Source organism: Nocardia sp. AB354, assembly GCF_049538315.1.
GTDB lineage: Bacteria > Actinomycetota > Actinomycetes > Mycobacteriales > Mycobacteriaceae > Nocardia > Nocardia nova.
Genome location: NZ_JBMVFU010000001.1, coordinates 399,097 through 514,439 on the forward strand (window position 1 = coordinate 399,097; position 115,343 = coordinate 514,439).

At 68.5% G+C, this 115,343-nt stretch carries 88 protein-coding genes and 1 tRNA gene (2 of these 89 only partly in view); 39 read left to right on the forward strand and 50 right to left on the reverse strand.

Features of this window, described 5'->3' with window-relative positions:
• The 6 genes from ACPCUW_RS01795 to ACPCUW_RS01820 all read right to left on the reverse strand — a co-directional run.
• On the reverse strand, positions 1 to 1,571 hold the beginning of the coding sequence (locus ACPCUW_RS01795; RefSeq protein ID WP_423423479.1) for a non-ribosomal peptide synthetase. Its footprint begins 2,902 nt before the window's first position; the window shows 1,571 of its 4,473 coding nt (coding positions 1-1,571); its start codon is at positions 1,569 to 1,571; the stop codon falls past the left edge of the window.
• A complete protein-coding gene (locus ACPCUW_RS01800) occupies positions 1,568 to 3,271 on the reverse strand; it encodes a condensation domain-containing protein (protein ID WP_423423480.1) in 1,704 nt (567 codons plus the stop codon). Before ACPCUW_RS01800 ends, ACPCUW_RS01795 begins: the two co-directional genes overlap by 4 nt.
• A 13-nt stretch (positions 3,272 to 3,284) precedes the next feature.
• On the reverse strand, positions 3,285 to 4,286 hold the full coding sequence (locus ACPCUW_RS01805; RefSeq protein WP_423423481.1) for an ABC transporter substrate-binding protein: 1,002 nt from the start codon (positions 4,284 to 4,286) through the stop codon (positions 3,285 to 3,287).
• Positions 4,287 to 4,348: 62 nt separating this feature from the next.
• Entirely contained in the window at positions 4,349 to 7,507 is a 3,159-nt protein-coding gene (locus tag ACPCUW_RS01810; protein ID WP_423423482.1) for a non-ribosomal peptide synthetase, read from the reverse strand.
• On the reverse strand, positions 7,504 to 8,445 hold the full coding sequence (locus tag ACPCUW_RS01815; RefSeq protein ID WP_104407024.1) for a methionyl-tRNA formyltransferase: 942 nt from the start codon (positions 8,443 to 8,445) through the stop codon (positions 7,504 to 7,506). The genes ACPCUW_RS01810 and ACPCUW_RS01815 overlap by 4 nt, the downstream gene beginning before the upstream one ends.
• A 56-nt stretch (positions 8,446 to 8,501) precedes the next feature.
• Complete coding sequence (locus tag ACPCUW_RS01820) at positions 8,502 to 9,791, reverse strand: SidA/IucD/PvdA family monooxygenase (protein WP_423423483.1); 1,290 nt, start codon at positions 9,789 to 9,791, stop codon at positions 8,502 to 8,504.
• A gap of 216 nt (positions 9,792 to 10,007) precedes the next feature.
• Between ACPCUW_RS01820 and ACPCUW_RS01825 the strand changes: the two genes are divergently transcribed.
• The 5 genes from ACPCUW_RS01825 (at position 10,008) to ACPCUW_RS01845 (ending at position 15,921) form a co-directional block, all read left to right on the forward strand.
• On the forward strand, positions 10,008 to 10,472 hold the full coding sequence (locus tag ACPCUW_RS01825) for a hypothetical protein (protein ID WP_030513373.1): 465 nt from the start codon (positions 10,008 to 10,010) through the stop codon (positions 10,470 to 10,472).
• 144 nt (positions 10,473 to 10,616) lie between these two features.
• The gene (locus tag ACPCUW_RS01830; RefSeq protein ID WP_423423484.1) at positions 10,617 to 11,558 is read left to right on the forward strand and encodes an RluA family pseudouridine synthase; all 942 of its coding nucleotides are present in this window, start codon (positions 10,617 to 10,619) and stop codon (positions 11,556 to 11,558) included.
• A 97-nt stretch (positions 11,559 to 11,655) separates the two neighbouring features.
• The gene (locus ACPCUW_RS01835) at positions 11,656 to 12,414 is read left to right on the forward strand and encodes a lysostaphin resistance A-like protein (protein ID WP_423423485.1); all 759 of its coding nucleotides are present in this window, start codon (positions 11,656 to 11,658) and stop codon (positions 12,412 to 12,414) included.
• Between the two features lie 308 nt (positions 12,415 to 12,722).
• Positions 12,723 to 14,420 carry a hypothetical protein gene (locus tag ACPCUW_RS01840; protein WP_423423486.1) on the forward strand — a complete coding sequence of 566 codons (1,698 nt, stop codon included), beginning with the start codon at positions 12,723 to 12,725 and terminating at the stop codon, positions 14,418 to 14,420.
• 196 nt (positions 14,421 to 14,616) lie between these two features.
• A complete protein-coding gene (locus tag ACPCUW_RS01845; RefSeq protein WP_423423487.1) occupies positions 14,617 to 15,921 on the forward strand; it encodes an acyltransferase in 1,305 nt (434 codons plus the stop codon).
• Here the strand turns inward: ACPCUW_RS01845 and ACPCUW_RS01850 are convergent.
• The 15 genes from ACPCUW_RS01850 to rpsJ form a co-directional block, all read right to left on the reverse strand.
• The gene (locus ACPCUW_RS01850) at positions 15,864 to 17,162 is read right to left on the reverse strand and encodes a flavin-dependent oxidoreductase (RefSeq protein ID WP_423423488.1); all 1,299 of its coding nucleotides are present in this window, start codon (positions 17,160 to 17,162) and stop codon (positions 15,864 to 15,866) included. The genes ACPCUW_RS01845 and ACPCUW_RS01850 overlap by 58 nt on opposite strands.
• A gap of 181 nt (positions 17,163 to 17,343) precedes the next feature.
• On the reverse strand, positions 17,344 to 18,012 hold the full coding sequence (locus tag ACPCUW_RS01855) for a YdcF family protein (protein WP_423423489.1): 669 nt from the start codon (positions 18,010 to 18,012) through the stop codon (positions 17,344 to 17,346).
• Between the two features lie 15 nt (positions 18,013 to 18,027).
• On the reverse strand, positions 18,028 to 18,468 hold the full coding sequence (locus ACPCUW_RS01860) for a type II toxin-antitoxin system VapC family toxin (protein WP_423423490.1): 441 nt from the start codon (positions 18,466 to 18,468) through the stop codon (positions 18,028 to 18,030).
• Positions 18,465 to 18,689 carry a ribbon-helix-helix protein, CopG family gene (locus ACPCUW_RS01865; RefSeq protein ID WP_104392344.1) on the reverse strand — a complete coding sequence of 75 codons (225 nt, stop codon included), beginning with the start codon at positions 18,687 to 18,689 and terminating at the stop codon, positions 18,465 to 18,467. Before ACPCUW_RS01865 ends, ACPCUW_RS01860 begins: the two co-directional genes overlap by 4 nt.
• A 120-nt stretch (positions 18,690 to 18,809) precedes the next feature.
• The gene (gene rpsQ / locus ACPCUW_RS01870; RefSeq protein WP_030513365.1) at positions 18,810 to 19,106 is read right to left on the reverse strand and encodes a 30S ribosomal protein S17; all 297 of its coding nucleotides are present in this window, start codon (positions 19,104 to 19,106) and stop codon (positions 18,810 to 18,812) included.
• A complete protein-coding gene (gene rpmC, locus ACPCUW_RS01875) occupies positions 19,103 to 19,342 on the reverse strand; it encodes a 50S ribosomal protein L29 (protein ID WP_025347181.1) in 240 nt (79 codons plus the stop codon). Before rpmC ends, rpsQ begins: the two co-directional genes overlap by 4 nt.
• Positions 19,342 to 19,758 (reverse strand): 50S ribosomal protein L16, encoded by a 417-nt coding sequence (gene rplP, locus ACPCUW_RS01880; protein ID WP_030513364.1) that lies wholly within the window; start codon positions 19,756 to 19,758, stop codon positions 19,342 to 19,344. The genes rpmC and rplP overlap by 1 nt, the downstream gene beginning before the upstream one ends.
• 3 nt (positions 19,759 to 19,761) lie before the next feature.
• Complete coding sequence (gene rpsC, locus ACPCUW_RS01885) at positions 19,762 to 20,559, reverse strand: 30S ribosomal protein S3 (RefSeq protein ID WP_039776445.1); 798 nt, start codon at positions 20,557 to 20,559, stop codon at positions 19,762 to 19,764.
• Positions 20,560 to 20,967 carry a 50S ribosomal protein L22 gene (rplV, locus tag ACPCUW_RS01890; RefSeq protein ID WP_025347178.1) on the reverse strand — a complete coding sequence of 136 codons (408 nt, stop codon included), beginning with the start codon at positions 20,965 to 20,967 and terminating at the stop codon, positions 20,560 to 20,562.
• Positions 20,964 to 21,245: a 30S ribosomal protein S19 gene (rpsS, locus tag ACPCUW_RS01895; RefSeq protein ID WP_030513362.1), complete on the reverse strand. Its 282-nt coding sequence runs from the start codon at positions 21,243 to 21,245 to the stop codon at positions 20,964 to 20,966. Before rpsS ends, rplV begins: the two co-directional genes overlap by 4 nt.
• 14 nt (positions 21,246 to 21,259) lie before the next feature.
• The gene (gene rplB, locus ACPCUW_RS01900) at positions 21,260 to 22,090 is read right to left on the reverse strand and encodes a 50S ribosomal protein L2 (protein ID WP_030513361.1); all 831 of its coding nucleotides are present in this window, start codon (positions 22,088 to 22,090) and stop codon (positions 21,260 to 21,262) included.
• A gap of 33 nt (positions 22,091 to 22,123) precedes the next feature.
• Positions 22,124 to 22,429, reverse strand: a complete 306-nt coding sequence (gene rplW, locus ACPCUW_RS01905) for a 50S ribosomal protein L23 (protein WP_025347175.1) — start codon at positions 22,427 to 22,429, stop codon at positions 22,124 to 22,126.
• Positions 22,426 to 23,097, reverse strand: a complete 672-nt coding sequence (gene rplD / locus ACPCUW_RS01910; RefSeq protein WP_104392342.1) for a 50S ribosomal protein L4 — start codon at positions 23,095 to 23,097, stop codon at positions 22,426 to 22,428. Before rplD ends, rplW begins: the two co-directional genes overlap by 4 nt.
• Positions 23,094 to 23,759 (reverse strand): 50S ribosomal protein L3, encoded by a 666-nt coding sequence (rplC, locus tag ACPCUW_RS01915; RefSeq protein WP_063025626.1) that lies wholly within the window; start codon positions 23,757 to 23,759, stop codon positions 23,094 to 23,096. The genes rplD and rplC overlap by 4 nt, the downstream gene beginning before the upstream one ends.
• 14 nt (positions 23,760 to 23,773) lie before the next feature.
• On the reverse strand, positions 23,774 to 24,079 hold the full coding sequence (rpsJ, locus tag ACPCUW_RS01920) for a 30S ribosomal protein S10 (RefSeq protein WP_003938093.1): 306 nt from the start codon (positions 24,077 to 24,079) through the stop codon (positions 23,774 to 23,776).
• Between the two features lie 465 nt (positions 24,080 to 24,544).
• Here rpsJ and ACPCUW_RS01925 point away from each other — a divergent pair, with 465 nt between their 5' ends.
• Positions 24,545 to 25,021, forward strand: a complete 477-nt coding sequence (locus ACPCUW_RS01925) for a hotdog fold domain-containing protein (RefSeq protein ID WP_063018211.1) — start codon at positions 24,545 to 24,547, stop codon at positions 25,019 to 25,021.
• A gap of 14 nt (positions 25,022 to 25,035) precedes the next feature.
• Here ACPCUW_RS01925 and ACPCUW_RS01930 read toward each other — a convergent pair whose 3' ends face one another.
• From ACPCUW_RS01930 to ACPCUW_RS01940, 3 genes are all read right to left on the reverse strand, one after another.
• Positions 25,036 to 25,968 carry an esterase/lipase family protein gene (locus ACPCUW_RS01930; RefSeq protein ID WP_063018209.1) on the reverse strand — a complete coding sequence of 311 codons (933 nt, stop codon included), beginning with the start codon at positions 25,966 to 25,968 and terminating at the stop codon, positions 25,036 to 25,038.
• 75 nt (positions 25,969 to 26,043) lie between these two features.
• The gene (locus ACPCUW_RS01935; RefSeq protein WP_423423491.1) at positions 26,044 to 26,985 is read right to left on the reverse strand and encodes an esterase/lipase family protein; all 942 of its coding nucleotides are present in this window, start codon (positions 26,983 to 26,985) and stop codon (positions 26,044 to 26,046) included.
• 3 nt (positions 26,986 to 26,988) lie between these two features.
• Positions 26,989 to 27,990: an alpha/beta hydrolase gene (locus ACPCUW_RS01940; RefSeq protein ID WP_174555036.1), complete on the reverse strand. Its 1,002-nt coding sequence runs from the start codon at positions 27,988 to 27,990 to the stop codon at positions 26,989 to 26,991.
• A gap of 227 nt (positions 27,991 to 28,217) precedes the next feature.
• Here ACPCUW_RS01940 and ACPCUW_RS01945 point away from each other — a divergent pair, with 227 nt between their 5' ends.
• The gene (locus ACPCUW_RS01945; protein ID WP_423423492.1) at positions 28,218 to 29,453 is read left to right on the forward strand and encodes a lycopene cyclase family protein; all 1,236 of its coding nucleotides are present in this window, start codon (positions 28,218 to 28,220) and stop codon (positions 29,451 to 29,453) included.
• Between the two features lie 146 nt (positions 29,454 to 29,599).
• Here the strand turns inward: ACPCUW_RS01945 and ACPCUW_RS01950 are convergent, their stop codons facing one another.
• Complete coding sequence (locus tag ACPCUW_RS01950; RefSeq protein ID WP_104365706.1) at positions 29,600 to 30,394, reverse strand: enoyl-CoA hydratase; 795 nt, start codon at positions 30,392 to 30,394, stop codon at positions 29,600 to 29,602.
• 145 nt (positions 30,395 to 30,539) lie between these two features.
• On the opposite strand from ACPCUW_RS01950, the gene ACPCUW_RS01955 reads away from it, so the two are divergent.
• Positions 30,540 to 31,799 carry a TetR/AcrR family transcriptional regulator gene (locus tag ACPCUW_RS01955; RefSeq protein WP_423423493.1) on the forward strand — a complete coding sequence of 420 codons (1,260 nt, stop codon included), beginning with the start codon at positions 30,540 to 30,542 and terminating at the stop codon, positions 31,797 to 31,799.
• A 23-nt stretch (positions 31,800 to 31,822) separates the two neighbouring features.
• Here the strand turns inward: ACPCUW_RS01955 and ACPCUW_RS01960 are convergent, their stop codons facing one another.
• The gene (locus tag ACPCUW_RS01960; protein ID WP_082857374.1) at positions 31,823 to 33,286 is read right to left on the reverse strand and encodes an aldehyde dehydrogenase family protein; all 1,464 of its coding nucleotides are present in this window, start codon (positions 33,284 to 33,286) and stop codon (positions 31,823 to 31,825) included.
• A gap of 668 nt (positions 33,287 to 33,954) precedes the next feature.
• On the opposite strand from ACPCUW_RS01960, the gene ACPCUW_RS01965 reads away from it, so the two are divergent.
• The 5 genes from ACPCUW_RS01965 (at position 33,955) to ACPCUW_RS01985 (ending at position 37,281) form a co-directional block, all read left to right on the forward strand.
• Positions 33,955 to 34,917 (forward strand): daunorubicin/doxorubicin resistance ABC transporter ATP-binding protein DrrA, encoded by a 963-nt coding sequence (locus ACPCUW_RS01965; RefSeq protein ID WP_063017848.1) that lies wholly within the window; start codon positions 33,955 to 33,957, stop codon positions 34,915 to 34,917.
• Positions 34,914 to 35,723 carry an ABC transporter permease gene (locus ACPCUW_RS01970; protein ID WP_030513348.1) on the forward strand — a complete coding sequence of 270 codons (810 nt, stop codon included), beginning with the start codon at positions 34,914 to 34,916 and terminating at the stop codon, positions 35,721 to 35,723. The genes ACPCUW_RS01965 and ACPCUW_RS01970 overlap by 4 nt, the downstream gene beginning before the upstream one ends.
• A gap of 5 nt (positions 35,724 to 35,728) precedes the next feature.
• Positions 35,729 to 36,586 carry an ABC transporter permease gene (locus ACPCUW_RS01975; RefSeq protein WP_393525336.1) on the forward strand — a complete coding sequence of 286 codons (858 nt, stop codon included), beginning with the start codon at positions 35,729 to 35,731 and terminating at the stop codon, positions 36,584 to 36,586.
• Between the two features lie 62 nt (positions 36,587 to 36,648).
• The gene (locus ACPCUW_RS01980) at positions 36,649 to 36,852 is read left to right on the forward strand and encodes a type II toxin-antitoxin system HicA family toxin (protein ID WP_083903680.1); all 204 of its coding nucleotides are present in this window, start codon (positions 36,649 to 36,651) and stop codon (positions 36,850 to 36,852) included.
• 12 nt (positions 36,853 to 36,864) lie between these two features.
• Positions 36,865 to 37,281: a hypothetical protein gene (locus tag ACPCUW_RS01985; RefSeq protein ID WP_063025617.1), complete on the forward strand. Its 417-nt coding sequence runs from the start codon at positions 36,865 to 36,867 to the stop codon at positions 37,279 to 37,281.
• A gap of 31 nt (positions 37,282 to 37,312) precedes the next feature.
• Here the strand turns inward: ACPCUW_RS01985 and ACPCUW_RS01990 are convergent, their stop codons facing one another.
• Entirely contained in the window at positions 37,313 to 37,684 is a 372-nt protein-coding gene (locus ACPCUW_RS01990; protein WP_064909137.1) for a MerR family transcriptional regulator, read from the reverse strand.
• A gap of 65 nt (positions 37,685 to 37,749) precedes the next feature.
• Here ACPCUW_RS01990 and ACPCUW_RS01995 point away from each other — a divergent pair, with 65 nt between their 5' ends.
• The gene (locus tag ACPCUW_RS01995) at positions 37,750 to 38,634 is read left to right on the forward strand and encodes a polysaccharide deacetylase family protein (protein WP_423423494.1); all 885 of its coding nucleotides are present in this window, start codon (positions 37,750 to 37,752) and stop codon (positions 38,632 to 38,634) included.
• Here ACPCUW_RS01995 and ACPCUW_RS02000 read toward each other — a convergent pair.
• From ACPCUW_RS02000 to ACPCUW_RS02025, 6 genes are all read right to left on the reverse strand, one after another.
• Positions 38,615 to 39,817, reverse strand: coding sequence for an Nramp family divalent metal transporter (locus ACPCUW_RS02000; RefSeq protein ID WP_423423545.1), 1,203 nt, complete (start codon positions 39,815 to 39,817; stop codon positions 38,615 to 38,617). The two genes, ACPCUW_RS01995 and ACPCUW_RS02000, sit on opposite strands and share 20 nt — an antisense overlap.
• A 158-nt stretch (positions 39,818 to 39,975) precedes the next feature.
• Positions 39,976 to 41,004 (reverse strand): alpha/beta hydrolase, encoded by a 1,029-nt coding sequence (locus ACPCUW_RS02005; protein ID WP_063017856.1) that lies wholly within the window; start codon positions 41,002 to 41,004, stop codon positions 39,976 to 39,978.
• A gap of 196 nt (positions 41,005 to 41,200) precedes the next feature.
• A complete protein-coding gene (locus ACPCUW_RS02010; RefSeq protein ID WP_423423495.1) occupies positions 41,201 to 58,162 on the reverse strand; it encodes an amino acid adenylation domain-containing protein in 16,962 nt (5,653 codons plus the stop codon).
• A 51-nt stretch (positions 58,163 to 58,213) separates the two neighbouring features.
• A complete protein-coding gene (locus ACPCUW_RS02015; RefSeq protein WP_423423496.1) occupies positions 58,214 to 65,575 on the reverse strand; it encodes an amino acid adenylation domain-containing protein in 7,362 nt (2,453 codons plus the stop codon).
• 215 nt (positions 65,576 to 65,790) lie between these two features.
• Positions 65,791 to 66,768, reverse strand: coding sequence for a helix-turn-helix transcriptional regulator (locus tag ACPCUW_RS02020; protein WP_423423497.1), 978 nt, complete (start codon positions 66,766 to 66,768; stop codon positions 65,791 to 65,793).
• 53 nt (positions 66,769 to 66,821) lie between these two features.
• Positions 66,822 to 67,691 carry a M23 family metallopeptidase gene (locus ACPCUW_RS02025; protein ID WP_305779402.1) on the reverse strand — a complete coding sequence of 290 codons (870 nt, stop codon included), beginning with the start codon at positions 67,689 to 67,691 and terminating at the stop codon, positions 66,822 to 66,824.
• 202 nt (positions 67,692 to 67,893) lie between these two features.
• Here ACPCUW_RS02025 and ACPCUW_RS02030 point away from each other — a divergent pair, with 202 nt between their 5' ends.
• Both ACPCUW_RS02030 and ACPCUW_RS02035 read left to right on the forward strand, forming a co-directional pair.
• A complete protein-coding gene (locus tag ACPCUW_RS02030) occupies positions 67,894 to 68,937 on the forward strand; it encodes a nitronate monooxygenase (protein ID WP_305779637.1) in 1,044 nt (347 codons plus the stop codon).
• Positions 68,938 to 68,994: 57 nt separating this feature from the next.
• Complete coding sequence (locus ACPCUW_RS02035) at positions 68,995 to 69,387, forward strand: SCO5389 family protein (protein WP_030513337.1); 393 nt, start codon at positions 68,995 to 68,997, stop codon at positions 69,385 to 69,387.
• 44 nt (positions 69,388 to 69,431) lie between these two features.
• Here ACPCUW_RS02035 and ACPCUW_RS02040 read toward each other — a convergent pair whose 3' ends face one another.
• The 3 genes from ACPCUW_RS02040 to ACPCUW_RS02050 all read right to left on the reverse strand — a co-directional run bounded on the left by ACPCUW_RS02040 (position 69,432) and on the right by ACPCUW_RS02050 (position 73,714).
• The gene (locus ACPCUW_RS02040) at positions 69,432 to 71,066 is read right to left on the reverse strand and encodes an acyl-CoA synthetase (protein WP_423423498.1); all 1,635 of its coding nucleotides are present in this window, start codon (positions 71,064 to 71,066) and stop codon (positions 69,432 to 69,434) included.
• A gap of 249 nt (positions 71,067 to 71,315) precedes the next feature.
• Entirely contained in the window at positions 71,316 to 71,801 is a 486-nt protein-coding gene (locus ACPCUW_RS02045) for a PaaI family thioesterase (protein WP_423423499.1), read from the reverse strand.
• Positions 71,802 to 72,079: 278 nt separating this feature from the next.
• Entirely contained in the window at positions 72,080 to 73,714 is a 1,635-nt protein-coding gene (locus tag ACPCUW_RS02050) for a long-chain fatty acid--CoA ligase (RefSeq protein WP_064905238.1), read from the reverse strand.
• Positions 73,715 to 74,172: 458 nt separating this feature from the next.
• Here ACPCUW_RS02050 and ACPCUW_RS02055 point away from each other — a divergent pair, with 458 nt between their 5' ends.
• A complete protein-coding gene (locus tag ACPCUW_RS02055) occupies positions 74,173 to 75,639 on the forward strand; it encodes a flavin-containing monooxygenase (RefSeq protein WP_305779404.1) in 1,467 nt (488 codons plus the stop codon).
• A 16-nt stretch (positions 75,640 to 75,655) separates the two neighbouring features.
• Here the strand turns inward: ACPCUW_RS02055 and ACPCUW_RS02060 are convergent, their stop codons facing one another.
• Positions 75,656 to 77,893, reverse strand: coding sequence for a M20/M25/M40 family metallo-hydrolase (locus tag ACPCUW_RS02060; RefSeq protein ID WP_423423500.1), 2,238 nt, complete (start codon positions 77,891 to 77,893; stop codon positions 75,656 to 75,658).
• A gap of 139 nt (positions 77,894 to 78,032) precedes the next feature.
• Here ACPCUW_RS02060 and ACPCUW_RS02065 point away from each other — a divergent pair, with 139 nt between their 5' ends.
• Positions 78,033 to 78,965 (forward strand): TIGR03564 family F420-dependent LLM class oxidoreductase, encoded by a 933-nt coding sequence (locus ACPCUW_RS02065; RefSeq protein WP_423423501.1) that lies wholly within the window; start codon positions 78,033 to 78,035, stop codon positions 78,963 to 78,965.
• Here ACPCUW_RS02065 and ACPCUW_RS02070 read toward each other — a convergent pair whose 3' ends face one another.
• Positions 78,966 to 79,820 carry a universal stress protein gene (locus ACPCUW_RS02070; RefSeq protein ID WP_063017649.1) on the reverse strand — a complete coding sequence of 285 codons (855 nt, stop codon included), beginning with the start codon at positions 79,818 to 79,820 and terminating at the stop codon, positions 78,966 to 78,968.
• Positions 79,821 to 79,956: 136 nt separating this feature from the next.
• Between ACPCUW_RS02070 and ACPCUW_RS02075 the strand changes: the two genes are divergently transcribed.
• The 4 genes from ACPCUW_RS02075 (at position 79,957) to ACPCUW_RS02090 (ending at position 82,999) form a co-directional block, all read left to right on the forward strand.
• Positions 79,957 to 80,931 (forward strand): Acg family FMN-binding oxidoreductase, encoded by a 975-nt coding sequence (locus ACPCUW_RS02075; RefSeq protein ID WP_305779407.1) that lies wholly within the window; start codon positions 79,957 to 79,959, stop codon positions 80,929 to 80,931.
• Positions 80,932 to 81,100: 169 nt separating this feature from the next.
• Positions 81,101 to 81,173: transfer RNA gene (locus ACPCUW_RS02080), tRNA-Arg, on the forward strand.
• Positions 81,174 to 81,352: 179 nt separating this feature from the next.
• Positions 81,353 to 81,688: a hypothetical protein gene (locus ACPCUW_RS02085; RefSeq protein ID WP_305779408.1), complete on the forward strand. Its 336-nt coding sequence runs from the start codon at positions 81,353 to 81,355 to the stop codon at positions 81,686 to 81,688.
• A gap of 105 nt (positions 81,689 to 81,793) precedes the next feature.
• Positions 81,794 to 82,999 carry an FAD-dependent monooxygenase gene (locus ACPCUW_RS02090; RefSeq protein WP_423423502.1) on the forward strand — a complete coding sequence of 402 codons (1,206 nt, stop codon included), beginning with the start codon at positions 81,794 to 81,796 and terminating at the stop codon, positions 82,997 to 82,999.
• Positions 83,000 to 83,015: 16 nt separating this feature from the next.
• Here the strand turns inward: ACPCUW_RS02090 and ACPCUW_RS02095 are convergent, their stop codons facing one another.
• Positions 83,016 to 84,254, reverse strand: a complete 1,239-nt coding sequence (locus tag ACPCUW_RS02095) for a diguanylate cyclase domain-containing protein (RefSeq protein ID WP_423423503.1) — start codon at positions 84,252 to 84,254, stop codon at positions 83,016 to 83,018.
• A 785-nt stretch (positions 84,255 to 85,039) separates the two neighbouring features.
• On the opposite strand from ACPCUW_RS02095, the gene ACPCUW_RS02100 reads away from it, so the two are divergent.
• From ACPCUW_RS02100 to ACPCUW_RS02120, 5 genes are all read left to right on the forward strand, one after another.
• Positions 85,040 to 85,174, forward strand: a complete 135-nt coding sequence (locus tag ACPCUW_RS02100; RefSeq protein WP_423423504.1) for a keywimysin-related RiPP — start codon at positions 85,040 to 85,042, stop codon at positions 85,172 to 85,174.
• Positions 85,175 to 85,337: 163 nt separating this feature from the next.
• Positions 85,338 to 87,056 carry an asparagine synthase-related protein gene (locus ACPCUW_RS02105; RefSeq protein ID WP_423423505.1) on the forward strand — a complete coding sequence of 573 codons (1,719 nt, stop codon included), beginning with the start codon at positions 85,338 to 85,340 and terminating at the stop codon, positions 87,054 to 87,056.
• Positions 87,057 to 87,071: 15 nt separating this feature from the next.
• Positions 87,072 to 87,329, forward strand: a complete 258-nt coding sequence (locus ACPCUW_RS02110) for a lasso peptide biosynthesis PqqD family chaperone (RefSeq protein ID WP_030513325.1) — start codon at positions 87,072 to 87,074, stop codon at positions 87,327 to 87,329.
• A complete protein-coding gene (locus ACPCUW_RS02115; RefSeq protein ID WP_305779413.1) occupies positions 87,326 to 87,775 on the forward strand; it encodes a lasso peptide biosynthesis B2 protein in 450 nt (149 codons plus the stop codon). The genes ACPCUW_RS02110 and ACPCUW_RS02115 overlap by 4 nt, the downstream gene beginning before the upstream one ends.
• Positions 87,765 to 89,540: an ABC transporter ATP-binding protein gene (locus ACPCUW_RS02120; RefSeq protein WP_305779414.1), complete on the forward strand. Its 1,776-nt coding sequence runs from the start codon at positions 87,765 to 87,767 to the stop codon at positions 89,538 to 89,540. Before ACPCUW_RS02115 ends, ACPCUW_RS02120 begins: the two co-directional genes overlap by 11 nt.
• A gap of 36 nt (positions 89,541 to 89,576) precedes the next feature.
• Here the strand turns inward: ACPCUW_RS02120 and ACPCUW_RS02125 are convergent, their stop codons facing one another.
• On the reverse strand, positions 89,577 to 90,350 hold the full coding sequence (locus ACPCUW_RS02125; protein WP_423423506.1) for a hypothetical protein: 774 nt from the start codon (positions 90,348 to 90,350) through the stop codon (positions 89,577 to 89,579).
• A 116-nt stretch (positions 90,351 to 90,466) separates the two neighbouring features.
• On the opposite strand from ACPCUW_RS02125, the gene sigJ reads away from it, so the two are divergent.
• Both sigJ and ACPCUW_RS02135 read left to right on the forward strand, forming a co-directional pair.
• Entirely contained in the window at positions 90,467 to 91,369 is a 903-nt protein-coding gene (gene sigJ / locus ACPCUW_RS02130; RefSeq protein WP_305779416.1) for an RNA polymerase sigma factor SigJ, read from the forward strand.
• Positions 91,370 to 91,519: 150 nt separating this feature from the next.
• The gene (locus ACPCUW_RS02135) at positions 91,520 to 92,746 is read left to right on the forward strand and encodes a cytochrome P450 family protein (protein ID WP_063017631.1); all 1,227 of its coding nucleotides are present in this window, start codon (positions 91,520 to 91,522) and stop codon (positions 92,744 to 92,746) included.
• 15 nt (positions 92,747 to 92,761) lie between these two features.
• On the opposite strand, the gene ACPCUW_RS02140 is transcribed toward ACPCUW_RS02135, so the two are convergent.
• The 4 genes from ACPCUW_RS02140 to ACPCUW_RS02155 form a co-directional block, all read right to left on the reverse strand.
• Positions 92,762 to 93,991: a fatty acid desaturase family protein gene (locus ACPCUW_RS02140; protein WP_305779417.1), complete on the reverse strand. Its 1,230-nt coding sequence runs from the start codon at positions 93,989 to 93,991 to the stop codon at positions 92,762 to 92,764.
• A 141-nt stretch (positions 93,992 to 94,132) separates the two neighbouring features.
• Positions 94,133 to 94,960: a neutral zinc metallopeptidase gene (locus tag ACPCUW_RS02145; protein ID WP_081879234.1), complete on the reverse strand. Its 828-nt coding sequence runs from the start codon at positions 94,958 to 94,960 to the stop codon at positions 94,133 to 94,135.
• A 157-nt stretch (positions 94,961 to 95,117) separates the two neighbouring features.
• On the reverse strand, positions 95,118 to 95,606 hold the full coding sequence (locus ACPCUW_RS02150) for a MarR family transcriptional regulator (RefSeq protein WP_063017627.1): 489 nt from the start codon (positions 95,604 to 95,606) through the stop codon (positions 95,118 to 95,120).
• A 65-nt stretch (positions 95,607 to 95,671) separates the two neighbouring features.
• A complete protein-coding gene (locus ACPCUW_RS02155) occupies positions 95,672 to 96,115 on the reverse strand; it encodes a nitroreductase family deazaflavin-dependent oxidoreductase (RefSeq protein WP_423423507.1) in 444 nt (147 codons plus the stop codon).
• A 355-nt stretch (positions 96,116 to 96,470) separates the two neighbouring features.
• Here ACPCUW_RS02155 and ACPCUW_RS02160 point away from each other — a divergent pair, with 355 nt between their 5' ends.
• Positions 96,471 to 97,352, forward strand: a complete 882-nt coding sequence (locus ACPCUW_RS02160) for an MHYT domain-containing protein (RefSeq protein WP_305779420.1) — start codon at positions 96,471 to 96,473, stop codon at positions 97,350 to 97,352.
• 33 nt (positions 97,353 to 97,385) lie between these two features.
• On the opposite strand, the gene ACPCUW_RS02165 is transcribed toward ACPCUW_RS02160, so the two are convergent.
• The 3 genes from ACPCUW_RS02165 to ACPCUW_RS02175 all read right to left on the reverse strand — a co-directional run bounded on the left by ACPCUW_RS02165 (position 97,386) and on the right by ACPCUW_RS02175 (position 100,009).
• Positions 97,386 to 97,658: a hypothetical protein gene (locus ACPCUW_RS02165; protein WP_393524706.1), complete on the reverse strand. Its 273-nt coding sequence runs from the start codon at positions 97,656 to 97,658 to the stop codon at positions 97,386 to 97,388.
• Between the two features lie 145 nt (positions 97,659 to 97,803).
• The gene (locus ACPCUW_RS02170; protein ID WP_423423546.1) at positions 97,804 to 98,283 is read right to left on the reverse strand and encodes a C40 family peptidase; all 480 of its coding nucleotides are present in this window, start codon (positions 98,281 to 98,283) and stop codon (positions 97,804 to 97,806) included.
• A gap of 289 nt (positions 98,284 to 98,572) precedes the next feature.
• Positions 98,573 to 100,009 (reverse strand): amino acid permease, encoded by a 1,437-nt coding sequence (locus ACPCUW_RS02175; protein WP_305779423.1) that lies wholly within the window; start codon positions 100,007 to 100,009, stop codon positions 98,573 to 98,575.
• Between the two features lie 152 nt (positions 100,010 to 100,161).
• Between ACPCUW_RS02175 and ACPCUW_RS02180 the strand changes: the two genes are divergently transcribed.
• The 9 genes from ACPCUW_RS02180 to ACPCUW_RS02220 all read left to right on the forward strand — a co-directional run bounded on the left by ACPCUW_RS02180 (position 100,162) and on the right by ACPCUW_RS02220 (position 111,284).
• Positions 100,162 to 101,379 carry a cytochrome P450 gene (locus tag ACPCUW_RS02180; RefSeq protein WP_423423508.1) on the forward strand — a complete coding sequence of 406 codons (1,218 nt, stop codon included), beginning with the start codon at positions 100,162 to 100,164 and terminating at the stop codon, positions 101,377 to 101,379.
• Complete coding sequence (locus tag ACPCUW_RS02185) at positions 101,376 to 101,942, forward strand: TetR/AcrR family transcriptional regulator (protein WP_423423509.1); 567 nt, start codon at positions 101,376 to 101,378, stop codon at positions 101,940 to 101,942. Before ACPCUW_RS02180 ends, ACPCUW_RS02185 begins: the two co-directional genes overlap by 4 nt.
• A 135-nt stretch (positions 101,943 to 102,077) precedes the next feature.
• Positions 102,078 to 103,877, forward strand: coding sequence for an acyl-CoA dehydrogenase (locus ACPCUW_RS02190; protein ID WP_423423510.1), 1,800 nt, complete (start codon positions 102,078 to 102,080; stop codon positions 103,875 to 103,877).
• Between the two features lie 71 nt (positions 103,878 to 103,948).
• Entirely contained in the window at positions 103,949 to 104,725 is a 777-nt protein-coding gene (locus ACPCUW_RS02195) for an RluA family pseudouridine synthase (protein ID WP_305779426.1), read from the forward strand.
• 217 nt (positions 104,726 to 104,942) lie between these two features.
• Positions 104,943 to 105,722, forward strand: coding sequence for a metallophosphoesterase (locus tag ACPCUW_RS02200; protein ID WP_423423511.1), 780 nt, complete (start codon positions 104,943 to 104,945; stop codon positions 105,720 to 105,722).
• An 81-nt stretch (positions 105,723 to 105,803) separates the two neighbouring features.
• Positions 105,804 to 107,282 (forward strand): flavin-containing monooxygenase, encoded by a 1,479-nt coding sequence (locus tag ACPCUW_RS02205; protein WP_423423512.1) that lies wholly within the window; start codon positions 105,804 to 105,806, stop codon positions 107,280 to 107,282.
• A 79-nt stretch (positions 107,283 to 107,361) separates the two neighbouring features.
• Positions 107,362 to 109,656: an ATP-binding cassette domain-containing protein gene (locus ACPCUW_RS02210; protein WP_305779428.1), complete on the forward strand. Its 2,295-nt coding sequence runs from the start codon at positions 107,362 to 107,364 to the stop codon at positions 109,654 to 109,656.
• Positions 109,653 to 110,390: an energy-coupling factor transporter transmembrane component T family protein gene (locus ACPCUW_RS02215; protein ID WP_030513304.1), complete on the forward strand. Its 738-nt coding sequence runs from the start codon at positions 109,653 to 109,655 to the stop codon at positions 110,388 to 110,390. Before ACPCUW_RS02210 ends, ACPCUW_RS02215 begins: the two co-directional genes overlap by 4 nt.
• Before the next feature lie 225 nt (positions 110,391 to 110,615).
• Positions 110,616 to 111,284, forward strand: a complete 669-nt coding sequence (locus ACPCUW_RS02220) for an ammonium transporter (RefSeq protein WP_423423513.1) — start codon at positions 110,616 to 110,618, stop codon at positions 111,282 to 111,284.
• A 134-nt stretch (positions 111,285 to 111,418) separates the two neighbouring features.
• Here the strand turns inward: ACPCUW_RS02220 and ACPCUW_RS02225 are convergent, their stop codons facing one another.
• The 3 genes from ACPCUW_RS02225 to ACPCUW_RS02235 all read right to left on the reverse strand — a co-directional run.
• Positions 111,419 to 113,803 carry an ATP-dependent DNA ligase gene (locus tag ACPCUW_RS02225; protein ID WP_305779430.1) on the reverse strand — a complete coding sequence of 795 codons (2,385 nt, stop codon included), beginning with the start codon at positions 113,801 to 113,803 and terminating at the stop codon, positions 111,419 to 111,421.
• A gap of 109 nt (positions 113,804 to 113,912) precedes the next feature.
• Complete coding sequence (locus ACPCUW_RS02230) at positions 113,913 to 114,197, reverse strand: antitoxin (protein ID WP_030513301.1); 285 nt, start codon at positions 114,195 to 114,197, stop codon at positions 113,913 to 113,915.
• Between the two features lie 32 nt (positions 114,198 to 114,229).
• Positions 114,230 to 115,343: the 3' portion of an MBL fold metallo-hydrolase gene (locus tag ACPCUW_RS02235; RefSeq protein WP_423423514.1), read on the reverse strand. It continues 38 nt past the right edge of the window; 1,114 of the gene's 1,152 nt are visible here — the last part of the coding sequence; its start codon lies off the right edge, out of view; it ends in the stop codon at positions 114,230 to 114,232.

Consider the following 115,343-nt stretch of genomic DNA (forward strand, 5'->3'; position numbering starts at 1 on the left):
AGTTCGTCGGCCAGCGTGCATACCGCGACACCGAATTCGGCGAAGCTCTGCTCGCCCGCCGCGTCGACTACCGCCACCCGGTCTGCCGCCGCATGCGCCGCAAGCAGCAATGCCTGGGGAACCGTCGTAGCCTCCACGGCCGGCACAGCGGGCAGCGCCTGCGCGGGCTCGACGGAAGCCGGTACGCCGGACACATCGGACGAGCTGACCGCCTCCTTTGCCGTATCGGAAAACTCTGCACCACAGTCGTATTCAGCGATCAGCACGGCGGGCTCGTCGTCGAGCAGCACGTCTACCGCACTACACTGCCGCGCGTCCACGATCCGGGTGGCGACCGCGAGGAGCCGGCGCGCCATCCGGTCGGGGTCGAAGGTGGTGAGCAGGTCGGGGCGGGTTTCGACGCGGCAGATCAGCTCGCCCTGCTCCAGCACCGGGACGACGGCGATCGGATAGTGGCTCGGGGAGTCGACGCGGCGGGCGGTCATGGTGGCGCCGCCGCCCATCGGCATGCGCGGCGCGACCGCGCCGACCGGGGAGTTCTCGAAGACCAGCAGGCTGTCGAACAACTGCCCGGCCCCGGCGTGCCGCGTGATCTCCGCGATGCCCAGATACTCGTGCGCCCGCAACTGCGCCACCGAACGCTGCAGTTCGGCGCCGATCCGCGCCGGCGTGCGCTCGTCGATCCGGACCCGCACCGGAATGGTGGTGACCAGCGCGCCGACGAGGCGTTCCGCATTCGGCAGCGAGGCATCGCGGCCGGAGGTGGTCTGACCGAAGACCACGTCGTCGCGGCCCGTGAGCCCGGAAAAAATTCGGGCCCAGGCCATTTGGAGCACGGTGTTCAGTGTGAGGCCGTTGGCGCGCGCCCAGCCGACGAGCCGGTCGGTGCCGGCGGGGTCCAGGCGCGCCTCGCCCACCACGGGCAGGTCGAGGTCCGCGGGGGCCGGTGGACCGAGCATCGGCATCGGCGCCAGACCGTCGAGCGCGGCGGCCCACGCCCGTGCCGAGGCCGCGGTATCGCGGCTCGCCAGCCACGCCGCGTGCTCGCGCAGCGGCGGAGCCGGCGGCAGCGCCGCGCCCTCCCCGCGATGCAGGGCGATCAGATCGGAGAACAACAGTGGAATCGACCAGCCGTCGACGACGATATGGTGTGCGGTGCAGACCACTTCGTAATCGCGCTCGCCGACGCGCGCCGCGACCACCCGGAACAGCGGGCCGCGGTCCAGATCGAGCCGCCGGCGCGCCTCCTGCCAGTAGAGATCGCGCGCCGCCGCCTCCGGATCGCGGGCCGAGCGCAGATCCACCTCGCGCCAGCCGATTCGCCCCTCCGAGGTGATGACCAGCACCGGATGCGGCACATCCTCGGCGAGTACGGCCGCGCCCAGATGCGGATAACGTCGCAGCACGCCGTCGAAGGCCGCACGCAAGGCCGCCGGATCGGCCAGATTCTCCACTCGCACCGCGAATGTCACGAGGTAGGGATCGATCCCCTGTGCCATCGAACTGACCGAATACAGCCCGCGCTGCAGCGGTGACAGCGCGACGACGTCGAGAATCTCCACCTCGCTCACCGCGCGGCGAACTTCTTGCCGAGTGCCGCCAGCGCGACCGAGTCCAGTCCGGAGGCGCTCATCGGCGCGACGGGTGCGCTCTGTTCGGCGGCCGGGGCGGCCTCGGCCTCGGTCAGTTGGGCTGCCATCTCGTGCACGGCCGGGAATTCGAACACCTTCTGCACGTCCAGCACATAACCGCGCTCGCCGAGCAGGGTGACCATGCGCAGCGCGGCGATGCTGTCACCGCCGAGAGAGAAGAAGGTGTCGGCGCGGCCCACCTCGTCGTCCGCGTCGAGTTCGAGCACCTCGCGAATGGTGTCGGCGATCAGCCGTTCGGCATCGGTGCTGGGCTGTCCGCCGAGCCCGGTGCCGCCCGGGTAGGCCGCGGCGCGTTCGAACACCGTCGGAAGCTCGCCATCGGGCAGCGCGGTCTCCGGCTCCGCGAGATTCAGCAGCCACCGCTCGAGACCGCTTGCGAGCGCATCGATTTCGGTGCGCCCGGCGAGTACCGGCGGAAATTCGAGAATCACCGTTACCTCTTCGCCTCCGGTGACGACGTCGGCGACGATATCGACTCCGTGCGGCCGCGCCACCCGCCGGGCGATCTCGCGCGCGTTCGCACCGACCACCTCGGTTCGGAGGGTGACCAGCGCTTGGAACGGCGCACCGGCGGCGACGGCGACGGCGCCACGCAGCTGATGTGTGATCCGCTCGATCCGGGCCGCGGCGTGGGCGCGGGCGGCGACGGCCAGCTCCGTGACCTGCTCCAGCAGCGCCCGCGCGGTGGGCGCCGAGCCGGTATCGATCCGCAACACCAGATGGTTCGCGTACGCACCGAGCGCCGAATCAGCGTGTGCCTCGGACCTTCCCGCATCGACGATGGCGACGGGCACATCACCACCCAGACCCGCCGCGCCCAGCACTGCGGCCAGCGCGGCGACCACGGACAGTTCGGCGTCGCGGTCGCCGAAGGCAGCCGCCGGAATCCGCAGGGTGCGGGTCGCGGTCGCGGCGGCGGCCGGATCCGATTCCGCGCCGGGATTTCCGGCCACTGCCAGGGTTGCCCGTTCCGGCAGATCGGCGAGCCGGTCCAGCCAGTACCCCAGGTCGGGATCGGCGGCGGCATCGGCGACCAGCGACTTCATCTGCGCCATCGCGTGGCCGCGGTACTGCGTCACCTGCTCGGCTGTCGTTTCCCCGAGCAGTTCCGCCGCCAGCAGCTCGAGACTGCGGTCGTCGGCGGCTACGGGATGAGCGGTGAGGGACAGGACGTCCCGATCGGGCGTGCGGTGCAGTCTGATTCGGATCGGCAGCTCGCGCACCGGATCGATGCGGTGCGCGGCATCCGAGCACAGCGCGGCGTCGAGTTCCGACGACGCGGTCGCGACCGTTTCGACCACCATCTCGGGTGCGTCGACGACGCGCTGGTACGGAATCCGGCGATCGTCCGGATAGACCGTGCGCAGAATCTCGTGCCGGCTCACCGCGGCCACCGCGGCGCGGTCGAGGGCGGCCGGTTCGAGGTCGCCGGTGATCTCCAGGGCGAGAAACAGATTCGTCGCCGCGACGCCGCGCAGCCGTTCCGGCAGCAGCGCTGCCTGCTGGGCCGGGGACAACGGGATACCACGCCCGCCCGTTCGCGACTCCGGCGCGGCCGCAGCGTTGTTCGGAGCAGTCGTGGCCGGCGCGGTCGTGTTCGGCACGGGCGAATCAGACATGGGTCATCAGTCCTTACTTGCCGACGGTGGCGAGCGTCGGTTCGAGCTTGTCGAGCAGATACGGCACCGACAGTGCGGTCGGCTGGTTGATGGCGTTGATCGTGATCATGTCGACGAACGAGATTCCGCCCTGGCGCACCGACGGCAGATCCGCGTAACCGGGCAGCTGGGTGAACTTCTCCTGCAGGCCCGGCGCCGCGCCGCACACCAGCAGATCGGAGGTCAGATCCCCGAGCCGTTCCGGCGACAGCGCCAGCCGTCCACCCGAGGGGGCCTCGGCGACGAGTTTCGCCGGCATGGTCATCCCGAGCCGCGTGAACACCTGGGCGGAACCGTCTTTCGGATCAGCCAGCACCATCAGCTGGGTGGGCGTGGTGAGCATGCAGGTGAGGAAGCTCTTGCCCTTCAGGCCCGGATGCTTCGCGGCGACCGCGTCGATCCTGCCGTGCACGTCGGCGACGACCTTGCCGGCCTGGTCCTGCTTGTGCAGCGCCTTACCGAGCGCGTGGACCTGGTCCTCCCACGGATCGATCTGGGCCGAAGTCAGCGGGCCGATGGTCGGGGCCAGCTTGGACAGCTTGTCGTACATGGCCTTGTCCATCAGGTAGCCCGGCGCCACGATGAGATCGGGCTCGAGTGCCGCGATCTGCTCGACGACGTCGCCGCCCATGTTCAGCGCCTTGGACTGCTGCGGCAGCGACTGCGGCAACCACGGCACGGTCATCCCCGCCCCGGCGCCGGGCACCAGATAGCCGACGGGGGTGACCCCGAGGGATACGGCCGCGTCCAGCCAGGCGGGGCCGAGGGTCACCACGCGCTTGGGCGTGCCGTCGACGGTGGTTTTCCCCATGCTGTGCTCGATCGTCACGGCCGCACCGGAATCGGTGTCGTCCGCGCCGGATCCACAGGCGGCCACGGCCGTCACCAGCCCCAGGATCAGCGCCGGCAACGTGGTTCGCAGCACCGCGGCGCGTGCTCGGACTCCGCGACGCGCGGATGTTCGACCTGGGTTCATTGCACAGCTCCTTGTACTTCGCTCCGGGCGACTCGCGATCCCGACCCTGTCGGAATCGTAGCTTAGGCTAAGCTAACACTGGCCGTCGATACCTCGACTCGGGCCGCCAATCCAGCCACCGTCGGAGTGTCGAACAGCGCTCGCACACCGATCCGCACGCCGAATTCGGCTCGGATCCAGGCCAGTAGCCGCACCGCCAGCAGGGAATGACCGCCGAGTTCGAAGAACGAATCCTCGGCGCCGATCCGCTCGCGGCCGAACATCCGCCCGAACAATTCCGCGATCCGCGTCTCCACCGCCGTATTCGGCTCCCGATACGGCTCCACCGGCGACCGCTGTGGCACCGGCAGGGCGCGGCGGTCGAGTTTTCCGTGTTCGGTCAGCGGAATCTCGTCGATGATCGCGAAGGCGCCCGGCACCATGTACGGCGGCAGCACCGCCGCCGCATGCGCTCGCACCGATTCCGGATCCACTGCGGCGCTGCCGTTTTCGCGGCGCACAGGCACGAGGTAGGCGGCGAGTACCGTGCCGAGCACGTCGTCGGTCACCGCGGCTGCCACACAGTGCGCGACATCCGGATGGGCGCCGACGGCGGCCTGCACCTCCGCGAGTTCGATGCGGTGGCCGCGCACCGTGACCTGTTCGTCGGCGCGGCCGAGAAATTCGAGCTCACCGTTTCCGTTGCGGCGCGCCAGATCTCCGGTGCGATAGAGCCGCTGTCCGGGGGCGAACGGATCGGCCACGAAGCGTTCGGCGGTTGCCGCGGCGCGGCCGAGATAGCCGCGCGCCAATTGCGCACCACCGAGGTAGATTTCGCCTGCCACGCCGGTGGGGACCAGTTGCAGCCGCTCGTCCAGCAGATACAGGGCGACGTTGCGGTTGGGACGGCCGATGGGGACGATCCGGGTTCCCTGCGGGCCCTCCACGGTGTGATGGGTGGCCGAGACGACCGCCTCGGTGGGCCCGTAATGGTTGCGGAGTTCGGCATCGAAGATGCCGGCGAAGCGGTCGGCGACCTCACCGTAGAGCGCCTCGCCGCCGACCGGCACATGACGCAGCACGCGCCACCGGCTCACCTCCGGCAGCATCAGCAAGGTGCTGAGCATGGACGGCACCATATGCAGCACGGTCACGCCGCAGCGCGAAATCAATTCCGCCACATACGGTATGTCGTCGAACGCGTTCACCTTCGGAATCACCAGGCCGGCGCCCAGAGTGAGGGGTACGAAGATGTCGAGCAGCGAGGCGTCGAAGCTGATCGACGAGGATTGCAGCAGCCGATCCTCGGCGCCCACCCCCCACTGCGCGCAGAACCCCACGAGATGTTCGGCGATCGCCGCGTGGGATACCGCGACCCCCTTCGGCGTTCCGGTGGAGCCGGAGGTGTAGATGACGTAGGCGAGGTTGCCGGGACGCAGCGGACGCACGCGATCGCTGTCGCGCGGATCGTGCTGCGACGATGTGCGCGCGGCCCGTTCCGCGGCCCGCAGATCCTCGGCATCCAGGACCAGCGCGGGCCGCGCATCGGCGATCAGGAATTCCACCCGATCCGCCGGATAGGCCGGATCGATCGGCAGATAGGCCGCACCGGCCTTCAGCACCGCGACGACGGCGACCACGAAATCCACGGAGGTACTCAACCGCAGCGCTACCACGTCCTCGGCGCCGATCCGCTGTCGAATCAGCTGGTGCGCCAACCGATTCGCACGCCGGTTCAGGTAGTCGTAGCTCAGCTCGCGATCTCCGTCGCGGGCATCGACGAGTGCGACCGCACCGGGATCCGCCGCCACCCGCCGCTCGAACAGATCGACCAGCGTGGTGGGTGCGACGGGGACGAGTTCACCGTGGGACTGCTCCAGAATGTCCGCGCGGTCGCGGACTCCGAAAATGTCCAGCTCGCCGATGCGACGCTCGGGTTCGGCGGTCGCCACGGTGAGCACGCGTACATAGTGGGTGAGGAACTGCTCGAGGATACGGGAGTCGAATTCGTCTGCCTGATAGACGATTTCGATTCGCTCGGCTACGTCGCCGGCGGTGATCACGGTGAGCGACAGCGGCATCCGGGTCGTCGGGCTGCCGACATCGACCGCTGTGGCCGCGATGCCGTCCAGGGTGAGCGACGCGGTCCGGCGGATCCCGAATTCGATGCGGGCCACCTGCTCCAGCCCGTCGCGACCACTGCCGCGCTCGGGGTTGAGGTCGGCGATCACCTGATCGATCGGCGTGCCACGGTGCCCGAAAGCTGTTGCCGCACGGTCGTTCACCTCGCGCAGACAATCGAGGAAGCTGTCCGCGGGGTCGACCGTCGTACGCAGCAGCAGCGTATTGCCGAAGTAGCCGATACCGGTGTCGTCGGCGCTCCGCACGGTGGCCGGTACGCAGACGAGGAAATCCGTTGCGGCGGTGTAGCGGTGGATCAGCGCGTCGAAGGCGGCGAGGAGCACCGTGAAGGGTGTAGCTCCTTCCCGGTGCGCGAACTCCGTCACCCGCATGGCCACGTCGGCCGGCAATTCGGCGCGGATCCGAGCGGTGCGCAGCGAGGGCAGGGGCGCGACGACGCGGCCCGGCAACTCCAACGGCTGCGGCAAGGGCGAGAGCGCGTTTCGCCAATAACTGCGAGCGACCTCGGTCGCCGGCGCAGGGGCACCACTGCCTTCGGCATCACGAAGGCTGCGCACACGGTCGTCTCCACGACTCTCCGGTGCGGCCGGAACCGTCGCCGCGTCGTAGCGGGCACCGACCTCGTCGAAGAAGATCTGCCAGGAGGCCTCGTCCCACGCGATCGTATGCACCACGAGAGTGAGGAGGAACCGCCGCTCGTCCGTGCGAATCAGCAAGCAGCGCAACGGAGTTTCGGACGACGGATCGAACGGTCGCCCCGCCTCGCGGCGGATCAGCACCTCGGCCCGGCGCTCGCGACTGGCATCGGCGAGATCACGAAGATCCACCTCCTGCCACGACGGCGTCGCGTCGGATCGCACCACGGCCCGCGGCTCGTCGTCCTCGCCGACGGTGTAGATGGTGCGCAGAATATCCTGCCGCGCGATGGTTTCGGCAATCGCCGAGCGCAACCGGTCCGCGTCCACGGCACCGGCGAGCCGGTAGACCGCACAGCAGTTGAGAGTGGTGTCCTGCGGATCACGGGTCTGCAGGAACCAGATCCGGCGCTGCCCCGCCGACAACTTCCCCGCGGCCGGCTTCTGCGCCGACAGCGCGGTCATCGCGGGGCGTCGGTGAGATAACCACCGCGTGCGAAAAAAGCGGCGCCGTCGTGTTCGGTGCCGTCGGCGGTGCGCACCCGGGTCACGAGCAGACCGAGATTGCCGCCGCGATGTGCGTCCGGCCCGCAGATCACCACGCCACCGCCCTCCTGCACGACGACTCGCCCGGGGGTTCCGCCGTAGCGGGCCTGCGACAGGGCGGCGGCGGTGATCTCCACCTTCTCGCCCCGATAGTAGGAGAACGCCCGCGGGTACGGCTCGGACAGCGCGCGCACGAACCGCTCCAGATCCACTGCGTCCCAATGCCAGTCGATGCGGCTGTCACGCTCGGAACGCTTGTGGAAATAGGTGCGCTCGGCCTTGTCCTGCGGCCGCCAGACCGCGGTGCCGGATTCGATCGCGCTCAGCGCCTCCCGCAGCGCTCCCGGAATCAATTCCATTCCGGCGAGGACGAGTTCTGTTCCGGTGGCGGTCGGGCCGATCGGCAGCGAACGCTGCACGAGGATGTCGCCGGTGTCGAGCTGTTCGTCCATCCGGTGCACGGTCAGGCCGAATTCGGATTCGCCGCTGATCAGCGCCCACAGCACGGGCGAGAAACCGGTGAACTTCGGCAGCAGCGAATCGTGCAGGTTCAGCGTGCCGTGCGGCGGCATCAGATACAGCTCCGGCGGCATCCAGGTGTACCAGCTGTTGACCACGATGATGTCGGGCTCGGCACGCTTGACCAGATCGATGGTCTCCGCATCGGCCCGCTCGGTGAGGTGGACCGGAATGCCGTGTTCGCGGGCGAGCTCCTCGACCGAATCGGACCAGATGCCCTTGTAGGCATGTTCACTCGCGGGATGGGTGACCGCGAGCACCACCTCGTGTTCCGAGTCGATCAGAGCCTGCAGCGTGGTACGACCCCAGGTCTGATAACCGAACGACACGATACGCATGAACCGAACCTCTTCCCTCGAACTAAGGGTAGCCTAGCCTACTGTTAGCTCGGTAATCATTCCGGGCGCCGACCGGCCGCGACCCGGGCCGCCACGACGGCCGGGCGGGTCGGCACCTCACCCAGCACGCGATCCGAAAGCTCGCCCAAGCAACTGAGATTCGGAAATCCCGGCCCCTGCGCCATCCCCGCGAGATTCGGCAGATAAAGCTTGGCGTCGAGGCCGGACACCGCCAGATCGTGGCCGATCGCCGCCTCCAGCCGGGCATGGGTGATGGGCCCGCCCACCGCCAGTTCCACCAGATCCGAGGTATCTGAATCGAACAGATCCAGGAACCACAGCGGCTGGCCGCCGGTGGCGTCGACCACCAGATCGAAGGCATGCATCTGGTCGGGGCGCAGTTCGTTGCGCAGCGTGAGCGCCACTCCTTCGCCGCGCTCGGCGACCCGGACCACGCGGCCCTGGAGATGATGAACGCGATTGTCCGCCAGCACGTTCTCCTGCACCCGTACCGAGAACACACCACGGTCGGTGCGGCGGATGACGTCGCGGCGCTCCTGCAGGCTCAGCGCCCGCCACTTCGCCGGATCGCTGAACAGCGCGTTCTCGAAATAACTTTCACCGCGGGTGTAGATGGTGGCCGCGGGCGAGATCACCGAGACCGTGAGGACGTCGTGGCGGACCAGTTCGTCCACCGCCGAGCCCGCGGTCTCACCGCCGCCGATCACCGCCGCCCGCGAGGAGACCGGTAGCCGGCGCTTACCCGCGAGATCCCAGAAGTCCGCGATACTCAGCACCTTCGGATGTTCGGCCAGCGCGCGGCGGCTGTCGCCCGGGCCGGTGATCATCAGTCCGTCGCAATCGATTTCGGTCTCCACACCGGAACCGTCGGCCACCGAGACCAGCCAGCCGTCGGCAGCGGGGCGGATCCGGCGCACCGCGCCCACGACCATCTCGACCTCGGCCTGGCGCGCGACCCACTGCAGATAGTGGGCCCAGACGTGGTGGTGCGGATTGGGGCGGCCCCGGTCGACCCATTCGGCATAGGTGCCGTTCTCGACCAGGAAGGAATTCCAGCTGTAGGCGATCATCGACCGGTCGATCGCGCGGTTGTGGCCGCGTGCCCAGGTGGAGTGGTACGGGAAGCCGATGTCCTTCTCGGGGCTGGTGCCGAGCCGGTGCTGGCCGTCGGTCCATCCGCCGCTGGGCAGCCAATTGCCGCCCACCGCATGGGGTTCCACCACCACCACGCGTGGAGCGGGTAGCCCCAGGTCCCGCAGCACCCGGGCCTTCGCCGCCACTGCCATCGCTTTCGGCCCGGCTCCGACCACGAGAAGCGTCTTCACTGGTACTCCCGTTCTGTGATTCCAGCCACCGCTCAGCCGGGCGCCGGGGCGTTCAGCTGGGCAGATCCGACATATCGGGAAGAGCGGATCCGCCCGAAGTCGACTGAGTACTACCTACCTTTGCATAGGCTTACCTTATATTGCTTAGTGGTGCCAGCCCTTGCGGAACGATTGCGAGGCACGGCACTCCTGTCCCACAACTGATCGGATACGACCATGATCAAGATCAAATCCCGTGCCGTTGCGGCGTTTTCGCTGGCCGCCGTGGTCTTCGCCGGCGGCGTCGCCTCCGTGACCCCGGCCGTCGCCGCGCCGATCGCCGCCCCCGTCCACGCCGCCGCCCCGGGTGTCGGCGAGTTGCAGAGCAAGCTCGAGCTGGTGCTCGACCCGAACGGTTCGCGGTCCGCCCGCGCCAACGAGCTGGAGGCCGGCGAGGCCGGGCTGGGCCTGGTCGACCAGGTCGGCGGCGTGATGGCCACGGTGCCCGGATTCCAGTGGCAGGCCGTCGCGCCCGTGAACGTCCAGGGCGACACCCTCACCCATAACCTGCAGATCAACGTCCCCGGCTTCGATGCCATGTACATCGAGCTGAAGTGGAAGGACATCGACGGCACCTGGAAGCTGACCCGCGAATCCGAGTGCACGATCGCCTATTACGCGAACCTGCCCTGCACCGTCTAGTGCGGCACGCGCAGTGCCGGTCCCGGATGCGCGGCCGACGCGCACTCCGGGAACCGGCGCCGGCGCGATGACAGCCCGGGCAGGATCCGTCTCCACGCGGCGGCCGCCGCGGCCCCCGATCGCGGCGGTGACTAGGGTCGATGTGTGCGACGCCGGCAACAGCCGCCGCTGCCCAAGCGCCACGGACTCGATCCGGCGCGGCTGCGGTTACCCGAAGACGGAACCTGGGCGACCATCCGCGACCATCTGGTCCATCGGCTCCCCCGGGTCCCCGCCGCGCGCATCGACGAGATGCTCGCCGATGGCGACATCGTCGATCTCGACGGACCGATCGTGCCGGACGCACCCTATGTGCCCGGGGGCGCGGTGTGGTTCCACCGCGATCTCCCCGACGAGACACCGGTGCCGTTCGACGTCACCGTGGTGCATCGCGACGACCACCTGCTCGTCGTCGACAAACCGCATTTCCTGTCCACGATTCCCCGCGGGCAGCACATCCTCGAGACCGCACTCGTCCGGTTGCGGCGCGATCTGGACCTTCCGGATCTGGTGCCCGCGCACCGGCTGGACCGGACCACGGCCGGACTGATCCTGTTCATCGTCGATCCGGCGCGGCGCGGGGCGTATCAGACTCTGTTCCACAAGCGCCGGGTGCACAAACAGTACGAGGCGATCGCACCCTACGATCCCGAACTCCCCCTCCCCCGCACGGTGCGCAGCCGGATCGTCAAGGAGCGCACCGTACTTCGCGCCTTCGAGGTCGAGGGCGAGCCCAACGCGGAAACGCTGGTCGAGCTGATCGAGCACCGCGACGGCCTCGGCCGCTACCGGCTGAGCCCGCACACCGGCCGCACCCATCAGCTGCGGCTGCACATGAACGGGCTCGGAATCCCGATCCTCGGGGACGACTTCTATCCCGACCTCACCGATCGCCCCGTGGACGATTTCACCCGGCCGCTGCAACTGCTGGCCGCACGGCTCGCCTTCACCGACCCGATCAGCGGGGCGGAGCGGGTATTCGACACCACCCGGACGCTGCAGGCGTGGACGGATCACGCGGGCTGGTGCGGCGGAGGGACCGGATAGCAGCGACTCGTTCCGCCTGCGAGCCGCGACCGGCGGCGCGGCGACGGTGACCCGCCGAACACGGCACACCCGCCCGGATGAACGTAGACTGGCGACGATGTCTCGAAACGATAACGGGGTTGCGCAGTCCTCGGCCCCGGTCGGCCCGGGGCGCCGGTTACACGCCTACCTCGACGTCGCCGTCGTGGTGACGGTGCTCGCCGGGACGAATCTCATCGCGCATTTCACCTCGCAATGGGCCAATTTCGCGACCGTTCCCGCGGCCGCGGTGATTCTCGTGCTGCTGATGCGACAACGCGGGCTCGGCTGGGCGGAATTGGGACTTTCACCGCGGCAGTGGCGCCGCGGAACGCTCTATGCGCTCGGTGCGGTCGCGATTGTCGTGGGAGCCGTGGCGATCGGCGCGCTACTGCCGATTACGCGGCCGTTCTTTCTCGCGAATCGATATGCGACCTTGTCCGGGGCATTGATCGCCTCGATGATCGTGATTCCGCTGCAAACGGTGATTCCGGAGGAACTCGCCTTCCGCGGCGTACTGCACGGGACACTGGATCGGGCGACCGGCGCGCGCGGCGTATTCATCGTCGGCTCATTGCTTTTCGGCTGCTGGCATATCGCCTCGTCGCTCGGCTTGACCAGCGGGAATCGCGGGTTGAGCACACTGTTAGGCGGCGGTGTCGGCGGCCGGATCGCCGGAATCGCCCTGGCCGTCCTGGCGACCGCGGCCGCCGGCGTGATCTTCACCTGGTTGCGCCGGCGCAGCGGAAGTCTGCTGGCGCCGATCGCACTGCACTGGTCCCTCAACGGCGCGGGCGCGCTCGCGGCGGCCATTGTCTGGCACACCGCGGTGCACTGAAATTCCGCTGTCCCAGCCGAATTCGCAAATCGCCGAGCCGAACAGCCCATTTGCATATTCACCCGAACTGATGTTCGGTGAAAGCGTTGACCCCGCCGATGGTCGGCGATTACTCTCTCACCTCGATCACACATATGTTCGAGTACTCGGGTAATCGACCTCGGTAGCGCGGCCGCTGCCGGGAAAGGCACGCCATGCTCGACGAGCAGTCGACCACCACGACCGCCGTCCCTCCGGCGGACTCCGCGCACCTTCCGCTCCGCGACACGGAACGGACCGGCGCAGACGCACACTTCGGGGAGATCTCCGTGGAGGAACCATCGAATGGCGCGGCCCGACGCCGGCGCACCGCCGAACATTCCCCGCAGGCGGAGCTGAACGCGTTGGCGCGGCGGGTGGCGACCGCGCGGGGCAAGCTGCCCCTGCAAGCGGACCCGGCGCTGTTCGCCGAACTGTCCGATCGGGAGATCGCCGCCGAACGCGATCTCGCCGAATGGATTCGCACCCAGCGCCGCCGGCAACGCAAACGCGCGGTGACGGCGCAGCTGTCGGCCGAGAAGCGTGATCGCCGCGTCGCCCTGGCACTGCGCCGGGCCGACGACGCGGACGCCCGCTGGCACCGGCGCGCCCGCGCGGCCCGCATGCGGGTGTCGAATCCCGATGCGCGCCTGGCCCAACTGTTCCGCCGCGCCGAATGGTCCTCGCGGGCGCTGATCGGCGTCGTCGTGCTCGGCATGGTCTGGGCGGGCGTGAACGTCCAGCACAACCTCGTCCCCAGCGGCGACATGTCGGATCCGCTGTACTGGCTCAGTTACGGCTTCGAGGCGATGATCTCGATCCCGATCATCACGATCATGGTCGTCGCCACGACCGCTGCCCGATGGGGTCGCGACATCGACCGCGGCAAGGTCGTATTCCTGGAAACCGCACTGCTCGGCGTCACCATCGCGCTCAACGCCGGCCCGCATCTGGTGGCGGGCGAACCGGCACGCGCCGCCGAGGCCGCCGTCGCCCCGGTCATGGTCGGCGTCGTAATCTGGTTGCACGCCTGGGTTTCCGCGCGCTATGCGCAGCTCATCGACGACATCCCGATGGAAGACATCGACTCCGATCTCCCGCCGACCGGCTACCGCCCGAGCTACCGCCCGGACGATCTTCCGGAGTGGGCGGAGGCACGTCCGCTGCCCGACAGCGCGGGATCCGTGGAATTCCCCAGCTATCCCCAGCTCCCGTCGACGACTGCACCGCAACCGGTTTCGGTGGCGGGATGGGATGCCGCGCTGCGGCTCGCGGATGCGGTGGAGAACGGCCGGCCGCCGGCTGCGGCCGTGGCCGTGCCCCCAGCGAAGACACCGCCGACCACGCAGGCCGCGGCCCCCGTCGAACCTGCCGCGGCATATGAGGTCCTCACCGAGGCGACGGCGATCGACGACTCTTCCGACGCGGCACCGGCAAAGACCACGGCACCAACGGAATTCGAGGAGGCCGAGGCGCCCGCGCGATCCGATGAGCGGTCGGGATCGCACGGCGCCGGGCTGCGGATCGTGTCCGACGAACCGCACAAGACGCGCACGCGGCGAGCCGTCGACGATGCCGTGCAGTTGGTGCTGGGTGAGCCGGTCACCGAAGCACCGCGACCGGCCGCTGCCGACGTCGACCGCACGACAACACCGGACGACTCCACCGACCTTCCCGGCGTCGCGGAGGTGGCCGAGGTGGACGAGGCCGAATTCGCCGATGTCGAATCCATCGCCGTCGATTCCGCCGCTATCGATGCCGCGGAGGAAGAGACCGGCGAGGTCGCCATCCGGTCGGTCGCGCACGAGATCCGCCGTCGCGGCCTGTCCAAGCTGTCGGTCGACCAGCTCGCCGAAATCCTGACCCTCACCGACGAATCGTGGACTCCCGCCGCGATCGGTGCCGCCATCGGCCTGCCGGGCTCCCGGATCCTGGGAATTCTGGAGGCGGCGCGCCGCATCACCACGCCGGTGGCGGTCGGCGGCTGAACGCCGATTCGCACCGCCACCACCAGGCGGTTCAGGCGCCTCGAAGGGGCTGATAAGGAACCTCACAGGCTCGGTCGTAATCATGGAGTGCGACGACCGACTCGAGGAAGCAGATGATCGACACCTTTCCGCGAGCGCATTCGTCGGCGACCTTGCTGCGCGACGGACGGTGCTCCTGCCCACGGATCACGGCACGATGAGTACGGCGACTGCGACATCGGTCCGAGGTAAGCCCACCACCGTCACGACCGAATCGGGGGCGGCCGGGCGGCCTCAGCCGTCGCGGCCCTACCTGCATCAGGTCAACCTGTTCCGGATCCTGACCTTCGCCTGTGTGATCGCCGTCCACGTGATCGACAGATCCAGTGACCCGAACAATGTGTCGGCGAACGGGGCCATGGTGCTGCTGCACTTTCCCCGCGAGGCCTTCTTCACGCTGACCGGATTCGTCCTGATCTACCAGTACGCCGACCGGTCCTTCGACGCGCCGCACTTCTGGCGCCGGCGCTTCGCGCTGGTCGGCATCCCCTACGTCATCTGGTCGGTGTTCTACTGGGGCTATTCGGTGGTCGCCGGCATTCATCAGGAGTCCGTGGCGGGCGCGATACGGCGGTTGGCGGTCGAACTGGCGACCGGTGAAGCCTGGTATCAGTTGTACTTCCTGCTGGTGTCGATGCAGATCTACCTGCTGTTCCCGCTGTTGCTCCGATTCGTGCGCTGGACGGCCGGCCACCACAGGTGGGTGCTGGGGACGAGCGCGCTCGTGCAACTGGGCATGCTGTGGGCGCTGACGCATCCGCCAACCCTCACCGGAATGCCGGCGCAACTGTGGAATCACCTCTACGTGACGGTACTGCCGTACCAGTTCTACATTCTGTTCGGCGCGGTCGCCGCATGGCATATCGGCACCGTCGACCGTGCCGTGCGCCGCTTCGGCCCGCTGCTGATCGTCGGCACCCTCCTCGGGGCGGCGGGCGCCGAGTGGTTGTATCGGCGCGCGGTCGCGGGCGGCACCACACCGTGGCAGGCCGACAATGTCTTCAACCCCTACATGGCCGTCTATTTTCTCGCGCTGATCGTCGGTCTCTACACCGTGAGCACCTGGTGGTCCTGGCTGCGCCCGAAGTACCGCATCGTCGGCCGTATTTCCCGCTACGGCTCCGATCGCTCCTTCGCGGTCTTCCTGATGCATCCGATCGTGCTGGAAGTGCTGATCCCCCTTTATCCCCGGCTGCACGACGCGGTCGGCGCGGCGGGTGCGACGGTGCTGTTGTTCGTCGCGGTCCTGGCGGTCACCCTCGCGGTCGTCGGCGCGGTGCGCCACGCACCCGGCAGTATCTATCTCACCGGCCGGGCACGGATCGACGGCCCGATCCCGCTCGTTCGCCGATTGCGGTCGATCGGCCCGGCATCGCCGCGGCGTGTGACCGCCCTCGACACCGGTCACGCACTCTCGGAGTCGTACGGACGGCAGTCGTCCGCCGAGGCGCCGGCGGCGTAACGCGCGGCGGCGTCCGGGACGGCGGGGGCAGAGCCACTGGTGTGGCGGTACGCATCGGCCAGGGCGGCGAGTTCGGCGGCGGTGAGAACATCCTCGATCCGATCGAAGCCGTTCGGCGCCCGCTGCGCCACGGCGTGCAGGACGCGGTCCATGGGCATATCCCGGTTCGCCAGCACGATGGTGTTCACCGCCTCCCGCCGGACCCGTTCGTATCGCGCGAGCCCGGCGATCGGGTCGGCGGCCGCTGCCAGCTCGCACGCCACGGCGCGGGCGTCGAGAATCGCTTGCGACCCGCCGTTGGAACCGACCGGATACATCGGATGCGCGGCGTCACCCATCAGCGTCACGCGTCCGGAACCCCAGCGCGACAAAGGGTTCCGGTCGACCATCGGATATTCGAGCACTTCGGCACTGGCGCGCAGTAGTGCCGGAACATCGACACCGGCCAGGTGCCAACCTTCGTAGTGCGGCAGCACATCCGCCAACCGCCCGGCGCGATTCCAGTCGGGGTTCTGCACCCCGGCATCGTGGACACGCACCTCGGCGACCCAGTTCACCAGCGCACGCCCACGCCGGTGCGCACCACCCGAGATCGGGTACATCACGAATTTCGCGGCGCGATTGGAACCGGCGAGCACCATCGTCCGCCCGTCCAGGAACGGACGAATCTCGCTGACTCCGCGCCACATTCGAATGCCGTTCCACAACGGCCGCCCCTCCTCCGGATGCAACTGCGCGCGGACCGTGGAATGCAGACCGTCGGCGCCGATCAGCACATCCGCGGTCTCCACGACGTCGGTGCCGGCGGCGCGGTCGAGGAACCGGCAACGCACGCCGTCGCCATCCTCGGCGAACGATTGCAGCACCATTCCTTCGCGCACGGCATCGGATCCGAGTCGACGGCGCACCAGATCCAGGAGCAGACCCTGCAATTCGCCGCGGTGCACCGAGTATTGGGGCCACGGGTGCCCCGCGGCGAGTCCGCGCGGCTCACTCCAGATGTGATTTCCGAACCGGTCGAGATGCACCGCGGTGGAGGTGGCGATCGCGCAATCGTCCAGTGCCGCACCGAGTTCCAGTTCATGCAGCTCCCGCACCGCATGCGGGAGCAGATTGATTCCGACGCCGAGCGGGCGAAGCTCACCGACCGCGTCCAGCACGACGGCCTCGATCCCCACCCGGTGCAAGCATGCCGCCGCGGTCAATCCGGCGATTCCGGCGCCTGCGATCAGAACCCGCATCACCGCACCCCCGGCTCGTCGATGGCCGGCGCCCCACCCACGATTCCGCTCCTCCCGACGACCCGAATCTACCGATTCGCGGTACGCGATGCAGAGCGGTCGTTCACCGGTGGTGGAAATGCCGCGCACTCGGCACCACTGTTCCTCGACCCATTCGAGGTATTCGATATCGGCATCGCCGCTACCCCCGCGGTGGCAGCAGACGCCCGGTGAACCCGGCTGCCACCAGCCGGTCGTATGCGGCGCAAACCTTCTCCGGAACGTCCTGCTCGATCGCCCAGCCCTCGGCCGCGTATCGCCACACACGTTGCGTATCCCCCACCAGCATCGTGACCACCCGCTCCACATCACCGATCCGCGCCACATAATCGTCGAGCGATTCCGGCAGCGAACCGCACACCACCTCGACCTCCGGCCACCGCATCCGGCAGGTCGCATAACTGCGCCGCTGTTGATACGGCCGGCAGATCAGCAGAACGGATGTCACGACGCGGCCGCACTCGCGCAGCATCGCACGCGAAAAGTCGATGTTCTCAGCGGTATTCGTGGCCCGAGGCTCGACGAGCACGGCGTCGTCCGGAACCCCCAGCGCGACAGCGTGTTCGCGGTAGTGGATCGCTTCCCCCGCCGGAAACTCGGCGACCGTCGTGGGCGCGTTCGCGCCGCTGAACACGATCGTCGAAAAGATCCCCCGCCGAAACAACTCGGCCGCATACGTCGCCACCCCGATGTCATGGCTCCCCAACCCGATCCCGACATCCACCGGCCGCACATCATGACCCATGAGGTTGTACTCCCACAGGGTGCGCACATCGGCCCGGATGGAGTCGGGCCAACCCTTCCAGCTCACAGCGACCGCCGACGGTCACTCATCGAGATCATCCGGAAACAACCGAAATGCACGGAAGCGATTCAGCGGGCGCAGCACCCGAAAATCCCTGCGGTCCAACGTCAGAATGGCGTCGGTGTCGAATTCGGCGGCCAGCACGACGCTTACAGCATCGACCAGATCAAGATTCAGCCCCTCGTATGCGGCCCGGACACGAAGAGCTGTTCTCAGGCGATCGGCGCCCATCTCGCCCAGCACAAGTCGTCCTGCCTCGATCCGATCGGCGAGCAACGCGACGATGCGGTCGGCAATTTTCCGATCGCCGCGCACGCTCGCCACATGATGCACTTCGGTGAGCGCCAGCTGACTGGTCACCAGCGTGCTCGCGCTATCGGCGGCACGCCGCACCGCGAAATGTTCCGGATCCGAGCGATTGAACAGGGCGAGCAGACCCGAGGTATCGGCGACGACGATCATGCGGACCGATTCATCGCGCCCCGGATTTCCTCCTTACGGATCGGGCCGCCCAGATCCACCGTGTCATCCTCGTCGACGAACGCGACGTCCCAGCGCCGGTGGGCCAGAAGATACATCCGGACCGCATCACGAACGATCTCACTCTTGGCACGCCCCTCCTCCTGGGCCTGCGCATCGAGCTCCGCTCCCTCGTCCTCGGGAAACCGCATCGTCCACGCCATGGCACGATGATACCAGGGTAGATACCACAGATGGGCCGCCCCGCAACACACGAAGGCCCGCTTCCCAACCGGGAAGCGGGCCTTCGCGATTCGACTACACAGCCGAGGCGGAGAAGAGGCTTACTTCGCCTTCTCCAGGACCTCCACCAGCCGCCACCGCTTGGTGGCAGACAGCGGACGGGTCTCCATCAGCTGCACGCGGTCGCCGACACCGGCGATCTCGTTCTCGTCGTGCGCCTTCACCTTCGAGGTGGTGCGGATGATCTTGCCGTAAAGCGGGTGCTTCACACGATCTTCCAGCTCGACCACGATGGTCTTGTTCATCTTGTCGGAGACGACGTAGCCGATGCGCACCTTGCGCGAGCCACGCTCCTCCTGCTTGGCCGGCGTCTTGGCCGGGCCCTTGGCGTCACTCATGCCGCGTCTCCCTTGCCTTCAGGACCGGAGGCCAGGCCGAGCTCGCGCTCACGCATGACCGTGTAGATGCGCGCGATCTCGTGACGAACCACACGCAGGCGCCGGTTGTTCTGCAACTGGCCGGTCGCCATCTGGAAGCGCAGGTTGAACAGCTCTTCCTTCGATTCACGCAGGCGGGCGACGAGCTCGTCCTCGTTGAGCTCGCGCAGGTCTGCGGCCGGAGTTCCGGTAGCCATCAGAACTGCTCCTCCCTGGTCACGATCCTGCACTTCATCGGGAGCTTGTGCATCGCGCGGCGCAGGGCCTCGCGAGCGGTCTCCTCGTTCGGGTAAGACATCTCGAACATCACGCGACCCGGCTTGACGTTCGCGACCCACCACTCCGGCGAACCCTTACCGGAACCCATGCGGGTTTCGGCCGGCTTCTTGGTCAGCGGGCGATCCGGGTAGATGTTGATCCAGATCTTGCCGCCACGACGGATGTGGCGGGTCATCGCGATACGCGCCGACTCGATCTGCCGGTTGGTGACGTACGCCGGCTCCAGAGCCTGGATGCCGAAGTCACCGAACGCCACCGAGGTGCCGCCCTTGGCCATACCGGTACGACGGGGGTGATGCTGCTTGCGGTGCTTGACCTTGCGGGGCATCAACATGGGTCAGCCCTCCTGATTCTCTGCCGGAGCCTCCGCCACCGCGGTGGCGGCCCGTCCGGCCTCAGTGCTGGTCGCGGTGGTACCGGCCGAACCGGACCGCCGCGGACGGCTCGGCCGCTCCCGACGCTCGCGACGCTCGGGCTGCGCGGCGGCGGCGGTGACCTCACGCTTGCCGCCGACGATGTCGCCCTTGTAGATCCACACCTTCACGCCGATGCGGCCGAAGGTGGTGCGAGCCTCGTACAGGCCGTAATCGATGTCGGCGCGCAGCGTGTGCAGCGGCACCCGACCCTCACGGTAGAACTCCGAGCGCGACATTTCGGCGCCGCCGAGGCGGCCCGAGCACTGCACTCGAATGCCCTTGACATTCGGCGAACGCATGGCCGACTGGATGGCCTTGCGCATCGCGCGACGGAACGCCACACGGTTGGACAGCTGCTCGGCCACACCCTGGGCAACCAGCTGCGCATCCGACTCGGGGTTCTTGACCTCGAGGATGTTCAGCTGAACCTGCTTGCCGGTGAGCTTCTCCAGCTCGGCGCGGATGCGGTCGGCCTCGGCGCCGCGACGGCCGATCACGATGCCCGGACGCGCGGTGTGGATGTCCACCCGGACGCGGTCACGAGTGCGCTCGATCTCGACCTTCGAGATGCCGGCCCGCTCCATACCCGTGCTCAGCAGCTTGCGGATGGCTACGTCTTCCTTGACGTATTCCTTGTACTGCTTGTCGGCGTACCAGCGGGACTTCCAATCGGTGGTGATACCGAGGCGGAAGCCGTGGGGATTGATTTTCTGTCCCATTTACTTAGCCCCTCCCTTCCGGCGGCTACGAGCCGGGGCGGCGCTGGCGACGCTCTCGACCTCGATCGTGATGTGGCTGGTGCGCTTGCGGATCCGGAACGCGCGGCCCTGGGCGCGCGGCTGGAAACGCTTCATGGTCGCGCCCTCGTCGACATACGCCGTCGAGATGACCAGGGTGTCGGGGTTCAGGCCGAAGTTGTTCTCGGCGTTCGCCGCGGCGCTGGCCACGACCTTGGCGACGGGTTCGCTGGCGGCCTGCGGTGCGAAGCGCAGGATGTTCAGCGCATCCTCGACCCGCTTGCCGCGGACCAGGTCCACGACGCGGCGAGCCTTCATCGGAGTGACGCGAACGTGCTTCGCGGTCGCGCGCGCGGTCGGGTTCTGAAGCGTGGTGTCTTGTTCGCTCATCGCCGCTTGCTCTTCCGATCTTCCTTGACGTGGCTCCGGAACGTCCTGGTCGGCGCGAACTCACCGAGCTTGTGCCCGACCATGTTCTCCGAGACGAACACCGGCACGTGCTTGCGGCCGTCGTGGACCGAGAACGTGTGGCCGATGAAATCGGGGATGATGGTCGAACGACGCGACCAGGTCTTGATGACCTGCTTGGTGCCCTTCTCGTTCTGGACGTCCACCTTCTTGAGGAGGTGTTCGTCGACGAACGGGCCCTTCTTGAGGCTGCGTGGCATCTTTAACCTCCTCCTTAACGCTTCTTGCCGCGGCGGCGGACGATGAGCTTGTCGCTCGGACGGTTGGGCTTACGAGTACGGCCTTCGGGCTTACCCCAGGGCGAGACCGGGTGGCGACCACCGGAGGTCTTGCCCTCACCACCACCGTGCGGGTGGTCGACGGGGTTCATGACGACACCACGGACCGTGGGGCGGCGACCCTTCCAGCGCATACGGCCGGCCTTACCCCAGTTGATGTTCGACTGCTCGGCGTTGCCGACCTCGCCGACGGTGGCGCGGCAGCGCACGTCGACGCGGCGGATTTCGCCGGAGGGCATACGGAGGACGGCGTAGGCGCCTTCCTTACCCAGCAGCTGGATGCTCATACCGGCGGCACGAGCCAGTTTGGCGCCACCGCCCGGACGCAGCTCCACCGCGTGAATGGTGGTACCGGTCGGGATCGAGCGCAGCGGCAGGTTGTTGCCGGGCTTGATGTCGGCGCCGGCGCCGGACTCGATCCGCGTGCCCTGGGCGATGCCCTTGGGCGCGATGATGTAGCGCTTCTCGCCGTCCGCGTAGTGCAGCAGGGCGATGTTGGCGGTCCGGTTCGGGTCGTACTCGATGTGAGCGACCTTGGCCGGGATGCCGTCCTTGTCCAACCGGCGGAAGTCGATCAGACGGTAGGCCCGCTTGTGACCGCCACCGCGATGACGGGTGGTGATCCGGCCGTGCGCGTTACGACCACCGGACTTGGTGAGCGGGCGCAGCAGCGACTTCTCGGGAGTGGACCGGGTGATCTCGGCGAAGTCCGAAACGGACGACCCGCGCCTACCCGGCGTAGTCGGCTTGTACTTACGGATTGCCATGAGTTCTTCTCTGCTTTCTGAAGATCCGACCGCTTAGGCGACCGGGCCTCCGAAGATCTCGATGGGCTTGCTGTCGGCCGAGATGGTCACGAGCGCGCGCTTGGTGCTCTTGCGCTGGCCGTAACCGAAGCGGGTCCGCTTGCGCTTGCCCTGACGGTTGGCAGTGTTGACGCTGGTGACCGTGACGCCGAAAACCTTCTCGACGGCGATCTTGATCTGCGTCTTGTTCGAGTCCGGGTGCACCAGGAAGGTGTAGGTGCCCTCTTCGATCAGCCCGTAGGACTTCTCGGAGATCACCGGCGCGAGCAGAATGTCGCGGGGGTCGGCGATGGTGGTCACTTGCTTTCCTCCTGTGCAGACTCGGCCGGGCCGTGCACGAACGCGTTGAGCGCCTCGACGCTGAACACGACGTCGTCGCTGAGCAGCACGTCGTAGGTGTTCAGCTGGTCCGGCGCGATCGGGTGCACACCCTGCAGGTTCGCCACGCTCTTCCACGCGGTGACATCTTCGCGGCCCACCACGACCAGCACCTTCTTGCGGTCCGACAGCTCGGCCAGGAAGTTCTTGGCGGCCTTGGTGGACGGCGTCTGGCCGGAGACCAGTTCGGTGATGACGTGGATGCGCTCGTTGCGGGCCCGGTCCGACAGGGCGCCACGCAGGGCGGCGGCCTTCATCTTCTTGGGCAGACGCTGCGAGTAGTCGCGCGGCTGCGGGCCGTGCACGGTGCCACCGCCGGTGAACTGCGGCGCGCGGGTCGAACCCTGGCGGGCGCGGCCGGTGCCCTTCTGGCGGTACGGCTTCTTACCACCGCCGCGGACGTCGCCGCGGGTCTTGGTGGCGTGCGTGCCCTGGCGAGCCGCGGCCTGCTGGGCCACGACGACCTGGTGCATCAGCGCGATGTTGGCGGTCGCGTCGAAGATCTCCGCGGGGAGCTCGACGGTGCCGTTGGTCTTGCCGCCCGGCTCTTTCACCGGAAGCGTCAGGTTGGTCTTAGTGTCGGTGCTCATGCCCGGGCACCACCCTTCGCAGCACTCTTGACGATCACGATGCCGCCCTTGCGGCCCGGGATCGCGCCCTTGATCAGCAGCAGGCCGTTCTCGGCATCCACCTTGTGGACCGAGAGGTTCTGCGTGGTCACGCGGTCGTTACCCATCCGGCCGGCCATCCGCATGCCCTTGAACACGCGGCCGGGGGTGGAGCAACCACCGATGGAGCCCGGCCGGCGGTGCACGGCCTGCGCACCGTGGGCGGCGCCCTGGCCACGGAAGCCGTGGCGCTTCATGACACCGGCGTAGCCCTTGCCCTTGCTGGTGCCGGTCACGTCGACGTAGGTGCCCTCTTCGAAGACATCCGCCGACAGTTCCTGGCCCACCTCGAACGCGGCGGCGTCGGCGACGCGGATCTCGGCGACGTGGCGACGCGGGGTGACACCGGCCTTGGTGAACTGCCCGGCGACGGGCTTGGTCACCTTGCGCGGGTCGATCGCGCCGAAGGCGAGCTGAACGGCGGAGTAGCCGTCGCGCTCCTCGGTGCGGATCTGGGTCACGACGTTCGGTCCGGCCTTGACGACGGTCACCGGAACGACGCGGTTCTTCTCGTCGAACACCTGGGTCATGCCGAGCTTGGTGCCCAGGATGCCGGCCGCCGGCCTGTTCTTGTTGTCAGTCATATCTGCAATCCCCGTCACTGAATGTTGACGTCGACGCTGGCCGGCAGATCGATGCGCATGAGCGCGTCGACCGTCTTCGGCGTCGGGTCGAGGATGTCGATCAGCCGCTTGTGCGTGCGCATCTCGAAGTGCTCGCGCGAGTCCTTGTACTTGTGCGGCGAGCGGATGACGCAATACACGTTCTTCTCGGTCGGCAACGGCACCGGCCCGACGACGCGGGCACCGGTGCGGGTCACCGTCTCGACGATCTTGCGTGCAGACGCATCGATCGCCTCATGGTCGTAGGCCTTGAGCCTGATGCGGATCTTCTGTCCCGCCACGCTGAGTGTCCTTTTCTCCGCTTACGTTGTGACCCAGGAGCTTTCGCTCCCGAACCACCCTCATTTGCACAGCCCGAACACACGAAGACGCATCAGCCACCAACACGACCGGGGCGCACCCGATCCATCGCCGCTGTTCATCTGTCATGGTTCTTCCGGTCCACGCGGTCGGGCGTGTCGCCCCTCCGCTCATTCTTCGACCCCGGGCATATTTCACCTGTTGGGTCTCGGAACTTCGTCCCGGACGTACCCGCGCCGGACTCGACGCCGATACTCAGTGGGTCCTGCTCACCTACGGGCGATGGACACACACCACCGCTGCAGGCAACCCGAACAGTATGCCCGAGGCCCCCCACCCACTCCAAATCGGGGGTCGTCCGTCCCCGCGGACGCGCCGCGGCCCTGGTCGGACGGTACCGGACCGCGCGGCGGCGCGTCGAACTTACTCCAGAGTAAGGTGTTGCCATGACCACAGAGACCGCTACCTACCGCGGCTGGAAGAAGCTCCCCGACAACCGCCTCGGACATGCCCTGTTCTCGGTCGGCATGATCGCCCGCGTCCCCTACTTCGGCACCGTCGTGCCGAACGTCGTGCGGCTGGAACCGGGATTGTGCGAGGTCACCGCGCCCAAGTGGTTCGGGATCCACAATCACCTGGGCACCTTCCACGCGATCGCGGCCTGCAATCTGGCCGAGGTCGCGATGGGCATGCTGAGCGAGGCCACGGTTCCGACCACCCACCGCTGGATCCCCAAGGCGATGAACGTGCAATACCTGGCCAAGGCGGAATCCGGCCTGCGCGCGGTCGCGAAACTCGACCGGATTCCGGATTTCGCGACCCTCACCGAAGGGACGGAAGTGGTCGTCCCGGTGTCGATCTACGACAAACACGGCGTCGAGGTCGTGCACGCCGACATCACCACCTGGGTGACGCCGAAGTAGCCGATCGGCCCGGCTCAGCAGGGCGGAGGCGGCGGCGCGCCGGCGACCGCGGCCGTGATCTCGGCGATCGCGCGCGGATTCGACAGCAGATCGTTGTGGCTGACCGCCAGCGCCGGGCACCCGTCCTGGATCCAGATATTGCGGTTGTCGCCTTGCGGATCGGCCAGCAATGCGGTCTCCGCCGGGGTGATCACCTCGTCGGTGCGGCTCGCGATCGCGGTGTAGCGGATCCCGGGCTCGGTTTCGCCGTGGGCGTTGAGCCGGGTCAATGTCGGCGTGCCCGGAACCTGCTCGGCGCCTGCGGGACCGAAGACCTGGGCCGCGGTCTGCTCGCCGTCCATCCCGATGGCCCCGTAGAACGGGAACATCTTCGGCAGGCCTTCGAAGGTCGAACCCCGGTAGGGCGTGCCGACTGTGACCACGCTGTCCACCACGCCCGGATGGCGGCGCACATACTCCCGAATCTCGGTGCCGCCGGTCGAATGCCCCACCATCTCGACCTTCGGCGCGCCGGTCACCCCGCGCACCATGGCGACGAACGCGGCCAGTTGCACCGCTTGCGAGCCGATATCGGCCACGCCGTAGACGACGTTGCCCTGTACGGCCGCGGCGACCGGGCCCAATCCGGGCCAGCCGGCCTCGGAGACACCGTTCAGTCCGAGCGTCGGCAGCGGTACCCGTCCCACATCGGCGGCGAAGACGCAGTAGCCCTGGCTGCGCAGCGCGGGGGCCAGCGCGCCGAAGCTGCGCTGGGCGTCGGTCGCCGCACCGTGCGCCAGGATCACCGGATAGGGCTTGTCACGGGTCGGGCGACAGGAGAAATCGTTCGCGCCGGCCAGCGGCGGAACGTCCATCGCGAAGGCGTGCGCTCGCGGCGCGCGGCCGGCCGCGACGGCGATCAGCGCGCACAGGAGCACGGAGATCGTGGCGAACCGCACCGCACTCATGGCAGCCCAGGGTAGCGGAAGGATTGCTCGCCGCCGTCCGGCCGCACCTGGGCGCCCGGTGACGAATCAACGCCCTCAGCAGGGCGGGGGCGGCGTGCCCGCGACGGCGGCGGTGATTTCGGCGAGCGCGCGCGGATCCGACAGCATCGCGTCGTGGGCGACGACGAGGGTGGGGCATCCGTCCTGCAGCCAGATGTTTCGGTTGCCGCCCTGCGGATCGCTCAACAGGGCCGTCTCCGGAGGGGTGATGACCGTATCGTCGCGGCTGGCGATGGCGGTGTAGCGGATTCCCGGATGGGTCTCACCGTCGGCGTTCAACCGGTTCAGGGTCGGCGTTCCCGGCGCCTGTTCGGCTCCGGCGGGTCCGAAGACCTGCGCCGCAACCGCCGGCCCGTCCATACCGAGCGCGCCGTAGAAGGGGAACATCGCCGGCAGGCCGGCGAAGGTCGATCCGCGATACGGCGTGCCGACGGTGACCACGCTCGCCACCTGCCCGGGGCGGTGGCGCACGAATTCACGAATATCCGTGCCGCCGGTGGAATGGCCGACCATGACAACCTTCGCCGCTCCGGTCGCATCCAGGACCCGTGCGACGAAGGCACCCAATTCCGTTGCCTGCGTGGCGATATCGGCCACGCCGTAGATGCCGTTGCCCTCCACTGCCGCGGCCGCCGGACCCAATCCCGCCCATTTCGGATCGGGCACACCGTTCGCGCCCAGATTCGACAACGGCAGTCGTCCCACATCGGCAGCGAAAACACAGAAGCCGAGCCGGTGCAATTGCGGTGCGAGTACGGCGAAGCTGCGCCCGGCGTCGGTGGCTGCGCCGTGGGCCAGAATCACCGGATAGGGCTTGTCCGCGGTGGTCCGGCAGCCGAAATCGTTGGCGCCCGGCAAATACGGCACTTCGGCCGGGAAGGCCGCGGCCTGGGGCGCACGGGCGCCGGCCCAGGCGATCAACGCCCCCAGGACCAGCGCGAGTATCGCGCGCGCAGTGGGATTGCGATCGCCACGCATCGGTTACAGTCCCAGGCCCGAGGCCAGCACCGGCCACGATTTCTTCAGGTCGTCCTGCCAGTAACCCCAGGAGTGCGTGCCGGTCGGCCGGAAGTCATAGGTGGCGGGGATGTTCAGCGAGTCCAGCCGTGCCTGCATGTTGTGGGCGCAGTAGTTCGTCGCCGATTCGATGATGCCGCCGAGCACGAGCTGATTGGCGTAACCCCATTCCCCGGGCAGCGAGTATTCGCCGTTCAAGGTGTCGTAAGGCCCGGGCAGTCCGCTGCCGTTCGCGATATATATGGCCTTGCCGCGCAGGCCCTCCGCGTGCACGTAGGGATCGTTGCCGACCCAGTCCGGATCGCCGGGCGGACCCCACATGTTCTCGGCATTGCCCCATCCCCACGTCTCGACCGTGAGCCGGACGAATTCCTGTCCGACCGGATCGGAGGTCTGCGCGCATCCGCTGTAGGAGCCGACCGCGGAGAACAGGTCTCCGGCGGTCGCTGCGAGCGCCAAGGTCGTGGTCGCCGACATCGAATAGCCGGCAATTCCGTTGCGGCCGTTGGCATCCAGATACGTGTTCAGAAGCGGCGGCAGTTCCTGCGTCAGGAAAGTGCGCCACTTGTTGCGACCCAGGTGCGGATCGTCGCGCTGCCAGTCGGCGTAATAGCTGAACATGCCACCGATCGGCGTCACCACGTTGACGTTCTTGTCGGCGAGGAATTTCAGCGCATCGGTTTTCGTCGCCCAGGTCGAGCCGTCGAGACCGCCGCCGGCGCCGAGCAACAGATACAGCACCGGACGCGGGGCGCTCGTATCGGCGGCCCGCTGCACCTGCACTTCGATGTCCTGCCCCATCGCCGCGGAGTGCACGAACAACGACTGATGGCGCGGATCGTCGGTGCGGACCCGGACGATCGCCGAGTCCGAGCCGGTCGGACCGGGCGCCGGCGCGGGATCGGCCGCACCGTTCCCCTGGCACATCAGCAGGGCGGCGGCGGCCACCACCGCCGTACTCATCATCCGCGGCATGGATCTGTGCCGCGGAGCCCGCCCCGTGTCTCGAAAACTTCGCATATCGTTCTCCCTGGCCACCAGCAATCGGCGAGCACCCCCCGACGGCGCCCGTGGTCTCAGGTTATGAACTGCCCCAATGCATTTCACGACGCGAATTGCTACGCCACGAGTTTTCGGGGCGTAACATCTACGGCCCCCGCGGCGATGCGGGGCCGGGCTGGGAGAATGCGGCCATGAGTGCGCAGCATGTCCGTCGAGCCGATCTGTGCGTGGTCGGGCTCGGGCCGACCGGCCGTGCCGTCGCGCACCGCGCGATGCGGGCGGGGCTCCAGGTGGTGGCGGTGGACCCGCGGCCCGAGCGGCTGTGGCCGCCGACCTTCTCCTGCTGGGTCGACGAACTTCCCGCGTGGCTGCCACACAGCGCGATCGCCCAGCGCATCGAGGCGCCCACCGTCTGGACGCAGACGCCGCATCGAATCGAAAGGCCGTACTGCGTACTCTCCAAGCCCGGGCTACGCGATGCGCTACCTCTAGACGATGCCACCGTGCTGGCCGGTCGCGCTACCTCTGTCGACGCTCATCGCGTCGACCTGCAGGACGGCAGCACGATCACGGCCGCCACGGTGGTGGACACCCGCGGGCTCGCCTCGCCGGGGGCGCGGCGCACCGCCAGCGCGCACGGCATCTTCGTCGACGCCGAACGGGCGGCGCCGATGGTCGGCGACGGCGAAGGGCTGCTGCTGGATTGGCGCGACGAGAACGGCGCGGGTCCGGACGAGCCGCCCTCGTTCCTGTACGCCGTCCCGCTCGGCGACGGCACGGTGATCTTCGAGGAGACCAGTCTCGGCCTGCGCGGCGGCATGCCGCAGCACGAACTGCGCCGGCGCACCCTGCATCGGCTCGCCGCGCACGGCATCCGGCTGCGCGGTGACGAGCCGTCCGAGGCCGCGCACTATCCGCTGGATCAGCCACCGCCGCCGATGCGTGGTTCGGTGCGCGGAAACGACCCGGTTCCGTTCGGCTCCCGCGGCGGAATGATGCATCCGTGCACGGGCTACAGCGTCGCCGATTCGTTCGCCCTGGTCGACTCGCTGGTCGATGCGGTGCGCACGGGTTCCGATCCGGTCGCGGCGCTGTGGCCGTGGCAGGCCCGGCTGGTGTACTGGATGCGGATGCGCGGCCTCTACGGCTTGGGGCGGTTGACCACCGCGCAGTCGATCTCGATGTTCGAGGCCTTCTTCACCGCCTCCCCGAGCCGGCAGCGGGCGCTGCTGTCGGCGCACGACGACTACGCAGCACTGGGCGCGGTGCTGTTCATGACGGTGTCGCGGACCTGGCCGTTCCGCTGGCGATACGACCTGGTCGGCTGGGCGAACCGCAACCGCTGGGTGGGCTACGCCTATCCGGCGGCGACGTCGGACCGGACGCTCGACGCGGCGCTTCCGGAGGACGGGAGCGAGGGCGGCTAGCCACCCCGGCAGCGACGCCATCGAACACGCTCCGTGACCGAGTAGGTGGCCGCGTCCGCCCGAACATCTCCCCCACCGGCTACTTCAGCCACCGAGAGACGCTGTGGCGCAGCGCTCTCCGCGGCCGCTGGTTCGGCTCGAGCGTCCTAGTGCGCGAATACCGCTTTGCGCTTGCCCAGCATCGCCGCGGCACCCTCGGCGAAATCGGGTCCGCGCAGCAACTCGGCCTGCCCGGCCTTCTCGGCGGCGAGCGCCTCGTCCAGCGAGGCCAGCGCGGCGCGGTTGAGGGTGCGCTTGGTGAGTTCGAGGGCGCGGCGCGGGCCGTGGGCGAGTTTTGCCGCCACCGCTTCGACCTTCGCATCGAGTTCGTCGACGGGCAGGACCCCGGCCAGCAGCCCGCGCCGGTACGCCTCGGTGACCGGCAGCCGCTCCCCGAGCAGCGCCAGCTCCGCCGCCAGCGCCCGCCCGGATGCCGCGGCCACCAGCGCGGCGGCGCCACCGTCGGGCATCAGGCCGATGTTGATGAAGGCCTGCAGTAGATAGGCCTCCTCGCTCGCATAGGTGAAATCGGCGGAAAGCGCCAGCGCCACACCGATTCCCGCGGCGGCGCCACGCACCCGCGCGATGACCGGCACCGGCGCGTCGATGATCGAGCGGACCATGCGGTTCGCGCCGTCCATGGTCATCTCCGGTGTGATGCCCCGCTCCTTCTCGGCGGCCGCCGCGGCCAGATCGGCGCCGGTGCAGAAGTCGCCGCCCGCCCCGGTCAGCACGACCACGCGGATCGACGAATCCTGCGCCACGTTGCTCAGCGTGTCACCGAGAGCGATCATCGCGTCGTAGCTGAGAGCGTTCTTGCGACCGGGATTGTCGATGGTCACCCGCAAAACGCGATCGTCCCGCACGATGGTGAGGCCGGGGGTGTGGTCGTGATCGCTCATGGTTACTCCCAGGTGGGCCGCCGCCAATGGCGACGAGACGAGAATGATGGTTAACTTTGCGAATTGTGGTTAACTTATGTTGACTTGTCCGGCGCTGTCAACCAGTCGGCGCCGTCGACGAGCCGAAACGCAGAAGGAGAGGTGTATGGTCGCGGATCGCAGCGAGGCCGGGCTCGCATCCGCGCGACCGGGTACCACCACGACGCCCCGGCGTCGGCCGAAGAATCGCAAGGCACAGATCGTGCGGGTCGCCGCCCGCGCCTTCAGTGAACGTGGCTATCACCCGGTGGGCGTCGACGAGATCGCCGCCGAGGTGGGCATCTCGGGACCGGCGCTGTACCGCCACTTCGCCAACAAGTACGCACTGCTGGTGGCCGCCGCCGAGGCCGGCGCCCAGCAACTGCTCGACGCCGCCAAGGCCGCCGACGAACCCGGGCTCGATCCGAAATCGCGCCTCACCGCGCTGATCCGCGCGCTGGCCGAGCACACCATCGATGTCCGCCGCGAGGGCGGGTTGTACCGCTGGGAGCGCCGCTACCTCGAGCGGGCGGACCGCGCCCGCATCCGGGTGATCTACGACGAACTGCAGGATCTGATCGAATCCGCGGTCGCCGCGCTGCGACCGGATGCGCCGCCCGCCGATGTCGAACTGCTGGCGACCGGCATGCTGGGCGTGATCGGCAGTATCACCGCCCATCGCACCGCCCTGTCCAACGCGCGGCTCACCGATCTGATCCTCGATATGTGCTGGTCGCTCCTGCACACCGAACTGCCGCCGCTGCCGGATCCGGCGGCCACCGGGGCGCCGGTGCGCGGATTGCCGCTGAGTTCCAAACGCGAACAGCTGCTCACCGAGGCGATCCGCATCTTCGGCCGCCAGGGCTATCACGAGGCCAGTATCGAGGAGATCGGCGCCGCGGTCGGGATCAACGCGTCCAGCGTCTACCGCTATTTCGCGAGTAAGTCCGATCTGCTGGCCGCCGCGTTCCACCGCACCGGCGAACGCGTCGCGATCGCGAATTCCGAGGCGCTGGCGGAGGCGACCAGCCGCTCCGACGCCGCGCTGCGCATCGCCGCCCGGTTCGCGCGGCTGACCTTCTCGACGCCGGAGATCCTGCCGGTCTACTTCGCCGAATTCTCTAATCTGCCCGCGGCCGAACAGCAGAAACTGCGTTCGGTGCAGCGTCAGAACGTGCTCGAGTGGGCGCATCTGCTCGACGACGACCCGGCCGAGGCGCGCTGCCGCGTCCATGCCGCCATCGCCCAGGTGGTCGATGTCGGGCGGCGGGTGCGCTTCGAGAATCGGCCGGAACATGTCGCCCGGGTGTGCGCGCTGATGGAAGCGGTTCTGCTGGGCTGGAATTCGCCGCTCGAGACAGCGCAGGGCGAACAGGTCCAGGCGTAGCGGTCCAGGCGGGGCGGCCGCGGCTAGAAGCGGCTGTGACGAATCCGGAAGATCGCCCGGGTCAGCCGCAGATGGCGCGGGTGCCGGTCGAAACTCGACAGATCCACCGGCGCCCGATAGCGCTTCTCCGCGATCGCCAGCGTCCGGCTGAATTCGCGCAACCCGGCCTCGCCGTGCGTATGTCCCTGCCCGTACTCGCCGACACCGCCGAAGGGCAGGGCCGGATTGGCGGCGTAGGCCATGGTCGAATTCACCGTCACCACACCGGTTCTGATGCGTTCGGCGAAGTCGGCGACGCTCCGCACGTCGCGGGTGAACACCGAGACCGCCAGTCCCTGATCGGCGGCGTTGATGCGGTCGATGGCCTCGTCGATATTCGCCACCCGATTCACGATCAGCACCGGCCCGACCGCCTCCGCGGTGATCGCCTGGCTGTCCTCGGGCACGTCGGTGAGCACGATCGGCTCGATATACGGTTCGCGAATCGATTCCAGACCGCCCACCACGGCCCGGCCACCGCGCGCGATCGCGTCCTTGACCTGACGGCGGACCACGTCGACCTGGGCATCCATGATCATCGGCCCGTAGGAGGCCTTGCGGTCGCCACCGGGACGCAGCGAACGCGCCCGGGCGACGACCCGTTCCAGGAACGGTTCGTAGACCGAGTCCGCGACGTAGGCCCGCTGGATACCGGCCGGGCTCTGCCCCGCGTTGGACATGGCACCGAACACCGCCGCCTCGGCCGCGGTGTCGAGTTTGGCGTCGACGTGCACGATCATCGTGCCCTTGCCGGCCTTCTCGACCACGACGGGCGTCAGGGTGGGTGCGCACAGTTCGATCACCTCGCGCGCACCGGCCTCCGAGCCGGCGTAGGCGATCTTGTCGACCCGAGCGCGGCACAGTTCGGCACTGGTGGCGCTGGTTCCCGTGATCGCCTGCAGGACGGGTTTGTCCGGCGCCAGTGCCGCCCAGCTGTCGGCCAGCCACACGCCGACACCCGGGGTGAGCTCACTGGGTTTGAACACCACCGCGTTGCCGGCGGCCATCGCATAGGCGATCGAGCCCATCGGCGTGAAGACCGGATTGTTCGGGGAGCCGAGCACCCCGACCACGCCCAGCGGCAGATAGCCCACCGACGCGCGCTGATTGCGGGTGAGCCAGGTCGAGGCGAGTTTGCTTCGCCCCAAAAGCTTTTCGGCATTGCGCGCGGCCCAGTTCAGATGTTCCACGGCGAGCATGATCTCGATCGCGGCATCGACGCGCGGCTTACCCGACTCGGTGCAGATCAATTCGGCGAGCTCGCCGGCATTGCGGGCGATACTGCGCTTCCATTCCAGCAGCCAGCGCTTGCGCCCGGCGAATCCGATTGCCGCCCACCAGGTCTCGGCCGACCGGGCGGCGCGCACGACGTCGGTGACCGCGGCCGCGTCCAGGATCGGATATTCCCCGATGAGCTCGCCGGTGCGCGGATCGTGGGACTTCAGCATCTCGGCCATTGGCCACCCTCTCGCCGGCGGAGACCTCGGCAGTCGTTCGACGTGCGCACCAGCAGCGGGCGGGCGACGATGCCGCAGGAGGGTGCGGACGATCGGATACCGCTCCCCTGGTCGTCAGACTATGGTGCCCTCCGGGCGGGCGACAACAACCGCGAACATCCTACGAACCACCCGGTCCGCGTCCGGACCAGCGACAATGGTGATCGGAGCCGGTTGGGCACCGGAAGTGTGACCAACGCCACAGACTACGGGCGCTGCCGCATTTCGACTTCACCACGTTTCAGATCGCGGTAGAACCTACCGCGATGGAAAAATTCGGGACCGCGAGCGGCGTCCCGAGCTCGCGGCACCGACAGCCGCGCAGCCGGACGAAGTAACATCGCGCCCGGTGGAAGGTATCCATCAACCGGGACAAAGATCAGCGTTCCGGACAATCCGGTCGCGGCCCGGCCGATAGTGGAGAGTTGATGCCGAGTTTGGACAACGCAGGATCACACACACCGCGTGAGGATTCGGGCGCTACCGACGCGGCAGCGTCTCGGACAGGTACCGACGCGGCAGCGTCCCACGCCGACACCGGCGCGGCAGCGTCCCGGGCAGGTACCGGCGCGGCAGCAACGCGGGCCGGTTCCGACGCCGCCGGCGGTGCCGATACCGCGGTGCGCGTATCGGGTGCCGATCCGGCCGTCGTGGTCGACGATGTGCGCAAATCCTTCGGCGAGGTGCAGGCCCTGCAGGGCATCAGCTTCACCGCCGCCCGCGCCTCGGTGCTGGGCATCCTCGGACCCAACGGCGCCGGCAAGACCACCACGGTCAAGATCCTGTCCACCCTGCTGCGGCCCGATTCGGGCAGCGCCTCGGTGGCCGGGCACGACGTGGTCGCCGATGCGGCCGGGGTGCGGCGCTCGATCATGATGACCGGGCAGTACGCGGCACTGGACGAGAATCTCTCCGGCCGCGAGAACCTCGAACTGTTCGGCCGGCTGATGGGTCTGCCCAAGAAGGACGCCCGCCGCCGCGCCGACACCCTGCTCGAGGAGTTCGACCTGGTCGGCGCCGGTAAGCGCGCGGTCCGGCACTACTCCGGCGGTATGCGCCGCCGCGTCGACATCGCCTGCGGGCTCGTGGTGCGCCCGGAGGTGGTCTTCCTCGACGAGCCGACCACCGGCCTCGATCCACGCAGCCGCCAGGGCGTCTGGGATCTGGTCAACGCGCTCAAGGAGCAGGGCATCACGGTGCTGCTGACCACGCAGTATCTGGAAGAGGCCGACGTCCTCAGCGACAACATCATCGTCATCGACAAGGGCACGGTGATCGCCGAGGGCACCGCCGACGAACTCAAGGAGAAGACCGGCGGCAGCTACTGCGAGGTGGTCCCGCTGGATCCGACGCAGCTGCGCAAGGCGGTGACCGCCCTCGGGGAGCTGGTACCCGAGGCCCTGCGGCACGAATTCGCCGGCGACCGGATCTCCATTCCGGCCCCCGACGGGGCGAGCACCCTCGCCGAGGCGGTACGCCGCCTCGACGCCGCGGGCCTCGAACTGGCCGATATCGCGCTGCGACGGCCCTCGCTCGACGACGTGTTCCTGTCCATCACCGGTCATTCCGGCGGACATCAATGAGCGCGCCGGTGGCCGCCGAGGCCCGCCTCTTCGCGCAGATGCCCGAGGCGCGAATCTCCAGCTTCGCCCAGTGGCGGGCGCTGACCGGGCGGATCGTGCGCACGATGGCGACCAAGGGTGAACTGGTCGTCGCGGTGATCACGCCGCTGGTGTTCACCCTCGGGTTCTATCTGCCGCTGCGGTATGTGATGCAGTTCCGCGGCATCGACTACGCGCAGTTCGTGATGCCGATCATCGTGCTGCAGACCATGTCGTTCACCATGATGTCGAATGCGCAGATCGCGGCCTTCGAATCGATGACCGGTCTGCACACCCGCATGCAGACCATGCCGATCGGGCCGATGGTTCCGCTGGTCTCCCGCATCTGCGCGGGCCTGGTGCGTTCGGTGACCTCACTGATCGCGGCCTTGATCTTCGGATACATGATCGGTTTCCGGTTCACCGCCGGACTCGGCCAGGCCGTGCTGTTCTGCGCGTTCTCGCTGGCCGTCGGGACCGTGCTGGCGATCGGCGCGGACGCGCTGGGCAGTTTCACCAAGAGTCCGGAGGCGCTGAGTCAGGCGCTGACGCTGCCGACGCTGATTCTCGGCATGCTCTCGTGCGGCTTCGTGCCGGAATCCGGATTCCCGGCGTGGATTCGTCCGTTCGCCCGCAATCAGCCGGTCTCCCAGTTCTCCTTCGCCCTGCGGGATATGGCCGCGGGCGGAGTGAGCTGGCATGTGCTGTGGGTGCCGCTGGTGTGGTTGATCAGTCTGACGGCGGCCTTCGTTCCGCTGGCGGTGTGGGCGAGTGTGAGGCGATCGTGAGCAGTCTGACCATCGATGCCACCGAGGCGTCTCCGGAAACTCTCGGCTGGAAGACGCCGCTGCCGAGGGTCGCGGCTCAGTCGGAGCGGTCGGTCGCGACCTGGGCACGGCACAGCCTGATCCAGTGCAAGCGGTTGCTGATGGTGTGGGCGCGCGACCCCGCGACCACCATTCAGACGCTGATCTATCCCGCGCTGACCCTGCTGATGTTCCGGATCGTGCTCGGCGATTCGATCACCGCGGCCACCGGCATGCCCAGCGTCTACGGCACGGTCCCCCTGATCACCCTGGTGGCGGCGATGTCCGGAGCGGTGGTCAGCGCGCTGGGCTTCAAGACCGAGAAGTACACCGGCCTGCTCGGCCGCTTCTGGACGATGCCGATCCACCGGGCCGCGGGACTCACCGGGCGACTGCTCGCCGAGGCGCTGCGCGTCCTGGTGACCACGCTGTTCGTGATCGCGGTCGGCGTGTGCATCGGCTTCCGCTTCTGGAACGGTCCGCTGGCCTCCCTGGCCATGATCGGCATCCCGGTGCTGTTCGGCGTGGGCTTCGCGGTGATGGTCACCGCCCTGGCCACCGTCTCCGAGGGCGTGATGCTGGTCAACATCGTCAGCATCATCAACACCCTGCTGATGTTCTTCAACTCCGGCTTCGTCCCGGTCTTCGCCTACCCCACGTGGTTGCAGAAGGTCGTCGAGAACCAGCCCATGAGCACCGCCATCGACGCGATGCGCGGACTCTGCTGGGACGGCCCCGTCGCCGAACCCCTGTGGAAGACCGTCGCCTGGGTGCTCGGCATGATCGTGGTCTTCGGCTACCCGGCCGTGCGAGGCTACCGCCGCGCCGCAGAGACGGGCGCCTGATCCGACCGGGTCAAAACGTCTACTCATTTGACTTGTAATTGTCCAATGAGTAGACAACACTGGTGATCAGCGAACAGCCGACCCGGACGATCCTCCAGGAGCTCATCCGTTCGGGATGGAGCCGTAAGCGCCAGGGCAAGGGCAGTCACAGTCTGTGGCAGTGTCCGACCGGGCAACATTCGGTGACTGTTCCGGATGGGCATACGACGATCCGAGCCGGCGTGGTGCGGAGCATCCGGAAAGCGGTCGACGGCTGCAGTTGCTGAGAGGAGACGGCGATGAAATACGAGGCACACGTGACCGGACGCGAGGGCCGGTGGTGGGCGGTGACCATTCCCGCGCTCGGCGAGGACGCACAGACCCAGGCACGCAGGCTCGACGACGTCGCGGACGAGGCGCGAGACTATGTCACCGTGGCCCTCGATGTGGCCCCTTCGACCATCGACATCGAGGTAGTGATCGATGACCTCGGTGGCGTCCGCAACATCAACGAACGCGCCGCCCGGATCCGCGCCGGGCGTGCCGAAATCGAGCGCATCGAGCGCGAGAATCAGGCTGAGGCACAGGCGTTGGCCGTCGAACTCGCCGCGCAGGGGATTCCCTTGCGAGACATCGCAAGTCTCACCGGGTACACCTTCCAGCGAATCGGGCAGATGACGGCATCCAAGACTCGTGAGCAGGCGCAGGCGAGCTGAGCCCCGTCGCTGCGGCCGGATAGCGGCTTCCTCAGGCCGGGCGGGCGCAGCCGCGTAGTTCGCCGATGTAGGTGGTCATGGCGTCGCGGTTGCGGGTGAGCAGGTCGATGCGCTGGGTCAGGCGGTCGCGCTGATGTTCGAGGGTCGCGATGATTTCCGGTGTGGCGTCGGCGAAATGAATGTCGCGCGGATCGTCCAGGCAGGGCAGGATCTGCTTGATGATCCGCGTGGGCAGGCCCGCGTCCAATAGTCCGCGGATGTGCAGGATCTGATCGACCAGGCGCTCGTCGTAGTCGCGATAGCCGTTATCGCAGCGGCGCACCCGGATCAGTCCCTGCTCCTCGTAGTAGCGCAGCAGCCGCCGGGAGGTATCGGTCCGCTCCGCCAACTCACCGATTCGCATATGCTCTACCTCACAACGACTTTCGGTTGACCTTCACATCTATGTCAAGGTCCGACGATACCGGCATGAGCACGGACATCACACTGTACGACTACTCCCCGATCACCGAGCGCGAGCCGATCCACTGGCCCGACGGTAAGCGAGTCGCGTTCTACGTCGGCCTCAATATCGAACATTTCTACGTCGACCTGCCGGGTACTGCGACCTACGAGGGCACCACCGCACTGACGCCGGACGCGCTGAACTACGGCTGGCGCGACTACGGGCCGCGGGTGGGCATCTGGCGCCAGATCCAGCTGCTCGACAAATACGGGATCCGCGCCAGCGCGCTGCTGAATTCCGATGTGGGCGAACGGTATCCGCAGATCATCGCGGCCGGGAGGGAACGCGGCTGGGATTGGCTCGCGCACGGCAGCAGCAATAGCCACCTGCACACCGGACTGTCGCTGGAGGAGGAGCGCCGCGTTCTGACCGACATCGTCGCGACCATCGAGAAGACCACCGGCCGCCGGCCGCGGGGCTGGATGGGTCCCGGACTCACCGAAACCTTCCACACGCCCGGGCTCCTGGCCGAACTGGGGCTGGAATACGTCCTCGACTGGACCAACGACGATCAGCCCTATCGGCTGAATGTGCCGGGGATGCTGAGCGTTCCGTATTCGGTGGAACTGAACGACATCGGCATCTTCGTCAGCAAGGGGCTCACCGGCCCCGATTTCGTCCGCATGGTCCGCGACCAACTCGACCAGCTCTACGCCGACTCCGCCGACAGCGGCCGGGTGCTGGCGCTGGCCCTGCACCCGTTCGTCACCGGTCAAGCGTTCCGGCACCGCTATCTGGACGAGGCGCTCGAGTACGTGGTGAACCATCCGGGCGTGTGGGTGACCACCAGCGACGAGATCGCCGCGCACTATCGGCGGACGACGGCCGCTAGCGCCGGGCCACGGTGAGATAGATCAGCAGCAGGTTCAGCGCGCTGATCACGGCGGCGATCAGCCACGCGGCCACGGTGGTCGCCCGTCGATTGGCGTCCGCGCCCATCAGGCTGCGATCACCGGTGAACCGCACCAGCGGGATCAGCGCGAACGGGATGCCGAAGGACAGCACCACCTGCGAGACGATCAGCGCGCGGGTCGGGTCCACGCCGGCGGCGAGGATGAGCAGAGCGGGAATCAGGGTGACCACGCGGCGCAGCAGCAGCGGCACCTTGCGGCGCAGCAGCCCGTCCATGATCATCGCGCCGGCGTAGGCGCCCACCGAGGTGGAGGCCAGCCCGGAGGCCAGCAGGGCCACGGCAAGCAGCAGCGCGGCCCAGGGGCCGAGAACCTCCCGGACCGCGGCGTGGGCGGATTCGATCGAGTCGACATCGCGGCCGCCGAGCGTGGCGGCGGCCATCAGCAGCATCGCGAGATTGACCGCGCCGGCGATGATCATGGCCAGGCCGACATCCATCCGGGTCGCGCGCAGCAGGCGACTGCGGCGCGGGCCCGGCTCGGTGCGGCCGTGCCGGTCGCGGGTCAGGCCGGAGTGCAGATAGATGGCGTGCGGCATGACCGTGGCGCCGATCATGGCGGCCGCGAGCAGGACGCTCTGCGCCCCGTCGAAACGCGGCACCAGCCCGCCGGCCACCCCGGCGGGCGAGGGCGGCGAGATCACCACACCGGCCAGGAACCCGATCGCGATCACCGCCAGCAGGCCGATGATCACGCGCTCGAACGGCTGTTGCCCGCGGCGGTTCTGCACGGCCAGCAGGGCCATCGACACCACGCCGGTGATCACGCCGCCGAGCAGCAGCGGCAGGCCGAACAGCAGGTTCAAGGCGATCGCGCCACCGACGACTTCGGCGAGATCGGTTGCCATCGCGGTCAATTCGGCCTGACCCCAATAGGCCAGCCGGACCGGGCGCCCGGCTCGTTCGCGCACGATCTGCGGTAGCGAGCGGCCGGTCACCACCCCCAGTTTCGCCGACAGGTACTGCACCAGCGCGGCCATCACATTCGCCATGACGACCACCCACACCAGCAGGTAGCCGTACTGCGCGCCGGCGCTGATATTGGAGGCCACATTCCCGGGATCGACATAGGCGATCGCCGCCACGAAAGCCGGGCCCAGCAGCACCACGAGCGAACGCAGCCGATTCCGGCGCGTGGGCCCGGCCTCGACGGTGATCGCATTCATGAAAAATAGTTTACGGCCAACCGAACTTTTTAGTGAGACGGCCCCCGGAAAATGGCGAATCCGCCCCGATCGCGACGGCGATCGAGGCGGATTCGGTGGTTCGTTCGGGCCGGTCAGATGCCCAGACCGCGGGCCAGCACCGGCCACGAGTCGAGGAAGTCGTCGTGCCAGTAGCCCCACGAGTGAGTGCCGGAGTTACGGAAGTTGTAGGTCGCCGGAATGTTCAGCGAGTCCAGCTTCGTCTGCAGGTTGTGGCTGCAGTAGTTGGTCGCGGCCTCGATCACGCCGCCGATGACGAGCTGGTTGCCCAGACCGTAGGCGCCGGGGAGGGCGTAGGGGCCGTTGAGGGTGTCCCACTGGCCGGGCAGGCCGTTACCCGAGGAGATGTACAGGTTCGCGCCGCGCAGCTGATCGGCGTGCAGCAGTGGGTCGTTGTCCTGCCAGGCCGGGTTGTCGTCGTCGCCGTACATGTTGCGCACGTCGCCGCCGCCCCAGGTGTTGACGGTGAGCTTCACCGCTTCGCGGCCGACGTCGGTGCTGCTCTCCGCGCAGCCGGAGTAGGCGGCCACCGACTTGTACAGACCCGGCTTGGCGATCGCCAGGTTCAGCACCGAGGTGCCCGAAGTCGACAGGCCCGCAATGGCATTGACGCCGTTGGTGCCCAGCGCGCCGTCGATCAGCGGAGGCAGCTCCTCGGTGAAGAAGGTCTTCCACTTGTTGCGGCCCAGGTTCGGGTCGTCCTTCAGCCAGTCGGTGTAGTAGCTCCACTTACCGCCGATGGGCTGCACGACGTTGACGTTCTTGTCGGACAGGAAGCCGTTGACGATATCGGTCTTCTTCTGCCACGACGCGTCGTCCTCGCCGCCGCCCGCGCCGTTGAGCAGATACAGGGTCGGGCGCGGCACCGACGCGTCGGCGGGGCGCTGCACATCGACCGGGAAGGTGCGGTTCATCGCCGCCGAGTGGACGTACAGCCGGATGCTGCGGTCGTCCTTGTAGGTGGCCTTCTCGATACGCGATCCGTCGGGCGACTGCGGGTCGGCCAACAGGGACTTCGAGGCGATGACCGGATCGTCCGCCGAGGCGGACGTTGCGCCGACTCCGGCCACGACGCCTGTGAGGACCCCGGTGGCCGCGAGCACGGCAGCAGCTCTCAGGCCACTACGCCGGAAGTGTCGACGAATCAATGTTCACACCTTCGCTATCTGCTCGAATTCGGTTTCAGCTCTTCCGTGGGGCGCCCGGCGAGGCGCCACCCCGGACGGTCGAGAACTCGCCCGACCCTACGGCCTATCTAGTCGTCTGACCAGACCGGTCCGTTACGTATGCGCCGCCCCATCATGCCGGAGACGACCCGTCCGGGCGAGGACCGCCCCCGCGCGCCAGTACCTGTGCCAGCACCGGACCGAGTTCGGCCAGCGCCGGCGGCGAGGTCATCTGGTCGTGCGAGACGCCGACCGGATGATCGGCGATCTCGCCCTCGACATAGGGCCGCCAGTTCTGCGCCGCCGTTTCGTGACCGGCCGCGCTGAAATAGTCCAGGCGGCCACGGTATACGTCCGGCCGATGTTCGGCGATCAACTCCGCCGACCGTACCGCGCTGCGGTAGATACGGCGTACCCGGTCCGGCGTCAGCACGGCCATATCCGGCGGGATGGTGGCGTGCAGGGCGGCCACCGCCTCCTCGCTGAGGTCGTGGATGTCGCCGTTGCCGACCAGGGCCTCGGCGCCGATCCCGATCTCCGCCAGCGCTTCTCGGATCGCGGTCCGGAAATCGGCGACGTCGATCTCGGCGTGGCTGTCGAGCATGCTCACCGAGCCGACCCGCTCGCCCGCCGCCTGCAGGGTGGTCGCGACGGCATGGGCCAGCACACCGCCCAGCGACCAGCCGAGCAGGTGGTACGGGCCGTGCGGCTGCACCGCGCGAATCTCGGCGACGTAGCGATCGGCCATCTCCTGCAACGATTCCGGCAGGTAATCGTCCTCCGACAGCGCCGGCGACTGCACACCCAGAATCGGCCGGTCCGCGACATACCGGGTCAGACCCGCGTAGCACCAGGACAATCCGTACATCGGGTGGATGCAGAACAGTGTGTCGCCCTCGCCCTGCGCGCGGATCGGCAGCAGCACACCCAGTGCCGCATCCGATTCCAGGTCGTAGTCGTGCTCGTCGCTCATCGCCGCGACGATGCGCTGCGCGAGTGCGGCGACGGTGGATCCGAGGAAGAACCACTGCACCCGGACCTCGACACCGGTGAGCGCGCGCAAGCGGCTCACCGCACGGGTCGCGACCAAGGAATTGCCGCCCAGATCGAAGAAGTCGTCGTCCAGGCCGACCCGGTCGGCGCCCAGCACCTCGGCGAAGACGGAGGCGATCGCCTCCTCCAGCGATGTCGACGGCGCCCGGTAGGGGCGTCCGGAGAACTGCGGCACCGGTAGCGCCTTGCGATCGAGTTTGCCGCTGGCGTTGAGCGGCAGCGCGTCGAGTACCACCACGGCCGCCGGAATCATATACGCGGGCAACGATTCCCGCGCGTAGGCCAGCAACTCGGCCTCGTCGATCGCGCCCGCGTCGGGCACCACGTAGGCGACCAGGCGGTCACCCGACGAGCTGCGCACCAGCGACACCACGGCGTGGCGCACCGGCGCGAAGCCGGCCAGCACCGCCTCGATCTCCCCGAGCTCGATGCGCTGACCACGCAGCTTGATCTGGAAATCGCTGCGGCCCAGGTATTCCAGTGCCGCGCCGGCGCCGGTTTCGCGCCAGCGCACGATATCGCCGGTGCGGTAGAGCCGCTGCCCGCCCTCGTGGGCGACGAACCGTTCGGCGGTCAGCGCCGGTGCGCCGAGATATCCGCGGGCCAGCTGCACACCGGCCACGTAGAGCTCACCGGGCGAGCCCGGCGGCACCGGCCGCAGCTGCCGGTCCAGCACGTACACCCGGGTGTTGGCGACCGGTGTGCCGATCGGGACCGCGACGCCGTCGCTGTCGCCGGCGGGCCAGGCCGTGACCACGGTGGCCTCGGCCGGGCCGTACCAGTTCACCAGCTCCGTGTCCGCGAGCGTGGCGCGGAATCGCTGCGCGGTCTCCCCCGACAGCGCCTCACCGGCGGCGAACACCCGTCGCAGCGACGGATAACCGCGCGTCACCGCCGCATTCGCGGCCGGGTCCAGGAACGCGTCCAGCATCGAGGGCACGAAGTGCACGGTGCTGACCGAGCGCTGCTCGATCACCTGCGACAGATACGCCGGATCGCGGTGGCCGTCCGGCTCGGCGATCACGATCGCCGCACCGGTCTGCAACGGCCAGAACAACTCCCACGTCGAGATGTCGAAGGTGATCGGCGTCTTGTGCAGGACGACGTCGCCGGTGTCGTGCGGATAGGTCCGCTGCGCCCACCGGAACTGGTTGGTCATCTGCCGGTGCGTGATCACCACGCCCTTCGGCCGGCCGGTCGAGCCGGAGGTGTGGATGACATAGGCCACCGCATCCGGATGGACGTACGGGAATCGCAGCGCCGCAACCGATTCCGGCTCGCCGTCCAATCCGGAGATATCGACGACCGGGACTTCGCTGTCGGTGGCGAAGCCGTCCCGGCCCGTGGTCAGCACGCACACCGGACGGGCGTTGGCCAGCACGAACTCGTTGCGTTCGGCCGGGTGATCCGGGTCGACGGGAACATAACCCGCACCCGTCCGCAGCACCGCGTAGATGCCGACCACCAGGTCGATCGAACGCCGCATGGCCACGGCCACCAGCGAATTCGGTTCCACTCCGCGGCCGAGCAGTTCGGCGGCGAGGGCACGCGACCGCAGATCCAGCTCGCGGTAGCTCAGCGTCACGGCGCCGAAGTGCAGCGCCGGCGCCTGCGGGGTGCGAGCCACCTGCTCGTCGAACAGGCTCAGCAGGGTCGCCTGATCGCGCAGCTGCGGCACCTCGGTGGCGTTGCGGGCCTCCAGTGCGGCGCGCTCGCCGTCCAGCAGCGCGTCGACATCGGCGACCCGAGCCTGCGGCGTATCGGTGAAGCGGCCGATGAGCGCCGCGAGCCGCTGCGACAGCGCCTGCGCCGCCGCTTCGTCGAAGACGTCGCGCAGATACTTCAGGCTGATCCGGAGCTGGTTGTCCAGCACCACGATCACCGTCACCGGATAGTGCGTGCCGTTGACCGCGCCGATGCCGGTGACGTGCATACCGTCGATCGAGCCGACCCGGTCGAGTCCGTCGCGATCGACCGGGAAGGATTCGAACACGACCAGCGAATCGAACAGCCCTTCCACTCCGACGGCCTGCTGGATATCGCTCAGGCCCAGGTAGTGGAAGTCCAGCAGCGCCGCCTGTTCGGCCTGCAACTGGCTCAGCAGTCCGGCCAGCGTGTCGGTGGCGCCCAGACGCACCCGCACCGGAATGGCGTTGAGGAACAATCCGACCATCGTCTCCACACCCGGCAGCGCGGGCGGGCGCCCGGATACCGTGGCGCCGAAGACGACGTCGTCGCGATCGATGCTGCGGCCGATGAGCAGACCCCACGCCGCCTGCACCACGGTGTTGACCGTGACACCGAGCCGGGCGGCGAGCCGGGTCAGCTCGGTGGTGTCGGCGACCGACAGCTCGAAGCCGATTTCGCCCACACCCGCGGAGATCTCCCGGCTCGGGTCGACCGGCGCCAGCGGTGTCGGCTCGGTGATCCCGTCCAGCGCCCGCTGCCATTGCGCCCGCGCGGCGGCCGGATCCTGCGCGATCAGCCAGCGCAGATAGTCACCGTAGGATCCGGCCGGCGGCAGCTGCCGCGACCGCGCGCCCACCGCGTACAGCGTGAGCAGATCCTGCATGAGCAGCGGCGTCGACCAGCCGTCGATGAGGATGTGGTGGCTGGTGACGAGCAGCCGGTAGGCGTCGGCGCCGAGCCGGAACAGGGTGAACCGCAGCAGCGGCGCCCGGTCCATCGCGAACCGCCGGCCGTAGTCGAGTTCACACATCCGGACCGCTTCGGCCTCGGCGGCCTCGGGTGCCAGATCGGTGAGATCGATACTGCGCCATGGGACGTCGACGTGATCGAGCACCACCTGCACCGGATTCCCGGCGGCATCGGCGGCGAAGGCGACCCGTAGGTTGTCGTGCCGGTCCAGCACGGCCTGCGCGGCCGCGCGCAGCCGCCGCTCGTCCACGGCACCGCCCAGATCCAGGGTGAACTGGGTGATGTAGACGTCGGTCGAGGTGTCGGCCAGCAGGGCGTGGAACAGCATGCCCGACTGCAACGGCGTCACCGGCCAGACATCGGCCAGATCCGGGTAGTCCTGCGACAACTTCGCGATATCGGCGGTTTCCAGGCGGACCAGTTCGAAGTCGGACACGGTGAAACCGCCGGCGTCGGCGTGGGTTCCGTGCTCGGCGAGGCCGCCCAGCGCACGCACCCACAGTCCGGCGAACTCCTTCACCTGGTCGACGGTGAAAACGGCTGCCGCGTAGTCGAATCGCGCGAGCAGTCCGTCCTCGGTGGCGTCGACGGTGATGTCGAGCAGCAGGTCGGCCGCGGGCAGGTGCGGATACGGCCGGGCCGGACGCAGATCGCGGTAGCGGAACGCGGTGCGGCCCTGCGGTGCCGCGGCCAGCGCGGACGCGGTGTCGGGGTTGAGATACCGCAGCAGACCGTAGCCGACACCCGAATCGGGCACCCCGCGCCGCAGTTCCTTGATCTGCGCGATGGCGTCGCCCGCGGCGCGGTTACCGAGCAGCGCCTGCTCGACATCGATATCGGTGAGGCCGACCAGCAGCGAATAGGTGGAGGTGAAACCACCGACCGTACCGGCGGATTCGGCGCCGGCGACCGCACGGCCGTCGGCCGCCAGCCGCACCACGGTGCCGATCAGATCACCGGCATCGGCACGGGCGCCCCGCTCCTGCGCCAGCGCGAACGCGGTGAGCAGCACATCCTCGATGGTGGCGTGATAGGCGTGCGCGACCGCGTCGACGGCGGCCGCGCCCTCGGCGGTGATGACCAGCGAGACCCGGCCGCGCGCCGCCAGATCGATGCCCTCGACCGGAGCGTCGGCGGGTGCGGCGGCGAGATGACGCTGCCACCAGTCGAGCTGCGCCACGGTCTCGGCCGCGACGGCACTGGCCGCGAGCGCGCGACCCACGCCCAGCGGACCGGCATCGACGGCCGCGGGCGCGGAATGTCCGCCCGCCCACGACTCCGACAGTTCGTCGACGACGATGCGCCACGAAGTGTCGTCCACCACCAGACCGTTGGCGGCCACGACCAGACTCGTTGCGGCGCCCGCGGATTCCCCCGGGTCGGAGGGCGCGATCAGCGCGAAGGCGATGGTGCGCCCGTCGGCCGGATCGAGCTCCTGTGCCAGCGATCGCACCGCCAGGTCGACGGCGTCGGGGCCCGGCGCGAACTGCCGCAGGATCGCCGGGACGGGAGTTTCCCGAATCACCAGGGCGCCGGCCTCGACATCCAGGCGAGCCGACAGGACGGCATGCCGGTCGAGTACGCCGGTCACCGCCGCACGGATCCGCTCGGGATCGCAGTCGGCCGGAATATCGAGGGCGATCGCCCGGAGTTCGCGACCGGAGGGGTCGAGTTCCAGCGCGCGAATCGCGGCCGGCGGCAACGGCATCGGCCCGGACTGCTCGGCGGCGGCCGGCGCCTCGACGGTGGCCGCGCGGGCCAGCGCCTCGACCGTGCGCGCGGTGAACACGTCGCGCGGGCTGAAGTGTACGCCGCGCGCCCGAGCCCGGGACACGACCTGGATGGAGACGATGCTGTCGCCACCGAGGGCGAAGAAGTCGTCGTCCACGCCGACGCGATCGACGCCCAGTACCTCACCGATCACCTCGGCGACCACCTGTTCGGTGGCGGTCTGCGGTGCGCGGTAGCGCTTGGCCTCCAGGACCGGTTCCGGCAGGGCCTTGCGATCGAGTTTGCCGACCGGGGTCAGCGGAATCTCGTCCAGGACCACGATCGCGGTCGGAACCATGTACTCCGGCAGCCGCGCGGCGAGTTCGGCGGTCAGCGTCTCGGTATCCAGCGGTAGACCGGCGGTCGAACGCACATAGGAGACGAGAATCGTCGTGCCCGTGGCGGTGCGATGCCCCACGGTGACCGCGAAATCGACGCCCGGCTGATCGATCAGCGCACTGTCGATCTCGCCCAGTTCGATGCGCAGGCCGCGGATCTTGACCTGGAAGTCGTTGCGGCCCACATATTCCACCACCGGCTCGCCGCGACGCCAGCGCACCACGTCACCGGTGCGGTAGAGCCGCTGCCCGGGCGGGCCGTACGGATCGGCGACGAACCGGGCGGCGGTGAGGCCGGGCCGGTCGTGGTAGCCGCGGGCCAGCTGGATGCCGCCCAGATACAGTTCGCCGGAGACGCCTTCGGGCACCAGCCGCAGCCGCGAGTCGAGGATCAGTGCCCGCATGCCGCGGATCGGCCCGCCGATGGTCACCACGTCACCGGGCGAGAGCGGATCGCTGATGTTGGTCATGATCGTGGTCTCGGTGGGCCCGTACCCGTTGTGGAACCGGCGGCCCGAACCATCCGGCGCGCCACCCCATTTCGCGACCAGATCGGCCGGCACGGCCTCACCACCGGCGACGATGACCTGCATCGAGGCCAGCGCATCCGAATCCAGCGAGGCCAGGACCGACGGAGTGAGGAAGGCGTGCGTGACCCGCTGACCGCGGATCACCTCGGCCAGTTCCTCACCGCCGAAGGTGCGCGGCGGCACGATCACCAGCGCCCCGCACGCGCCGATGGCCAGCAGCAACTCCAGCATCGAGGCGTCGAAGGACGGCGAGGCGAACGCCAGCGCCCGCGAATCGCGATTCAGCCGGTAACGCTCCCGCTGTTCGGCGCTGAAGTTCGCCAGACCCGCATGAGTGACCACGACGCCCTTGGGCAGACCGGTGGAACCCGAGGTGTAGATGAGGTAGGCGGTGTTGTCCGGGCGCAGCGGGACCAGGCGTTCGGCATCGGAAACCGGTGCGCCGGACAGGGAATCGACCTCGTAGGCGAAGTTGGGATCGTCGAGCACGATCCAGCCGCCGGCGGTATCCGGCAGGTCCGCGACCTCGGCCCGCACGGTGACTCCGAGGTCGGCGCGGCAGTCGGCGACCATGTGCGCGATGCGGTCGTACGGATAGGTCGGGTCGATCGGCACGAACGCCGCACCCGACTTGGCGACCGACCACAGCGCCACCACACCCTCGAGCGAGCGCGGAATGGCCACCGCCACATGCTTGTCCGGCCCGGCACCCAGTTCGATGAGCCGGCGGGCCAGTTTGGTCGAGGCCAGATCCAGCTGGGCATAGGTGAACGCGCGCCCGCCCACGACGACCGCGGGACCGTCCGGATTCGCCGCGACCGCGGCCGCCATCAGATCCGGCAGCGTGGCGGGCGCCACCGCGGGCAGTCCGGTGCGAGCGGCGAGATCCTCGGTTTCGGATCCGACCAGGATGTCGAGATCGCCGACCGCGATATCGGCGTCGCGCGCGACCGCGGCGAGGATCCGGCCCAGCCGCCGGCCGAAGTCGACGACCGTGTCCCGGTCGAAAAGATCGGTGGCATAGGTGAACTCGCCGAAGATGCCGGCTTCGCCGCCGGATCCGGTGCGCTGTTCGCGCAGCGTCAGCAGCAGATCGAATTTCGCGGTGTCGGCGGCCGGATCCAGGGCGGTGAAGCTCAGGCCCGGCAGTTCGAAACTGGTTCCGGCCAGATTCTCGAACGACAGCGCCACCTGGAACAGCGGATGCCGGGCGGTGGAGCGCTCCGGGTCCAGCGCCTCGACCAGCCGCTCGAACGGCACGTCGGCGTGGGCGAAGGCGCGCAGATCGGTTTCCCGGTTGTCGGCCAGCAGTTCGGCGAAACTGCGGCCCGGCGCCACCCGGCTGCGCAGTACCAGTGTGTTGACGAACATGCCGATCAGATCGTCGAGTTCGGCCTCACCGCGGCCCGCGATCGGCGCACCGATGGCGATGTCCTCGGTACCCGACATGCGGGCCAGGAAGACCGCCAGGGCGGTGTGCACCACCATGAACACCGTGGAATTGTGCCGCTGCGCCAGTGCGGTGAGGCCGGCGTGCACCTGCGAATCGACGGCGAAGTCGACCTTGGCGCCGGCGAAGCTCTGCACCGCGGGCCGCGGCCGGTCCGCGGGCAACCGCAGCTCGTCCGGCAGATCGGCCAGTTCCTGTGTCCAGTAAGACAATTGGGCACTGACCAGGGAGTCCGGATCGTCCTCGGCACCCAGTGCGGCGCGCTGCCACAGCGCGTAATCGGCGTACTGGATCGGCAGCGGCGCCCACGAGGGCGCCTGTCCGGCGGCCCGGGCCACGTAGGCGGTCATCAGATCCCGGGTCAGCGGGCCCATCGACCAGCCGTCGGCCGCGATGTGGTGGGCGACGAAGACGAGGACGAACTCGCTCGCCGAGAGCTGGAACAACCGGATCCGGAACGGGATCTCGGTGGTCACGTCGAATCCGCTCGCGACCTGACGCCCCACCTCGTGGGCCACCCGCTCCTCACCGATCTGCACCGGCTCCAGGTCGATGCTCACCGCGCCCGGCGCCAGCACCTGCTGCACCGCGCCGCCGGACTCGGATTCCGGATAGATGGTCCGCAGCACCTCGTGCCGGGCCACCAGATCCGCGACGGCCTGCCCCAGCGCGGCCACGTCCAGCGCACCGGACAGCCGGATGGCGACCGGGATGTTGTACACCGTTGCGGCGGTGTCGAATTGGTTGAGGAACCACATCCGCTGCTGGGCGTAGGACAGCGGAACGGCGTCCGGACGCGGACCGGCGACCAGCGGCAGCCGCGGCCGTTCGGTTCCGGTGCGCTCCACCCGGGCGGCCAGTGCACCCACGGTCGCCGCCTCGAACAGCGCGCGCACCGGCACGCGTACCTCGAGCGCGGCGCCGATCCGCGCGGCCACCTGAGTGGCCAGCAGCGAGTTACCGCCGAGGGCGAAGAAGTCGTCGTCCAGGCCGACCCGGTCGATCCCCAGCACCTCGGCGAAGGTGCCGGCCACGATCTCCTCCACCGGAGTCGAGGGCGCACGGAAGGCGGTGGTCTCGAATTCCGGCTCCGGCAGGGCCTTGCGGTCGAGTTTGCCGTTCACGGTGAGCGGCAGCGCGTCGAGGACCACGAAGGCCGCGGGCACCATGTAGTTCGGCAGCGCCGAGGCGAGTGCCGACTTCACCTGTGCCACATCGAGTTCCCGGTCCGCGGAGACCAGATACGCGACGAGCCGATCGCCGGTGCGCGGGTCGGACTTCGCCACTACGACCGCCTGGGCGAGCTGCGGCAGACGCAGCAGCGCCGCCTCGATCTCCCCCAGTTCGATGCGGAAACCGCGCACCTTGACCTGGAAGTCGGTGCGGCCGCGATATTCCAGCTCACCGTTCGCCGTCCAGGCCACCAGGTCGCCGGTGCGGTACATGCGCGAACCGCTGCCGAACGGGTCGGCCACGAAGCGATCCGCGGTCAGATCCGCCCGCCCGAAGTAGCCGCGCGCCAGCTGCGCACCGGCCAGATAGAGCTCACCGGAGACGCCCACCGGCACCGGGTGCAGGCGCGAATCCAGCACGTAGACACTGCTGTTCCACTCGGGTGCGCCGATCGGCACCGACAGTTCGTCGGCCGCGCCGACGCGGTGCGCGGTGATCGAGACCGCGGCCTCGGTCGGACCGTACAGGTTGTAGAGCTCGACCTCGGGATGGGCGGCGGCGAACCGCTGCGCCAGCGCCGCGGGCAGCGCCTCACCGATGGCGAGAACTCGCCGCAGCGGGCTCGTCGCCTCGGGTGCGGTATTCGTCCGGGCCTCGGTGAGCAGGGCGTCCAGCATCGACGGCACCACATGCAGCGTGGTGACGCCGGTGCGCCGGATCAGATCGTTCAGGTAGGCCGGATCGCGATGTCCGTCGGGCGCGGCGATCACCAGCCGTCCGCCCGACACCGCCGCGGACCAGAACTCCCAGACCGACAGGTCGAAGGTCGCGGCGGTCTTCAGTAGTACCGCGTCGTCGGCGCGGAGATCGAATTCGGCCGTCTTCCACACCAATTGGTTGACGATCGCGCCGTGCGGCACCGCGACGCCCTTGGGGCGGCCGGTCGAACCGGAGGTGAAGATCACGTAGGCCGTGTGCTGCGGCAGCAGTGGTGCGATCCGGTCCGCGTCGGTGACCGGCCGCGCCGACAGGCCCGACAGATCCAGCTCGTCGAGGCGCACCACGTCCTCGCGCGCCGCGGACCGGCCGGAATCGGCCAGCGCGGGCATGGACTGCGAGCGACCGCGCCAATCCCGGGTCGCCGCGGCGGCTGCCGAGGGTGCGGTACGTCCGGGCAGGTTCGGAACATCCGAGGAGGTCAGCACGCACACCGGGTCGGCGGAATCGAGGATGTAGCCGACGCGTTCGGCGGGCTGATCCGGATCGAGCGGCACGTACGCGCCACCGGCCACCGAGACGGCGTACATCGCGACCACCAGATCGACGCCGCGCCGCAGGGCCAGCGCGACCCGAGATTCGGGGCCGACGCCGAGCGAGATCAGATGCCGGGCCAAGCGGTGGACGCGCTCGCCGAGTTCGCCGTAGGTGAGCTCGGCGGGCGTACCGCCGAACTGCTCGTCGGCATCGGCCGTCAGGGCCACCCCGTTCGGCCGTGCGGCGATCGTCGCCGCCAGCAGTTCCGGCAGCGTCGCGGCAGCGACCGGATGCGACGCGCCGGTCGCGGCACGCTCCAGCGCGGCCCGCTCGGCCGAGGTCAGGATGTCGAGATCGCCTACCGCAGTGGCGGCCTCGGCGACCACCCCGGCGAGCAGCAGCGACAGCCGCTCGACGATCGATTCGGCGGTCGCGGCGTCGAACAGATCCGTGGCGTAGGTGAGGAAACCACCGATGCCGTCCGGATTTCCGTCCGCGTCGTACGCGTCGGCCACGATCAGATGCAGGTCGAACTGGGAGACGTCCAGATCGGCGTCCACACCGGCGACGCTCAATCCGGGCAGTTCCAGTTCGGTGCGCGCCAGGTTCTGGAACGACAGGCCCACCTGGAACAGCGGGTGGTGCGCGGTGGAACGCGGCGGGTTCAGCACCTCGACCAGCCGCTCGAACGGAATGTCGGCGTGGGCGAAGGCCTGCAGATCGGTTTCGCGCTGGCGGGCCAGCAGCTCGGTGAACGGCTCGCCGCGCTCGACACGGGTGCGGAAGACGACGGTGTTGACGAACATGCCGATCAGATCGTCGAGTTCGGCCTCACCGCGACCGGCGACCGGGCTGCCGACGGCGATGTCGTCGCCGCCCGACAGCCGGGCCAGCAGCAGCGCGAACGCCGAATGCACGACCATGAACAGCGTGGCGCCGTGGGCGCGGGCCAGCTCGACCAGGCCCGCGTGCACCTCGGGCGCGATCCGCACGTCCACGCGCGCACCGGCCAGCGTCGCCACCGGCGGACGTGGGCGATCGGTGGGCAGCTCGAGCACGTCCGGCAGGCCGGCCAGCTCGCGCTGCCAGTACGAAATCTGCTGGGCGGCAATGGAATCCGATTGCGACTCGGAGCCCAGGACGGCACGCTGCCACAGCGCGTAATCGGCGTACTGCACGCGCAGCGGCGCCCAGTCCGGCGCGGCGCCGCAGGTGCGGGCGGCGTAGGCGGTCATCACGTCGCGCACCAGCGGGCCCATCGAGGACGCGTCGGCGGCGATATGGTGCACCACCACGGCGAGCACGTATTCGCGTCGCGAACCGGGGGCGAGGTCGGAGATCTCCAGTAGCCGCACCCGCAGCGGAACCTCGGAGGTGACATCGAAAGGCGTTGCGGCCAGGGCATATACCGCATCGGCGACCGCGGCGGCGGCGGTGCGTTCCGGCCGCAGGCCCAGCCGGGTGTCGGCCGGCAGGATCACCTGGACGGGACCCTCTGGAGTCTCGGGGTAGACCGTGCGCAACACCTCGTGCCGCGCGACCACATCGTCGAGGGCCGCGCCCAGCGCCTCCACGTCCAGGCTGCCGGTCAGCCGCAGCGCGAAGGGCAGGTTGTAGGCGGCCGAACCGGAATGCACCGCCTCCTCGGCGGTTTCGGCCTGGTCGAAGCGGTTGAGGAACCACATGCGCTGCTGCGCGAGCGAGAGCGGCAGCTGTTCCGGACGCTCGATCGAGCCCAGTTCCACGCCGCGCCGGATGTGGGTCTGCGAATCGAGGGTGGCGGCCAGTCCGGCCACCGTGGGCGTCTCGAACAGCGACCGCACCGGCACGCGGCCGCCGACCGCCGCACCGAGCCGGGCCACCACCTGCGTGGCGATCAGCGAATTGCCGCCGAGGGCGAAGAAGTCGTCGTCGGCGCCGACCCGTTCCAGGCCGAGCACGGAGCCGAAGACCTCGGCGACGATCTCCTCCACCGGAGTACTCGGCGCCCGGAATTCGCGGCTGCTGAAAGTGGGTTCGGGCAGCGCCTTGCGGTCGAGTTTGCCACTCGGATTGAGCGGGAAGGCGTCGAGAACCACGACGACCGCCGGGACCATATAGGCCGGAAGCGAATCCTTCACGCCGTTGCGCAGGCGCTCGGGATCGAGGGTGGTGCGCGGCTGGGCGACGACATAGGCGACCAGCTGATCGCCCAGTGCCGAGCCCATCACCAGCGCGACCGCCTGGCTCACGCCCGGCAGCGCCAGCAGCGCGGTCTCGATCTCGCCCAGCTCGATGCGCTGGCCGCGGAACTTCACCTGGAAGTCGGTGCGGCCGATGTAGTCGAGCCGGGCGGGCCGGGTCTCGTCGGCGTCGCGCCACAGCACCAGATCGCCGGTGCGGTACATCCGCTCGCCGTGGCCGAACGGGTTGGCCACGAACCGGTCCGCGGTCAGGTCGGGGCGGCGCACATAGCCGCGGGCCAGCTGGTCACCCGCGAGATACAGCTCACCGGGCACGCCCACCGGCACCGGACGCAGGCGGCCGTCGAGCACGTAGACGCGAGTGTTCCACTGCGGCAGGCCGATCGGCACGGTCGGCCGGTCGTCCTCACCGACCGGCCAATACGTGACCGACACCGCGGCCTCGGTGGGCCCGTACAGGTTGTGGATGCGCGCATCGCACACCGCGTGCACGGCATCGGCGGTCTCCGGCGGCAGCGCCTCGCCGATCACGAAGATGTCCTGCAGGCTCGGGCAGCTGCCCGCCGCGATGTGCGCGGCGAAGACGGTGAGCATCGACGGGACGAAGTCGGTGACCGTAACCCCGTGCGCGGCAATGGTTTCCGCGACGTACAGCGGATCGCGATGGCCGTCGTGGGTGGCCACGACCAGCTCGGCACCCGCCCGCAGCGGCATGAAATAGCCCCACAGCGAGACGTCGAAGGTGGTCGCCGTCTTCTGCAGATAGACGTCGCCGCTGCCCAGCGGGTAGGCGGCCAGCATCCACTCGATCTGGTTGTTGATCGCGGCATGCGAGACCGCGACGCCCTTGGGCCGGCCGGTGGAGCCGGAGGTGAAGATGACGTAGGCCGGATGGTCCGGCCGCACCGGCGCGAGCAGTTCGCCGGGCCGGATCGGGCTCGGATCGAAGCCGCCGAGATCCATGGTGTCCAGCCGCAGCACCGGAATCCGCGCGGGCACCGCGACGGTATCGGCGACGGTGGTCACGACGCAGACGGGTTGTGCGGTATCGAGGATGTGCGCGATGCGGTCCGCCGGATGATCGGGGTCCAGCGGCACGTACGCACCACCGGCCGCCACGATCGCGTACATGCCGACCACCAGATCCAGCGATCGGCGGATCGCCAGGCCGACCAGGGCATCCGGGCCGACACCGCGCGAAATCAGCAGGCGCGCCAGCTGATTGACCTGCGCGTCGAATTCGGCGTAGGTCAGCTGCGCACCCTCGTAGGTGACCGCCACCGCATCCGGGTTGCGCAGCGCCGTGCGCCGGTAGCCGTCGAGCAGCAGCTCCGGTTCGACCCGGTGGGCGGTGTCGTTCCAGTCCTGCAGGATGCGCAGGCGCTCGGCCGGATCGAGCAGCTCGATATCGCCCACGGCAGCCGCCGGATCGGCGACGATGCCCTCCAGCACCCGCACCAGCCGGTCGGCGTAGGTGGCCACGGTCGGCTCGTCGAACAGATCCAGCGCGTAGGTGAACATGGCCGATACGCCGGCCGGGGCACCCGCGTCCGTTCGCGGTACGGCGGTGAGCTGCAGATCGAATTTCGCCACCGCGCCGTCGAATTCGACCGTTTCGGCGACCAGTCCGGGCAGCCGCAGCTGCGGCTTCTGCATGTTCTGGAAGAACAGCGCGGCCTGGAACAGCGGATGATGCGCCTGCGACCGCACCGGGTCGAGCACCTCGACCAGGCGCTCGAACGGCAGTTCGGCGTGCGAGAAGGCGCCCAGATCGGTGTCCTTCACCGCCGCCAGCAGTTGCTCGACCGTCGTCGCGGCGTCGATGCGGGTGCGCAGCACCAGGGTGTTGACGAACATGCCGACCAGCGCGTCGAGTTCGGCCTCACCGCGCCCGGCCACCGGGGTGCCGATGGTGATGTCGTCGGTGCCGCTGGAGCGGGCCAGCAGGATCGCGAACGCCGCATGCACCACCATGAACAGCGAGGTGCTGGTGCGCTGGGCGAGTTCCTCGAGCCGGGCGTGCAGCTCGGGCGCGATGTCGAAGGTGTATTCCGCGCCGCGCCCCGAGGCGATCTGCGGGCGCGGCCGATCCGCGGGCAGATCCAGCCGGTCCGGGATGCCGGCCAGGGTGGTGCGCCAGTAGTCGATCTGCTGGGCCGCAAGGGAGTCGGGATCGTGTTCGTCGCCGAGCAGCGCCCGCTGCCACAGCGCGTAGTCGGCGTACTGCACCGGCAGCGGCTGCCAGCTCGGCCGGGCGCGGTTGCGCCGGGCGAGGAAGGCGGCCAGCAGATCGCGCATGAACGGCGCCACCGAGGCGCCGTCGGCGGCGATGTGGTGGACCACGACCGCCACGACATGATCGTCGGGCGCCAGTTCGGCCACCGCGATGCGCAGCGGCACCTCGGCGGCCACATCGAATCCGGCGAGCAGATAGCCGGCCAGCCACTGCGGCAGTTCGTCCTCGGCCACCGGCTTCGGCGCCAGATCCGGAACCGATTGCGACGCGGGCAGAATCACCTGGTGTCCGGCGCCGTCCGCGGACGGGTAGACGGTGCGCAGGGTTTCGTGGCGCTCGACGACGTCGGCGACGGCCGCCTGCAACGCCTCCACGTTCAGCGCGCCGGTGAGCCGGATCGCGAACGGAATGTTGTTGGCCGCAGATTCCGGATCGAACTGGTTGAGGAACCACATCCGCTGCTGGGCCAGCGAGAGCGGAATGCGTTCCGGACGCGGCATCGGCGCCAGCGCCAGGCGCCCGCCCGCACCCTTCAGCGGTTCCAGCCGCTGTGCCAATTCGGCGACCGTGGCCGCCTCGAACAGCAGCCGGGCCGGTACCCGCGCCGAGATCTGGGCGCCGAGGCGGCCCGCGACCTGAGTGGCGATCAGCGAGTTTCCGCCTAGTTCGAAGAAGTCGTCGTCGGCGCCGACCGGTCCGGGCGGGTCGAGCAGATCGGTGAAGACGGCCGCCACCATCTCCTCGAGCGCACCCGAGGGCGCGCGGAATTCGCGGGCGGCCAGGACGGGTTCCGGCAGCGCCGCGCGGTCCAGTTTGCCGACCGGGGTCAGCGGAATCGCGTCCAGGACCATGATCGTCGTCGGCACCATGTGGGCCGGAAGACTGTGTCCCGCATGCTCGCTCAGCTCGTCGGTGTCGACCTTCGCACCTTCGGCGGCGTGCACGTACGAGACGAGAATCGTGGCGCCGCTGTGCAGGGTGTGGCCGACGGTGACGGCGAAGTCGACCGAATCGTGGGCGGCCAGTACCGCGTCGATCTCGCCGAGCTCGATCCGGAAGCCACGGATCTTGACCTGGAAGTCGTTGCGGCCCAGATACTCCAGTTCACCGGCGGCGGTCCAGCGCACCAGGTCACCGGTGCGGTACAACCGCGAACCGTTGGCGTCGAAGGGATTGGCGACGAAGCGCGCCGCGGTCAGGCCGGGGCGCAGGTGGTAGCCGCGCGCCAATTGCGCCCCGGTGATGTACAACTCGCCGACCGCGCCGCGCGGCACCCGCGCCAACTGTTCGTCGAGCACGTATTCGGTGATGTTGCGCACCGGCGCCCCGATGGTGACCGTCTCCCCCGGCACCAGCGGTGCGCTGATGTTGGTCATGATCGTGGTCTCGGTCGGGCCGTACCCGTTGTAGAACTCGCGGGTGCCGCCCTCGATCGCGATCGCCCAGCGCCGCACCAGTTCCGGCGGGCAGGCCTCCCCACCGGCGACCACGACGCGCAGGTCGTCCAGTCCGGCCGGATCCACCGAAGCCAGGGCCGCGGGCGTGACGAAGGCGTGGGTGACGCGTTCGCGCCGTAGCAGATTCGCCAGCTCGTCGCCGCCGAGTACCGACGGCGAGGCCACCACCATGGCCGCCGCACCGCCGATGGCCAGCAGCAGTTCCAGCACCGAGGCGTCGAACGAGGGCGATGCGAAATGCAGGGTGCGCGAGTCGTTTCCGACCCGGTACCGCTCGCGCTGTTCGTCACAGAAACTCGACAGCCCGGCCTGGGTGACCACGACACCCTTCGGCTTGCCGGTCGAGCCGGACGTGTAGATCACGTAGGCCGGATGTTCGGCCCGCAACGGCCGCAACCGATCGGCATAGGTGACCGGGTCACCGGAGAACTCCTCGAGCCGCGCGGCGAAATCAGCGGTGTCGACGGTCAGCCACTCCACCGAATCGGGCAGGTCCTCCCGCACCGGCGACACCGTGAGACCCAGTTTCGCACCGGAGTCGGAGACCATGTGCGCGACGCGATCGGCCGGATAGTTCGGATCCACCGGCACGAATCCGGCGCCGGTCTTGGCCACCGCCCACACCGCGACCACCGATTCCACCGACCGGGGAATACCGACGGCGACCAGATCCTCCGGGCCGATGCCGCGAGCGATGAGCAGCCGGGCCAGCCGGGTCGAACGCTCGTCGAGCTCGGCGTAGCCGAGTTCGGCCAGCGTGGTGGTGGCATCGGCGAACACCAGGGCCGTACCGGTCGGATCCGCCTCGACCGCGGTGGCCATGAGCTGGGGCAGGGTGGTGACGCGTGGCCGGCGAGTGCGTGTCGGCCGGACCCGAGCGGGGCGCGTCATGCCGTCACTTCCAGCGCGTACTGTCCGCTGACCACCCGTACCACCTATCTCATCCTGCCTGTCGTCGCCGCATGCGCCTGCACGCAGGCCACCCTTGTCCATCGATTCCGGCCGCGGCGGGCGTTACTTTCCCGCGATCGTGCCACCGGTTGCTCAGCGAAGCACATTGTCCGGCAGCAGTACCAGCCCGGCGGAGCCGAAGGCCGCCGGCGCCGGCCCGTCCTCGAGCACCACGGCCCGCAGGTCTTCCAGCGGTTCCGGATCCATCCGGTCCAGACCGGCACGATCGGTGAACAGGTGGGTGACCCATTCGTCGGCGAGCCCGTCGGTGCCGACCTCGGCCGGCAACACCATCGAGGCACCGGTCGTCCCCGCGCCGACCACCTCGAGCAGGGCGGCGACACCGTCGGCCCGGCCCTGCCGGAAGGTGCGAGATTCGAAGTCCAGCTCGGTGCGGGCCCGCAACCGGTCGACCGCGGCGGCCAGCGCGTCGTAACTGTGGGTGCCCTCCGCGCCGACGAAGGCCGGATCGGCGCCGCGCAGCGCCCGGGTGCGGTTGGCGTAGGTCACCGGCCGCGCCGACTCACCCGCGATCTCGGCGGCGACCGCCGCATCGTCGAGGACCAGCCAGTCGATACCGTTCGGCCCCGCCTTCGGCCGGGCCGCGGCCACGGTGACGCCGGTCTTGATCTCCAGCTCCGACGGTAGTTCGCCGCCGTCCACGACCGGGACCAGTGCGGCACCGGCCTTGAGCACCGCCCAGGCCGCGACCGCCGACTCGATACCGCGCTCGAGCCGCACCGCGACCCCGCTACCCGGACCGCAGCCGCGACCGATGAGGGCCCGGGCCAGCCGGGAGGAGCGGGCGTCGAGCTCCTGATACGAGACCGCCTCCTCACCCCAGGCCAGCGCGGGCCCCTCGGGGTCGTCCTCGACGGCGGCGGCCAGCGCCTGCGCCAGCGCGGTGCCGACGGTGGAGCCGGTCTCGGCCGGTCCGGTGCGGGCCGCCTCGACCACAACCTCCGACTCGTCGTGCAGGTCGATCGCGCCGAGCAGGATCTGCGGGTCGGCAGCCACCGCCGCGAGGATGCGCTCGAATCGATCACCCAGGGTGCGCATCGTCGCGGGATCGAACAGTTCGCGCGCGTAGGTGAAGACCGTGACCAGTTCCGCCGGTGAGCCGTCGGATTCGTGGCGCGGCTCGACCGTGACCTGCAGATCGAACTTCGCCGCTACGGCATCGGTGTCGAGTGCGGCGATGGACAGGCCCGGCAGTTCCAGCGACGGCTGCTGCGTGTTCTGGAACGACAGCACCACCGTGAACAGACTCTGCGCACCACCTCGTCCCGGAGCCACCACCTCGGCGACCCGTTCGAACGGGATATCGGAGTTCGCGAAGGCCGCCAGATCGGTGTCGCGGGCGGTTTCCACCAGCGCGTCGAAGGTGTCGGTGGTGTCGACACCGGTGCGCAGCGTCAGCGTGTTGACGAACATGCCGACCAGATCGTCGAGTGCGCGCTCGCCGCGGCCCGCGATCGGCGTGCCGACCACCACATCGGCGGTACCGGACTGCCGGGCCAGCAGCACCGCGAGCGCGGCGTGCACCACCATGAACAGCGACGAATTGTGTTCTCGCGCAATCCGGACCAGGCCTTCGTGCACCGTGGCCGGGATCGCGAAACCGATCGATTCGCCGCGCATCGACGGCACGGCCGGACGCGGATGATCGGGCGCCAGCAGCGCCGAACCGGACACTCCGGCGAGCCGATCCCGCCAGTAGGCGAGCTGCTTCGCCGCCACCGAATCCGGATCGTCGTCGGTGCCGATGGCCCGGCGCTGCCAGATCGCGAAATCGGCGTACTGCACTTCCAGTGGCGCCCAGCCCGGTTCGCGGCCGCCGGTGCGGGCCACATAGGCGGTCATCAGATCGCGGGCCAGCGGGGCCATCGAGGAACCGTCGCCGGCGATGTGGTGAATCACCAGCGCCAGCACCTGGTCGGACCCGCTGCGCAGCAGCAGGGCGCGCACCGGAACCTCTTGGGTCACATCGAATCCGGTCGCCATGAGCGCGGCGATGCGGTCGATCGGCTCGGCGGTGTCCTCGACCGGCAGGCCCTCCGGCAGCGCCTCGCGGACCGAGAGGATCTCCTGATACGGCAGCCCGCCCGGACCGCCCGCGGGATAGCGGGTGCGCAGCACCTCGTGCCGCTCCACGACATCGGCGACCGCCTGGCGCAACGCGTCCACATCGAGATCGCCGGTGAGCCGGATCGCCAGCGGAATGTTGTAGCCCGGCGATTGCGGATCGAGCTGGTTGATCACCCACATCCGCTGCTGGGCCGGCGACAGCGGAATCCGCTCCCCACGCGCGGCAGGCTCGAGGCGCGGGCGCACCGCACCGGCGGCCGCACCGGGCACGATCCGCGCCGCGAGGGCTGCCACGCTCGAGGCTTCGAACAGCTCCCGGACCACGAGGTTCGCGTCGAGCGCCTCGTTGATGCGAGCCACCGCACGGGTCGCGAGCAGCGAATTGCCGCCGAGGGCGAAGAAGTCGTCGTCGAGGCCGACGCCGGCCGTCTCCGCACCGGCGACACCGAGCAGATCGGCGAACACGTCGGCGACGGCCTGTTCGATCGGCGTACTCGGCGACCGGAAGGCGGCCGCGCTGACGACCGCCGGTTCGGGCAGGGCGCGACGATCGAGTTTGCCGTTCGGCGTCAGCGGCAACGCGTCGAGCACGACCACCACGTCGGGCACCATGTAGCCGGTCAGGAAGGCGCCGACCTCGGCGCGCAGCGCGAGCGGATCGAGCGACGAACCAGCCTCGGGCACAACGTAACCCACCAGCCGCTCACCGGAGTGCTCTGCGGTGCGGACCATCGCCACCGCCTGCGCGACACCGGTGCAGCGCAGCAGCGCGGCCTCGATTTCGCCGAGTTCGATGCGGAAGCCGCGCAGCTGCACCTGCTGATCGCTGCGTCCCGCGTATTCCAGCGCGGCCTCGCCGTCGAAGCCGGCCCAGCGGCCGATATCGCCGGAGCGATACATCCGGGAACCGGGCGCACCGTACGGATTGGCCACGAACCGCGCCGCGGTCAAGCCCGGACGGCCGAGATAGCCGCGCGACAGTTGTTGTCCAGCAATGTACATCTCACCGGCCACGCCGACCGGCGACGGATGCAGCCGCTCGTCGAGCACATAGGTCTCGAGGCCCGGCAGCGCCCGGCCGATGACGCTGGCCGGATGGTCGGCCAGACCCTCGTCCAGCGCCAGGAACGACACGTGCACGGTCGTCTCGGTGATGCCGTACATGTTCACCAGCTGCGGGGTGGTGGAGCCGTGCCGCTCGTACCAGCGCGCGAGCTGACGCAGATCCAGCGCCTCACCGCCGAAGACGATGTAGCGCAACGCGAATTTGGCCGCGACCGTCACCGCGGCGTCACCGGTGTGGCTGTGCGCCGCGCGGTCGGCCTCGGCGAGCTGATAGAACGCCGAGGGCGTCTGGTTCAGCACGGTGACTTGCTCGCGAATCAGCAACTCGCGGAACAGCTCCGGCGATCGCGAGGTCAGGTGGTCGACCACCACGACCGCACCGCCGTTGGCCAGCGAACACCACAGTTCCCAGACCGAGAAGTCGAAGGCGAAGGAGTGGAACAGCGTCCACACGTCGGTTTCGTCGAAGTCGAACAGCAGCTGGGTGTTGGCGAACAGTTCCAGCACGTTGCGGTGGGTGACGCCGACCCCCTTGGGCACACCGGTGGAGCCCGAGGTGTAGATGACGTAGGCCAGATCGGCCGGTCGCAGCGGGGCGAGCCGCTCGGCGTCGGTGATCGGACCGCCGGCGAAGTTGCCGGTCTCCTCCAGCAGCACCGTCGCCAGGCCGGCGGCGGGCACCGCCTCCCGCAGCTCGGCGGTCGTGAGCACACATGCCGGCGCGGCGTCGCCGAGCATGAATTCCAGCCGCTGCACCGGATAACCGGTGTCGATGGGCAGATAGGCGGCACCGGCGAGCAGCACGCCGAGCAGCGCGACCGGCAGTTCCTCGGTGCGCGGCACCGCCACGGCCACCAGCGATTCCGGCCCGACGCCCTGGGCGATCAGCGCCCGGGCCACCTGGCTCGCGCGCTGGTGCAGATCTCCGAAGGTGAGGGTGGTGTCACCGAAGCGGACCGCCACCGCGCCCGGCCGGCGCCGGACCTGTGCGGTGATCAGATCGACCAGGGTCACCGGCGGCACCGGCGCGCCGGGCGAATTCCATTCGTGCAGAACGAGTTCGCGCTCACCGGGGGCCAGCACATCGATATCGCCCACCACGGCCGCGGCGTCGGCGGCGACGGCATTCAGGATGCGCGTGAACCGATCGGTGAAATCGCGCACCGTCGCCTCGTCGAACAGGTCGGTGGCGTAGCTGAAGGCGGCCGAAATCCCCTGCGGCACACCATGTGCGTCGATCCGCTCGGCCATCGCCAGCTGCAGATCGAACTTGGCCAGCTCGATGTCGAGGTCGACACCGGAAACCGCCAGCCCGGGCAGCTCCAATTCGGTGCGGGCCAGGTTCTGGAAGGTCAGCATCACCTGGAACAGCGGATGCCGCCCGGCCGAACGCGCCGGATCCAGGATCTCGACCAGCCGCTCGAACGGCACATCGGCGTGGCCGAACGCCGCCACGTCGGTGCCGCGGACGTCGGCCAGCACCTGCTCGAAACTGTGCGCCGGGTCGATCTCGGTGCGCAGCACCAGGGTGTTGACGAACATGCCGATCAGCTCGTCCAGCGCCGCCTCACCGCGCCCGGCGACCGGGGTGCCGATCGCGATGTCGCGGGTGCCCGACAGCCGGGCGAGCAGCACCGCGAGCGCGGCGTGCACCACCATGAACAACGTCGAATGATGTTGGTGCGCAAGGCGGTTCAGCGCCGCATGCACATCCGGGGCGATCTCGAAGTCGAGCGTGGCGCCGCGATAGGACGCGACCGCCGGACGCGGCCGGTCGGCCGGCAGGTCCAGCTGTTCGGGCAGCGCGGCGAGTTCGCGCCGCCAGAAGTCGATCTGCGCGGCGAGCACCGACTCCGGATCGTCCTCGCTACCCAGCGTTTCCCGTTGCCACAGGGCGTAATCGGCGTACTGGACGGCCAGCGGCGTCCATTCCGGATGACCGCCGCGCACGCGATCGAGGTAGGCGGTCATCAGATCGCGGGTCAGCGGGCCCATCGAGAAGCCGTCACCGGCGATGTGGTGCACCACGCACACCAGGACGTGTTCGGTCTCGCTCGCGCGCAGCACCCGCAGGCGCACCGGCGGCGCGGCCGTCACATCGAAGCCGCCCGAGACGGTTTCGGCGACCAGGGCGGCCAGCTCGTTCTCGCGGGCTTCGACCAGGGGAATCTCGGGGATCGCCCGGGGATCCGAGACGGGCAGCACCCGCTGGTAGCCCTCGCCGTCGAGTTCCGGATAGATGGTGCGCAGCACTTCGTGGCGCTCCACCAGATCGCGCACCGCGGACCGCAGCGCGTCCACGTCGAGGCGTCCGCTCAGCCGCACCGCGACCGGGATGTTGTTGACCGCACCCGCCGGATCGAAGCGGTTGAGGAACCACATCCGCTGCTGGGCATAGGACAGCGGGATGCGTTCGGGCCGCGGCATCGGCCGCAACCGCTCGCCGGTGTCGGTTCCGGCGTGCCGTTCCACCTGTTCGGCCAGTGCGGCCACGGTCGATGCCTCGAACAACAGCTGCACCGGCACCCGGGCGCCCAGGGCCGAGCCGATCCGGGCCGCCGCCTGCGCGGCCAGCAGGGAGTTGCCGCCGAGTTCGAAGAAGTCGTCGTCGGCGCCGACCCGGCCGGGATTGCCGCCCTCGCCGGGAACGAGCAGAGCCGCGAACACCTCGGCGACGATCTCCTCCACCGGGGTGGCGGGAGCGCGGAATTCGCGTGCGGCGAAGGTCGGTTCCGGCAGCCGGGCGCGGTCGAGTTTGCCGACCGGGGTCAGCGGAATCTCGTCCAGCGGCATGATCGCCGCGGGAATCATGTAGGCGGGCAACGAGGCCGCCAGGAAATCGTCGAGGGTCGCGATATCGAGCGCCGCACCGGGACGCGGCAACACGTACGACACCAGCGCCGTCGCGCCGGAGGGCAGCGTGCGGCCGATGGTGGCGGCGAAATCGATATCCGGATGCGCGGTCAGCGCGTTGTCGATCTCGCCCAGTTCGATGCGGAAGCCGCGAATCTTGACCTGGAAATCGGAGCGGCCCAGATATTCGATGGTGCCGTCGGACTCGTTGCGGCGCACCAGGTCGCCGGTGCGGTACAGCCGGGCCCCGGGCCTGCCGGTTTCGGTGCCGAAGGGACTGGCCACGAACCGTTCCGCGGTGAGCCCCGGGCGGCCCAGATATCCCTGTGCCAGCGCCGGACCCGCCAGATACAGCTCGCCGACCACCCCGGCGGGCACCGGTCGCAGCCGCGAATCCAGCACGAACGCGCCGACGCCGGCGACCGGGGTGCCGATCGTGATCGGCTCGCCGGCAATCATTTCCGCGCTGGAGGTGGCGAGGATCGTCGCCTCGGTCGGGCCGTAGCCGTTGTAGAAGCGCCGCCCGTCGCGCGCCCAGCGGCCCACCAGTTCCGGGCCGAACTTGTCGCCGGCCACGACGACGGCCTCGAGGTCGGGCAGTCCGGCCGGATCGACCGACTCCAGCGCGCCGGGGGTGATCAGCATGTGCGAAACCTGTTCGCGGCGCAGCAGATCGGCCAGCTCGAAACCGCCGAACACCTCCGGCGGCGAGACCACCAGGGTCGCACCCGACGAGAAGGCCAACAGCAGTTCCAGAACGGAGACGTCGAAGTTCGGCGAACAGACGTGCAGGACACGGGAATCCTCGGTCACGCCGTAGTGCTCGCGCTCGGCCGCGACCAGACCGCCGAGTCCGGCATGGGTCACCACGACGCCCTTGGGACGACCGGTGGAGCCCGAGGTGTAGATCACGTAGGCCGGGTGATCCTCGGTGAGCGGGCGGACCCGGTCGGTGTAGGAGATCGGATGGGCGGGGCGCGCGCCGATGCGTTCCGACACGACCGGATCGTCGAGTTCGAGCCAGTACACACCCGTCCCCAGCGCCCGGCGATGGGCTCCGGTGGTCAGGCCGAGTACCGCGCCGGAGTCGGCGACGATATGCGCGATGCGCTCGGTCGGATAGGCCGGGTCGACCGGAACGTAGGCCGCGCCCGCCTTGGCGACCGCCCAGACCGCGAGGACGGATTCGATCGAGCGGGCGATGCCGATAGCCACCACGTCGCCGGCGCCGATGCCGCGGGAGATGAGTTCCCGGGCCAGGCGCGACGATCCCTCGTCGAGCTCTCGATAGGTCAGCTGCCGCGTGTCGGCCGGATCATCGGTCGGCGCGAACCGGATCGCCACCGCATCGGCGGCGGATTCGACCGCAGCGGTCAGCAGCTGGCCGAAAAGGGGGCTGCCCGACCTGCGGCGACGACCTCCACGAGCGGAACGGCGGGCAGTATCCATTCGAGTGTCTTCACCTCTCGCGTCCAGCAGGTCCGCACGGTCGAACACCCCCTCGCGCGGTCCGAGCAATCATATAAGGATGGCGAGCACGGCGTGGTGCGCCGGATCGAACTGGTGACCCGCCGGTACTCCTAGTACTCATCGCTGCCAGGGTGCCTCGATGTTGCGCTTCGTGTCGACTTCCGTGGCACTGGTCACAGTAGGTCCCCAGCTTGTCACAGCCAGCCGCGGCGGATCGCCTGCACGCCCGCCTGGAACCGGGTGCTGGCGCCCAGTCGCTCCAGCAGGCTCGCGGTCCGCCGCACCACCGTGCGCCGGGACATGCCCAGCCGCCGGGCGATGGTGTCGTCCGTCGCGCCCAGGCCCATGAGGGTCAGAATGGCCCGGTCGCGTTCGTCCAGCGGCTGGTCCGGATTCACCGAGATCGGCGCGGCCAGCGACCACAACACCTCGAAGGTGTGCACGATCGCGTCCAGCGTCGGACAGGCCGTGATGCGCAGCCCCATCGGATCGCCGCGGCGTTCGTCGTGGTGCAGCATCAGCGCCGCGCGGTCGTCGTCGGCGATGATCACCTTGAAGGGCGGATCGGGCAACGTGCGCGCCTGCGCCCCGGCGGTATTGGCCTGCAGCGCGAAGCGCAGCCGATCGGGATCCTGATAGATGGTGTCCTGATAGAGCGTCTGGTAGCGCACGCCCGCCGACATCCGCGCCGAGCGCAGATCGAACAGCCGTGCGGCGCGTTCGCCTTCGCACAGATACGGGCCCCGGTCGATCATCCGGATCCGGCTGCGCGCGGCACGCTGCAGATCCTCGAATTCGGCGACCACCTCGCGGGCCTCGTACATCGGCACGACGGTGCCGTCGCCGCGGGTGGTGCGGCGCACCGAGCGGAAGGTCTCGCCCAGCCGGGCCGCGGCCTCGTGCATGCGCGCGGTTTCGGCCTGGCGGCGGCGGGATTCGGCTTCCGACAGGGCCTCGGGGGCATGCGCGTCCCAGCGGACGGAGTCACCGATTTCGATGCGGACCACGGCCTGCATCTCACAGAGTTCGTCCAGGGCCGCCGAGACGGACTCGCGGGAACACTCCAGATATTGCGCCAGCTCCGACAGGCTGGACCGCGGATGCTGCACCAGAGCGGTATAGGTGCGGCCGTGCACGGATCCGGAGTCGAACAGCTCGTACAAACCAGGCAATGCATCAACCCCCCGCGGCCGGCCGAGCCGGGCGGCCGACGACAGCGCGGGCGCTATTCGCCCGCCCCCCACGACTGCTGGGACAGGACGACGCCCTTGCTCGCCAGATAGGGAGCGGGATCGATCTTCACGTCGCTGGGATCCCAGATCTCCAGATGCAGGTGCGGGCCGGTGGAGTTGCCGCGGTTGCCGACGGTGGCGATCACGTCGCCGGCGTTCACCCGCTGGCCGACGTGGGTGAGGATGTCGTTGACGTGGCCGTACACCGCGGTGGTGCCGTCGTCCTGCTTCACCCGGACCCACAGCCCGAAGCCCGAGGCGGGACCGGCATCGATCACCGTGCCGTTCTCCACCGAATGAATAGGAGTACCGATCGCGTCGGCGAAGTCGACACCGTAGTGCATGGCGCCCCAGCGGGATCCGAAGCCGGAACTGACGACCCCGGCCACCGGTCGCACGGCCTGGGCCGGTGCGAGCTGCTGCTGAATACCCTTCAGCACCTCTTCGGCGTGCGAGAGCGGACCGGCAACCTCCGGCGGCAGATTCTGCAGACCGAACGGCGCGGGCGCGGCCACCGGCTGGGCCTGCGGCGCGGCCGGCGTCTCGGCGACGACCGGGGCCGCGACGGGCGAGGCCTGCTGTTCGGCCTCGTGCGCGGGTTCGGAGGCCGACTTCAGCGCGACCGGCTCGGGAGTGTCGTTGTGGCCGCCGGGCAGCAGCGGCGCGGCGTGCGCGAACTGAGTGGCGGTGCCGATCAGCGCGCCGGTCGCGACGGCGGCGCTGGCGGCGAGCTTCATCCGGTCGCCCGTGCGCGGCTGGGCGCGGTGGCGGGTGGGACGCTCGGCAGCGCCGTCACCGGCGTAGATGTCACCGAGGAGGTCCTGAACGGATACGGAACTGGATGTCTCACGGTGCTGCGGCAAGGCTCGTCCTAGCGTCGATCAACTCGGTGGCGGCGCCGGGTCGAAACCTCACATTCGGTAACGATTCGGCATCTGTTGTGACGGAAACTGTACTCCGTCGTGACCTTTTCGCAACCTCCTCGGAGGAATTCGCAGGTGGAAGGCTGATCTTGGTGCCGTGGGCGCTGTTATCGAGGACCACGGCCGGGTCCAGACTGAACAGGTGATCCTCGACAACGTGCGCACCCCGATCGTGCTGGCGCCGATGGCCGGCGGCCCGTCCACCCCGGAACTCGCCGCCGCTGTCGGCGAGGCGGGCGGCCTGGGATTCCTCGCCGCCGGATATCTGAGTGCCGCCGATACCGCCGCGCGCATCGCGGCGCTGCGCGAGCTCACCGAGACGCCCTTCGGCGTGAACCTGTTCGTTCCGGGCGCGCCCACGCCGCCGGAACACTTCGCGGCCTACCTCGACCGGCTCAGCCGCCGCTTCCCGCTCGGCGAGGCACGTTTCGACGCCGACGCCTGGGACGAGAAGCTCGACCTGCTCACCGCCGAGCCGGTGGCGGTGGTCTCGTGCACCTTCGGCTGCCCCTCGGAGGCCGAGATCGAGCGCCTGCATCGCGCCGGATCCGAGGTGTGGGTCACGGTGACCTCGGTGCCGGAGGCCCGGGTCGCGGCCGAGACCGGTGCAGACGTCCTCATCGCCCAGGGCGCGGAGGGCGGCGGACATCGGGGCGGTTTCGCCGACCGGCCCGAGGAGGACGTGGCCGATCCGCTCACCACCCTGACACTGGTGCAGCTGGTGCGCGCAGCGGTCGAGACGCCGGTGGTCGCGGCAGGCGGCATCGCCACCGGCGCGGGTATCGCCGCGGTCCTCGCCGCCGGCGCCGCGGCCGCACAGCTGGGCACGGCCTTCCTCCGCTGTCCGGAGGCGGGCACCTCGGCACTGCACCGCGATGCGCTGGAGATCGAAACCCCGACCATGCTGACCCGCGCCTTCAGCGGCCGCCGAGCCCGCGGCCTGCGCAATCAATTCATGCTCGACAACCCCGACGCGCCTGCGGCCTACCCCGAAATCCATTACGCCACCGGACCGTTGCGAGCCGAGGCCCGCGCCGCCGACAACCCGGACGCGGTGAATCTGTGGGCCGGGCAGGCACATACCCTCGCGGAGGCCGTTCCGGCGGCCGACCTGGTACGCAAGCTCACGGAAGAAGCGAAAGCCGCTCTGCAATCGGCACTTTCGCGGCCATTCCCGTCTTGTTGACAACGTTTTTCGTTTAGACTCGTGGGACATCACCCGCCATCCCACGAGGAGAGCGTCATGTCATTGGATGTCCCAGCCGCATTGCTCGAACGCGCCGAAAGCGGTCCGGTCAGCGACGAGGAATTCGTCGAATGCGTTCGCACCTCCCTGCCGTACGCCTACGAGGTCGTCAGCCGAGTGGCCGCCGACTTGCGTTCCGGCACAGCAGAATTCGCGGACAACCAGGTACCCCCGCCGGACGAGACAGCCCGCGGCCAACTGCTGCGCGCGATGGCGTCGGATTCGATTCGCGGCAGCCTGGAGCGGCATTTCGGCATCAAGCTGGCCTTCCAGAACTGCCATCGGGTGGCGGCCTTCCCGCTGTCCGCCGTCGGCGGCGACACCTACTCGACCTTCATCTCCACCCGCGCTCAACTGCTCAATCAGAGCCCGGAACTGCGTAACTGCTGACCCGTACGGTTCCGGCGCCGGCGCGTCCGGCGCCGGAACCGGCGTTACGCTTCGCCGCCCGCTCCCCATTCCCGCAGCCTGCGCTTGAGGACCTTTCCGGTGGGGTTGCGCGGCAGCTCGTCGATGAACACCACCTCGCGAGGCACCTTGTAACGCGCCAGGTTCGACTTCACATGCGCTTTGATCTCCTCCGCGCCGAGGGTTTCGGTGGTGCGGACGACGAAAGCGACCAGCCGGGCGCCGTATTCGTCGTCGGGCACGCCGATGACCGCAGCCTCTCGCACGTCCGGATGCGCGTCGAGCAATTCCTCGACCTCGGCCGGGAACACGTTCTCCCCGCCCGAGACGATCATCTCGTCGTCGCGGCCGTCGATGAAAAGTCTTCCGGCGGAATCGAAATGACCGACATCGCCGGTGGACATCGGCCCGCGGATCTGCTCCTTGCCGCCGCCACCGGTATAGCCGTCGAAGGGAATCGCGTTGCGGACGAAGATCCGCCCGGTGGTCCCCGGCGGCACCGGCTCGCCCTGCCCGTCGAGGATCTCGACCACCGCGCCCGCCACGGGTGAGCCCACACATCCCGGTTCCTCCGCCAGATCCTCCGGCGTGGCGACGGTGGCGTAAGCGACCTCGGTGGATCCGTACAGGTTGTAGACGACCGGCCCGAAGATGGCGGTCACCCGCCGGCACAACTCGGCGCCCAACTGCGATCCGGCGACGAAAACGATGCGCAGCGCCGACAGATCCCGCTCACTCACCGCCTCCGGCCCCAGTTCGACCATGCGCGCGAGCATCACCGGCACCACGATCAGCGCGGTCGCGTGATGTTCGGCCATGCTGTCGATCACCCGCTGCGGATCGAATCGCCGCCGGATCACGAGTGTCGAGCCGAAACCGATGGCCAGCAACGACATCGCGAAGCCGAGGGTGTGGAACAGCGGCGCCGGGCATTCGGTCACCTCGCGGGTCCGGAACGGCACCTTGCTGAGAATCGCGCCGAGCGGTTCCAGCGAACGCGGCTCCGACCGCGGCGCGCCCTTGGGTGTGCCGGTGGTGCCGCTGGTCAGCAGGATGATCTTGGCGCCGGAGCGCGAGAACGGCGGCGTAGCGGGCGAGCCGGCGGTGATCAGCGATTCCAGGCTGGAGGTGTGCCCGGTCTCCGACCAGGCCCGATACGCTCCCCGCTCGGGGCTCAGATCGCCGAGGATGGATTCGTACTCCTCGTCGTACACCAGCAGATCCGCCCCCTCCCGGGCGGTCACATCGCGCAGTTGCGGCCCGGCGAAGTCGGTGTTCAGCAGGATGATCCGGGCCCCGCACTTGGCCGCGGCGAAGACCGCGTCGAGCAGACCGCGGTGATTGCGGGCCAGAATCGCCACGCCCTCGCCGGTGCGCAATCCGCGCTTGCGCCATTCGTTGGCCAGCCGGTTGGAGCGGTCGTCGAGTTCCCGATAGCTCAGCGTGCCGAGGTCGTCGATCACGGCGGCGCGATCGCCGTAGCGGCCGGCGGCGAGCCGCAGCAGCGCGGGCAGGGCACCGTGACGCAGTAGCGCGTCACCCGCGGACAGCAACGTCAACGGCGAGTCGATGCCGACCACGCCACTGCCGATTGCCAGCCGCAGATAATCCAGCTCGGACCACGCCCGTGCGATCACCGTGCGTAACAGATTCACCGTCATGCTCGAATCCCCCTGCCGCGCCGACTGTCTCGCATCGGATGGCGGTGCACGCCCATGACCCCGGACCTCTCTGTCCCCGCCCGGTGGAGCCGGGGGTCCGCGGGGAGGCTACGGCTGCCTGGCCACGCGGGCTCCCCTGTCGGGCGCATACAACACCGCCCCTTCGACGGTACGCGCCCTCACCGTAACCCCGCCGCGCACGATCGGTCGACCGCAGCCGTGCGGGCGGAGTCGCTCCTGCCGGACTTCCTACTTTCCGTGTGCGCGCAACTGGTAGAGCCCGCGGGTCTCGGCCACGACCACGCCGTCGGCGTCGGTCACCGTGGCCTCGAGGGTGAAATCGGCCTTACCGTTGGCCTCGGCGTCGGCGATCACCCGCGCGATCTCCTCCTCCGACAGCGAGGCCTCGGCGCGTACATCGGTTTTCGCCGGCTTGCGGAAGAAGATCTGCAGGTCCTTCACCAGCGGGTAGTACTTGGCGTTGTCGAAGGTGGCGATCGGAATCGCACCGCCGAGAATTTCCGCGACGGTGAACAGCACGCCGGCGTACATGACGCCGAAGTGGTTGCCGTTGCCCTCGATCGGCACGGTGGTGGCCGCGAATCCGGGCCGCACCTCGAGTGCCTTTACACCCATCTTGTGCGCGATCGGGATGGTGAACTCCAGCGCGCCGTTCATGACATCCGCGAACGCGGGGGTGTCGTTGTTCGTCTCGGCGCTGCTCGCCTCGGTCATCGCCAACCCTTTCTGCACGTGATCGGACGCCCACCGGACGTCGATGCTCAGCCTACGACACCTTGTTGACATAGCGCCAACAGGTTCGGTGATCTCCCGCCGACCGGCACGGGCGGGCACGGGCACCACCGGCCCCGCTCACGCCGCAGCCGCGGCCGGATGTTCCGGCCGCGGCTGCGGGATCGTTCACAGCGTCGGGACGCTCAGTGTCACAGCGTCGGGACGCTCAGTGTCACAGCGTCGGGACGCTCAGTGTCACAGCGTCGGAACGCCCTATGTCACAGTGTCGTGACGCTCAATTCGCCGTCGGCGTAGCGCGCCCGCAACCGCTTCTTGTCGAATTTTCCGACGCTCGTCTTGGGCACCTCGTCGATGAAGGTCCAGTGCTCGGGCAGCTGCCACTTGGCGAATTTGTCCGCCAGGAAATCACGCAGCTCGGCCGGGTCGGCGCTCGCGCCCTCCTTGAGGACGATCGCGACCAGCGGCCGCTCGTCCCACTTCTCGTCCGGCACCCCGATCACCGAGGCCTCCGCGACGGCCGGATGACCCATGATCGCGTTCTCCAGATCCACCGAGGAGATCCATTCACCGCCGGACTTGATCACATCCTTGGACCGGTCCACCAGCGTGAGATAGCCGTTGGGCGTGATCTTGCCGACGTCGCCGGTGCGCAGCCAGCCGTCGTCGAATTTGTCGGGGTCGACGGACGCACCCTCCGGTGAGTAATAGGCCCCGGCGATCCACGGACCGCGCACCTCGAGTTCGCCCACGGCCTCGCCGTCGTTGGGCAGCACCGAGCCGTCGTCGCCGACCAGGCGCGCCTGGACCAGGGCCGGGAACCGGCCCTGCGTGTAGCGGTACTCCCATTCGTCCTCGCCCGTCACACCCTTCGGCGGGTGCGCGACGCTGCCCAGCGGCGAGGTCTCGGTCATTCCCCAGGCGTGCAGCAGTCGCACCCCGTGCTTTTCCTGGAAGGCTCGCATCATCGACGGCGGCAGCGCGGACCCGCCGACGACCACCTCGCGCAGATGCCTGATGTCCTGCGGCTTCGCGTCCAACTGCGCCAGCACGCCACCCCAGATGGTCGGCACCGCGGCGGCGAAGGTCGGCTGCACCGCGGCCATCATCTCCAGCAGCGGCGCCGGCTGCAGGAAGCGGTCGGGCATCAGCACGCTCGCCCCCGACAGCATCGCGGCATAGGGCAGACCCCAGGCGTTGGCGTGGAACAGCGGCACGATGGCCAGCACGGTGTCGGAGGAGGTGAATCCCATACTCGCGTTGGTCAGTACCTGCATGGCGTGCAGGACATTGGACCGGTGCGAGTACACCACGCCCTTAGGGTCGCCGGTGGTGCCGGAGGTGTAGCACATGCCGGCCGCGGAGCGTTCGTCGACGACCGGGAAATCGTAGGTATCCGGTTGTCCCGCAAGCAGTTCCGTGTAGGAGTGCACCTGCACGCCCTCGGGCGCGGTCAGATCCGCGGCATTGCCGTTGGCCACGATGACGTGGCGGACGGTCTTCAGCGTGGGCAGATAGTTGGCGAACATCGGCAGCAGCGAGCCGTCGACGATCACGACCTGATCCTCGGCGTGATTGGCCACGTAGGTGACCTGCTCGGGGAACAGCCGCAGGTTCAGCGCGTGCAGCACGGCGCCCATCGCGGGCACGGCGGCGTAGGCGACCATATGTTCGTTGTTGTTCCACATGAACGTGGCGACGCGGTCGCCCACGTCGATTCCCAGCCCGCGCAGCGCGTTGGCCAGCCGCGCCGATTCCGCGCCCAATTCCCGATAGGTCATGGTCCGAACCCCGTCGCCCGTCCAGGTCGACACCGTGGCATCGCCGTGGAACGTAGACGCATATCGCAGCAGAGTGGCCAGCGACAGTTGCTCGTCCTGCATCGTGCTCAACATCAGTAACCGCACTCCTTCACCGGTGAACGACGTCACACCTGCCGCGAGGATAGTCGAAACCGGACGTAGCGATTATCGGGCCGACCAGATGGTCCCCTTTTCCCGCGACACACGGCGCGAACAGCGCGGGCATGGGGATGAATCGGCTGCCCGTGGCGAACCCCTGATCGCCACGGGCAGCCGTCCCTGCCGTCCGGGTGCACCCGGATACGGCAGATCCGTCCCGAATGGCCGCCGGACGCGCGACGACACCCCCTGCAGCGCCGTCGAAACGCCAAATACCCACCGGGACAGGCTTTTTGAAGAGGAACTGGTATAGATAGTAGGTTCGGCGGGCCGGAACTGTCCAGCGGAGTCACATGTCCGGTCCACTGCGGCCACCGCAGCGTGGCCGGAAATATTGATTCATTGGCCGCTGATCTCTCGGAACCGACCGCCCGGCGCTCTACTCTTCGACTATGACTGCCACGCCGTCCATCGTGATCATCGGCGCCGGATTCGCCGGCCTCGGCATGGCGCTGGAATTACAGCGCGCCGGTATCGACAACTTCACCATCGTCGAAAAGGCCGCCGATCTGGGCGGCGTCTGGCGCGAGAACACCTATCCGGGCGCGGCCTGCGATGTGCCCTCGCCGCTGTACTCGTGGTCGTTCGAACCCAAATCCGATTGGCCTCGCCGGTTTTCGCAGCAGCGCGACATCCACGCGTATATGCGCGCGGTCGCCGAGAAGCACGATCTGCCGCGCAAGATCCGCTTCGGCATCGAGGTCACCGACGCGGAATTCGATCCGGCCCGCGGCGTCTGGCAGGTGCGCACCGCGGACGGTGAGACCCTCACCGCCGACGTGCTGATTCCCGCGGTGGGCCAGCTCTCGCGGCCGGCGATGCCGAATATCCCCGGCATCGACACCTTCACCGGTCCCGCCTTCCACTCCGCCGAATGGGACCACAGCGTCGATCTCACGGGCAAGCGGGTGGCGTGCATCGGCACCGGAGCCAGTGCGATCCAATACATTCCGGCCATTCAGCCGACGGTCGGGCATCTCACCCTGTTCCAGCGCTCCGCCGCCTGGGTGTTGCCGAAATTCGACACCGAATACACGGGCCTGCATCACGCGCTGTTCAAGTACTTTCCGCCCAGCCGGTGGGCCGAACGCTTCGCCATCTGGACCTTCTTCGAGGTGATGGCGCTGGCGCTGACCGACGTGCCGTGGATCAAACATCCGGTGGTCGCGATCGCCGACCGGCATCGCGCCAACGCCGTGCCCGATGAACAATTGCGCGCCAAGCTCACTCCGGACTACGCCGCCGGCTGTAAGCGCGGCCTGTTCTCCAACGAGTATTTTCCCGCACTCGCCCAGCCCAATGTCAGCGTGGAGACCACCGCGATCGAGGCGGTCACGGCGAACGGAATCCGCACCGCCGACGGCGTCGAGCATCCGGTGGACGTGATCATCTACGGCACCGGATTCAAGGGCACCGAATTCCTCGCGCCGATGAACATCTACGGCCTCGGCGGTCGCAAGCTGTCCGACGAATGGGCGCCGGAGGGTGCGCGGGCATTCCTGGGCATGTCGGTGCCGGGCTTCCCGAATCTGTTCATGATGTACGGGCCCAACACCAATGTGGGGTCCGGCTCCATCATCTACATGCTGGAATCACAGGCCCGCTACATCCGGCAGGTGGTGAAGTATCTGTCCGCCAAACCCGGACACTTCCTCGCCGCACAGCCCGCTGCCGAACAGGCCTGGGACGACTGGCTGCGCAAGCGCCTGGCCGATACGCCGTGGAACTTCTGCTCCAGCTGGTATCGCAACGCCTCGGGCCGCATCACCAACAACTGGCCCGGCGCCACGCTGCTCTTCCGATGGAAGACACGGCGTTTCGACCCGGCCGACTATGCCGAAGGCGTGGCCGGAGCCTGATTCGCCGGCACGGTGTTCACAACCGGAGGGTGGTGAACACCGCGACCGTACTGTCCTGGCGGTAGTAGATGTCGGCCGGTGCGTCGGCGAGATGAGCATCGGGTAGCCGGCTGTAATCGACCGCCCGGAGAGTGAGCGGTCCGGCCGGCGCCGTGAGTTGGATATCGACCCCTTCGGCGGGCGGCGCGTAGAACCGGACCCCCTGGGCAGGCACCGGGTTGATGTCGCGTCCCGCGACCGTGAGTGCGCGCACCGGCCCGGTATACCGCAGCGCGACGGAGGTGGCCCCACGGGTGGATCGCAGCCGCAGCCGCACGGTGCGCAGATCCGCCTCGGTGCGGTCGGAAAGGACTTCGGCGACAGGACCGGGGAGATCGTGCGCCGGGGCGGCGCCGGCGGATGCCGCGTCGGTCCACAACTGCGCGAATGCCCCGGGCGGCGAGCCGGATTCGACGAAACCGCGGGTCCATCGATCCGGGGCCTCGGCGGAAATCCACTGCGCCTCGCGGCTGTTCGCATCGAGCGCATAGGACAGTTGCGACATCAGCGGATGCCGCGCGTCGAACCGGTCGACGACCGTCCCGGCCGCCGCGAGCGCCACCGTGAGGACCACCGCCGCCGCGGGGATAAGGACGCCCCGACGGCTCGGCCACGCGTGGGTCAGGGTGAGGGTAAACGAGCCGCCGAGTATCAGCACCACGGGCGCGGTGAGATATGCGGCGGCGGCGAGTCCGGTCTGCAGCGCCGCGTACGCGGTGCCGCCGGCGAAGACCGCCGCCGGGACGAGGAACAGTGTGAGCACCGGCAACCGCAGGCGGTCGGGCACCGCGAAGGTCAGCGCGACGCCGACGACGGCGGCGAGGGCCGGAACCACCACCATCACACCCGCGGCCGGCGCCGCAGCCGTGACCACCGCACCGATCGCCGTCACCGCGCACAGCACGCCCACGGCGGTCGCGGAGGGCCCGAACAGCCGACGCGACAGCGCATACCAAGCGGCGAGTACCGCCACACACGCCATCACCACGGCCGCGGCGTAGAACTGCGGGCGGTACGGATCGACGAACAGCGGGCGATACTCCGGGCGGATCGCGGTGATCGCTTTCCACAATCCGTAGACGACGCCCATTCCGATCGGAACCGCCACCAGAGCGGTTGCCGCCGCGCCCAGAGTCCGGCCGATCGTCGCCTCACCGGTCCGGCGGATCCGCCACACCACCCATGCCGCGAGCAGCACCGAAGCCACCGCCGCCACGACCACCAGCCACAGCGGCAGCACCACCAGCTCACCGAACGGCAGCGGAAAGTACGCGCGATTCGGCTGATCGGCCGCGGTCCGCAGATCCCGCGCCCCGAATTCGCGCGCCGCGGCGGTGGTGTTGTCGCCGAATTGCTGCACGGTGGCCAGGTCGACGTGGTCGGGGTCGTCGAACGGATTGTGGTAGTAGGCGTTCCGACCGGCGAAGGCCCAGTCGAGCACCCGGAAGCCGTGGGGGTCCAGCGCCGCGAAATCGGTATTGCTCCCGGTCTGATCCCCGCCCAGGGTCGTGGACAGCGAATCGGTGTTCGGATGCGGTACTCCGGTGACCACACTGATCAGCCCGGCGTCGGGGTGACTGATTCGCCACAGCATCGGCGGACCACCGGCGCCGCGCGCCTCGTGATTGATCACCACTCCGCCGCGCGGGTCGGCGCCGCCGGAGGTCGCGAAGGCCTCGGCGCCGAGCAGACCCACCTCTTCGGCGTCGGTGAGCAGCACCACGAGATCGTTGCGCGGTTGCAGTCCGCTCGCCCGCAGCGCACGCACCGCTTCCAGAACGGTGGCGACACCGACCCCGTCGTCGTTCGCACCGGGACCGGACGGCACCGAATCATAATGCGCGACAAGGTAAACAGTTCCCGTAGCGGCGCGTCCCGGCCAGCGGGCGACGATATTTCCGGTCTGCCCGAGCACCGCTACCGCACGATGCGGATCCACCGGATACTTGCCCACGCCGTAGCGAACATCGGTGTCCAGCCCCAGTTCTCGCAGCTTGCCCACCAGATGCTCGCGCACCCGGTCGTGTTCGGCGGTGCCGACGGGGTGTGGCCGCGAGGCGATCTCCCGGATCGTCGCCAGCGCACGGGCGGCACCGAATTCCGTCGCAGGGGCCGCGGCGTCGTGATATCCGTGCGGTTGTTGCTCCCAGGCCGTCGCGATCGCGATCAGGACCAGGACAGCGAAGGCCAGCACACCCGATACTCGACGCCCCATCGTGCGATGGTAACCCGGCAAAACCGCGAAAATCGGACAGGCCGAGCGCCCGCGACCCGCAAAGGGCAGCACCGCAACGGTTTCGATCCGTCCGAACACAAGGGTGGGATCGCCCGATGCGCGCACTAGCCTCGATCCGATGAGTCTTTCAGTTCCGATCGGGGTTTCGGTCTGGCCGCGGCCCGATGCGGCCAACGACGTCGACGAGGTCCTCCGGCTCGCCACGCAGGCGCAGCGCACGGGTGTGCGTTCGGTGTGGTTCGGACAGAAATTCGATCTCGATGCGCTGACCCTCGCGGCGGTGGTCGGGCTCGCCGTACCGGAGATCGGGGTGGGCACCTCCGTGGTGCCGATCAATCCGCGCCATCCGCTGGTCGTCGCGTCGCAGGCCCAGACCGCACAGGCCGCGTCGGGCGGCCGCTTCCGCCTGGGCATCGGATTGGGCGCTCCCCCACTGGAATCGGCGGCATTCGGCATCCGCGAGGACAAGCCGGTGCGGCGGCTGCGCGAATATCTGATCGCGCTGCGCCAGGCCATCGAGGACGGCACCGTCGATGTACAGGGCGAGCGGGTGTACGCCCGCCCGCCGATACCGACGACGGTGCACGGCGGCAGCGATATCCCCCTGCTCGTGGCAGCCATGGGGCCGCAAGCGTTGCGGGCCACGGGCGAATCGGCCGACGGCGTATTGCCGTTCCTCGCCGGGCCGCGCACGCTGGAATCGCATATCGTGCCTACTTTGCAGCAGGCCCGCCCGGCGAATCCGGTGCGGCCGCTACAGGTGGTCGCCGGTGTGGTCGCGATCGTCACCGATCGCGCCGAGCAGGTGCGCGAGACCGCGGCGCACGCGCTGGCGTTCTACGAACAATTCGATTCCTACCGCGCGGTTCTCGACCGCGAGGGCCTCACCCACGCGGTCGATGTGGCACTGATCGGCGACGAGGACCATGTCACCCGCGGCCTCCAGGCGTATGTCGATGCCGGTGCCACCGAGCTGCTGATCCAGACCGATCTCGCCGGCGAGGACGATCAGCTGCGCACCTGGAAGTTGCTTGCCGAGCTCACCGCCTGATCATTCGCTCCGGGGCCGGGCGATGATGATCGGGCATTCGACGCTGTGCATCAGCGCCTGACTGGTGGAGCCCAACGTCATTCCGGGAAATCCGCCCTTACCGTGACTGCCGACCACGACGAGCTGCGCCGCGGCGGATTCGCGGAGAAGGCGCCGCACCGGCCGATCCTCGACGACGACCCGGCGCACCGCAATCGGTTCGTCCGGATCCTCGTGCGCGGCCAGGGCGGCGTCGAGGAGCCGATTTCCCTCCTCTTCGAGGGCCGCCGGGGACGGGTAGTCGCCGAACCGCTGCCAGGTGTGTACGACCACCAGATCGGTCCGGCGCCGCCGCGCCTCGTCGACGGCGATCGCGAGAGCCTGTGCGCTGCACGGGGAATCGTCGTATCCGACGAGCACCGGCCGCTCGGACCCGAGCAGCGGATCCGCCGGCACCACGGCGACCGGGCCGCGAGCGTGCCGCACCAGTGCGGTGCTGACCGAACCGAGCAGGCTGCGCTGATAGGCCCCGAGTCCTCGCGCGCCGACCACCACCAGACGAGCCTCGTCGGCCTGGGACAGCAGCGCGGGAATGATCGGCGCATCGATGACGGCGGTGTCGATATCGATCTTCGGGGCGATATCGGCCGCCACCCGAGCGGCCGCCGCGACCGCGCGCTGGGCCTGCTCGCGGGTGCGCTCGTGGTAGGCGCACACGCCCTCGTCGCCGGCGCGGTCCTCCGGAACCGGCGGCACCGCCGAAACCACCTCCAGCGGAACCCGGTGCAGCGCCGCATCATCGGCGGCCCAGCGCGCGGCCCGCAGCGCATCGTCGGAACTGTCGACTCCCACCACCACGGGCGCCTTCGAGGCCATGCGTCCCACCTTCCGAGCGGTTCACGAACGTTCCAGGGCGAAGACACCCCCACCCTACCGGCCGGGATGGTGACAACTGCGATACTGGCGATACTCCGACGAATGCACCCGACGAAATATCGCTCTGGGAGGCATCATGCAGCACGTTCCCGACCGCTCGACGATCGTCGCGGCCCTGCAGTTGGCCGCCCGCGCCCCGTCCGTGCACAACACCCAGCCCTGGCGCTGGGATTTCGACGGCACCCGGCTGCACCTGTTCAGTGATTCCACCCGGCAACTGAAGGTGGCCGATCCGAGCGGGCGCCAGGAGCTGATCAGCTGCGGCGCCAACCTGCACCACGCCCGGATCGCCTTCGCCGAGCAGGGGCATCCCATCGCGGTGTCCTATGTGCCCGAGGAAGGGCTGCACGACCTGCTGGCCGTCGCCGAATTCGAGCCGCCCCGCGCGCCTTCGGATCGCGAACGCGCCCTCGCCGCCGCGATCCGCGCGCGCCGCACCGACCGGCTCCCGATGTCGGCGCCGGACCGGCCGGAGCTGGTGCGACAGCTGCGTGAGGTGTCCGAGGTGGACGGTGTGCACCTGAACGCCGTCGACGATTCGGTGCGGCCCCGGCTCGCCGCCGCTTCCGAGCAGACCGCCGCCCTGCAACAGTTCGACACCCCTTACCAGAACGAATTACGCTGGTGGACAGGCAATTTCGATCTTCCCGAAGGGATACCGTCCTACGCTCTGCCCACCGCCCGCGAGGCGGCACTGGTCGACGTCGGCCGCGACTTTCCCGTCCCGTCCGGAGACCCGCACCGCACCGGCGAACCCGATCACGCCACCCTGGTGGTGCTCAGCACCGCCGAGAACACTCCGCACGAATGGCTGGCGACCGGCGAAACCCTGTCCACCGCCCTGCTGTCGGCCACCGCGGCCGGACTGGCGACCTGCCCCCTCACCCACATCACCGAAATCCCGGCCGCCGTCCGCGCGATCCGCGCGCTCCTCCCCGACCCGGATCGGATCCCCCAGGTACTCATCCGCCTGGGCACCGCACCCCACGACACCTTCGTCCCGCCCACCCCGCGCCGCCCGGTCGAGGATTTCCTGTCCTTGCCGCATTGAGGCGCCGGAGACCGGTCGCCCCATGGCGGGGTGGCCACCGGCCCGCCACACGCTAGACTGACCACGCCTGATCGTCACCCCCGGGAGGCACAGGCATCGTGGACCACTGCGAGGCAGGTGCGAATTCCGTTGCGAAACGGGGTTTTCCACATTTCCGCGCACGGTCCGCGCCCTCGTAGCTCAGGGGATAGAGCACCGCTCTCCTAAAGCGGGTGTCGCAGGTTCGAATCCTGCCGAGGGCACACATCGGTTCGGCCTGTTCAGGTCTGCCGCTGCCCGGGAAACCGAAATATTTACGGACCCGCCAACCTTGCCGAATGCGGCGGCCGGACATTGTAAAAGGGTTGATTCGGCAACTTTCTGACACACGGCGGAAACGCGTAGAATTCCACCAGGTCGGGACAGCTATCTGGAGCCCATCATGATCAAGAAAAGGAATTCACACTCGAAATTCGCCCGGTTGGCAGCAGCAGCCGGAATAGCCGCAGTCGCTGCGGTTCCGGTCGTCGCAGCCGCGACACAAGCGTCCGCCACCGAAACGGCGACGCCCACATCCGCCACCCAACCCGTCGACAGCCCTGGCTGGGGTCACGGCAACGGCTGGGGTCACGGCAACGGCTGGGGCCATGGCAACGGCTGGGGTTGGGGCAACGGCTGGGGTTGGGGTAACGGCGGTTGGGGTAACGGCGGCTGGGGTAACGGCGGCTGGGGCAGCAACTGGTGGAACCCGTTCGGCGGCGGCTGGGGAAGCTTCTAGTGCCGACGACCGAGCCCGGACACGCACAGCGTGCCGGGCTCGGCCGCGTCCGATACCGATCGTGTGATGCCGGGATAGACCGACCGGGCCGGAACTGGTGACCGAATGAAAATCGTATGTGTCGGTGGCGGGCCCGCCGGACTGTACTTCGCCATTTCGATGAAGCGGCGCGACCCGGGCCATGCCGTCACGGTGATCGACCGAGATCCTCCCGGGTCCACCTACGGCTGGGGCGTCGTCTACTGGGACGATCTGCTCGACATCCTGTACCGGAACGACCCCGACAGCGCACAGACGGTGCGGGCCGGATCTGTGCTCTGGCGAGAACAGGCGATCCACGTCGGCGACGACGGGACCGCATATTTCCCGGGCTACGGATTCAGCATGGGGCGAGCGGCATTGCTCGATGTGCTGTCGCAGCGGGCCACCGACCTCGGCGTCGATGTCCAGCACGGCCGGGAAATTCACGATCTGTCCGGCTTCGACGACGCCGATCTCGTCATCGCTGCCGACGGCGCGAACAGCCGGGTACGGCAGCTGGAGGATCATCGCTTCGGAACATCGGTGAACCTCGGCGAGAATCGATATATCTGGCTCGGCACCGACAAGGTCTTCGACCGATTCACTTTCGCCTTCGAACACACGCCGGCCGGTTGGATCTGGTTCCACGCCTACCCGTCGATCGCCGGAAAGATCAGCACCTGCATCGTGGAATGCCAACCGCGGACGTGGCGCGAATCGGGATTCGATTCCCTGGACGGCGCCGCGAATGTGCGTCTTCTGGAAAAGATATTCGCGCGCGTTCTCGACGGTCACTCGTTGATCAGCAAGACACGAGGCGAATTCGCAAGGTGGAGTTGCTTTCCCGAAGTGACCAACAAATCCTGGTATCACGACAATGTGGTGCTGGTCGGCGATGCGGCGCACACGACGCACTTCACCATCGGTTCGGGCACCCGGTTGGCGATCATCGACGCCATCGTGCTCGCCCAGAGCCTGTACGAGCACGGCGAGATCGCCGATGCGCTGGAGAATTACGATGCGCAGCGGCGCGCGGCGATGCGCCCGATCCAGGCCGCCGCCCGTGCCAGCATGACCTGGTTCGAACACGCCGACCGGTATCTGGACCGCAACGCCGTGCAGTTCGCCTATGCGATGGCGGTTCGGCACGGGCTGCAAATGCCGTGGCGATACCAGATGCACCTGCTCACACAGGTTCCCGCCGTGCGCACGATGCGCAGGGGTATCGATTCCGGGCAGCGGTGGTGGCGAGCGGCGCGGCGCGGCGAACTCGCGATGCCGCGGCGCTGATCTGTTCGGCGCTGATCTACTCGGCGGCGCGACTGCTCTCGTCGCGATGCAGCACCCAGGTGCCGCGGCCGGCGGCCTTGGCCCGGTACAGGCCCACGTCGGCATCGTTCAGCAGTTTCTCGGCGTTCGCGCCCGCCACCGGGGCGACGACGGCGCCGATGCTGGCCGACATCGCCAGCAGATCGGTGGGACCGACCGGGACCGGTTCCCGCAGGGTCGCAAGCATGGTCTCGGCGGCGGCGTGCGCCGCCTCTTCGTCACACGGAGGTGCGAGCAGCGCGACGAACTCGTCTCCGCCGATGCGGGTGACCGTGACCGCCGGTGAGGTCATCGTCGCGTCCAGCCGGCGACCGACCTCGGCCAGCACGCTGTCGCCCGCGCGGTGGCCGTACCGGTCGTTGATCAGCTTGAACTCGTCGAGGTCGAGGAAACACAAACCGATGTGGTCGGCGGGACCGGCCGTCGCGACGATGGCCTCCAACTGCTCGAGCAGGCAGTGTCGGTTGGGCAGACCCGTCAACGGGTCGTGGCGCGCCTGCCACCACAGTTTCCGCTCCATCGCGCGCCGTTCGGTGATGTCCTCTCCGACGGCGAGCAGCCGCAGATCGCGCCCACCCGCTCCGCGCACCAGCGTCATCGTCCAGGCACCCCAGCAGACGGTGCCGTCGGGGCGGCAGAAGCGGCCTTCGAAGTGCACAGTGCCATACCGGCGCTGGTACAGATCGACGACAACCTGCTGAAGTTTGTCGCGATCCTCGGGATGCATCAGATCCAGACCAGCCACGCCCGGCAGTTCCTCCGGCTTCATCCCGACCATCCGTGCCGTGGTCCGGTTGGCTTCCAGCGTGATGCCGTTGCTGTCGTAGAGGGCGATCGCCACCGCAGCATTGTCGAACACCACGCGGAAGCGCTGGTCGGCAACCTCGCGGCTGTCCGCGTGGACCTTCAACAGTTCGGCACTGTAGCCGCGGCCGAGTTCGCCCAGGAGCGCGCCGAACCGCCGCGTGCTATCCGGCCGCTGCGACCGTTCCAGCAAACCGGCCAGCACCGTCGCGGACGGGGTCATCAATGCGGGGTCGGTCAGCTTCCACCGCACCATCTCGACCCCGACGCGGTATGCGGGCGACGGATCGAACGGATCGGCCGACATGGCAACGTCCAGTTCGACGATCCACGTGGTCAACTGCTCGACGCGCGGCAGAGATGTCGGCACGCCACCGCAATCGACCAGGGCCGCCGACCAGTCTCGCGCCATGTCGGCAACCTCGCGCCTGTCCATCCGCGAGGACCTTCCTCCATCGCCGGACCCGCGAGGCCCGGCACCGACGACCCTCCCCATTCGCTACCAACGAGCATACGAAACAACCGCTCTGCCGTGTGGGTGACGGCGGGAACCGGCCGCACTACCGACGCCCCCGGTCGAGCCGGCATCCCCTGCACACGGGACGCCCGCACGACGACGCGAGGCAGCTGTCCGATCCACTCGGGAACTACCCCCGATCGCGGGAGAGTAACGCCCCCGGTTCCGCGTCGAGATGTCCGGATGCACCGTTTCCGCACGGCTCGACCGCCGTAACCCGGTGGCGTGGTCGGTGGCCGAAGCCCTCGATGGCGCTCACCGACGTCGCCGCTCAGGACGTGCGAGAGCTCGAGCCGAGGGCCCCTGGCGACTGATCACACCACATCGAAAAGTGCAGCGCAGCAATTATTTTCGATGGCAATTCGCGAAGATCCTTGACGGGCTGTGGCATACGGCGCAGAATAGCGGGCGGGGACGGGGGCAGGTCGCCGGGCGATATCGGGGGAGGATTCGAACAGGCCCGAAATTCCTTGCGGGATAGCGACTTACATCCGGAACGACATGTTCGTTCGGACCGGCAGCACGGGGGGACTGATCAAGTGCGTCGAAATTCCGGCGCGATCCGCTTTCCTCGAATCCACGACTCCATCAATTCTCGGTTGCACACGTCCGAGTCGAACAGAACGACTCGGAATGAGACCGCCTCCAAGGGGAGTGCGAGGAAAGGAAGGAAAGTGAAGATGGAGAACGCGGCAGACAGCTCGGACAAGAAGATCTACGAGAAGCCGGTGATCGCCAAATGCGGCGATTTCCGCAACCTCACCGGGGCGTTTTCACCACGGAATCCGACCTGCTGGTCGGACGCCGCGGAATGATCTGAGCCGTCACCACCGAGCTCGAATCATAGGGGGTTGGAGGATGACTGGCGATGCTCGGACAGGATTTGTCGTTCTGCCCGACCACGGGGCGGCAGTGAGCATCGCCAGGCGTCTCCTCCCGTGGGCGCGGGTGTTGGCAGAGCACCGTTCGGGACGTCCGATGGTCGTCGGACATTGCCCGGACCGGCCGGTCATTCACACCAACGGCCGTGCGGCGCAGGTGGTGATCCTCGGCCACGCTCTGATCAGCGAGCAGGCCGTCCTCGACTATGCGATGTCGACAGGTTCACCGGCTCGATGGCGAGTGATCCTGGACGCGATCGACGGATCGTTTCACTCGATCGTCGAGGTGAACGGCGACATCCACCTGAACGGTGCCGCATACGGATCCCGCGGCCTGTACCGCGCCCGCGTGGACGGCATCGACATCGCCGCCGATACCGTGCACGCCCTGCGGCACCTCGTCGGCGGCAAACTCGACGCCGGTGCCCTCGCCGCACATCTGCTCGAACCCGTTCCGCATCACCTCGCACAACGTCCGCTGCTCACGGGAATCGAACCGCTCGCCCGCGGTACCGGGTTGGTGATCACACCGACCGGAACGTCCCGGATGGTGCGGAGCGCGAGTGAAAGGACCGCCGTCCGGGGCCTCGAGGAGGGCGCACACGAGGTACGGAGCCGACTCGAGGCGGCGGTACGGGCTCGGACCGCGGCGGGTGGCACGGTTACCTGCGAACTTTCCGGCGGTTACGACTCGACGTCGATCAGTTTTCTCGCCGCCCGCGGACCGGCGGAGATCACGCTGCTGACGGCACGCGGACGCGATTCCGCCAATGAAGACCTCGAATGGGCCCTGCTCGCCGCCCGGCACCTGCCACATGTGCGGCACACGATCCTTCCCGATTCCGAACTGCCTTTCACCTACGCCGGCCTGGAGGACGGGCCGACCTGGCTGAACGAGCCCTCACCGCTCATCGCCGGCAGAAGCCGGGTAGGTGCGCTCGCGGCACTGGCGGCAACCTTCGGTCCCACCGTGCACCTGACCGGCCACGGGGGCGATCACCTCTTCACCGGACTGCCGACGCTCTACCGCGATCTACTGTGGCGTCGCCCGCTCACCGCATGGCGGGGACTGCGCAGTTTCGGCGCCCTCGGCGGTTGGCGATCACGAGATCTCCTGCGCGGCGCGGTCGAGCCCGCGGATTTCCGGGCGTGGTGGAAAAGGAATTCTGTACCGATCGCCGGTGTGCCGGAACGGCGCAAACCGATGCTGGGCTGGGCCCTTGTTCCGTCCATTCCGGTGTGGGCCACGACTGCGGCGAAAGATGCTGTGCACGAGGGAATCTCGTGGATGGCCGCCGATGCCGAACCGCTGGCGCCCGCTCGTGGGCGCCACGTCGAACTGGAGTCGATCGTCGAGGGGGCCCGGACGGTGGCCGTGTTGAACCGCATGTCACTGGCATCCGGCGGGCCGCCCCTGTCCGCACCCTATTTCGATGACCGAGTTATTTCCGCTGCCTTGTCGGTGGCGGTTCCGGATCGGGTCAGCGCCTGGACGTACAAGCCTCTGCTCAGGGCCGCGGTCAGCGGAATCGTGCCCGCCGAGGTACTACGCCGGCAGACCAAGGACAGCGGATCACACGACGTCGAAGTGGGCCTGCGCAAGCATCGCGACGAACTCGTGGCTCTGTGGGAGAACTCGCGGCTCGGCGCCATGGGCCTGATCGACTCGAAGCGACTGAAGCATTTGTGCGCCAGCCCCAGTTCGTTCGAACTGGAAGACGGAACGATGTTCAGCACCATCGCCTGCGAACTCTGGCTGCGCGATCTGGAACGGAATTTTCTCGATCCGCGCGACAGTAGCGCGCGGAAAGCCTGAGGAGTGGGAGGGACCATGGATACCACGACACCGAGGCCCGGCTTGTCTTTCGTGCGAACGGAATACGGGGGCGTCGTTCTCGATCTGAAACAGGGCGAGTATTGGCGGCTCAATCCGGTCGGAGCGGAAGTGTTCGCCTCGCTCCTCGCCGGCGACGCCGCCGATCCCGTTGCGGCAGTGCTCGATCGGTTCGACGTCGATGCCGTTACCGCGCAGCGAGACGTCGCCGAACTGGTGAGCCACCTCCGAGCAGTGGGGCTGGTGCCGTCGTGAGCCACCAGATGGCGCTCGGGACCGAATTCGAGGAGGACGGACGCAGGGGTGAGCGCTCGGCCGCGGCCTGGGCCGTTCGCGCCGCGAGGGTCCTCGTCAGGTTGCCACCGCGACGGATCGAATGGATCCTGAAGCAGTTACACCGAGGAAGTCGTCCGGCCCCGTTCGACGATGCCGAGCGATGGCGGCGCCGGGTCGTCGAGGTGAGTCCCGACGCCGCCGGAAGATACGGCTGCCTGACGAGGTCCGTGGCGACGACGCTGCTGAGCCGACGCTACGGTGCGTGGACAACCTGGTGTGTCGGCGTGCGCACCGAGTTGCCGTTCGCCGCACACGCATGGGTCGAAGCAGACGGAAAGCTTGTCGGGGAGGCGGGAGACATGACGACATTCAGTCGACTGATCGTGGTCGGCCGGCATGTGAACGTGGGTGACGATGTCAGCTGACGACGGTGAGATTCGAGAGCGCGAGTCCTGGCCGCGCCGGGTCGGGGCGCTGCTGAGAATTCTCGCACCACAACGTAATTCGCTGCTCGCGGCGACGGCACTGCTTCTCGTCGGCACCGGTTTGTCGTTGGCGCAACCGCTCCTGGCCGGACAGGTCGTCCGCGATGCCTCGGCGGGCGCGACGATCGCGTGGTCGCTCGCGGCGCTGGTGGGGGCCTATCTCCTGTATGCCGTCGCCGATACCGGCGGCAATTACATACTCGAGCGGTCCAGCGAATCCGTACTCTTGTCCGTGCGTCATCGTCTGGCCGGGCATCTGCTGCGGCTGAGAATTCCCACTCTGGAGTCACAGCGGGTCGGCGATCTCATCTCCCGGGTCACGCTCGATTCGACCGTGATCCGCAACGCCGTGGGCAGCAGCCTCGTCCAAATACTCACGGGCGCAATCACACTCGTGGGCACCGTGGCGGTGATGATCTATCTCGACTGGCTGTTGTTCTCGATCGTCTTCGTCACCGTGGGCGTCGCCGCGGCGGCGATGTTGCTGGTCATGACGCGAATCGAAGTGGCTTCGGTGCGCTTGCAGGAGAGCGTCGGCGCGCTGTCCGCGGATATCGAGCGCGCGCTGAACGGCGTGCGCACGGTGAAGGTCAACAATGCCGAGGACCGCGAACACGAGCGGTTGACCGAACTGGCCGGTGCCGCATTCGCCGCCGGCGTGCGCGCGGCCCGATTGAAGGCGCTGGGAAATCCGGCCATGCACCTGGCGGTGACCGGGTCGTTCGTGGTGTCATTGCTGGTCGGCGGTGTGCGGGTGGCCAATCATCAGATGGAGTTGAGCAGCCTCGTCACGATGATGCTCCTCGCGATGAACCTGCTCATTCCGGTCGGCGATCTGTTCAACGGCTCCGTCGGATTGCAGAAGGCCTTGGGCGCGCTGAGCCGGATCGAATCGACGCTGAGTTTGCCGACCGAGGACGTCGACGAGATTCCGCAGGTCGGCGTCGACGGTGATTCGGCGATCGAGCCCGCCTCGGCGAACGGGCGTCCCGCATTGGAATTCCGCGAGGTGCGTTTCTCCTACGACGAGCGGCCGATTCTCGACGGCGTGAGTTTCTCGGTACCTCCGCGGGGACATGTGGCCCTGGTCGGGCACTCGGGCGCCGGGAAATCCACCGTATTCTCCCTGGTGAGCCGGTTCTACGATCCGGACGGCGGCGACATTCTGCTCGGCGGCCGGTCCTACGCCGGTCGACCACGGCGGGCGTGGCGCTCGGAAATCAGCCTGCTGGAGCAGAACGCGCCGCTGCTGTTCGGCAGCCTCCGGGACAATCTGACCTACCGGCAGCCGGGCCTCGGCGAAGACGATCTGCAGCGCGCGACAGAGCTCGCCGGGCTGGCCGATCTCGTCTCCCGGCTCCCCCGTGGGCTGGACACTCCCGTGGGCGAGCACGGCGTCCTGCTCTCGGGCGGCGAGCGTCAACGCGTAGCACTGGCCCGAGCGCTGATCCGCCGGCCCGTCCTGATGATGCTCGACGAACCCACCGCGATGCTCGACGCCGAAACCGAGAAGGCGCTGAACGTGACCATCCAGAACGTGCGACAAGAATGTGCCCTCCTGGTGATCGCCCATCGCCTGTCCACCATCCGCGAGGCCGACATCGTCATGTTCCTGAAGGACGGGCGGATCGTCGACAGCGGGCCCCACGACGAACTGGTCGCCCGCAACGCCGACTATCGACAGCTGGTCGGAGCGACGGTGTGAATCCGGTGCGGGACCGACGGGTGTTCCGATGCTCCGTCAGCTCGACAGGGTCACCACCGCGGCCGGGTCGAACAGGTCCCGGATTCGGTTCCACGGGAGCTGAACCGGGTAGTAGTCGCCCCGCGCGTGCGCGACGGAGAAGTAGACGGTGAGTCCCTCCGGGGAGGGGACCCAGTTGGCGAAATCGTCACCGCCGGGAGCGTGTGTGAACAGGGTGGGCCCGTCCGCGGGCACCAGGCTCTGGGCGGTCGCGGCGAGGGCGTTCCAGCTCTGGGCCGGGTCGCGCAAGGCCGTCGGCAACATGACCGGTTGCGCGGTTCCGGTGTCGATCACCACGGTGCCGATCTGGTTGACCGGATGCGGGCCGCCCTCCCACGTGTGGTCGGTGATCAGCACGCCCGCAACGACCTTCGTCCCGATCCGGGTGACGCGGCTGGTTTCCCCGCAGCGCAGCCGGGCGTCGTGCAGCGCACCGCTCGCGTCGCCGCCGCTCGTATCGGCCAGCGAGGCGCGCATCGCCGCGTTGAACCGATCGCGCACCGCCTGCTCACCGCCCTCGAGTTGCGGCAGCGTCACGTCCGTCGTCAGCGTCGCGGTCTGTTCCCGCACCGGCACGGTGGTGGCGGTGTACGGCCCTGCCGAGGCCACGGGCGAGTGCGGGCACCCGGCCTGCTGATCCGGCGATCCGCTGACCTGCTGAGCAACCGGTTCGGAGGAGGCCACGGCCGGTCCATCAGCGGCATCGTCCGTACCGCACGCCGAAAGCGCCGCCACGCCGAACCAGATTGCCACCCACACTGCTCTTTTCACTGGGTACTCCCCCCGACTGTCACCGGCGAACGGCAGCATACAACCTGGACCTCACATTTCGGCGTGCTGTGTCGTCCAACAGTGGAAGGACCTGTACCGAACGAGGGAGTGAGATCATGACCGATCCGGAAGCGAGCGCGGTGGTGGGTGAGCGGCGGGCGCTGCTCAACCTCGCCTACCGGCTGCTCGGCTCCCTCGCGGAGGCCGAGGACGTGGTGCAGGAGACCTATGCGCGCTGGTACGCCCTGTCCCCGGAACAACAGCAGGCCGTCGAGGCGCCGGGTGGCTGGTTGCGGACCGTGGCCAGCCGCATCTGTCTGGATCTGCTCGGTTCGGCGCGGGCTCGCCGCGAGCGCTACGTCGGTGAGTGGATTCCGGAGCCGGTCCCGGACCGCAGCGAGTGGGGCGTGCCCGCACCGGCCGATCCGGCCGACCGGGTGACGCTCGACGAATCGATCAGCATGGCGTTCCTCGTCGTACTCGATTCCATGACGCCGGCCGAGCGCGTGGCCTTCGTCCTGCACGATGTCTTCCGGTATTCCTTCGCCGAGATCGCCGATATCGTCGGCCGCACTCCCGCGGCCTGCCGACAGCTGGCCTCCTCCGCACGCCGTCGTATCCAGACCTCGGCACGTCCCTCTCGGGACGAGCGTGCCGAGGTCGTCCGAGACTTCAAACGCGCGTGGGAGACGAAGGATATCGAGGCACTGATCGAGATCCTGGATCCACGGGCCGTCGCGACGGCCGACAGCGGCGGCCGGGTGGTCGCCTTCCGTCATCCGATCACCGGTGGCGAGCAGATCGCTCGCGCATGGATCGAAATCGCCTCCCGCGCCGCGGAAGTCACACTTCTCGAGCGCACCGTCAACGGCCAGCCCGGCCTGGTGGCACAGATCGACGGCGCCATCGCAACCGTCTACGCCTTCGATATCGCCGACGGCCGGATCACCCGGATCTGGGCGATCCGCAATCCGGAGAAGCTAAGGCAATGGACGGAACACCGGCTGTCACCGCACTGACCATGAAAGTGGTTCGGGCGGAACGATTTCTACGCGAATCGGACATCCGCGGCTCGGCCTGATTTTCGGTACTTTGGATACGGTCACCGTCAGGACCGGTCCGACACCGTGGGTAGCGCCGATCGGCGCCGGTAGCAGGGAGCAGGGAGCATGACCGAGGCCGAGGTTTCCGAGCAGATCGAACTGGTGGAAGACGACTTCCACGACGATCCGCACAAGTACTACGAGCGCTGGCGGGCCCGGGGGCCGGTGCACCACGTGCGGTTCACGCACGAGCGCGGGATTCCGTGCTGGGTCGTCGTCGGCCATGCGGAAGCGCGTGCGGCACTGGCCGATCCGCGCTTGCGCAAGAACTCGGCCGGCACCTTCGAACTGTTCCGGCGCAAAGGCTCTGCGGTGCTGTCGAATTCGGATGCGCAGGCGTTGAGCACCCATATGCTCAATACCGATCCGCCGGAACACACGCGACTGCGGAAGTTGGTGAACAAGGCCTTCACGCCGCGGCGGGTGGCGGCCTTGCGCCCGCGCATCGAGGAGATCACCGCCGGATTGCTCGACGAAGTGGCCGCGCACGACGAGGTCGATCTGCTTCATGCGTTCGCGACCCCGCTACCCGTCACCGTGATCTGCGAACTGCTCGGCGTTCCCTTCACCGATCGCGACGATTTCCAGCTGTGGACGAAGATCCTGGTCGGGGCCTCCGGAGATCTGGCGGACCGCGACCGCGCCTCCGCCGATATGGGCAGATATCTGACGGCGCTGCTGGCGGACAAACGCGTTCGGCCCGGCGACGACCTGCTGTCGGGACTGGCCACCGAACAGGACGAAGGCGACCGCCTCACCGATCCCGAATTGGTGGCGATGGCTTTCCTGCTGCTGGTTGCCGGTCACGAAACGACGGTGAACCTGATCGGCAACGGCACCTTCGCCCTGCTGCGCAACCGGCCCCAATTCGATGCGCTGCGGGCGGATCCGGACGGTGTCCCCGCCGCCGTGGAAGAGTTTCTGCGACTCGACGGCCCGGTCGGCTGGGCCACGGTCCGGTACACCGAGGAACCCGTCGACATCGGCGGAATCGTCATCCCCGCAGGGGAATTGGTTTACGTCGCGCTCTCGGCGGCCGATCGCGATCCCGATCGATACCGTTCACCCGACGAACTCGATATCGGCCGGAAGCCGTCCGGACATGTGGCCTTCGGCCACGGAATCCACTTCTGCGTCGGCGCTCCGCTGGCCCGGATGGAGGCCGCCGTCGCCTTCACCGCGCTGCTGGATCGCTTCCCGAAGCTGGCCCTGGCGCCGTCGTTCACCCCGCGGTGGCAGCCGAGCCTGCTCATGCGGGGACTCACCGAACTGCCGGTGCGCCCCCACGGATGAGGTGAACCCGCCGGATCATCCGGTCGGCAGTGCGGTCTTGGCCGCCACCACGCGCAGCGCGGTGCGCAGCCCCCGGCGGGAACGAGACGGTGCGCCCTCGGCGGCCGCGAACGGTCGATATCCGAGAAACTTCCGCTCCGACGCGGTTTCCGGGGCGTCGTCGGAGGTCGCGGTGAGGAAGCGATCCGGCAGCGCCAATTTGTGGATCGTCCGGAGGGTGAGCGCATACTGCCGCAGCAGAGGACCCGTCGTGTACGGCAGATCGAATTCTTCGCACAGCGCACGCACGCGGGCGGCGATATCCCGGTACCGGTTGCTGGGCAGGTCCGGGAACAGGTGATGTTCGATCTGGTAGCACAGATTGCCGCTCATGAAGGCCTGAACCCGCCCGGCATCGAAGTTCGCCGTGCCCAGCATCTGGCGCAAATACCATTCCGCCTTGGTTTCCGACTCCAGCACCGACGGAGTGAATTTCTCCGCGCCGTCGGGAAAATGGCCGCAGAAGATCACCAGGTACGCCCACAGGTTGCGCAGCACATTGGCGCCGAGATTGGCGAAAAGCGTTCGCCGCCATCGCTTTCCGCTCAATGCGGGGAACAGCACGTAATCCTTGCCGGCCTGCCGGACCAGTTTTCCGAGCAACGCCCGGGTCTGACCGGCGCGCTCGGCGGTATCGGTCACCCGATCGTGGACGGAGTCCAGGTCGTGCCAGGCGATACCCCATTCGAAGGTCGCCGCCAGCAGCACATTCTGTAACGGTTGCAGCAGCAGGCGCGGCCGCCAATGCTGGTCTCTGGTCACCCGCATCACGCCGAAGCCGATATCGTCGTCCATTCCCAGCACGTTGGTGTAGAGGTGATGGCGGACATTATGTGCGTAGCGCCACTGCGCGGACAGCCCGGCCATATCCCACTCCCAGGTGTTGGAGTGAATTTCCGGGTCGTTCATCCAATCCCATTGACCGTGGGAGACGTTGTGACCGATCTCCATATTCTCGACGCTCTTGGCCGTCGCCAGGCCCGCCGTACCGAGCAGCCAGGCGAAGCGGCCACGACCGGCGAGAATGATCAGTCGCGCGGCGGCGTCGAGGGTGCGCTGAAAAACGATCGTCCGGCGAATGTAGTTCGCGTCACGAGTACCCAGGTCGGCCTCGACATCGGCGCGAATCCGGTCGAGCTCACGCCCCAGCGCCTCGATATCGGCGGGACTGAGATGTGCGTACGCGCCGATCTCGGTAATAGCCATGACCTACATCCTCGGATTTGTGTGTGGTGGCGCGAACGCCCACCGACGAGGACATATGCGGAGACCCGCCGATCACCCGAGCCTACCCGTCCTCGCTGAACAGCCCGCGAGACGACCGAGCCCGGCCGCGCGGCCGCGTGTTCATTCCAGCCACGCGTCGCTGCGAGCCGCCCACGGATTGCATTCGTACAGCGAGGGTGCAGCGGCGGAGGCCGGGTCACTGCTCGGGTGCATTCCCCACCCGAACCAGTTGGCGACGTTCTGGTTGGTCCCGTGCCAGCGTCGTTCGCCCGGCCGGTCACCCGCGCCGGCGTTGTTGGCGTAGGCCCGGTCGGCCAGGCCCTGGGTGATGGCACCGCGTCCGGTATTGACGCCGTAGAACATCCCGGAGAAACACCACGCCTGCAGCTCGAGCCGACGGTTGAGCAGGTCGACCTCCGGCCCGGTCCAGTTCAGCGCCGAGGCCCTGGCTTGGAAGGCGGCCATGATTCCGGTGAGCTGTTGCACGTGGTGTTCGTATTCGTGCGAGAGCACCGCGAGCACGTTGCCGACGCCGTAGCCGATGACCGGGGCCATGGTGTCGAACGGCATCACGATCATCCGGTCGGCCGCACAGTAGAACGCTTCCCGATTGCTGCCGGTGGAACTGCACGCACCGTGGTAATCACCGATTCGGGCGCCCGCCCAGAGCGCGGGCGAGGACATGGGGATCCGGAAGTGCGCCAGGGTGGGCGCCCATGCGGCATCGTGACAGCTGATCGCCGCGCGGTAGTACGCCTCCGCGCCATCCGGAGTGTTGCGCCAGCCGGGCAGCCGACAGTCGACACTCGACAGGCCCACGCCTTGCTCGCTGAGCACCGGATTACTGCCGAGTTCCGGGTCGGTTTTCACCGGGCCGGTGCCGGTGTGCTGACGATTGCCGGCTACCGGCGTCGCGTCGGGCGTCGACCGCGCCGTAGCCTGCGGCACGGCCGGCGAGCCGACGGGATCCGGCGAGTGGGCCGTCGCACAACTACAGAGAAGCAGAGCGGCAACAGCTGAAAAGATCCCCCCACGAAGCAATTTCACGTCCTACTTGTACCAGAACTCGCCCTCGCAGGGCCGCCGACGAGGAGCGCGCGGCCGGTCAGCTGCCGAGTTCGGCGGCGGAGTCCGCGCCTGCGGTACCGGTCTGCCGGAGGAAGTCGGCGATAACCTCGAGTTCTGGCTCCGAGTACCGGTCGAGCACCTCGTCCATGCGCCGGTTCATGCCCGAGAACACGTGGAACAGTTCGGAATTGCGCTCGCGGACGGCGCGCAGGGTGACTGCGCGCCGGTCGCTCGCCTCGGGGTCGCGTTCCCGAACGATCCAGCCGCCCTTCTGCAACCGGTCCAGGACACCGGTGAGGGTGGCCGGGTGCAGGCCGGTGAGCCGGGACAGGGCGGTCGGCGAGACGGGGCCCCGCCGGTTGATCAGGTCCAGGCAGGTCCAGTCCACGTCGCGGAGTTCCACCCGGCCGCCGAACCGGCGATTCAGCAGGGCGAGCTGAATGTTCAAGTCGCGCAACGCATCCTTGACGTCGACGGCCAGCCGGCGCCGTTGCTGCGCGGCCGCGCGATCCGCCTCCGAGCTCATCGGCACCCTCCGGTCGATTCATACGATTTTCATATGATATCCCCGGCGCGGACGAACCCGGCAGGTCAGTGCGGTTCGACCCGGAACACCGCGATGCGCCCGGCCGCCGCCGCCACCCCGTCGGGCGTTGCCGCATCGGCCAAACCGGTTGTGACGAAACGGTTTCCGACGCTGGCGGGCCCGGCTCCGACCAATTCCCGCAGCAGCGCCCCGCGCTGCTCGACCGGAACCTCGACCAGTCGCGCGGTCGAGGATTTCCGTCCGCGCGTCAGCGTGACCGAATCGGCCGCCCGCACGTTGGCCACCCAGGCCGCCCGCGGATAGGCCTGCACGATGTAGTGCGCCCCACTCAACTCGCTGACCGCGATCGGGAAGGTGCGCGGTTGCCCGGTGCGCCGACCGGCGACGGTGAGCAGTTGCATCGGACCGAAACCGATTCCCAGCCGTTGCAGCCCGACCACGAGCGGATTGACCCGATTGACCATCCGCCGATACCGCTGCGCATCCATTCCGGCACCTCCAGTACTCCCGAAACCATATTCTATGATTTTCATATCGTATCCATACAGTATCGTCTTGCGATAGTCCCGAACGTCCGGATTCGTCCGATAGACCTGTCAAGGGCCATAGGTCCCCAAAGTGGCTCAAGTGCGCCAGAACACACCTCCGGTTCGATGTCCATCAGGCGACACTCCGGCAAACCCCGTGCACACACCCCGTGAACCTGTGTCACCTGCACATTTGCCGGACGGCGAGGGAGGTCGGCCGCACCCGGACACGAACGGGCGCGGGTAACGATCATGAGCAATGTGAACTATCGTCCGGTCACGAATCGATAACCCCTCTTTCGCTTCGGGAGACCTCGTGCTCGAGCTCGACCATTTCAGCCACGGCTGGGTAACCCCGGTCCTGGCCTATGTCATGTCCTTCATCGGATCCGTTCTGGCGCTGCGCTGCGCCACCCACGCCCGGGCCTCGCGCTGGCCGGGCGGCTGGTTGATCGCCGCGGCCGTCTCGCTCGGCGGCGCCGGCATCTGGGTCATGCACTTCACCGCCATGCTCGGTTTCTCGATCCACGGCGCGAATATCCGCTACGACGTGCCGATGACGCTGCTCAGCGCGGCCATCGCGATCGTCGTGGTGTGGGCCGGACTGTCGATCGTGGTGCGCGGGCACCGGGAAGTGATCGCACTCCCCCTCGGCGGCATGATCACCGGATTCGGCGTCGCGGCCATGCACTACCTCGGCATGCATGCCATGAACGCCGGCGCGCACATCGAATACAGCACCGGACTGGTGGCCCTGTCGCTGCTGATCGCCGTGGTGGCCGCGACCGCGGCACTGTGGTTCGTCCTGCACGTGCGCGGGTTCGCCGCCACCATCGGCGCGGCGGCCATCATGGGTCTGGCGGTCTGCGGAATGCATTACACCGGAATGGCATCCATGACGGCGCACCGCATGGACAACATGGCCGAGCCGACCGGCGGTGTCGACTCGGTGCAGCTGCTCACCCCGCTGATCATGGTGGTCACGCTCGTCACCATCATGCTCGTGGTGCTCGTCGGACTCGCGGAGGTCGACGGACCCTCGCGACGCGACGATGCCGATGGCACGAACGATCTCGATCTCGCCGACAGCGGCCGCGCGTGGCCGCGCGCCTACACCGAGGAATCTCCCGCACCCGATCAGCCCGCACCGGCATTCAGCCTGCAGGCGATTTCGAAGCGGCAGTCGACCCGTCGATAGCCGGACGATACGGACGATCGGCCGAGCGAACGCTCAGCCGATCGTCCTCCGGATCCATTCTTCCGCAGCGTTTTTCGCCTCCGCGACCGATCGCGCGCTGACCTCGCGCAACATCCGGCCGTCGGCGGTTTCGATACGCCAGGCGCAGGTGGTCCGCGTGGTCGGCTTCACCAGACCGCGCGCATCGCCGAACGCCTTGACCAGCCACCAGCGGGTGCCGTCACCGGCCAACTCCCAGCCGTCGACCGCATCCGAGGGGCGCACCGGCCCGAACGGCTCGTCGGCATTCGCCCGAGTCTCGGCCACCGGCCCCCTCCTCCGCGATTCACGTTGCAGTCCAATGCTGGTCGATCTCGATACTCGATCTCGATGCACATTGTCGCGCAACATATCCTCGCGGCGGATTCGAACCCCTGGATCGGCGAGCCGCGTGGCGCACCCGCCGGCGGCGTCAGAAGCGGCGGGCGCCGGTGACCGGCATCTGCGCGAGCGCCGATCGGATGACACCCTCACCGCTCGTCGCGGCGTGCACGACCGTGCCGTCACCCGCGTAGAGAGCGGAGTGTCCGCCACCGTAGAACGACACGAGATCGCCCGGTTGCAGCGCATCCAGGTCGACCGGCGTGCCGGCGGTCAGCTGGTCGTAGCTCGTCCGCGGCAGGTCCACCCCGACCTGCCGGTACGCCCACTGCACCAGACCCGAGCAGTCGAAGGCATCGGGTCCGGTGGCACCCGAGCGGTAGGCCGAGCCGATCTTGGACTCGGCGGCCTCGAGCGCCCGCTCACCGACCGATTTCATGGGCTCCGGCGGGGCCGGATGGATTTCCGGGAAGAGCCCGGGAATTGTGAACTGCGGCGGTAGTGGAATTCCCGGTACGACCGGGGCGAGTATCGGCGAGTCGGCGTGTGCGGGGCCCGCGGTCGCCACCATCGTGCCCGCCGCGCCGAACAGAACGACCAGCGTTGCCGCGGTCGACCAGGCCCTACGACCCGGAAAGCGGGTACATCGACCCGCCTCGGTTCCTGCCATGATGCGTTCCTCCGAATCTCGTAGCGAGAGCAGATTTCCGAAACACCACGGTGATCAGTCGATCGTTGGGTCCGGGGAGCAATGATTCGCCACAGTCGGGGAGAAACCAAATACCGAACGCGCCAATTCGAATAACAAAACGATAAATTAGCGAAATACCTCAGATATCGCTGGTATCTCGATATAATCCCTACGGCCGTCCGGCGGGGGTCGCGGACGCATCCGGGCCGGTCGCCAGCAGGGAATGGCGGCGGCTGTAGGTCAGGTAGACGATCGCGCCGACGGCGAACCAGACGGCGAAGCGCAACCACGTCACCGGTTGCAGGTAGGTGATCAGCCAGATCGAGAAGCCGATGCCGAGCAGGGGCACCACCGGCATTCCCGGCGTGCGGAAGCCGCGCGGCAGATCCGGACGGCGATAGCGCAGCACGATCACCGCCGCACAGACCACGATGAAGGCCAGCAGGATGCCGATATTGGTCAGCTCGGCGGCCTGGCCGATCGGCAGCAGCCCCGCGATCACCGCCGAGGCGACACCGACGATCCAGGTGATCCGCGTGGGCACCTGGCGTACCGGGTGGGTTTTGGCAAACCACTGGGGCAGCAAGCCGTCCCGGCTCATCGAGTACCAGACGCGGGTGACGCCGAGCATGAAGGTGAACAGCACCGTCATGATGCCGACGATGGCGCCGGCCGCGATCAGACTGCCCAGGCCGGGCAGGCCGACGGATTCGAAGGCGGTGGACAACCCGCTCTCCGGGTCGATGTCGGAGTAGTGCTGCATCCCGGTCAGGACCAGGCAGACCAGCACATAGAGCACCATCGACACCACCAGCGACAACAGAATCGCCTTGGGCAGATGACGTTTCGCGTCCACCGACTCCTCGGCCGCGGTCGACATCGCGTCGTAGCCGAAGACCGCGAAGAAGACGGTCGCCGCCCCGGTGACCGCGCCGGACATGCCGAACGGGAAGTACGGGTGGTAGTTGGCGGAATCGATGTGGAAGAACCCGACCGCGATCACCACCACGACGACCACGATCTTCAGGCCCACCACGAAGGTTTCGAATCGCGCCGCGGCCCGGATACCCAAGTTCAGCAGGGCGGCGATGAGCAGGCACAGCATCGCGGCGAACAGATCCACCACATGGCCGTGCCCGGTTCCCGGCGCACCCAGCATCCACTCGGGGAGCTCGATATCCAACTGCCCCAACAGGAATTGGATGTAGCCGGAGATGCCGATCGCCACCACCGACACGATCGCGGTGTATTCGAGCAGCAGATCCCAGCCGATGAACCAGCCCACCGGTTCGCCGAGTACGGCGTAACCGTAGGTGTAGGCCGAACCGGCGCGCGGAATGAGTCCCGCGAATTCGGCGTAGGACAGCGCGGCGGCGGCGCTCGCGACGCCGGCGATCAGGAAGGAGACGAGGACGGCCGGGCCGGCGGTCTGATTCGCGACCGCACCGGCCAGCGTGAAGATGCCGGCGCCGATGATGCCGCCCACCCCGATGGCGGTCAGCTGCCACAGGCCCAGCGTGCGGTGCAGGGTGGTGGCGGATTCGTCCTGGATCTGGTCGATCGGCTTGCGCCGGAAGAACTCTCGCAGAGCGGGACCGGTTCGCATGGGCGCTCCTTGTCCGACGGGCGGCGCTGGTCAGCCCACAGTACCGATCTCACCGGCCGGTCGCCCGGTATCGGTCCCGGTGCGCGAGCGGCGGACCGCCACCGATGAAACAAGTTCTAGACATACTCGACCATTTGTCTTACCGTCGATACATGAGCACGACGATGTCTCACGAGGCACGCTTCACCTTGTGTTCCGGCGACTCCTGGCGCGACCCCTGGCCGATGTACGCCGCCTTGCGGGAATCCGATCCGGTGCACCACGTCGTTCCCGAGAACCGCCCGCACGAGGACTACTACGTCCTTTCGCGCTACGCCGACATCTACGCGGCGGTGCGCGATCCCGAGACGTTCTCCTCGGCTCAGGGCCTGACGGTCGACTACAACAATCTCAGTGAGATCGGGCTCGGCGAGAACCGGCCGTTCGTCTTCACCGATCCGCCCGACCACACCGTCTTCCGGCGCCGCGTGGCCAAGGGGTTCACCCCGCGGCAGGTCCAGGAGATTCGGCCCGCGGTCGAGGCGTTCGTGATCGAGCGGCTGGAGAAGCTGCGCGCGGCCGGTGGCGGTGACATCTCGATGGAGTTGTTCAAACCTTTGCCGACCATGGTGGTGGCGCATTATCTCGGTGTGCCGGAGCAGGATCGGGCACAGTTCGATCGCTGGAGCGAGGCGATCGTGGCGGCCTCGGCGACCGGCGGCATCGAGCATGCGCAGGAGGCGGTCGGTGAGCTGACCCAGTACTTCATCGCGATGATCGAGAAGCGCAAACTCGAACCTGCGGACGACACCGTCTCCCATCTGGTGGCCTCGGGACTCGGCGTCGGCGGCGACTTCGGCGAAATTCTGCAGATCATCGGTTTCGCGTTCACGATGATCACCGGCGGCAACGACACCACCACCGGAAATCTGGGCGGCGCGGTGCAATTGCTGACCAGCTACCCCGAGCAGCGGCAGCGCCTGCTCGACGATCCGAGCCTGATCCCGGGCGCGGTCGACGAATTCCTGCGCCTGACCTCGCCGGTGCAGGGTCTGGCCCGCACCACCACCCGCGACGTCGAGATCGAGGGCGTTACCATTCCGGCGGGACGGCGGGTGCTGATGCTGTACGCGTCGGCCAACCGGGACGAGCGCGAATACGGTTCGGACGCAAGCGAACTCGATGTGACGCGGAACCCGAAGAACATCCTCACCTTCGGTAACGGCAACCACCACTGCCTCGGCGCGGCCGCCGCCCGCATGCAGGCCACCATCGCGCTGCGGGAACTGCTGGCCCGGTGCCCGGACTTCTCCGTGGATCCGGACGGCGTCCGATACACCGAGGGCAATTACGTGCGCTGGCCGGTCAACGTCCCCTTCGTCCCGGCATGAGCGACTGGCTGGCGCATCCGCGCTCCCTGCAGGCGGCCGAGCGGATCCTGGACGCCGCCGCGAGCCTGTTCTCCGAACGCGGCGTGAACGCGACCCAGATGGGCGATATCGCCAAGGCCGCCGGCTGCTCGCGGGCGACGCTGTACCGCTACTTCGACGGCCGGCAGGCGGTGCAACTGGCGTACGTGCATCGCGAGGCACGGCGGGTGGGTGCCCGCGTCACCGCCGAGATCGGGACGATCGCCGACCCCGGCGAACGCGCCGTCGCCGGAGTGCTGGCCAGTCTCCGCGCGGTGCGTTCGGACCCGCTGCTGATCGCCTGGTTCCGCCCCGACGACGCCGGAGCGACCCTGCAGATCGCCCAGACCTCCGAGGTGATCGAGGCCATCGCCCGCTCGCTCTTCACCGCGGAAACGTCCTCGGCACAGGATGATTGGGCGCAGCTGGCCCGCTGGCTGACCCGCATCATCGTCTCGCTGCTCACGGTGCCCGGCCGGGACGAGGCCGAGGAGCGCGACATGCTGGAGCGCTTCATCGCTCCCCTCGTCGCCCGGGCCGGCTGAGCCCACTTTCCCGGCGCACACCGTCCCGGCGCACCCGCCCGGCCCGACGGCGCCGGACATGCCACGCGGGAGCCGTCGCGCGGCGCCACGCCCGCGCACCTTGCGCGCGCGGGCGTTGCCCAGCAGGCTTGGGATATGGATTCGCTCATCATGTCCGCTCGCGACCTCGATTTCCTGCTCTACGAGTGGCTCGACGTGACCGGGCTGACCGAGCGCGAGCGCTATCGGGAACACAGCCGCGAGACCTTCGATCAGGTGCTCGCGCTGAGCCGGGAGCTGGCCGAGAAGTACTTCGCCCCGCACAACCGCCAGGGCGATCTGCACGAGCCGACCTTCGACGGCGAGAAGGTGCACATCATTCCGGAGGTGGCGACGGCGCTGTCGGCCTTCGCGGAGGCGGGATTCGTCGGCGCCGCGATGGACGAGCGCGTGGGCGGTATGCAATTGCCGCATACGGTCTTCACCGCGTGCATGGCGTGGTTCTACGCCGCCAATGTGGCGACCGCCAGCTACGCGCTGCTGACCATCGGCAACGCCAACCTGCTCGCCGCGCACGCGGATTCGGAACAGCTCGCCCGCTTCGTGCGGCCGATGCTCACCGGGCGCTACTTCGGCACGATGGCGCTGTCGGAACCCCAGGCGGGTTCCTCGCTGGCCGACATCACCACCAAGGCCGTCCCGCAGGACGACGGCACGTACCGGCTGTTCGGCCGCAAGATGTGGATCTCCGGCGGTGACCACGACCTGTCGGAGAACATCGTGCATCTGGTCCTGGCGCGCATTCCCGGATCGGATGCCGGAACCCGCGGCATCTCGCTGTTCATCGTGCCGAAATACCTGCCCGCCGAGGACGGTTCGCTCGGCGAGCGCAACGATGTGGTGCTGGCCGGGATCAACCACAAGATGGGCTGGCGCGGCACGGTGAACACGGCGCCGGTCTTCGGCGACGGGGCGTTCACACCCGGCGGCGCACCGGGTGCGGTCGGCTATCTGGTGGGTGAGCCGAATCGCGGACTGACCTACATGTTCCACATGATGAACGAGGCACGCCTCGGCGTCGGCTTGGCCGCTACCGCGTTGGGGTACACCGGCTTCCTCAAGGCCCTCGACTATGCCCGCAATCGGCCGCAGGGCCGCCCGGTGACGGCGAAGGGCGGTGCGAGCGCGCAGGTCCCGATCGCGCAGCATCCCGACGTTCGCCGAATGCTGCTGGCGCAGAAGGCCTATGCCGAAGGCGCGCTGGGCCTGCAGTTGTACTGCGGCACCCTGATCGACCGCCAGCGCAGCGCCGTGGACGCCGACGAGGCGCAGCGCGTCGCCCTCCTGCTGCGCGTCCTGACCCCGATCGCCAAGAGCTGGCCGAGCCAGTGGTGCCTGGCCGCCAACGACCTCGCCATCCAGGTGCACGGCGGCGCCGGATACACCCGCGACTACGACGTCGAACAGCATTACCGCGACAACCGCCTCAATCCGATTCACGAAGGGACACACGGCATTCAGAGCCTGGACCTGCTCGGCCGGGCGGTGGTCGCGGACGGCGGCGCGGCACTGACCCTGCTGCTCGACACCATGGGCGAAACGGTCGACCGGGCTCGCGCGACCGGCGACGCGGAACTCGGCGACTTCGCCGATGCGCTGGCCGCGGCCGCCGGACGCATCGCGACCACCACCGCCACGGTATGGCGCGACGCCGATCCGGAAGCGGCACTGGCGAATTCGTCCGCTTACCTCGAGGCGTTCGGACATGTAGTGCTGGCCTGGATCTGGCTGGAGCAGGCGGTGGCCGCCGCGCGCGGATCCGAGGACTTCCACCGCGGTAAGCGGGTCGCGGCACGGTACTTCTTCCACTGGGAATTGCCCCGTACCGCACCGCTTTTCGATCTGCTCGACGCGATGGATCGCACCACGACCGACCTCGACGACGCCTGGCTCTAACACACCGAGCCGGGCGGCGCCCACCCCTCCTGGCGATATTCGGCCATCGCGCCGCGGACTAATCTGGCCCGGTGGAGACGCACCCGGTGGAGATGGACTGGCAGCAGCTGGCGCGGCAGTTCCTCGTCGACGAGGACGAGGCGATCATCGCGCTGAACAAGCCCGCCGGGATCGCCGTGACCGGGGAACGCCACGACACCGATCTGGTCGAGCTGGCCGCGGCCGAGGGAATCACCCTCTACCCGGTGCACCGCATCGACAAGGTCACCTCGGGCCTGGTGCTGTTCGCCAAGGATCTGGCCGCACACGGCGGACTGACCAGGCAGTTCACCAAGCGCACGGCCGACAAGCGGTATCTGGTCGTCACCGCCGCCACCGATCTGCCCGACACCGGCGTGATCGACCTGCCGTTGAGCGTCGGGCGCAAGAACCGGGTGCGGATCGCGGCACCGCGCGACACCATCCGGCGGGAGGGGCAGATGTGGACGGTCGCCGAGAGCGATCTGCTGGCCGGTAAGAACTATCCGTCCCGGACCGAGTTCACGACCGTGGCGCGGACCGATCGGCACACGGTATTGCTGGCCCGGCCGATCACCGGGCGGCGGCATCAGATCCGGGTTCACCTGGCCTGGATCGGCTATCCGATCGCAGGCGATCCGCTGTTCGACAAATCGGGTGAGTACGCGCGCACCCATCTGCACTCGCTGTCGTTGCGGGTGGAGGCGCCCTGGCGTGCGGATTCCGAACTCGCGTTGACCGCCGTACCGGGTGCGGATTTCTTCTCGACGGGATCGAGCCCGATCATCGACGATCCGGCCGCCCTGCTCGAGCGGATCGCTGCGGAATAGCGGCCCGCCGTTTCCGGCATTTCCCCATAGCCTTCTGCTATAAAAGGTGGCATCCGTCACGCAGACGGCGCGCTGAGGACCTTCTACTCTGGACAAGTGCCGTATCGGCACACATGCGGCCGAAGCGATCACACCCGGGGGCCGATTCCACACGGGCTCGCACAGGTCGTTCCCGGCGACGGGCGCAACGGTGCGATCCCACGAGAAAGCGGACGCCATGATTCTGTTGGCACAGCTCAGCGATACCCACTTCGACCTGGATTCGCGCAACGCCGAACGAGTCGCCGCCGTTCTCGGCTACCTCGACCGATTACCGCGCCGGCCCGACGCCATCCTCGTGACCGGCGACCTCACCGAATCCGGAACCCTCGCCCAGTACGAACAGGCGCGCAAAGCGCTGACCACCGACATTCCGCTGTACGTCCTGCCCGGCAACCACGACGACCGGGCCAATCTGCGGCGGACGCTCCTCGACGGCGCCGCCGAGGAGGGACCGATCAATCAGGCCGTCGATATCGGCGGGCTCACCGTGGCACTGCTCGATTCCACGATTCCCGGTTCGGGCGGCGGGGAGCTGGGCGAGCGAACCTACGCGTGGCTGGACCGGTTGCTGGCCACCACGCCCGCGGACGCCTGCGTACTGGTGGCGATGCACCACCCGCCGGTACCGATGTACTCGACGGTGGTCGATCCCATCCGGCTCGCCGATCCGGAACAGCTGGAGCGCACCGTCGCCGGTGATGCGCGGATTCTCGGCGTGCTCACCGGACATATGCACGCCATGGGCACCACGCTGTTCGGTGGGCGGCCACTGGTGGTGGCGCCCAGTGTGGCCTCGGCCATCGGCGGGGCGTGGGAGGTCGAGGAGCCCGGCGACGTTCCGATCGACTACGCGCCCGACCCGTCCGTGGTGCTGCACGCCGTCGCGGACCGGCGGCTGACCTCGATCGTCCGCACCGTGCCGATGGGCGGCCGGATCCGCGTACAACCGCGCTGAGCAGGGTTTCCGGAACGGGGTTCGGAGGCGGAGGCACGCGCCTACAGTGGAGATACTGTTCTCGATTCGAGGAGCGCGCGCATGCCCGCTACCAAGCCGTCGGTCATCATCGTCGGAGCCGGGTTCGGGGGACTCGGCGCGGCAATCGAGCTGCAGCGCAACGGTTTCGACGACCTCACGATTCTGGAGCGGGCGAGGGACCTGGGCGGGGTGTGGCGGGAGAACACCTATCCGGGCGCGGCCTGCGACGTGCCCTCACCGCTGTACTCGTTCTCCTACGAACCGAAGCCGGATTGGCCGCATCGCTACTCCGGTCAGGCCGAGATCCTGGGCTACCTGCATGCGGTGGCGACGAAACATCGGTTGCTCGAGCGGATCCGATTCGGCGCCGAGGTCACCGAGGCGAGCTTCGACGAACACGCCGGGCGCTGGACGGTTCGCACCGCCGACGGCGACATCCGATCCGCCGACGTGCTGATCAGCGCGGTCGGGCAGCTGTCGCGCCCGCGCATGCCCGATATCGCGGGCATCGAGACGTTCGCCGGGCCGTCGTTCCATTCCGCGCAGTGGAACCACGATGTCGACCTCGCCGGCAAGCGGGTCGCGGTGATCGGAACCGGCGCCAGCGCAATCCAATTCGTACCCGCCATCGCACCCGAGGTGGCCCGTCTGACGCTGTTCCAGCGGACCGCTGCCTGGGTGGTGCGGCGCACCGACCGCGAGTACCGGCCGATCCATCACGCCCTGTTCGCACACGTGCCCGGCCTGCGGCTGGCCCAGCGCCTGTGGGTGTGGTGCTTTCTGGAGTTCTTCTCCCTGGGCTTGACCGCGATCCCGCCGATCCGGCGCATCGCGACCTGGCTGGGTACCCACGCGCTTCGCCACGACGTGCCCGATCCGCGATTGCGCGCGAAGCTGACCCCCGACTATCCGGTGTTGTGCAAACGGGTGCTGTTCTCCAACGAGTACTACCCGGCGCTGATGCGGCCGAATGTGGACGTCGTGACCGAGCCCATCGCCGAGGTGGTGCCCGAGGGCGTGCGCACCGCGGACGGAACCGTGCACCCGGCCGACGTGATCGTCTACGGCACCGGCTTCAAGGGCAGCGAATTCCTCTGGCCGATCCGGATATTCGGTCGCGACGGCGCGGAACTGGAGAAGATGTGGGCCGAGGGGGCCCGCGCCTATCTCGGGATGACGGTGCCGGGATTCCCGAATCTGTTCCTGATGTACGGACCCAACACCAATCTGGGCACCGGCTCGATCATCTACATGATCGAATGCCAGGCCCGCTACATCCGGCAGGCCGTGGCACATCTGAGCGAACATCCGGGATCCTGTCTCGAGGTGAAGTCCGAGACCGCGGCGGCCTTCGATGCGCAGACCCAGCGCCGGTTGCTGCGCACGCCGTGGACCGCGTGCTCGAGCTGGTACCGCAATGCCGCCGGGCGGATCACCAACAACTGGCCCGGCACCGTCACCGCGTACCGCTTGCGCACCCGGTCTCTGAATCCGGACGACTACGTCCTGCGCGCACCGGAACCGGTCCATACGTCATGACCAGCCGACGCGGTCCGCGTACGGCCTCCGCCCCGGCGAGGGCCGTCCCGCAGTCCGCCGGTGCTGGCAGACTTGAGCCGTGACCGCGCCTCCTTCCGCCGGCGCCGAGCCGCGAATCGCTCACGGCCCGCTGCGCCCCGTCGAACTCGCCACCGCGGCGGTCCTCGGTGGGGTGACCGTCGGGCTGGTGACCATCGGCTCGGTGGTGCCCTACGCGGCGGCCCTCAATCTGGTCGCCGCGGTGCCGATGGGCCTGCTGGCGCAGCGCTACCGGCTGCGCGCCATCCTGGGCGCGACCGTGGCCGCGACCCTGGTGAGCTTCGTCGCCGCCGGCCTGGTGCCCGCGGCCACCGTGGTCAGCGCGGCGACCATCGGCGGCATCATCGGAACCGTCAAACGGCGGCGACGCGGACTGATCACCGTCCTGTTCCTGTCGTCACTGGCCGGATTGATCTGGGCGGCCTTCTCGGTCGGCATGCTCTACCTGTTCGCCGCCTCGCGGCGGCTGGTCTTCGACAACGTGCGCAATATCGCCCAGGGCATCGATCACATGCTCTCCCGGCAGCCACAGCTGGAATCGCTGGGCAACGGTGTCGTCTCGGTCACCGACAGCGTGCTGAGCTGGTGGTGGCTCTACATCGGCGGCGGCGTATTCCTGGGCGTGGTCATGACCGCCGTCTTCTCCTGGTTCGTCCTCGGCTCGGTCCTGGATCGGCTGGAGTGGCTGCCGGGGCGGGATCGACTGGACGCGCCGGCCGATACCCGCGTGGTCGCACCGGTGCCGGTCCGGTTGCGCGGCGTGTCCTTCCGCTATCCGGGTGCGCGCGCCGATGCGCTGAGCGATATCGACCTGTCCGTCGAGATCGGCGAATTCGTCGCCGTCGTCGGCCACAACGGATCCGGCAAGTCGACGCTGACCCGGCTGCTGGCCGGCCTTCCGCCCACCGGCGGCACGGTCGAACGTCCCGGTTCGGCGGGGCTCGGCGTGATCGGCGGCACCGCGCTGGTGCTGCAGCGGCCCGAGAGTCAGACGCTGGGGGTACTGGTCGCCGACGACGTGGTGTGGGGGCTGCCCGCCGAGGCCGCGCGGGCGGTCGACGTGGAGGCGTTGCTGTGCGAGGTCGGGTTGAGCGGGCTCGGTGGCGCGGAGACCGCGACCCTGTCCGGCGGCCAGCAACAGCGCCTGGCGGTGGCGGCCGCCCTGGCTCGGAATCCCGCACTGCTCGTGGCCGACGAGGCGACTTCGATGATCGATCCGGACGGCCGGCGCGAACTGGTCGCGCTGCTCGCCGGATTGCCCGCCCGGCACCGGATGGCCGTCGTCCTGGTCACCCACCACGAGGCCGACGCGGCGGCGGCCGAGCGGGTCATCCATCTCTCCGGAGGTCGCCAGGTCGACCATCTGCCGGCCTGGCCGCGCCCGGTGCGCAATCTGCGACGCTCCCCGATCGGCGAACCGCTGCTGGAGCTGCGGGATGTGCGCCACACCTACAACCGCGGCACCCCGTGGGCGGCGACCGCGCTGCGCGGGGTGAATCTGACCGTCCATCGCGGGGAGACACTGCTCGTGGTCGGCGGCAACGGGTCGGGAAAATCCACCCTGGCCTGGATCATGGCGGGACTCGTCGTGCCGACCACCGGCAGTTGCCGGCTGTGCGACTACACGGGGTCGCGGCCGGTGCACAAGCGCATCGGCGCGGTCGAGCTGGCCTTCCAGCACTCCCGGCTGCAACTGCAGCGCCAGACCGTCGGCGCCGAGATCGAGGATTGGGGCGGGCACGGCACCGGTTCCGGGGCGGTGGGCCGCGCGCTCGACGCGGTCGGGCTGGACCGGGCGATGGCCTCCCGCTCGATCGAGGAATTGTCGGGCGGTCAGGCCAAGCGAGTGGTTCTCGCCGCGATCGTCGCCAGTCGCCCGCAGGTCGTGGTGCTCGACGAACCCCTGGCCGGACTCGATCCGGAGGGCCGCGCGGAGGTGGTGGAACTGCTCGCCCGGCTGCGGGATTCGGGACTGACGCTGATCGTCATCTCGCACGATGTGGCCGATATGGAGAGTGTCTGCGACCGGACGGTCCACCTGCAATCCGGTCTCATCCTGGAAAGCCTGCCGGCCCACGCGGCCGCCGCCGAGAGCTCGGCCGATGCCGCCGGCGCCCCGGCGGTGGCGCCCCCGGGTCCGGCCGAACCCGTACTCGGCCCGCCTGCCGACGGCGACGGGCGCGGGGAAACGGGGATCGCGGGCCCGCGGTCCGAACCGGCGCAGCCCGGGACGAACGGCGCGACGGACGGCGGCCGGCCCGAGACCGATCGAGCCCGGGGCACACAGCGCCGCAGCCGCGGCCGGCACGGCGACGCCCTCGGAGGTGCGCGATGAGTATGGTGCTGCTGCGCGAAGTTCCGGTCGACAGCCCCATCCATCGGCTGTGGGCCGGGACCAAGATGATCGTCGCCTTCTTCATCAGTGTGCTGCTGATGTTGCAGCCCGCGTGGCCGGTCCTGGGCGTGGTGGTCGCCTTCCTGATCGCGATCGGCCTGATCGCCCGGCTGCCGCTGGGCACGCTGCCGCGGCTGCCGTGGTGGTTCTGGGCACTGATCGTGCTCGGCGGGCTGATCACCATCCCGACCGGTGGTGCCGCCGTGCTGCGGTATGTCCAGGTCACGCTGTTCGGGCTGGTGTTGCTGACCACCTCGTTCCTGATCGCCTGGACGACCCCGATGAGCGAGATCGCCCCCGCCCTGGCCAAACTCGGTGCGCCGCTGCGAGTTCTGCGGATTCCGGTGGACGAATGGGCGGTCGTCGTGGCGCTGACCCTGCGCGGACTGCCACTGCTGATGGACGAGATCCGGGTGTTGCGCGCCGCCCGCCGGCTGCGTCCGAAGGACGGGTCGATGGCGCGCGGAGCCGCGAATCCGCTCGTGGACATTCTCACCGCGGCCATGGCCGTCGCCACCCGTCGCGCCGGGGAGTTGGGCGAGGCCATCACGGCACGCGGCGGGACAGGTGAATTGACCGCGCATCCGGCCGGACCCCGCCGGGCCGACTACCTCGCTCTCGTCCTGTCGGTGGTGGTGTGCGGCGGCGCGGCGGCGATCGGCGTGTTTCTGTAACTCGCCGAAGCAAATCTTCAGCGATCTCATGTCGAAACGGGCAAACTTATTCCACTTTGCGAAACACGAAGTCAGGCGATTGAATTCGCCCCACTTTGCGACCGAGTGAAGGTACGGTTACCTCAGTGAGTTAGCCGGACCGCGGCTCCACGCGCAGGGGTTGAGATACGTCGGGGGTATTGGGTTCTCAGCGCGCGTCGTGTTCGGCTACCGAATTTCTTCCTGATGGAGATTGGAACCGGAATGTTTCTGCGCAAGTTCGCCGCTCTTGCCCTTCCGGCAGTAGTGGCCGTCGCCCTCGGGGCAGGTACCGTCCATGCCGATATCGGCGCACCCACGGTGCGCTACGAAACCCATCTGACGGGCAATACCGTCGAAACCACTCTCGACGGCGGCTTTTTCCGCGTCGACGCCGACGGACGCACCGTCGACGTCACCGACGCCGACGGCCGCGCGCTCGTCACACTGCCGCTGTCCTTGCGGCAGGACGGTGTGGAATACCCCCTGCCCCACCAGGTGCGCGACGACGCCCGGGTCCTGGAATTGACCGTAGTGAAGGACGCCGCGGCGGCGCGGCCCGCGCCGGTGACCCCGGTGGCCTCGCCGCTGGAGAATCAGAGCGCGATGAACGCGTTCGCAACCCAATTCGGGCTCGGAACCGCGATCGGCAGCTTCATCGGTACCGCCATCGGCGGAGTGATCGGCTTGGTCGTCGGCGCCGCGGCAGGCGGTATCGGGGCGATTCCGGGATTCATCACGGGTGCCACCGCGGGCGCGATCATCGGCTCGCTGGTGGTCGGCGGACCCACGCTGGTCGTGGCCGCCATCGATCTCGTCAGCACGCTGAGCGCTCCGGCGGGCACCACGAAGTGGTACACCGCCACCACGAACTGACTCGCCCAACCGAACATCCCGAAGGGTCCGGCGCCCACACCTCGTGGCGCCGGGCCGTCGGGCCGCGGCACGAGAACGGGGCGCCCGCGCGAGTAGCCGGCCCGTTCGGGAGGCCGAAACCGGTTGTGACGGAACTACTTCTCGTCCGGCACCCACGCCGGATGCCACAGCCGCCCGGACTCGGTCCAGTTCATATACCGCACCGTGCCGGGAATTTTCGGCGTCGCCCAGACGGCATCCTTGCGTTCGTCGGCGGTCAGCTCGTTGGCGAAGGGACTGGTCTTGCGGCGGAGGGGCCGCAGGCGCGCGGTCAGCCCCGACATCTCGCGGTCGCTGAAGCCGGTACCCACCCGGCCGATGTAATACAGCTCGCCGTCGTAGCGGACGCCGACCAGCAGGGAGGCGAATTCTCGTGCGGCACTGCGACGCCAGCCACCGATGATCACCTCCTGGGTGCGCCAGTTGCGGGTCTTGATCCACGACTGGCCGCGCTTGCCGGGCAGATAAACCGAATCCTTGCGTTTGGCGACGACTCCCTCGAGCCGATGCTCACGGCTGTATTCCAGGGCGTCCGCACCGGAACCCTCCAGGCGCGGCGGGACGAGCAGCGAGGGCACGCCCTCGGCCAGCGCCTCCAGCACCTGCCGCCGATCCGCGTAGCGCTTGCGCAGCAGCGAGGTGCCGTCCAGATACAGCACGTCGAAGGCGACCAGTTCCGCATGGGCCGGATCCGCCTGCAACAGGGCCAGATTCGACGAACCCTCGGCATCGAAGACGACCGCCTCCCCGTCGAGCACGATCCGATGCCCCCGCAGTTGCCGCCCCAGCTCGGCGATGCGCGGATAGCGGTCGGTGACGATATTGCCCGCCCGGCTGCGGATCACCACGTTGCCGTCGTCGATTTCCGTGATGACCCGGAACCCGTCCCATTTGGTCTCGAAGACCCAGTCCCGGGCGCCGAGTTTCGCCACTTCCCCGGAGGTCGCCAGCATCGGCGACAGTCCGCGCGGGAACTCGGCTCCTCCCGACCGCGTCTCGGTCCGGCTCGAGGTGCGCGCTGCGACATCGTGTTCGGCGATGCCGTGTTCGGCCGTGCCGGAGCCGCCGCTACGTCCGGCAACCTCTTGCGGGTCGCCTCGGTGACCGTCGGCCGAATCCCCTTGCTCCGCCTCCTCTTCCGGCTCGGCGACCTGCGATTTCATCAGGTGCATCAACCACTGCTTGCCGTCGGTGCGGATGAAGGCGTAGCGGCCGTTGAGACGCTCGCCGTGAAACTGGACGATCACCTCGTCCGCACGCCACTTCTCGGTGTCGTAGGTGCCGGTGTCCCAGATCGTCATCTGCCCGGCGCCGTATTCACCGCGCGGGATGGCGCCGTGGAAATGGAGGTATTCCAGCGGATGGTCCTCGGTGTGCACGGCCAGCCGGTTCTGTGACGGCGAGGTCGGCGGCCCCTTCGGCACCGCCCACGACACCAGCACACCGTCGCGTTCGAGTCGCACATCCCAGTGCAGTCGCCGAGCGTGATGCTCCTGCACCACGAAGCGATCACCCGCACCGGGATCGGGCGGCCCGGGCGGAACCGGTTCCGGCGTGCGGTCGGGGTCGCGCATGGACCGGTAGGTCTGCAGCGGATCCGCCGCGCCGGCGCCCAGGGGCGGATCCAAACCCGCCAGCAGATCCCCGTCGGAACGCCAGCGTTCGAGTACCTCGTCGAAGCGCAACTGCCGCAGGCGCTTTCGGTCGGCGATCTCGTCCCAGCTGCGCGGCGCCGCGACCGTCGGCTGCTCGCGCCCGCGCAGCGAATACGGCGCGATGGTCGTCTTCGCGGGGTTGTTCTGGCTCCAGTCCAGGAAGATCTTGCCCGGCCGCACGGCCTTCGCCATCGCCGCCGTGACCAGCGCCGGATGCAGCTTCTCCAGCCCGGTCGCCAGCTGTTTCGCGACCGTCGAGGCGCCGCCGGGACTCAGTACCCGGTCCAGCGGCACATAGATGTGAATACCCTTGCTGCCGCTGGTCACCGGATAGGCATCGAGACCGGCGTCGCGGACGGTATCGCGAATCCACAACGCCACCGTCGCGCAATCGGCCAGATCCACCCCCGGCCCGGGATCGAGATCGAAGACGATGCGGGTGGCCGGACCGCGCGATCCGTCGACGAAACGCCATTGCGGCACATGGATTTCCAGCGACGCCTGCTGTCCGAGCCAGGCCAGCCCGGCCACCGAGTCGATGACCGGATAGTTCACCCGGCGATCGGAATGATCCATCGGCCGGCGCTGAATCCATTTCGGCGCGTGCGAGGCCAGATTCTTTTCGAAGAACGAGGATTCGCTCACCCCGTTGGGCCAGCGCTTACGCGTCACCGGACGGTCGGCGATATGCGGCAGCAGAGCCGGTGCGATGGCGGTGTAGTAGTCGATCACCTCACCCTTGGTGGTACCCGTCGCCGGATACAGCACCTTGTCGAGGTTGGTCAGACCGACCTCGATGCCCCCGAACTCGCGGCGCGCCGCCATAGTCGCAGTGTAAAGCGAAAACGGGCCCCGCCGGAGGAGTGAACCTCCGGCCGGTGCCCGTCGTCGATCGGCGAGTGAGCCCGCTGGTGCCGGGCATCCCGCCTCGTGCTCAGCCCTCCGGCGGCTGCGGCGCCTGCGGCGGGGTGGCGGGCGGAGTCTGCGGGGGCGCGGCGGGCGGCTCGGGAGCCGGCGGCGGGGTCTTGCCGCCCTGCTGGGGGATGTTCTTCTTGATGGCCTCGGTGCCCTTGTCGATGTGATCGGAGTACTTGCCACCGGTCTTCTCTTTGACGAAGCCGCCGGCCTTGTCGACGGCGCCGTGGACCTTCTCCGCGTTCTGCGAGGCCACGTCGCGGCCCTTACCCACCAACCCCTTGAGCGTATCCATCAAACTCATGAAGCCCACTCCTTCACTCGTCGACTGCGTTTCTAGCGCACATCCTCCCACCAGGAGACCTGCGGTGATACCGCATTGGTATCGATCCGCCCGCCGGGAAGCGGCACCGCTACCCGGGTACCCGCTGCACGCGCCGCCGCAACAAGTCTGTGGACCGGCTCGGACCAGCCGTGGAAAGCCAGGTTGAACGTGGCCCAGTGAATCGGCACCAACATGCCGTATTCGGCCTCCCCGACACACACGTCGGCGTGGGCGCGCACCGCCTCCTCGGGGTTCATGTGCACATCGGGCCAATGCACGTCGTAGGCACCGATCGGCAGCAGCGTGAGATCGAACGGACCGTGCGTCGCGCCGATTTCGGCGAACGCCTTCGTGTACCCGCTGTCACCGCCGAAGTAGGCCCGCCGCCGCGGCCCCGCGAACACCCACGACGCCCAGAGCGTGGTGTTGCGGGTGAGGCCGCGCCCGGAGAAGTGCCGCGCCTCGGTGCAGGTCACGGTGAGCTCACCCAGCCCGGGGCGGGTGATGGAAGTGGACGTATTCCAATCCAATTCGATGATGCGGGCCTCCGGCACCTGCCATTTGCGCAGATGGGCGCCGATCCCGATCGGCACCACGAACGGGGCGTCCTGACCGGCCACCAGCGCGCGCACGGTCTCGCGATCCAGGTGGTCGTAGTGATCGTGCGAGATGACCACCGCGTCCAGCGCCGGCAGCGAGGACAGCGGTGCCGGGACCGGATGCAGCCGGGCCGGCCCGATCAGCGGCGACGGCGAGACCCGCTCGCTCCAGACCGGATCGGTGAGGATGCGGTAGCCGTCGACCTCGATCAGGGCGGTGGCGTGGCCGAACCAGGTCACGGCCAGATCGGCCGCCTGCTCCGGATGTTCGGTGCTCGCCAGCGGGATTTCCGCCGGTGGCCGCCCCACATCGCGCCGGGTCAGCGCCGACAGCAGCAGGGATGCGCCGGATCCGGGCGTGATCTGACTGCTGGGTTCGGTGTTGTGGAACTGCCGGTCGCGGTAGCTCGCCGACCGCGTCGCCAGCGGTGCGATGGCGGCGGCGGAAGCCCCCATTTCGGCGGGAATCCGCCATGCCGCGCGGGCCACCCAGCGCAATCCGACCAGCCCGGCCGCGGCCAGGGCC

Bases quoted from the DNA above. Each gene is read 5' to 3' on its own strand.
- ACPCUW_RS01800 (WP_423423480.1), bottom strand. From the start codon at position 3,271: ATGTCTGATTCGCCCGTGCCGAACACGACCGCGCCGGCCACGACTGCT.
- ACPCUW_RS01805 (WP_423423481.1), bottom strand. From the start codon at position 4,286: ATGAACCCAGGTCGAACATCCGCGCGTCGCGGAGTCCGAGCACGCGCC.
- ACPCUW_RS01810 (WP_423423482.1), bottom strand. From the start codon at position 7,507: ATGACCGCGCTGTCGGCGCAGAAGCCGGCCGCGGGGAAGTTGTCGGCG.
- ACPCUW_RS01815 (WP_104407024.1), bottom strand. From the start codon at position 8,445: ATGCGTATCGTGTCGTTCGGTTATCAGACCTGGGGTCGTACCACGCTG.
- ACPCUW_RS01825 (WP_030513373.1), top strand. From the start codon at position 10,008: ATGATCAAGATCAAATCCCGTGCCGTTGCGGCGTTTTCGCTGGCCGCC.
- ACPCUW_RS01835 (WP_423423485.1), top strand. From the start codon at position 11,656: ATGTCTCGAAACGATAACGGGGTTGCGCAGTCCTCGGCCCCGGTCGGC.
- ACPCUW_RS01845 (WP_423423487.1), top strand. From the start codon at position 14,617: ATGAGTACGGCGACTGCGACATCGGTCCGAGGTAAGCCCACCACCGTC.
- ACPCUW_RS01850 (WP_423423488.1), bottom strand. From the start codon at position 17,162: ATGCGGGTTCTGATCGCAGGCGCCGGAATCGCCGGATTGACCGCGGCG.
- ACPCUW_RS01860 (WP_423423490.1), bottom strand. From the start codon at position 18,468: ATGATCGTCGTCGCCGATACCTCGGGTCTGCTCGCCCTGTTCAATCGC.
- ACPCUW_RS01865 (WP_104392344.1), bottom strand. From the start codon at position 18,689: ATGGCGTGGACGATGCGGTTTCCCGAGGACGAGGGAGCGGAGCTCGAT.
- rpsQ (WP_030513365.1), bottom strand. From the start codon at position 19,106: ATGAGTGACGCCAAGGGCCCGGCCAAGACGCCGGCCAAGCAGGAGGAG.
- rpmC (WP_025347181.1), bottom strand. From the start codon at position 19,342: ATGGCTACCGGAACTCCGGCCGCAGACCTGCGCGAGCTCAACGAGGAC.
- rplP (WP_030513364.1), bottom strand. From the start codon at position 19,758: ATGTTGATGCCCCGCAAGGTCAAGCACCGCAAGCAGCATCACCCCCGT.
- rpsC (WP_039776445.1), bottom strand. From the start codon at position 20,559: ATGGGACAGAAAATCAATCCCCACGGCTTCCGCCTCGGTATCACCACC.
- rplV (WP_025347178.1), bottom strand. From the start codon at position 20,967: ATGAGCGAACAAGACACCACGCTTCAGAACCCGACCGCGCGCGCGACC.
- rpsS (WP_030513362.1), bottom strand. From the start codon at position 21,245: ATGCCACGCAGCCTCAAGAAGGGCCCGTTCGTCGACGAACACCTCCTC.
- rplB (WP_030513361.1), bottom strand. From the start codon at position 22,090: ATGGCAATCCGTAAGTACAAGCCGACTACGCCGGGTAGGCGCGGGTCG.
- rplD (WP_104392342.1), bottom strand. From the start codon at position 23,097: ATGAGCACCGACACTAAGACCAACCTGACGCTTCCGGTGAAAGAGCCG.
- rplC (WP_063025626.1), bottom strand. From the start codon at position 23,759: ATGACTGACAACAAGAACAGGCCGGCGGCCGGCATCCTGGGCACCAAG.
- ACPCUW_RS01925 (WP_063018211.1), top strand. From the start codon at position 24,545: ATGACCACAGAGACCGCTACCTACCGCGGCTGGAAGAAGCTCCCCGAC.
- ACPCUW_RS01930 (WP_063018209.1), bottom strand. From the start codon at position 25,968: ATGAGTGCGGTGCGGTTCGCCACGATCTCCGTGCTCCTGTGCGCGCTG.
- ACPCUW_RS01935 (WP_423423491.1), bottom strand. From the start codon at position 26,985: ATGCGTGGCGATCGCAATCCCACTGCGCGCGCGATACTCGCGCTGGTC.
- ACPCUW_RS01940 (WP_174555036.1), bottom strand. From the start codon at position 27,990: ATGATGAGTACGGCGGTGGTGGCCGCCGCCGCCCTGCTGATGTGCCAG.
- ACPCUW_RS01945 (WP_423423492.1), top strand. From the start codon at position 28,218: ATGAGTGCGCAGCATGTCCGTCGAGCCGATCTGTGCGTGGTCGGGCTC.
- ACPCUW_RS01950 (WP_104365706.1), bottom strand. From the start codon at position 30,394: ATGAGCGATCACGACCACACCCCCGGCCTCACCATCGTGCGGGACGAT.
- ACPCUW_RS01955 (WP_423423493.1), top strand. From the start codon at position 30,540: ATGGTCGCGGATCGCAGCGAGGCCGGGCTCGCATCCGCGCGACCGGGT.
- ACPCUW_RS01960 (WP_082857374.1), bottom strand. From the start codon at position 33,286: ATGCTGAAGTCCCACGATCCGCGCACCGGCGAGCTCATCGGGGAATAT.
- ACPCUW_RS01970 (WP_030513348.1), top strand. From the start codon at position 34,914: ATGAGCGCGCCGGTGGCCGCCGAGGCCCGCCTCTTCGCGCAGATGCCC.
- ACPCUW_RS01985 (WP_063025617.1), top strand. From the start codon at position 36,865: ATGAAATACGAGGCACACGTGACCGGACGCGAGGGCCGGTGGTGGGCG.
- ACPCUW_RS01990 (WP_064909137.1), bottom strand. From the start codon at position 37,684: ATGCGAATCGGTGAGTTGGCGGAGCGGACCGATACCTCCCGGCGGCTG.
- ACPCUW_RS01995 (WP_423423494.1), top strand. From the start codon at position 37,750: ATGAGCACGGACATCACACTGTACGACTACTCCCCGATCACCGAGCGC.
- ACPCUW_RS02010 (WP_423423495.1), bottom strand. From the start codon at position 58,162: ATGGACAAGGGTGGCCTGCGTGCAGGCGCATGCGGCGACGACAGGCAG.
- ACPCUW_RS02015 (WP_423423496.1), bottom strand. From the start codon at position 65,575: ATGGATACTGCCCGCCGTTCCGCTCGTGGAGGTCGTCGCCGCAGGTCG.
- ACPCUW_RS02035 (WP_030513337.1), top strand. From the start codon at position 68,995: ATGTCATTGGATGTCCCAGCCGCATTGCTCGAACGCGCCGAAAGCGGT.
- ACPCUW_RS02040 (WP_423423498.1), bottom strand. From the start codon at position 71,066: ATGACGGTGAATCTGTTACGCACGGTGATCGCACGGGCGTGGTCCGAG.
- ACPCUW_RS02045 (WP_423423499.1), bottom strand. From the start codon at position 71,801: ATGACCGAGGCGAGCAGCGCCGAGACGAACAACGACACCCCCGCGTTC.
- ACPCUW_RS02050 (WP_064905238.1), bottom strand. From the start codon at position 73,714: ATGTTGAGCACGATGCAGGACGAGCAACTGTCGCTGGCCACTCTGCTG.
- ACPCUW_RS02055 (WP_305779404.1), top strand. From the start codon at position 74,173: ATGACTGCCACGCCGTCCATCGTGATCATCGGCGCCGGATTCGCCGGC.
- ACPCUW_RS02060 (WP_423423500.1), bottom strand. From the start codon at position 77,893: ATGGGGCGTCGAGTATCGGGTGTGCTGGCCTTCGCTGTCCTGGTCCTG.
- ACPCUW_RS02065 (WP_423423501.1), top strand. From the start codon at position 78,033: ATGAGTCTTTCAGTTCCGATCGGGGTTTCGGTCTGGCCGCGGCCCGAT.
- ACPCUW_RS02070 (WP_063017649.1), bottom strand. From the start codon at position 79,820: ATGGCCTCGAAGGCGCCCGTGGTGGTGGGAGTCGACAGTTCCGACGAT.
- ACPCUW_RS02075 (WP_305779407.1), top strand. From the start codon at position 79,957: ATGCAGCACGTTCCCGACCGCTCGACGATCGTCGCGGCCCTGCAGTTG.
- ACPCUW_RS02085 (WP_305779408.1), top strand. From the start codon at position 81,353: ATGATCAAGAAAAGGAATTCACACTCGAAATTCGCCCGGTTGGCAGCA.
- ACPCUW_RS02090 (WP_423423502.1), top strand. From the start codon at position 81,794: ATGAAAATCGTATGTGTCGGTGGCGGGCCCGCCGGACTGTACTTCGCC.
- ACPCUW_RS02095 (WP_423423503.1), bottom strand. From the start codon at position 84,254: ATGGCGCGAGACTGGTCGGCGGCCCTGGTCGATTGCGGTGGCGTGCCG.
- ACPCUW_RS02100 (WP_423423504.1), top strand. From the start codon at position 85,040: ATGGAGAACGCGGCAGACAGCTCGGACAAGAAGATCTACGAGAAGCCG.
- ACPCUW_RS02105 (WP_423423505.1), top strand. From the start codon at position 85,338: ATGGTCGTCGGACATTGCCCGGACCGGCCGGTCATTCACACCAACGGC.
- ACPCUW_RS02110 (WP_030513325.1), top strand. From the start codon at position 87,072: ATGGATACCACGACACCGAGGCCCGGCTTGTCTTTCGTGCGAACGGAA.
- ACPCUW_RS02120 (WP_305779414.1), top strand. From the start codon at position 87,765: ATGTCAGCTGACGACGGTGAGATTCGAGAGCGCGAGTCCTGGCCGCGC.
- sigJ (WP_305779416.1), top strand. From the start codon at position 90,467: ATGACCGATCCGGAAGCGAGCGCGGTGGTGGGTGAGCGGCGGGCGCTG.
- ACPCUW_RS02135 (WP_063017631.1), top strand. From the start codon at position 91,520: ATGACCGAGGCCGAGGTTTCCGAGCAGATCGAACTGGTGGAAGACGAC.
- ACPCUW_RS02140 (WP_305779417.1), bottom strand. From the start codon at position 93,991: ATGGCTATTACCGAGATCGGCGCGTACGCACATCTCAGTCCCGCCGAT.
- ACPCUW_RS02150 (WP_063017627.1), bottom strand. From the start codon at position 95,606: ATGAGCTCGGAGGCGGATCGCGCGGCCGCGCAGCAACGGCGCCGGCTG.
- ACPCUW_RS02155 (WP_423423507.1), bottom strand. From the start codon at position 96,115: ATGGATGCGCAGCGGTATCGGCGGATGGTCAATCGGGTCAATCCGCTC.
- ACPCUW_RS02170 (WP_423423546.1), bottom strand. From the start codon at position 98,283: ATGGTGGCGACCGCGGGCCCCGCACACGCCGACTCGCCGATACTCGCC.
- ACPCUW_RS02175 (WP_305779423.1), bottom strand. From the start codon at position 100,009: ATGCGAACCGGTCCCGCTCTGCGAGAGTTCTTCCGGCGCAAGCCGATC.
- ACPCUW_RS02180 (WP_423423508.1), top strand. From the start codon at position 100,162: ATGAGCACGACGATGTCTCACGAGGCACGCTTCACCTTGTGTTCCGGC.
- ACPCUW_RS02185 (WP_423423509.1), top strand. From the start codon at position 101,376: ATGAGCGACTGGCTGGCGCATCCGCGCTCCCTGCAGGCGGCCGAGCGG.
- ACPCUW_RS02190 (WP_423423510.1), top strand. From the start codon at position 102,078: ATGGATTCGCTCATCATGTCCGCTCGCGACCTCGATTTCCTGCTCTAC.
- ACPCUW_RS02200 (WP_423423511.1), top strand. From the start codon at position 104,943: ATGATTCTGTTGGCACAGCTCAGCGATACCCACTTCGACCTGGATTCG.
- ACPCUW_RS02205 (WP_423423512.1), top strand. From the start codon at position 105,804: ATGCCCGCTACCAAGCCGTCGGTCATCATCGTCGGAGCCGGGTTCGGG.
- ACPCUW_RS02215 (WP_030513304.1), top strand. From the start codon at position 109,653: ATGAGTATGGTGCTGCTGCGCGAAGTTCCGGTCGACAGCCCCATCCAT.
- ACPCUW_RS02220 (WP_423423513.1), top strand. From the start codon at position 110,616: ATGGAGATTGGAACCGGAATGTTTCTGCGCAAGTTCGCCGCTCTTGCC.
- ACPCUW_RS02225 (WP_305779430.1), bottom strand. From the start codon at position 113,803: ATGGCGGCGCGCCGCGAGTTCGGGGGCATCGAGGTCGGTCTGACCAAC.
- ACPCUW_RS02230 (WP_030513301.1), bottom strand. From the start codon at position 114,197: ATGAGTTTGATGGATACGCTCAAGGGGTTGGTGGGTAAGGGCCGCGAC.